This is a genomic window from Streptomyces pilosus (genome assembly GCF_014649835.1).
GTDB lineage: Bacteria > Actinomycetota > Actinomycetes > Streptomycetales > Streptomycetaceae > Streptomyces > Streptomyces pilosus.
The window spans coordinates 1-114,043 of sequence record NZ_BMTU01000007.1 but is presented as its reverse complement, the minus strand read 5'-3'; the positions used below and the strand labels follow the sequence as shown (position 1 = coordinate 114,043).

At 71.0% G+C, this 114,043-nt stretch carries 111 protein-coding genes, 1 tRNA gene and 2 pseudogenes; 75 read left to right on the top strand and 39 right to left on the bottom strand.

Going from position 1 to position 114,043, the window contains the following annotated elements:
• Positions 1-40: 40 nt before the first annotated feature.
• From IE118_RS19370 to IE118_RS19355, 4 genes and pseudogenes are all read left to right on the top strand, one after another.
• Positions 41-561: pseudogene (locus IE118_RS19370) on the top strand (SigE family RNA polymerase sigma factor).
• Complete coding sequence (locus IE118_RS19365) at positions 551-1,243, top strand: hypothetical protein (RefSeq protein WP_189559221.1); 693 nt, start codon at positions 551-553, stop codon at positions 1,241-1,243. Before IE118_RS19370 ends, IE118_RS19365 begins: the two are co-directional and overlap by 11 nt.
• 139 nt (positions 1,244-1,382) lie before the next feature.
• Positions 1,383-2,252, top strand: coding sequence for a class I SAM-dependent methyltransferase (locus tag IE118_RS19360; protein WP_189559220.1), 870 nt, complete (start codon positions 1,383-1,385; stop codon positions 2,250-2,252).
• 311 nt (positions 2,253-2,563) lie between these two features.
• Entirely contained in the window at positions 2,564-2,818 is a 255-nt protein-coding gene (locus tag IE118_RS19355; RefSeq protein ID WP_189559219.1) for a hypothetical protein, read from the top strand.
• A gap of 117 nt (positions 2,819-2,935) precedes the next feature.
• Here the strand turns inward: IE118_RS19355 and IE118_RS19350 are convergent, their stop codons facing one another.
• The gene (locus IE118_RS19350) at positions 2,936-3,538 is read right to left on the bottom strand and encodes a TetR/AcrR family transcriptional regulator (RefSeq protein ID WP_189559218.1); all 603 of its coding nucleotides are present in this window, start codon (positions 3,536-3,538) and stop codon (positions 2,936-2,938) included.
• A 132-nt stretch (positions 3,539-3,670) separates the two neighbouring features.
• Between IE118_RS19350 and IE118_RS19345 the strand changes: the two genes are divergently transcribed.
• The 3 genes from IE118_RS19345 (at position 3,671) to IE118_RS19335 (ending at position 5,773) form a co-directional block, all read left to right on the top strand.
• Positions 3,671-4,237 (top strand): hypothetical protein, encoded by a 567-nt coding sequence (locus tag IE118_RS19345; protein ID WP_189559217.1) that lies wholly within the window; start codon positions 3,671-3,673, stop codon positions 4,235-4,237.
• 95 nt (positions 4,238-4,332) lie between these two features.
• The gene (locus tag IE118_RS19340) at positions 4,333-4,641 is read left to right on the top strand and encodes a hypothetical protein (protein WP_189559216.1); all 309 of its coding nucleotides are present in this window, start codon (positions 4,333-4,335) and stop codon (positions 4,639-4,641) included.
• A gap of 670 nt (positions 4,642-5,311) precedes the next feature.
• Positions 5,312-5,773, top strand: coding sequence for a pyridoxamine 5'-phosphate oxidase family protein (locus IE118_RS19335; RefSeq protein ID WP_189559215.1), 462 nt, complete (start codon positions 5,312-5,314; stop codon positions 5,771-5,773).
• A gap of 191 nt (positions 5,774-5,964) precedes the next feature.
• Here IE118_RS19335 and IE118_RS19330 read toward each other — a convergent pair whose 3' ends face one another.
• Positions 5,965-6,807, bottom strand: coding sequence for a hypothetical protein (locus IE118_RS19330; RefSeq protein WP_189559214.1), 843 nt, complete (start codon positions 6,805-6,807; stop codon positions 5,965-5,967).
• A 489-nt stretch (positions 6,808-7,296) separates the two neighbouring features.
• Between IE118_RS19330 and IE118_RS34080 the strand changes: the two genes are divergently transcribed.
• Positions 7,297-7,680: a DUF6083 domain-containing protein gene (locus IE118_RS34080; RefSeq protein ID WP_229846865.1), complete on the top strand. Its 384-nt coding sequence runs from the start codon at positions 7,297-7,299 to the stop codon at positions 7,678-7,680.
• Positions 7,681-8,013: 333 nt separating this feature from the next.
• Here the strand turns inward: IE118_RS34080 and IE118_RS19325 are convergent, their stop codons facing one another.
• Positions 8,014-8,907, bottom strand: a complete 894-nt coding sequence (locus IE118_RS19325; RefSeq protein ID WP_189559213.1) for a DUF7687 domain-containing protein — start codon at positions 8,905-8,907, stop codon at positions 8,014-8,016.
• Entirely contained in the window at positions 8,904-9,131 is a 228-nt protein-coding gene (locus IE118_RS19320) for a helix-turn-helix domain-containing protein (protein ID WP_189559419.1), read from the bottom strand. The genes IE118_RS19325 and IE118_RS19320 overlap by 4 nt, the downstream gene beginning before the upstream one ends.
• 6 nt (positions 9,132-9,137) lie before the next feature.
• Between IE118_RS19320 and IE118_RS19315 the strand changes: the two genes are divergently transcribed.
• The 16 genes from IE118_RS19315 to IE118_RS19245 all read left to right on the top strand — a co-directional run bounded on the left by IE118_RS19315 (position 9,138) and on the right by IE118_RS19245 (position 22,257).
• Complete coding sequence (locus IE118_RS19315) at positions 9,138-10,094, top strand: DNA adenine methylase (RefSeq protein WP_229846864.1); 957 nt, start codon at positions 9,138-9,140, stop codon at positions 10,092-10,094.
• Positions 10,095-10,415: 321 nt separating this feature from the next.
• Positions 10,416-10,946: a type III secretion system chaperone family protein gene (locus IE118_RS19310; protein WP_189559212.1), complete on the top strand. Its 531-nt coding sequence runs from the start codon at positions 10,416-10,418 to the stop codon at positions 10,944-10,946.
• A 354-nt stretch (positions 10,947-11,300) separates the two neighbouring features.
• Positions 11,301-12,109, top strand: a protein-coding gene (locus tag IE118_RS19305; protein ID WP_373303199.1) for an IS5 family transposase whose coding sequence is annotated in 2 segments (ribosomal slippage) — positions 11,301-11,648 and positions 11,651-12,109 — 807 coding nt in all. Because the reading frame shifts where the segments join, the coding sequence is not laid out codon by codon here.
• Between the two features lie 331 nt (positions 12,110-12,440).
• Positions 12,441-13,292 (top strand): helix-turn-helix domain-containing protein, encoded by an 852-nt coding sequence (locus IE118_RS19300; protein WP_189559417.1) that lies wholly within the window; start codon positions 12,441-12,443, stop codon positions 13,290-13,292.
• 92 nt (positions 13,293-13,384) lie between these two features.
• Positions 13,385-13,774: an ATP-binding protein gene (locus tag IE118_RS19295; RefSeq protein WP_189559210.1), complete on the top strand. Its 390-nt coding sequence runs from the start codon at positions 13,385-13,387 to the stop codon at positions 13,772-13,774.
• Between the two features lie 172 nt (positions 13,775-13,946).
• The gene (locus IE118_RS19290) at positions 13,947-14,798 is read left to right on the top strand and encodes a sigma factor-like helix-turn-helix DNA-binding protein (protein ID WP_189559209.1); all 852 of its coding nucleotides are present in this window, start codon (positions 13,947-13,949) and stop codon (positions 14,796-14,798) included.
• Positions 14,795-15,616, top strand: a complete 822-nt coding sequence (locus IE118_RS19285) for an integrase (RefSeq protein WP_189559208.1) — start codon at positions 14,795-14,797, stop codon at positions 15,614-15,616. The genes IE118_RS19290 and IE118_RS19285 overlap by 4 nt, the downstream gene beginning before the upstream one ends.
• Positions 15,617-15,797: 181 nt before the next feature.
• Entirely contained in the window at positions 15,798-16,145 is a 348-nt protein-coding gene (locus IE118_RS19280; protein ID WP_189559207.1) for an SCO3933 family regulatory protein, read from the top strand.
• 5 nt (positions 16,146-16,150) lie between these two features.
• Positions 16,151-17,518: an FtsK/SpoIIIE domain-containing protein gene (locus tag IE118_RS19275; RefSeq protein WP_189559206.1), complete on the top strand. Its 1,368-nt coding sequence runs from the start codon at positions 16,151-16,153 to the stop codon at positions 17,516-17,518.
• Positions 17,519-17,839: 321 nt separating this feature from the next.
• Positions 17,840-18,550, top strand: coding sequence for a DUF2637 domain-containing protein (locus tag IE118_RS19270; protein ID WP_189559205.1), 711 nt, complete (start codon positions 17,840-17,842; stop codon positions 18,548-18,550).
• Between the two features lie 15 nt (positions 18,551-18,565).
• Complete coding sequence (locus IE118_RS19265; RefSeq protein WP_189559204.1) at positions 18,566-18,745, top strand: mobile element transfer protein; 180 nt, start codon at positions 18,566-18,568, stop codon at positions 18,743-18,745.
• A gap of 15 nt (positions 18,746-18,760) precedes the next feature.
• On the top strand, positions 18,761-18,916 hold the full coding sequence (locus tag IE118_RS19260) for a hypothetical protein (RefSeq protein ID WP_189559203.1): 156 nt from the start codon (positions 18,761-18,763) through the stop codon (positions 18,914-18,916).
• Positions 18,917-18,936: 20 nt separating this feature from the next.
• A complete protein-coding gene (locus tag IE118_RS19255; RefSeq protein ID WP_189559202.1) occupies positions 18,937-19,239 on the top strand; it encodes a SpdD-like protein in 303 nt (100 codons plus the stop codon).
• Between the two features lie 101 nt (positions 19,240-19,340).
• Positions 19,341-20,717: a replication initiator gene (locus IE118_RS19250; RefSeq protein ID WP_189559201.1), complete on the top strand. Its 1,377-nt coding sequence runs from the start codon at positions 19,341-19,343 to the stop codon at positions 20,715-20,717.
• Positions 20,717-20,887: a helix-turn-helix transcriptional regulator gene (locus IE118_RS34075; protein WP_006134823.1), complete on the top strand. Its 171-nt coding sequence runs from the start codon at positions 20,717-20,719 to the stop codon at positions 20,885-20,887. Before IE118_RS19250 ends, IE118_RS34075 begins: the two co-directional genes overlap by 1 nt.
• Positions 20,884-22,257 (top strand): tyrosine-type recombinase/integrase, encoded by a 1,374-nt coding sequence (locus IE118_RS19245; protein ID WP_189559200.1) that lies wholly within the window; start codon positions 20,884-20,886, stop codon positions 22,255-22,257. Before IE118_RS34075 ends, IE118_RS19245 begins: the two co-directional genes overlap by 4 nt.
• A gap of 62 nt (positions 22,258-22,319) precedes the next feature.
• On the opposite strand, the gene IE118_RS19240 is transcribed toward IE118_RS19245, so the two are convergent.
• Together IE118_RS19240 and IE118_RS19235 are read right to left on the bottom strand one after the other, a co-directional pair.
• Positions 22,320-23,006, bottom strand: coding sequence for an HNH endonuclease (locus tag IE118_RS19240; protein ID WP_189559199.1), 687 nt, complete (start codon positions 23,004-23,006; stop codon positions 22,320-22,322).
• Positions 23,007-23,321: 315 nt separating this feature from the next.
• Positions 23,322-23,393 (bottom strand) — tRNA-Arg (locus tag IE118_RS19235).
• Between the two features lie 114 nt (positions 23,394-23,507).
• Between IE118_RS19235 and IE118_RS19230 the strand changes: the two genes are divergently transcribed.
• The 25 genes from IE118_RS19230 (at position 23,508) to IE118_RS19110 (ending at position 49,921) form a co-directional block, all read left to right on the top strand.
• Positions 23,508-23,990, top strand: coding sequence for a response regulator (locus IE118_RS19230; protein WP_189559416.1), 483 nt, complete (start codon positions 23,508-23,510; stop codon positions 23,988-23,990).
• A gap of 88 nt (positions 23,991-24,078) precedes the next feature.
• Positions 24,079-25,185, top strand: coding sequence for an ArgS-related anticodon-binding protein NrtL (gene nrtL, locus IE118_RS19225; protein WP_189559198.1), 1,107 nt, complete (start codon positions 24,079-24,081; stop codon positions 25,183-25,185).
• 17 nt (positions 25,186-25,202) lie between these two features.
• Positions 25,203-26,594, top strand: coding sequence for a diaminopimelate decarboxylase (gene lysA / locus IE118_RS19220; RefSeq protein ID WP_189559197.1), 1,392 nt, complete (start codon positions 25,203-25,205; stop codon positions 26,592-26,594).
• Between the two features lie 193 nt (positions 26,595-26,787).
• Entirely contained in the window at positions 26,788-28,080 is a 1,293-nt protein-coding gene (locus tag IE118_RS19215) for a homoserine dehydrogenase (RefSeq protein WP_189559196.1), read from the top strand.
• A 6-nt stretch (positions 28,081-28,086) separates the two neighbouring features.
• Positions 28,087-29,145: a threonine synthase gene (gene thrC / locus IE118_RS19210; RefSeq protein ID WP_189559195.1), complete on the top strand. Its 1,059-nt coding sequence runs from the start codon at positions 28,087-28,089 to the stop codon at positions 29,143-29,145.
• Positions 29,146-29,734: 589 nt separating this feature from the next.
• Positions 29,735-30,652: a homoserine kinase gene (gene thrB, locus IE118_RS19205; RefSeq protein WP_189559194.1), complete on the top strand. Its 918-nt coding sequence runs from the start codon at positions 29,735-29,737 to the stop codon at positions 30,650-30,652.
• 420 nt (positions 30,653-31,072) lie between these two features.
• Positions 31,073-33,145, top strand: a complete 2,073-nt coding sequence (gene rho / locus IE118_RS19200; RefSeq protein WP_189559193.1) for a transcription termination factor Rho — start codon at positions 31,073-31,075, stop codon at positions 33,143-33,145.
• A gap of 337 nt (positions 33,146-33,482) precedes the next feature.
• Entirely contained in the window at positions 33,483-34,589 is a 1,107-nt protein-coding gene (locus IE118_RS19195) for an LCP family protein (RefSeq protein ID WP_189559192.1), read from the top strand.
• 184 nt (positions 34,590-34,773) lie between these two features.
• On the top strand, positions 34,774-34,995 hold the full coding sequence (gene rpmE, locus IE118_RS19190) for a 50S ribosomal protein L31 (protein WP_030042685.1): 222 nt from the start codon (positions 34,774-34,776) through the stop codon (positions 34,993-34,995).
• A 106-nt stretch (positions 34,996-35,101) separates the two neighbouring features.
• The gene (gene prfA / locus IE118_RS19185) at positions 35,102-36,169 is read left to right on the top strand and encodes a peptide chain release factor 1 (protein ID WP_189559191.1); all 1,068 of its coding nucleotides are present in this window, start codon (positions 35,102-35,104) and stop codon (positions 36,167-36,169) included.
• 34 nt (positions 36,170-36,203) lie between these two features.
• Complete coding sequence (gene prmC, locus IE118_RS19180) at positions 36,204-37,049, top strand: peptide chain release factor N(5)-glutamine methyltransferase (protein WP_189559190.1); 846 nt, start codon at positions 36,204-36,206, stop codon at positions 37,047-37,049.
• 53 nt (positions 37,050-37,102) lie between these two features.
• Positions 37,103-37,750 carry an L-threonylcarbamoyladenylate synthase gene (locus tag IE118_RS19175; RefSeq protein ID WP_189559189.1) on the top strand — a complete coding sequence of 216 codons (648 nt, stop codon included), beginning with the start codon at positions 37,103-37,105 and terminating at the stop codon, positions 37,748-37,750.
• Entirely contained in the window at positions 37,747-38,424 is a 678-nt protein-coding gene (locus tag IE118_RS19170; protein WP_189559188.1) for an arsenate reductase/protein-tyrosine-phosphatase family protein, read from the top strand. The genes IE118_RS19175 and IE118_RS19170 overlap by 4 nt, the downstream gene beginning before the upstream one ends.
• 96 nt (positions 38,425-38,520) lie before the next feature.
• A complete protein-coding gene (gene glyA, locus IE118_RS19165) occupies positions 38,521-39,756 on the top strand; it encodes a serine hydroxymethyltransferase (RefSeq protein WP_189559187.1) in 1,236 nt (411 codons plus the stop codon).
• 138 nt (positions 39,757-39,894) lie between these two features.
• Entirely contained in the window at positions 39,895-41,226 is a 1,332-nt protein-coding gene (locus IE118_RS19160) for an MraY family glycosyltransferase (RefSeq protein ID WP_189559186.1), read from the top strand.
• 311 nt (positions 41,227-41,537) lie between these two features.
• Positions 41,538-41,975 carry a Cg1360 family ATP-synthase-associated protein gene (locus IE118_RS19155; RefSeq protein WP_189559185.1) on the top strand — a complete coding sequence of 146 codons (438 nt, stop codon included), beginning with the start codon at positions 41,538-41,540 and terminating at the stop codon, positions 41,973-41,975.
• 225 nt (positions 41,976-42,200) lie between these two features.
• On the top strand, positions 42,201-43,019 hold the full coding sequence (atpB, locus tag IE118_RS19150; RefSeq protein WP_491591190.1) for a F0F1 ATP synthase subunit A: 819 nt from the start codon (positions 42,201-42,203) through the stop codon (positions 43,017-43,019).
• Between the two features lie 76 nt (positions 43,020-43,095).
• Positions 43,096-43,332, top strand: coding sequence for an ATP synthase F0 subunit C (gene atpE / locus IE118_RS19145; protein WP_184817785.1), 237 nt, complete (start codon positions 43,096-43,098; stop codon positions 43,330-43,332).
• Between the two features lie 41 nt (positions 43,333-43,373).
• The gene (locus IE118_RS19140; RefSeq protein WP_189559183.1) at positions 43,374-43,922 is read left to right on the top strand and encodes a F0F1 ATP synthase subunit B; all 549 of its coding nucleotides are present in this window, start codon (positions 43,374-43,376) and stop codon (positions 43,920-43,922) included.
• Entirely contained in the window at positions 43,919-44,734 is an 816-nt protein-coding gene (locus IE118_RS19135) for a F0F1 ATP synthase subunit delta (RefSeq protein WP_189559182.1), read from the top strand. The genes IE118_RS19140 and IE118_RS19135 overlap by 4 nt, the downstream gene beginning before the upstream one ends.
• Positions 44,735-44,869: 135 nt before the next feature.
• Positions 44,870-46,459 (top strand): F0F1 ATP synthase subunit alpha, encoded by a 1,590-nt coding sequence (atpA, locus tag IE118_RS19130; protein ID WP_189559181.1) that lies wholly within the window; start codon positions 44,870-44,872, stop codon positions 46,457-46,459.
• Between the two features lie 21 nt (positions 46,460-46,480).
• Complete coding sequence (locus IE118_RS19125) at positions 46,481-47,398, top strand: F0F1 ATP synthase subunit gamma (protein ID WP_189559180.1); 918 nt, start codon at positions 46,481-46,483, stop codon at positions 47,396-47,398.
• Positions 47,398-48,834: a F0F1 ATP synthase subunit beta gene (gene atpD, locus IE118_RS19120; protein ID WP_189559179.1), complete on the top strand. Its 1,437-nt coding sequence runs from the start codon at positions 47,398-47,400 to the stop codon at positions 48,832-48,834. The genes IE118_RS19125 and atpD overlap by 1 nt, the downstream gene beginning before the upstream one ends.
• 131 nt (positions 48,835-48,965) lie before the next feature.
• On the top strand, positions 48,966-49,343 hold the full coding sequence (locus tag IE118_RS19115) for a F0F1 ATP synthase subunit epsilon (protein ID WP_189559178.1): 378 nt from the start codon (positions 48,966-48,968) through the stop codon (positions 49,341-49,343).
• A 128-nt stretch (positions 49,344-49,471) separates the two neighbouring features.
• Positions 49,472-49,921, top strand: a complete 450-nt coding sequence (locus IE118_RS19110; RefSeq protein WP_189559177.1) for a DUF2550 domain-containing protein — start codon at positions 49,472-49,474, stop codon at positions 49,919-49,921.
• A 162-nt stretch (positions 49,922-50,083) separates the two neighbouring features.
• On the opposite strand, the gene IE118_RS19105 is transcribed toward IE118_RS19110, so the two are convergent.
• The 3 genes from IE118_RS19105 to IE118_RS19095 all read right to left on the bottom strand — a co-directional run bounded on the left by IE118_RS19105 (position 50,084) and on the right by IE118_RS19095 (position 53,862).
• Entirely contained in the window at positions 50,084-51,904 is a 1,821-nt protein-coding gene (locus IE118_RS19105; RefSeq protein ID WP_189559176.1) for a glycoside hydrolase family 18 chitinase, read from the bottom strand.
• A gap of 138 nt (positions 51,905-52,042) precedes the next feature.
• A complete protein-coding gene (locus tag IE118_RS19100) occupies positions 52,043-52,684 on the bottom strand; it encodes a response regulator (RefSeq protein WP_189559175.1) in 642 nt (213 codons plus the stop codon).
• Positions 52,684-53,862, bottom strand: a complete 1,179-nt coding sequence (locus IE118_RS19095) for a sensor histidine kinase (RefSeq protein WP_229846863.1) — start codon at positions 53,860-53,862, stop codon at positions 52,684-52,686. The genes IE118_RS19100 and IE118_RS19095 overlap by 1 nt, the downstream gene beginning before the upstream one ends.
• Positions 53,863-54,014: 152 nt before the next feature.
• Here IE118_RS19095 and IE118_RS19090 point away from each other — a divergent pair, with 152 nt between their 5' ends.
• Together IE118_RS19090 and IE118_RS19085 are read left to right on the top strand one after the other, a co-directional pair.
• Positions 54,015-54,596 (top strand): hypothetical protein, encoded by a 582-nt coding sequence (locus IE118_RS19090; RefSeq protein WP_189559173.1) that lies wholly within the window; start codon positions 54,015-54,017, stop codon positions 54,594-54,596.
• A complete protein-coding gene (locus IE118_RS19085) occupies positions 54,593-54,790 on the top strand; it encodes a DUF5708 family protein (protein WP_189559172.1) in 198 nt (65 codons plus the stop codon). The genes IE118_RS19090 and IE118_RS19085 overlap by 4 nt, the downstream gene beginning before the upstream one ends.
• A 3-nt stretch (positions 54,791-54,793) precedes the next feature.
• On the opposite strand, the gene IE118_RS19080 is transcribed toward IE118_RS19085, so the two are convergent.
• Together IE118_RS19080 and IE118_RS19075 are read right to left on the bottom strand one after the other, a co-directional pair.
• Positions 54,794-55,366, bottom strand: coding sequence for a cob(I)yrinic acid a,c-diamide adenosyltransferase (locus tag IE118_RS19080; RefSeq protein WP_189559171.1), 573 nt, complete (start codon positions 55,364-55,366; stop codon positions 54,794-54,796).
• Positions 55,367-55,505: 139 nt separating this feature from the next.
• Positions 55,506-56,238: pseudogene (locus tag IE118_RS19075) on the bottom strand (D-Ala-D-Ala carboxypeptidase family metallohydrolase).
• A gap of 349 nt (positions 56,239-56,587) precedes the next feature.
• On the opposite strand from IE118_RS19075, the gene IE118_RS19070 reads away from it, so the two are divergent.
• The 3 genes from IE118_RS19070 (at position 56,588) to IE118_RS19060 (ending at position 60,693) form a co-directional block, all read left to right on the top strand.
• Positions 56,588-57,436 carry a 3-hydroxyacyl-CoA dehydrogenase family protein gene (locus IE118_RS19070; protein WP_189559170.1) on the top strand — a complete coding sequence of 283 codons (849 nt, stop codon included), beginning with the start codon at positions 56,588-56,590 and terminating at the stop codon, positions 57,434-57,436.
• Positions 57,437-57,593: 157 nt separating this feature from the next.
• Entirely contained in the window at positions 57,594-57,917 is a 324-nt protein-coding gene (locus IE118_RS19065; protein ID WP_024884536.1) for an STAS domain-containing protein, read from the top strand.
• Positions 57,918-58,176: 259 nt separating this feature from the next.
• Positions 58,177-60,693 (top strand): ATP-binding protein, encoded by a 2,517-nt coding sequence (locus tag IE118_RS19060; protein WP_189559169.1) that lies wholly within the window; start codon positions 58,177-58,179, stop codon positions 60,691-60,693.
• 73 nt (positions 60,694-60,766) lie between these two features.
• On the opposite strand, the gene nucS is transcribed toward IE118_RS19060, so the two are convergent.
• Positions 60,767-61,438: an endonuclease NucS gene (nucS, locus tag IE118_RS19055; protein WP_189559168.1), complete on the bottom strand. Its 672-nt coding sequence runs from the start codon at positions 61,436-61,438 to the stop codon at positions 60,767-60,769.
• 288 nt (positions 61,439-61,726) lie between these two features.
• Between nucS and IE118_RS19050 the strand changes: the two genes are divergently transcribed.
• Positions 61,727-62,119: an SCO5389 family protein gene (locus tag IE118_RS19050; protein WP_189559167.1), complete on the top strand. Its 393-nt coding sequence runs from the start codon at positions 61,727-61,729 to the stop codon at positions 62,117-62,119.
• Positions 62,120-62,224: 105 nt separating this feature from the next.
• Here the strand turns inward: IE118_RS19050 and IE118_RS19045 are convergent, their stop codons facing one another.
• Entirely contained in the window at positions 62,225-63,253 is a 1,029-nt protein-coding gene (locus tag IE118_RS19045; protein ID WP_189559166.1) for an LLM class flavin-dependent oxidoreductase, read from the bottom strand.
• 241 nt (positions 63,254-63,494) lie between these two features.
• On the opposite strand from IE118_RS19045, the gene IE118_RS19040 reads away from it, so the two are divergent.
• A complete protein-coding gene (locus IE118_RS19040) occupies positions 63,495-63,827 on the top strand; it encodes an Rv1322 family protein (protein ID WP_189559165.1) in 333 nt (110 codons plus the stop codon).
• Positions 63,828-63,858: 31 nt separating this feature from the next.
• Here IE118_RS19040 and IE118_RS19035 read toward each other — a convergent pair whose 3' ends face one another.
• The 7 genes from IE118_RS19035 to mce all read right to left on the bottom strand — a co-directional run bounded on the left by IE118_RS19035 (position 63,859) and on the right by mce (position 73,594).
• On the bottom strand, positions 63,859-64,731 hold the full coding sequence (locus IE118_RS19035; RefSeq protein ID WP_189559164.1) for an ABC-2 transporter permease family protein: 873 nt from the start codon (positions 64,729-64,731) through the stop codon (positions 63,859-63,861).
• Positions 64,728-65,990, bottom strand: a complete 1,263-nt coding sequence (locus IE118_RS19030; protein WP_189559163.1) for an ABC transporter ATP-binding protein — start codon at positions 65,988-65,990, stop codon at positions 64,728-64,730. Before IE118_RS19030 ends, IE118_RS19035 begins: the two co-directional genes overlap by 4 nt.
• A 119-nt stretch (positions 65,991-66,109) precedes the next feature.
• Entirely contained in the window at positions 66,110-66,883 is a 774-nt protein-coding gene (locus IE118_RS19025; RefSeq protein ID WP_189559162.1) for an ABC transporter permease, read from the bottom strand.
• Positions 66,884-66,885: 2 nt separating this feature from the next.
• Entirely contained in the window at positions 66,886-67,839 is a 954-nt protein-coding gene (locus IE118_RS19020; protein ID WP_189559161.1) for an ABC transporter ATP-binding protein, read from the bottom strand.
• A gap of 85 nt (positions 67,840-67,924) precedes the next feature.
• Positions 67,925-68,860, bottom strand: coding sequence for a coiled-coil domain-containing protein (locus IE118_RS19015; RefSeq protein ID WP_189559160.1), 936 nt, complete (start codon positions 68,858-68,860; stop codon positions 67,925-67,927).
• 184 nt (positions 68,861-69,044) lie between these two features.
• Positions 69,045-72,926, bottom strand: coding sequence for a polarized growth protein Scy (scy, locus tag IE118_RS19010; protein WP_189559159.1), 3,882 nt, complete (start codon positions 72,924-72,926; stop codon positions 69,045-69,047).
• Between the two features lie 227 nt (positions 72,927-73,153).
• Positions 73,154-73,594 (bottom strand): methylmalonyl-CoA epimerase, encoded by a 441-nt coding sequence (gene mce / locus IE118_RS19005; RefSeq protein ID WP_103542720.1) that lies wholly within the window; start codon positions 73,592-73,594, stop codon positions 73,154-73,156.
• Between the two features lie 147 nt (positions 73,595-73,741).
• On the opposite strand from mce, the gene IE118_RS19000 reads away from it, so the two are divergent.
• Together IE118_RS19000 and meaB are read left to right on the top strand one after the other, a co-directional pair.
• Positions 73,742-74,965: an acetyl-CoA C-acetyltransferase gene (locus tag IE118_RS19000; protein ID WP_189559158.1), complete on the top strand. Its 1,224-nt coding sequence runs from the start codon at positions 73,742-73,744 to the stop codon at positions 74,963-74,965.
• A 50-nt stretch (positions 74,966-75,015) separates the two neighbouring features.
• A complete protein-coding gene (meaB, locus tag IE118_RS18995; protein ID WP_189559157.1) occupies positions 75,016-75,981 on the top strand; it encodes a methylmalonyl Co-A mutase-associated GTPase MeaB in 966 nt (321 codons plus the stop codon).
• Between the two features lie 77 nt (positions 75,982-76,058).
• Here the strand turns inward: meaB and IE118_RS18990 are convergent, their stop codons facing one another.
• Complete coding sequence (locus IE118_RS18990) at positions 76,059-76,718, bottom strand: PepSY domain-containing protein (RefSeq protein ID WP_189559156.1); 660 nt, start codon at positions 76,716-76,718, stop codon at positions 76,059-76,061.
• 121 nt (positions 76,719-76,839) lie between these two features.
• On the opposite strand from IE118_RS18990, the gene IE118_RS18985 reads away from it, so the two are divergent.
• Together IE118_RS18985 and IE118_RS18980 are read left to right on the top strand one after the other, a co-directional pair.
• On the top strand, positions 76,840-77,559 hold the full coding sequence (locus IE118_RS18985; RefSeq protein WP_189559155.1) for a response regulator transcription factor: 720 nt from the start codon (positions 76,840-76,842) through the stop codon (positions 77,557-77,559).
• Positions 77,556-79,025: a sensor histidine kinase gene (locus tag IE118_RS18980; protein WP_189559154.1), complete on the top strand. Its 1,470-nt coding sequence runs from the start codon at positions 77,556-77,558 to the stop codon at positions 79,023-79,025. Before IE118_RS18985 ends, IE118_RS18980 begins: the two co-directional genes overlap by 4 nt.
• A 21-nt stretch (positions 79,026-79,046) precedes the next feature.
• Here the strand turns inward: IE118_RS18980 and IE118_RS18975 are convergent, their stop codons facing one another.
• The 4 genes from IE118_RS18975 to IE118_RS18960 form a co-directional block, all read right to left on the bottom strand.
• Positions 79,047-79,523: a MarR family winged helix-turn-helix transcriptional regulator gene (locus IE118_RS18975; protein ID WP_189559153.1), complete on the bottom strand. Its 477-nt coding sequence runs from the start codon at positions 79,521-79,523 to the stop codon at positions 79,047-79,049.
• Positions 79,524-79,620: 97 nt separating this feature from the next.
• Positions 79,621-80,409, bottom strand: a complete 789-nt coding sequence (locus IE118_RS18970; RefSeq protein ID WP_189559152.1) for an AIM24 family protein — start codon at positions 80,407-80,409, stop codon at positions 79,621-79,623.
• Entirely contained in the window at positions 80,406-81,056 is a 651-nt protein-coding gene (locus IE118_RS18965; protein WP_189559151.1) for an AIM24 family protein, read from the bottom strand. Before IE118_RS18965 ends, IE118_RS18970 begins: the two co-directional genes overlap by 4 nt.
• Position 81,057: 1 nt before the next feature.
• Positions 81,058-81,690, bottom strand: coding sequence for an AIM24 family protein (locus IE118_RS18960; RefSeq protein WP_189559415.1), 633 nt, complete (start codon positions 81,688-81,690; stop codon positions 81,058-81,060).
• Between the two features lie 218 nt (positions 81,691-81,908).
• Between IE118_RS18960 and IE118_RS18955 the strand changes: the two genes are divergently transcribed.
• From IE118_RS18955 to icmA, 5 genes are all read left to right on the top strand, one after another.
• Positions 81,909-82,253 (top strand): DUF3817 domain-containing protein, encoded by a 345-nt coding sequence (locus IE118_RS18955; protein ID WP_189559150.1) that lies wholly within the window; start codon positions 81,909-81,911, stop codon positions 82,251-82,253.
• Positions 82,250-82,549 carry an MTH1187 family thiamine-binding protein gene (locus IE118_RS18950; RefSeq protein ID WP_189559149.1) on the top strand — a complete coding sequence of 100 codons (300 nt, stop codon included), beginning with the start codon at positions 82,250-82,252 and terminating at the stop codon, positions 82,547-82,549. Before IE118_RS18955 ends, IE118_RS18950 begins: the two co-directional genes overlap by 4 nt.
• A 111-nt stretch (positions 82,550-82,660) precedes the next feature.
• On the top strand, positions 82,661-83,170 hold the full coding sequence (locus tag IE118_RS18945; RefSeq protein ID WP_189559148.1) for a MarR family winged helix-turn-helix transcriptional regulator: 510 nt from the start codon (positions 82,661-82,663) through the stop codon (positions 83,168-83,170).
• 43 nt (positions 83,171-83,213) lie between these two features.
• Positions 83,214-83,552, top strand: coding sequence for a DUF3817 domain-containing protein (locus IE118_RS18940; protein WP_189559147.1), 339 nt, complete (start codon positions 83,214-83,216; stop codon positions 83,550-83,552).
• Between the two features lie 85 nt (positions 83,553-83,637).
• On the top strand, positions 83,638-85,338 hold the full coding sequence (gene icmA, locus IE118_RS18935; RefSeq protein ID WP_189559146.1) for a coenzyme B12-dependent isobutyryl-CoA mutase large subunit: 1,701 nt from the start codon (positions 83,638-83,640) through the stop codon (positions 85,336-85,338).
• 74 nt (positions 85,339-85,412) lie between these two features.
• Here icmA and IE118_RS18930 read toward each other — a convergent pair whose 3' ends face one another.
• The 5 genes from IE118_RS18930 to IE118_RS18910 all read right to left on the bottom strand — a co-directional run bounded on the left by IE118_RS18930 (position 85,413) and on the right by IE118_RS18910 (position 89,654).
• The gene (locus tag IE118_RS18930; protein WP_189559145.1) at positions 85,413-86,453 is read right to left on the bottom strand and encodes a YeiH family protein; all 1,041 of its coding nucleotides are present in this window, start codon (positions 86,451-86,453) and stop codon (positions 85,413-85,415) included.
• Complete coding sequence (locus IE118_RS18925) at positions 86,453-87,043, bottom strand: cysteine dioxygenase family protein (protein WP_189559144.1); 591 nt, start codon at positions 87,041-87,043, stop codon at positions 86,453-86,455. The genes IE118_RS18930 and IE118_RS18925 overlap by 1 nt, the downstream gene beginning before the upstream one ends.
• A gap of 94 nt (positions 87,044-87,137) precedes the next feature.
• Positions 87,138-88,043, bottom strand: coding sequence for a LysR family transcriptional regulator (locus IE118_RS18920; RefSeq protein WP_189559143.1), 906 nt, complete (start codon positions 88,041-88,043; stop codon positions 87,138-87,140).
• Between the two features lie 60 nt (positions 88,044-88,103).
• Entirely contained in the window at positions 88,104-88,919 is an 816-nt protein-coding gene (locus IE118_RS18915; RefSeq protein WP_189559142.1) for an SAM-dependent methyltransferase, read from the bottom strand.
• Between the two features lie 114 nt (positions 88,920-89,033).
• Entirely contained in the window at positions 89,034-89,654 is a 621-nt protein-coding gene (locus IE118_RS18910; protein WP_189559141.1) for a TetR/AcrR family transcriptional regulator, read from the bottom strand.
• 242 nt (positions 89,655-89,896) lie between these two features.
• Between IE118_RS18910 and IE118_RS18905 the strand changes: the two genes are divergently transcribed.
• From IE118_RS18905 to IE118_RS18890, 4 genes are all read left to right on the top strand, one after another.
• Positions 89,897-90,871 (top strand): tetratricopeptide repeat protein, encoded by a 975-nt coding sequence (locus IE118_RS18905; RefSeq protein WP_189559140.1) that lies wholly within the window; start codon positions 89,897-89,899, stop codon positions 90,869-90,871.
• 663 nt (positions 90,872-91,534) lie between these two features.
• Positions 91,535-92,176, top strand: a complete 642-nt coding sequence (locus tag IE118_RS18900) for a DUF6230 family protein (protein ID WP_189559139.1) — start codon at positions 91,535-91,537, stop codon at positions 92,174-92,176.
• Between the two features lie 117 nt (positions 92,177-92,293).
• Entirely contained in the window at positions 92,294-92,896 is a 603-nt protein-coding gene (locus tag IE118_RS18895) for a DUF6114 domain-containing protein (protein WP_189559138.1), read from the top strand.
• The gene (locus IE118_RS18890; RefSeq protein ID WP_189559137.1) at positions 92,886-94,244 is read left to right on the top strand and encodes an ICP22 family protein; all 1,359 of its coding nucleotides are present in this window, start codon (positions 92,886-92,888) and stop codon (positions 94,242-94,244) included. Before IE118_RS18895 ends, IE118_RS18890 begins: the two co-directional genes overlap by 11 nt.
• Positions 94,245-94,329: 85 nt before the next feature.
• Here IE118_RS18890 and pyk read toward each other — a convergent pair whose 3' ends face one another.
• From pyk to pta, 3 genes are all read right to left on the bottom strand, one after another.
• Complete coding sequence (gene pyk, locus IE118_RS18885) at positions 94,330-95,757, bottom strand: pyruvate kinase (RefSeq protein WP_189559136.1); 1,428 nt, start codon at positions 95,755-95,757, stop codon at positions 94,330-94,332.
• A gap of 73 nt (positions 95,758-95,830) precedes the next feature.
• A complete protein-coding gene (locus IE118_RS18880; RefSeq protein WP_189559135.1) occupies positions 95,831-97,042 on the bottom strand; it encodes an acetate kinase in 1,212 nt (403 codons plus the stop codon).
• Positions 97,039-99,141 carry a phosphate acetyltransferase gene (pta, locus tag IE118_RS18875; RefSeq protein WP_189559134.1) on the bottom strand — a complete coding sequence of 701 codons (2,103 nt, stop codon included), beginning with the start codon at positions 99,139-99,141 and terminating at the stop codon, positions 97,039-97,041. The genes IE118_RS18880 and pta overlap by 4 nt, the downstream gene beginning before the upstream one ends.
• A gap of 204 nt (positions 99,142-99,345) precedes the next feature.
• Between pta and IE118_RS18870 the strand changes: the two genes are divergently transcribed.
• Positions 99,346-100,371, top strand: a complete 1,026-nt coding sequence (locus IE118_RS18870; protein WP_189559133.1) for an ATP-dependent 6-phosphofructokinase — start codon at positions 99,346-99,348, stop codon at positions 100,369-100,371.
• A gap of 184 nt (positions 100,372-100,555) precedes the next feature.
• Positions 100,556-101,047, top strand: coding sequence for a hypothetical protein (locus tag IE118_RS18865; RefSeq protein ID WP_229846862.1), 492 nt, complete (start codon positions 100,556-100,558; stop codon positions 101,045-101,047).
• 25 nt (positions 101,048-101,072) lie between these two features.
• Here IE118_RS18865 and IE118_RS18860 read toward each other — a convergent pair whose 3' ends face one another.
• The 3 genes from IE118_RS18860 to IE118_RS18850 all read right to left on the bottom strand — a co-directional run bounded on the left by IE118_RS18860 (position 101,073) and on the right by IE118_RS18850 (position 104,395).
• Positions 101,073-101,774, bottom strand: coding sequence for a helix-turn-helix domain-containing protein (locus IE118_RS18860; protein WP_189559131.1), 702 nt, complete (start codon positions 101,772-101,774; stop codon positions 101,073-101,075).
• 303 nt (positions 101,775-102,077) lie between these two features.
• Positions 102,078-102,764, bottom strand: coding sequence for a response regulator (locus IE118_RS18855; RefSeq protein ID WP_189559130.1), 687 nt, complete (start codon positions 102,762-102,764; stop codon positions 102,078-102,080).
• A complete protein-coding gene (locus IE118_RS18850; protein ID WP_189559129.1) occupies positions 102,761-104,395 on the bottom strand; it encodes a sensor histidine kinase in 1,635 nt (544 codons plus the stop codon). Before IE118_RS18850 ends, IE118_RS18855 begins: the two co-directional genes overlap by 4 nt.
• A gap of 180 nt (positions 104,396-104,575) precedes the next feature.
• Between IE118_RS18850 and IE118_RS18845 the strand changes: the two genes are divergently transcribed.
• The 4 genes from IE118_RS18845 to IE118_RS18830 all read left to right on the top strand — a co-directional run bounded on the left by IE118_RS18845 (position 104,576) and on the right by IE118_RS18830 (position 109,365).
• A complete protein-coding gene (locus IE118_RS18845) occupies positions 104,576-105,970 on the top strand; it encodes a cation:dicarboxylate symporter family transporter (RefSeq protein WP_189559128.1) in 1,395 nt (464 codons plus the stop codon).
• Between the two features lie 235 nt (positions 105,971-106,205).
• Positions 106,206-106,634, top strand: coding sequence for a MerR family transcriptional regulator (locus tag IE118_RS18840; protein WP_189559127.1), 429 nt, complete (start codon positions 106,206-106,208; stop codon positions 106,632-106,634).
• Positions 106,631-106,954: a thioredoxin family protein gene (locus IE118_RS18835; RefSeq protein WP_306430397.1), complete on the top strand. Its 324-nt coding sequence runs from the start codon at positions 106,631-106,633 to the stop codon at positions 106,952-106,954. Before IE118_RS18840 ends, IE118_RS18835 begins: the two co-directional genes overlap by 4 nt.
• Before the next feature lie 179 nt (positions 106,955-107,133).
• The gene (locus tag IE118_RS18830) at positions 107,134-109,365 is read left to right on the top strand and encodes a HelD family protein (RefSeq protein ID WP_189559126.1); all 2,232 of its coding nucleotides are present in this window, start codon (positions 107,134-107,136) and stop codon (positions 109,363-109,365) included.
• Positions 109,366-109,375: 10 nt separating this feature from the next.
• On the opposite strand, the gene glgB is transcribed toward IE118_RS18830, so the two are convergent.
• The 3 genes from glgB to IE118_RS18815 form a co-directional block, all read right to left on the bottom strand.
• The gene (gene glgB, locus IE118_RS18825) at positions 109,376-111,958 is read right to left on the bottom strand and encodes a 1,4-alpha-glucan branching enzyme (protein WP_189559125.1); all 2,583 of its coding nucleotides are present in this window, start codon (positions 111,956-111,958) and stop codon (positions 109,376-109,378) included.
• Positions 111,959-111,992: 34 nt separating this feature from the next.
• The gene (locus IE118_RS18820) at positions 111,993-113,411 is read right to left on the bottom strand and encodes a maltokinase N-terminal cap-like domain-containing protein (protein WP_189559124.1); all 1,419 of its coding nucleotides are present in this window, start codon (positions 113,409-113,411) and stop codon (positions 111,993-111,995) included.
• Positions 113,412-113,525: 114 nt separating this feature from the next.
• The coding region (locus tag IE118_RS18815; RefSeq protein WP_229846861.1) for an alpha-glucosidase C-terminal domain-containing protein at positions 113,526-114,043 on the bottom strand (518 nt) is incomplete at its 5' end.

Below are 114,043 nucleotides of genomic sequence, written 5' to 3'. Positions count from 1 at the left end.
GGCGGGTTGCAGGGGAAAATCCGAGACTCCGGTGGAGGGCATGACCGAGGACGAGTTCGACGCTTTCTACGCGGCCGCCTTCCCCCGGCTGACCGGGCAGCTCCACGCCTTCACCGGCGACCTCGGCGAGGCCCAGGACGTCGTCCAGGAGGCGTTCGTACGGGCCTGGGACCGGCGCAGGAAGCTGCGCGCCGACGAGGCCCCCGAAGCCTGGATACGCACCGTCGCCATGCGTCTCGCGGTGAGCCGCTGGCGGCGCGCGAAGCGCTGGCTGGAACTGGTGCGGCGCACCCCGCCCCCCGAGTCCACCCCCGGACCCGGACCCGACCGCACCGCCCTCGTCTCGGCGCTGCGCCGGCTCCCCGAGGCACAGCGCATGGCGATCGTCCTGCACCACCTGTGCGACCTCAGCGTCGAACAGGTAGCCTCCGAGACCGGCGCACCGTGGGCACGGTCAAGGCCAGGCTGTCCCGCGGACGGGCGGCACTGGCCAGACACCTGGCGGTGGACGAGGCCGAGCAGGAGCAGCCGGCCTGGAAGGAGGGCGGCCGTGTCGGATGAACTCGGCGCCGCCCTGCGCACGTTGGCGGCACAACACGAAACACCGCCCCGTGTGGCCGCCGCGGAGATCCGCAGCCGCGCCACCCGCCGCTCCCGCCGCCGCAAGGCGGCCCTCGCCCTCGGCACCGCGGCCACCGCGGCCTGCGTGCTGGCGGCCGTCACCCTCACCCTGCACACCGGCGAAGCCACCGGGACCCGGCACCTCCCGGGCGCGGCCTCCGACGCACCGCCCCCGGGTCCGGCGACCCCGGCCCCCCGGACCACGTCGTCGGGCGTGCTCGACCTGGGCCGCCACACCCTCACGATCGGCGACCGCGTGATGCGGGTCGACTCGCACTCCTTCGGCCGGTTCCCGGCCGGCACCCGGCTGACCGTCAGGGCCAAGACGGAGATGGACCTGCTGCCGCTGGAGGGCCGCCCCGAGTCCGGCACCGAGGTCAAGGTCCCGTACATGGTGGAACTGCGCACCCCCGCCCAACAGCCCGTCTACGCGGGAGGCCTCGCCTTCGACACCAAGGCCCTCATGGCACTGTCCGCCGACTCCGGCTGGGTGGGCATGAGCGTCACGGACGCGGAGTGGTTCTACCGCCGCGTCCGGGTCGGCGACGGGATCGACCTCCGCTCGACACCCGTCCCGAGCGCGGACGTGACGACCGCCCTGCCGGGGGCCTCCGGGGAATGAGCTCCGGATAACGAGCGGAGAACCGGTCGCACCAGTCGCACCGGTCGCGCCGGTCGCACCGGTCGCACCGGCACGCGCGACCGCGCGGGAAGCGACCGGCGACCCCCGGGAACCCGCCCCGCACGGCACCATATGACCCATGGCCGACGACAAACGGATCGTGAACACCCACCAGTACGAGGCGTGGAACGGCTACGAGGGCCGCCACTGGGCGGCACACCAGTCGCGCTACGACGCCCTCAACGACCCCGCCAACGCCCCGCTCCTCGACGCCGCCCGCATCCGCGACACGGACACCGTCCTGGACATCGGCTGCGGCAACGGCCGCCTGACCAGGCTGGCCGCCCGCACCGCACACCGTGCCGTCGGCGTCGACCTCTCCGCCCCCATGCTGGAACGCGCCCGCGAGACCGCCGCCGCCGAACACCTCACCAACGTCACCCACCTCCAGGCCGACGCCCAGGTCCACCCGTTCGAACCCGCGTCCTTCGACGTCGCCCTGAGCCGCTTCGGCGTCATGTTCTTCGCCGACCCGGTCGCCGCGTTCGCGAACATCGGCCACGCCCTGCGCCCGGGCGGCCGGCTGGCCTTCGTCTGCCCCCAGCCGCTCACCGCCATGGACCAGTCGGTGATCTTCGCCGCCGTGGCCGGCCACGTCACCCTGCCCGACTTCTCCGAGCAGCAGGAAACGGGCCCGGCCGCCTTCGCGGACCCCGCCCGCACCACCCACGTCCTCGGCGCGGCCGGCTTCGACGGCATCGCCGTGGAACCGCTCGAAGTGGTGCAGCGGTGGGGCACGGACGCGACGGACGCCGCCACCTTCCTCTTCGGCTGGGGCCCGATGCGCCACTGGCTCCGCGACGCCACCCCCGACTCCGTCGCCGACGCCCACCGGGCGGCCACGGCCGCGTTCCACACCTACGCGACCCACGACGGCGTCCACCTCACGGCCCGCTACTGGCTGGTGACGGCCACCTGGCCGGGCCTGGACACCCCGCACGGCACCTGACCGTCCGGCAGGGTGCCTGACGGTGCGGCAGGCACCGGACCGCACCGTGCGGGCGGTAGCGGGCCGGGGGCGCCGTAGCCGCCGGGATCGGTTCCGGTTGCCGCCCGCCCGGGACGGGCGCATGCTGAGAGTACTCGCGAACTCGACACCACCTGCGGTGGTTCGCTGGTCGACCTCTACGCGATCGCACGCTTCCGCGCCTGCCCACGAGCGCGAACCCCGACCCCCTCGTCCGGGCGCTGCTCGCCGAAACTGTGGAACGCGACGCCGCGTCCGGGGAGTTCAGCCCCCCCCTGATCCGTGGAGGCGCCATGGAACCGCGAACCGATCTCACTGACGCCCAGCGCGCGGCGTTCGAGCAGAACGAAGCCGAATTCGCCGAGCTGGAGAGCCAGTGGCGCGCGGCACGTGAGGCCGCTGAAGCGCGCCTGCGTGACGCGGACTACGACCCGGGCGGACCCCTGTACTGCTACAGGTGTACCTGCTCGAGCTTCGTTCCGTCCGACGACGACGGCAACGTCTGCGAAAGGGAGTTCTGCCGGCACACGGCGATGCAACATGCCTGAGTGACCCGACCACCGCATCCTGCCCGGCGGGACGGGGCTGCCCACGGTAAGCGGGCCCCGGGCGCCACCTCGCCCCGCCCGCATACGCCGGCCGGACATCCGGCCGACGTGGAGCCGTCATGGCGCGGAACCGGTGCGGTTCCGCATGATCCCCTCGACACCCTCCAGGAACGTCTCAGTCACCAGGCCCGGATCGAAGAGGCAGCCCGCCGCCATGGCACCGTCCCTGAGCATGACGAGGTGCCGGCCGGCCGCGTCGGCGGGCGTGTGGCCGGCCAGTGCCAGCAGCTCCGTGACCGTGGCGAGGAACCACTCGCGGTGGGCGAGCACGGCCCGGTGAATGGGGTGGGCCGGGTCGGGATACTCGGCCACCGCGTTGAGGAAGGCGCACCCGCGGAACCCGGGTGACCGGATGCCGTCGGCGATGGACCGGCAGACGGCCCGGACGTTGTCGTCCGGTGACTCACCGCTGGTCCGCGCGGCCTCGACCTGTCCCCGGATCCCCTGGTCGGCCAGGTCCAGATAGGCGAGGACGAGCTCCTCCTTGCCGGAGAAGTGCCGGTAGAGCGTCGCCCGGGTGACCTGCGCCTCGGCGATGATCCGGTCGACACCGACGGAATGGATCCCCTCGGCGTAGAAGATCCTCGTCGCCGTCGCGAGCAACCTCGCCCGCGCCTCGGACGTACTACCACGCTCTGTGTCCCGACTGCCCCGACTCATGCGGCCGAGCGTATCAAAGCAAAGAGGGAGAACGTTCGGTCTTGACAGTGGACGCGGCAGCCCTCTTGAATCCAGGTAGACCGAACGTTCTCCCTCGCTATTCACTTCGCCCCTCACCTGGAAGGCATCCGCGTGGACACCCTCATCGACACGCTCCCGACCCGCACCGCCGTCCCCAGGGCCCTGCGGAAGCTGTACCTCGTACGCTTCGCCTTCGCCGCCGCCTGGGCCGCCCTGCTGTTCACGACCGCCGACACCCTGGGCCCGCTGAGCGCGACGCTCCTCGTGATCTATCCCCTGTTCGACGTCGGCTGTGCCGTCGTCGACGTCCGGTCCGCCAGGACGCACGCGGGCCCCGTGCGCCACCTGTACCTGAACATCGCCCTCAGCGCCCTCACCGGCGCCGGTCTCGCCATCGCCGCCACGTCCGGCATCCCGGCGGTCCTCCGGATCTGGGGCGTCTGGGCCGTCACCGCGGGCCTCGTCCAGCTCGCCGTCGGCGTCTCCCGGCGGCAACTGGGCGGACAGTGGGCGATGATCGCCAGCGGCGGCATCTCCGCCCTCGCCGGCGCCTCCTTCTTCGCCCAGGCGGGCCAGGACGGCGCCACCCTGACCAACCTGGCCGGCTACGCCTTCCTCGGAGGCGTCTTCTTCCTCGTCTCCGCCCTCCGCCTGGGCCGCACCGGCACCCCCACGTGACCGCGCCCCCCAACCACCGCGGGCCCGGCCGGTGTTCCCCCACACCACCCGGGCCCGCGGTCCCGCTGGCGGCCCCCGCCCCGGACAATGACCCGATGTCCCGTCAGTCCGGCCCCCGCACCGCCGACCCGTGCCCCCGCTGCTCCGACGAAGCGGTCCGCCCGGGCACCCCGCCCTCCACCGCGCGGCCCGAGTCCGTCGGCTACCTCTGCGACCGCTGCGGACACACCTGGTCCCGGCCGGTGGAAACCGACCTGGAGATCCACGACACCGTCCGGGCGGACCTGCCCCACGCGACCCTCTACGGCAGCGTCCACCGACTGGAGGACGACCGCGTCCTGATCCGCGGAACGGCCGGCGACCGGCACCGGTGGGTCGAACGCTGGAGGGTCATCCTCTACTGACCCCTCCCGCCCCTCGCCGACGACCGTCCCACCGACGACGGAGCACCGCCCTCACCGCCACCGCCGACGTCGGACAGGAGCCGCCACATGCCCGAACTCCTCACGCCGCTGGGACCGGTGCCAACGAAGACGCTCACGCCGTAACCGGCGCCGCAGCCGGTTCCTCGCGATCCGCGTCCAGCATTCGTTCCCTGCTCCCACGACCAGCACACACGCGAGGAGGAGAGCCCACACCGCCTGTGCCACACACGTAGCCGACAGTCCGGCCCGCGCACAGCCGTAACTGAGCGCCGCCGACCCGGTGGCCCCCAGGCCCAACACCAGGAAGACCCGCCCCGTCCGATCCGCGACCCGCTGGCCCTGGGCAGCCCACTTCTCCAGGCCCAGGACAAACAAGAAGAGAGCCAGCGCAGCCATCTCGGCACCCGTCAACAGGACCGCCAGCCCGACATCCAGCGTCTGCTTCAGCATGCCCACCATGCTGAAGCAGACGAACAACTCGCCCCTGAGTAGCGCTACTTACCCCTACTGAGTGCACACACACCGCCGCGGCGCCATGGAGCGCATCGGCCGCCGCCGACCACAACCCGGGCCTCCCGCACCTCGGTCGCCGGACGTAGTCCCAGCGCCTCATGCGCTCACCCCGCCTGCGCGACTAGGTTCGGTCGCCATGGAGACCACCGGACCAGTCCGCCGCCCCACGGCGGAGCGCACCCGCGACGCCCTGGCGCGCCTCGCCACCGAGCGCGACATCTGGGTGTCCACGGCGCACCCCGACCACGGCCCGCACCAGGTGCCGCTGTGGTTCCTCTGGGACGGCCGAGCCGTGTGGATGTGCACCAGCGCCACGTCCGCGACCGCACGCAACGTCCGCACGGAACCGCGCGTGCGCCTGGCCCTGCAGGACACCTATGACGTGGTCCTCCTCCAGGGCGAAGCCGAGTGCTTCCCTGCCCGACAGGTGCCCCAGGACGCCGCAGACGCGTTCACCGACAAGTTCGGCTGGGACCCACGCACGGAAGAGGGCACCTTCCTCTACCTACGCGTGCCCCCGAAAACCGTGCGCGCATGGCGCGGCGAACCGGAACTGCGCGGAAGAGTCATCATGCGCAACGGAACCTGGCAGGAATAGTTACCTTTCCCCACACCCCCGTTCGCCCACCCGGGACAAGGCGCCTCACGCTGCCGCCCCCCGCAAACCCAGCCCGCGGCTGCACCGCCGCACGAGACGCGCGTTGCGGCCGCCGATTCCGTCGGCAGCCGCAACGAACTGCGAGCCAGGCACTGCCTGGTGTACTGCCGTGATGCGCCATCCCGAATCGATCATTTCTCAATAGCGCGCACCCCGCTGCTGACCTGCAAACTCGCGAGATGTTTCTCGAGTTCAGCGACGGTCTCCTTCGTCAGCAACGAGCGATTCTCTTCGAGAGTCAGCCGGACACTCTCCCTGATCTGCTGAGGTGTGGGTTTCGGCCCCTCACTCAACTCCAACGACGTGGCATCGCCTTCGATGCGAGCGTCGCGCAGGATCCTCACCTGCTCATCGCTGAAGAGCCTGGCCATAATGGCTGCGGAAAGTCGCGCTGCCGCCTCTTCGCTACTCATGCCGACTCGATGATCTTCACGCTCAGCCGACGCTTCTTGCGGAGCCTCCGTAGGTGCAGGTCGAACCCACGTGGCCGAAGCGGGAGGTGCACTCGGATCGTGAGCGTCGCGAGAACGCGCAAGCTTGTTGCGAACGGATCTCACCAGGGGGAGAGCCTGGTTGCTCCACCATCTCCTGACCCTCGGCGCAGCCCACTCCACGGCCTTGACGAGGGTCACCAGGGCCTCGAGTACCTCCTCGGGGTCCAGTCGCTCACGCGGTCGGGAGTTCGCCTCGCAGTTGCAGTCGGGTTCGTGCGGGTTGAACGGAGGAAGATCCGATGACGAATATTCTTCAACGTCATCATCAGGAATGAACTTCGCATGGCCGACGAGATGCCCGTCGTCGTACAGGTTGTGATGTAGGCCGCCATCCTTGGCCTGGCCAGGAGTCAGGTCATCGGGATATTCGTAGGTGCCTCTGATTTTCGCCATTCGCCATCCCCCTAGAATGCGCACATCACGTGCCCCGGCCGCATCCGACCTCCGGACTCCGGTGACGCAGGCCTTGCCGTCGAGCAAAAGCGGAGTCCACCTTCAGAGCCGGGCCCCTACTGTACTTGTGGCTGCTGACACGTCCCCACGCCTTGCGTGAATACATCCAGCGACTGCGGACAGCCACCGTCTTCCGTCCAACCAGCCGTCCATGCGGTGACCGGGTCCGGGGCGTGGTCACCGATTCGTCGGCCTGCCGGGGCCCGCACACGACGCCCAACGCTGCCGACAAGCGTGGGGGAGTGGTCGGTCCCTTTGACGTGATACTGCGCCTGGAAGGAAGTCCGCACGCACGCAGGCAGCCGTTGTGCGAGCCAAGTGCTCACCGGAGGAGACGGAAGCCCTTCCACTCACAGCAGCCGGAGGTTCCGCCGCATCTCGGCCGAGTACCGCCGACCGTTGGTTGCTGCCTGCACCTGCCGCGTCACGTTTCGCCCCGCCGGCGGACGGCTGTCTCAAGGGTTTCGTCCGGTTCGCGCCCTACGCCTCGACTGCCGGACTGGCGACCCTCAGGGCATGGGGACCTCGGAGGAAGAGCCGCGGCGGCTGGGTGGTGGACGGACCCGCTGCCTGTTCTGCGGGCTGCTGCAGGATCGGGTGGCGACACTCGACCAGGACTGGGTGCTACTGGAGCCGACCATGCATCCGCCGGCTCACACAGTGCCGGCGGAGCACCGATGGATAGAGCTGTCCGATGGACGGGTGACGGTCCACGGGGTGTGCCCGCCAGATCAGTTCCAGCGCTGCCGCATCGAGCACCGTCTAGCCTGCCCGGCACAGCAGCTACCTGATCTGTGGCCGTGGTTGACGAGCCTGCGAGGAGAGAACGCACGGCAGGCGGGACGACAGAACGCCCCGGAGCTACCCCCGCCTCCGGAAGAGTGGCCGAACGCCGGCTGAGGGACACCCCGAACCCGGCCGCTCCGACCCGCACACACCTGCACATACGCGAAGACCCCGTTCTCAGCGTTTCCGCTGGTGACGGGGTCTTTGGGCACCTCATACAGGGTGCCCCCGGCAGGATTCGAACCTGCGCACACGGCTCCGGAGGGCCCTTCGCCTCGCAGGCAAGGCGCTGGTCACAGGCTTCGCCGATGCGAACCGGCTGGTGGCTGTCCATGAATGGTCCACGAGGCAACGCTTCCGGGACGGACCGCCAACAGAGCTGGTGCGGCTGAGGCCCACTGCTTGACGTGCCCCTCAGTGACACCAGCTGATCACTAAATTCAGAGGTCACTGCAGTCCGGGAAATAGAGTGTCGTGCGCGGCTGATGGCGGTTGTGGGACGCGGTACGACGATCGAGTGAGAGCGCAACACTCGCGGACAACCCGGGGCCACTCGGTAAGTACTTCGCGCCCAACGATGAGCTCGTCCAGGAGGCCAGAATAGAGAAGGTCTACCGCCCGCCTAAGGTCTGACTTACGAGAATTCCACTGGTCTCTTCCGTCTATGATTGCATAGTGGTTTACGTGAATGCCCACCTCATCTTCGAAGGTGCGCAGCTCGACACCTACGAGTTGCAACTCGTATATGGCGTCCGACATCTTCGAGCCGCCATTCGTGACTCCCCAGTACTCTTTTATTTCCCAGAGTGCTATAGGGTTCAGAAGGGCGGGCATTGCGCCGTCCAGCCTTCGTGGCGAGACCCAAATGTGCTCGTCTGAGATGATGGCTGCACGGCTTTGCGGTGATGTGTTGACGTCAACCTTGGCTTTAGCGCACTCCTCGTTCAGGACGGCGTCGACGGTGTTGACCAGAACCTTAGATGACCGGTGGTACCCCTCGATCCGGACACCGTAGCTTTCAAGAGCGCGGTCTGACATGGCGATATAATCGCCCTTAGCCTCTTCTTCGGACCGCATCAGCGATAGCAGCGTCTCGGAGACTTCTCGACGCTTGGCCCAGTACCTCGAAAGCTGCCCGAGGTTTTCCGGATTCCTGTTCAAGTAGCCGATCAGACCATCAGCGGCAGACGACTTAACCGACTTCAGTACCGGAATGATCTGCGAAGGGGAAATTCCCTCTGCGTACCGACTGCGTGCCGAAATCTGGTCGGCCAACATCCTTACGACATGCCAAAAAGGGTCGTTCCAACGTTCCGCACCGAAACCCTGTTCACGCCTCATGTGCCCCCCCCCGGGTCATCAACTTCCACCCCGGCCAATAGAGCCGAAGAGCTAACGCCGAGCGCTTGTGCGATCCGCGTGATATTAATTAGGCTGATATTTCGTTCCCCGCGTTCGACGCTGCCGATGTATGTGCGGTGAAGATGCGCCAGGTCTGCCAAGGCTTCTTGTGACAGATTGGCCTCTTCGCGTAGTTTTCGCACACGTCGGCCAAACCTGACCATCACCGCATGATCATCCACAAGGCCTGTACACTGCCCTGCGTGACGACGATGGGTCTACAGACGATGAGTAGCACTCGAGGCGGTGACGGTCGGTCATTCCTCAAGTGGGCAGGAGGGAAGACCAGGTATGCCGATCAGCTAGTGGCCATGGCTCCTCCCTATACCGGTCAGTACTTCGAGCCCTTCATGGGGAGTGCCGCTGTCTTTTTCGAGCTAGGGCCGGCTCGAGCTTCGCTCTCAGATGCGAATGGCGAACTGGTGGTCTGCTTCCAGCAAGTTGCCGAGGATCCGGAGAAAGTAATGGCTCTCCTCGACGAAATGCCCAATAATCGAGAGTTCTATAATCAAATTAGAGCTCGAGATCTCGGCGGTCTTTCCGATGTGGAAAGGGCGGCGCGCGTCATCTACCTGAACAAGACTGGGTTCCGCGGCCTTTGGCGCGTTAATCGAAAAGGTCAGTTCAATGTCCCCTATGGGGAATACGACCGCCCGTACTATAACCGGAATACCCTGCTTCGGGCGTCTGCTGCTCTGCAGAATGTTAAAATCATGAAGCGTGATTTCGCTGAAGCGCTCAGTGAGGCCCAGGCTGGTGACTGGGTATATTTGGACCCTCCGTATATTCCGCTGGGTGGCTGGGCTGATTTCAAGCGGTACACGGCGGAGCAGTTTGGTGGCGAAGAGGATCAGCAGCGCCTTGCGGAAGCAATGCGTAAGGCGAGTGATCGTGGTGTCTTCGTCATGATGACCAACAGTGATACGCCATTGGCTCGGGAGATTTTTGCGGATTTCAAGGTCATTCGCATGGCGACACGGCGGGATATCAATCTAAAGTCGGCGCGCCGTGGGAGTTGGGACCTTGTGTTCACCAACTATGACCTTCCTGCTCCGAGTGAAGATAGTGCGCAAGGCGCCCTTTTTTCCGGGGCTGACATTCCCGGCCCTCGTCGCGATGAGGAGTAGCCAATGCGTTAAAAGGGGAGTGGTCGTGCTGCGTATGCCCGGTGGTGTATGTGATGGAGCGCCCGCGATGAGCCTAGATACCGCATTGCAGCTGTCAGCCTTCCGTTAGCCGATGTCTCTGTTGCATGAGCCGGACAAGATTTTCCTTGACGGGCCCTCAACTGAATCGGTGGGGTATGTCAGGTCTGCATTGGAATGGGTAGCTGGATCGATCTGGATGACCGGATCGAGTCAGCCCTCGGCTGACAGGCCCGTCGGGGCTTGCCACCACCCTCCCCGCATGGGGGAGGATGGCGGGGTTCGTACGAAGGGAAAATTACGGTGAGCATCGACCCGTCCTCGATTCCGAATTTCGGGGGCCAGCAGCCCGAGCCGCAGCCCCAAGGACCGGCGGGCCCCGTCGTCCCGGATCAGGACCTTGTGAAGCAGCTCCTCGACCAGATGGAGCTCAAGTACGTCGTCGACGACGAGGGTGACCTCGCGGCGCCGTGGGAGCAGTTCCGCACCTACTTCATGTTCCGCGGCGAGGACGACCAGCAGATCTTCTCCGTCCGGACGTTCTACGACCGGCCGCACCAGATCGACGAGAAGCCGCAGCTGCTCGAGTCCGTCGACGACTGGAACCGGCGCACGCTGTGGCCCAAGGTCTACACCCACACCCACGACGACGGCACGGTCCGTCTCATCGGTGAGGCCCAGACGCTGATCGGCATGGGCGTCAGCCTGGAGCACTTCGTCTCGTCGACGGTCAGCTGGGTGCGGGCCGCGATCGAGTTCGACAAGTGGCTCGTCGAGCAGCTGGGCCTGGAGAAGGAGATCAACGAGACGGACAACCCCGAAGACGACGAGTAGGCCGCCCCCGGCGGCCACCGCCGGACACGGCGGGCGGCGGGTACCGGCCGGGTGTGCGCCGTCCGCGGGCAGAGCCCGGCCCGGACACCGGCCATCGCAGCCGGCTGCCGGGCAGGGGGTAGAAATCCACTCAACGGGGCCATTGGTTTCCGGTGGGTTGTGAGCTCGCCAGCCTGGTGGACTCTGACGCTCTACGGAGACAGCACACCCGAGGTCGGTGTAGCGACTTTGGCCGGGAGCTGCTTTGGCGCGAGTGATCATGTCCCCTTACGCTGGCCCGCGGATCGGGCAGGCTTGTGGACCTGCCCGTTAGAAGTCATTTCAGTTGGCGTGATCTTGCGGCAGTCTGGGGTGATGACTGCTGCGCTTGTCGAGCGGATGGCGCCGGATGATCTGTGGACTTTGTTCCAGCGGGTAGTGCCACCGGCGCCGGTTCGCCCGCAGGGTGGAGGGCACCGTCGGCGAGGCGACCGCGAGGTGCTGGCCGCCATCATCTTCGTGGCCACCTCGGGCTGCACCTGGAACCAATTGCCGCCGGGGTTCGGACTGTCGGGGGTCACCGCCTTCCGGCGGTTCACCGAGTGGACCGAGGCCAAGGTGTGGGCCAAGCTGCACCGCCTGGTCCTGGACGAGCTCGGTGGCCGGGGTGAGCTGGACTGGTCGCGGTGCGCGATCGACTCCGTCAGCGTCCGGGCCCTCAAAGGGGGCAGCTGACGGGACCGAATCCGACCGACCGCGGCAAGAAGGGATCGAAAATCCACCTCATCGTCGACCGTCAGGGCCTGCCCCTGTCGATTGGCATCTCCGCCGCCAACCTCCACGACAGCCAGGCTCTCATCCCGTTGGTCCGCGGCATCCCGCCCATCCGCTCACGTCGCGGCCCACGACGCCGGCGGCCCGGCAAGCTGTACGGTGACAAGGGCTACGACTACCGCCACCTGCGGCGATGGCTCGCTTCCCGCGGGATCCGGCACCGTCTTGCCCGCAAGGGCATCGAGTCATCCCGCCGCTTGGGCCGGCACCGCTGGGTCGTGGAGCGGACCGTGTCCTGGCTGTCCGGCTGCCGACGCCTCCACCGCCGCTACGAGCGCAAGCCCGAACACTTCCTCGCCTTTACAGCCATCGCCGCGACCCTCATATGCCACCGCAGACTGACCAAGTGAAATGACGTCTTAGTGCCCGATGTGGGGCCATGATCTGCGAGGCTCGCGCCAAAGTGGCTGGCTAAAGTCGCGGAACCGACCGGCCCCAGCCGCCGCGTGTCCTGACCTCATGCTCTGTGTTTTGTCTCTTGGCGGGAGCGAGCGGGCGGCGGTGCCGAGCGGGGCGGAGACATGAGCGCGGGCGCCGTCGGCCGCCCGCTCCCGCCCGGAGGAGCGAAGCGACGACGGGTACTTGAACCAGTAGAGAGAGTTTGAATCACGCTCATGTTGCTGGTCGTTGCTGCTGCTCTTGTGCCTGGTGGCTGCCGGCTCGTGGTGTAGAACCCTGGGTATGGGGAGTGAACGGCGCGAGCGGATGAGGGTGCTTGGGGCACGTCTTCGGGCTCTGCGTGCGGATGCTGGCTTGACGGGTGCTGCTCTGGCACAGCAGGCCGGTGTGGGCCAGCCCACGGTCTCCAAGGTGGAGAACGGGCGTATGGTCCCGAGTTTCGATGTATTGGACCGGTTGTCCCGGGCGCTCGGGCTCGATGAGTCGACCGCCGGTGAGGTCCGCGAGCTGCTGGCTGCGGTTGAGGCTGCTGTGGAGACCGGTTCCGGCTCCGATGGGGACGTCTCCGCGGGACTCGTCGTGGATGAGGCGGTCCGCGGTGCTCGGCTGGTGCGCTCCTTTCAGTGCGTGGTCCTGCCGGCCATGCTCCAGAGTGCCGAGTACGCCCGGCACGTTTTCCTGACGTCACCGGGCCTGGATGCTGAGGCGGTAGGCCGGGCCGTCGCTGCTCGGGTGGAGCGACAGAGCCTGTTGTACGAGCCGGGGCGTGAGTCGGTGTTCGTGTTGACGGAAGCGGTGCTGCGGACATGGCCGGGGACGCCGTCGCTGATGCTCGCCCAGCTCGATCGACTGTTGGCCGTCGAAAGTCTGGACACGGTGCGACTCGGGGTCATCCCGTGGACTCGGTCGGTGCCGGTGCTGCCTCATCATGGCTTCACGCTCTGCGACCGACGGTCTGTCGTGGTGGAGGCGTTCCCGAGTGAGCGGGTCTCCACTGAGACAGACGACCTCGCTCGGTACGAGGAAATGTTCAGCCGGTTCGAGGACGCGGCCGTCTTCGGCGGTGAGGCGCGAGACCTGCTGATGCGGGTGATGGGGGAGTTTCGTGGGTTGGAGACTGCCGTCATCCGGTAGAGGAATAATTCCTCTGTATGCCTAGATTGGTGTCACGAGCGGGAATACCCTGCTCCTCGTGCTGTCTAGCCCTCTAGACGAGGAGTGTTGTCGTGCTCACCAAGTGGTGCCGTGCCTTCCCTGGCCTGCCTGAACAAGTCGCCGAAGCCCGTCACTTCGTAGCTGCCTTACTCGAGGAGTGGGGTTGCGTCGACGAGGGGGCCCTGGTCGTCGGGGAACTGGCGGCCAACGCCGTACGCCACTCGCTGAGTGGCAAGGCCGGCGGTTGGTTCCTCGTGGTCGTCGGCTTCGGTGCGGACTTCGTGCGCATCGAGGTGATCGACCAGGGTGGCGACAGTGCCCCGACGGTGCGGGACGCGGCCAGCCTGGAAGAGGGCGGCCGCGGGCTGATGTTGGTGGCGGCCTGCGCGAAGGACTGGGGTGCCAAGACTCTGCCGCAGGGCTCTTCGGTGTGGGCGGATCTGGTGCGGGAGGGGGCGTGACCGCCTCCGGGCTCCTCCTCCTCGGCCGTCGCCCGGGCGGCAGGGAATGACTCCTCGCGGGGTGCCTCGGCGCCGGTCCGGCCTCCACGTGATTGGCGTCCGGTCGGGCCGGCCACTCCTGCCCGTTTCGTCTAGGGGCCTAGACTCTTGGGTGAGGCAAGGAGGTGAGCACATGTCGGACGAGTTGCAACGGATCATGGCGATCGATGATCCGTACCTGCTCCTGCGTGAGGTCACGACGCGGTTGGCCGACGCACAGCAGGAGGTCACCGAACTCGCTCGGCTGCGGCGCCGCGTGGTGCAGGACCTCCATGCGCAAGGGCTGTCGTACGCGCAGATCGCGGCGAAGGCCGGCCTCAGTCGCGGGCGCATTCACCAGATCCGCCACACCGGTCCGGCGCCCGAGGGTGCGTTCCTCGGGTCGGGCGCCGTCACGGTCGCGACTCCGCTGCGGCGGGACGACGAACGCGGGCGCACGGTCGTCGCCGTGGACGACGTCAGTTCTGGCAAGCGTCTGGAGGACCTGGCACGGTCGTACGGGCTCGCCGTCACCTCCGAACACGTACCGGTGAGCGGAGAGATCGACCTGAACCGTGACAGCCTGGTCGTCGTCTGCGGGCCGCGCATGTCACAGGACATGTGGAACACCTATGCCCAAGACCCCGTGCTGCGCTGGGAGAAGGCGGAAGACGGCCCCTGGACGGTCGTGGACCGGCTCACCGGCACCGTGCACCGGTCGGGACAGGACAGCGATCCGGCCCGGCCGTACGACATCGGCTATCTCGGCCGGCTCCCGCGCCCGGACGGCAAGGGCTCGCTCCTGGCCATCGCCGGTATCCACACGCAAGGCTCGCTCGGAGTCGTCCAGCTGCTCGCCTCCGAACTCAACTCCCTATGGGGACAGGTGGGAGATCGCCGGTTCTCCACGCTGGTAGGGGTCGAGTACGACCCGGAGACCAGTGAACCGCGGTCCGTCGAACTGGTCTGCCCGCTCTACCGTCACGACGAGGAGACGACGGAGTGAGGTTCACCCTTGGTACCTCGCCGTCCACGCCGGACAGCGAGAACGAGGACTTCGCCGCTGCCGCCCCTGATGCCGCCGTACTCCTCGACGGCGCCGGCGTGGGGGGCGCGGAAACCGGGTGCGTGCACGGCGTCGCCTGGTTCTCCGGAACGCTGGGGACGCTGCTGCTCCGCACCCTCGTCGCACGTCCGGCCTGGTCGCTCACCGAGTGCCTGGCCGACTCCATCCGCATCACCCGCTCGCTTCACGAGGACGTCTGCGACCTGGAATACCGGGCCAGTCCGACCAGCACGGTCGTTGCCGTCCGTGCCCGGGACGGAGTGCTCGAACACCTCGTACTCGGTGACTCCTCACTGCTCCTCGCGAACTGGAACGGGAGTTCTTCCGTCATCACTGACCGGCGTCTAGACGCGGTTGGCGCGCGGCTTCGCGGGCCGCTCGACGAGCTGCCCACCGGTTCGCCGGAACACGCCGCCGCGCTGGCCGAGTACCGGGACGCCCTGACGTCTCTCCGGAACCGGCCGGGTGGCTTCTGGATCGCCGGTCCCGATCCGCTCGCGGCCGAGCACGCATTGACCGGCACGGTGCCGCTGGACTCCCTGGCCTCGGTGACGCTGCTGAGCGACGGCGCGACACGGCTGGTGGACCGCTTCGGGCTTGCCTCGTGGGACGAGGCCTTGGCTCTCCTCGACTCCGCCGGCCCGGACGAACTGATCCGCCAGATCCGTAAGGCGGAGGACGGCGACCCTGTCGGCCGGCGCTGGCCGCGGGGCAAGGCGCACGATGACGCCACCGCCCTGCACTGGGCGCTTTCGTAGAGCGCCGGTCACTCCGCAGACACGGCGCTCGTATACCCCCCTAGACAGTTGTCGAGATGCCGCGTTACGGTAGCCGTCAACCCCCCTAGACAGTTGGGGTGGGTTCCTCCCTGCGCTGTCTAGGGGGGTATTCAACGGCTCGGCGTCCGTGACGGACGCCCGATCAAGTGAGGTTCACAGCATGCGTGTCATCCCCGTGGACACCTCGTCCGCCACTCTGCTGGTCACGAAGCTGCCCGAGGTCAAGGTGAGGGACCGGCAGACCGGCGAGGTAGCCGTGGACCCGGTCACCAACGACCGGCTCATGGTCTTGGAGCTGGTGTTCATCGCCCAGGGCGGCTCGGACATGATCAAGGTCACCGTGCCCGAGAAGGGCATCGGCGAGGGCCTGGTCATGGGTGCGCCGGTCTTCCTGTCCGGCCTGGTGGCCCGGCCCTGGGAGAGCGAGTTCGGCGGCCGTGCCCGGCACGGTATCGCCTACCGGGCGGACGCCGTCATGGTCGGCACTTCGGCTGCGGCGCAGGGCTGAGCATCATGACCGATGCCCTGTGGGTTCTGGTGCCGGCACTGCTGGCGGTGGCCGCGCTGGTTTCGGTGCGCCGTCGGCTGCCGGTCCTGTTCTGGTGGCTGGTCGGGTATCCGGCCGTCGCGCTGCGGGTGCTCGCCACGTACCGGGCCACCATGGACGCTTGCGGCCTGACGGTGCCCGCCTCGGCCATGCGCCGGGCCACCGCCCGGATGATCGGGCGGCAGGCTGCTCCCGTACCGCCTCGCCACTCGCTGCCGCTACCGATTGGGTCCGGGCTCGTGATGCGGCTGCGCATGGCGGCCGGGCAGGCGCCCGAGGACTTCAGCGCCTCGGCCGACCGGCTGCGGCACGCCTGGGGCGCGCACGCCGTGCACGTCCGTCCCACCAAGCCGGGGCGGCTGGAGCTGCGGTTGGTCGGCTGGGACGTCCTCGCCGACGTCCGACCTCCTCGGCGGTGGCTGCGGACCGAACCGCTGTCCCTGTCGCTGGCGCTGCGCGAGGACGGGCACTGGCACGTTCGGAACTTTCGCACCGTGCCGCACGAACTGATCCTCGGCGCCACGCAGTCCGGCAAGTCCGTGTACCTGCGCAACCTGCTGTGCGGGCTGGCCCGGCAACCCGTCGCGCTCGTCGGCATCGACTGCAAATGGGGCGTCGAACTGGCGCCGTTCGCGCCCCGGTTGTCGGCACTCGCCGACACGCCGGATCGTGCGAACGACCTCCTGGACGTCCTCGTGGAGGAGATGGAGGCACGGTTCCGCCTGATCGGCATGACGGGCGGGACCGGTCCGGACGCCGTGCTCACCTCGGACGTCTGGGGCCTGCCGGAGAAGGCGCGGCCGGTGCCGGTCGTGGTCGTCGTCGACGAGGTCGCCGAACTCTTCCTCGCCGCGAGCAAGGACGACGAGAAGCGGCGGGACGCCATGGTCACCAAGCTCATCCGCCTCGCCCAGCTCGGCCGCGCGGCCGGCATCTACCTGGAGGTGTGCGGACAGCGATTCGGCGCCGAACTCGGCAAGGGCGCCACCATGCTCCGCGCCCAGCTCACCGGACGGGTCTGCCACCGCGTCAACGACGAGACGTCCGCCAACATGGCGCTCGGCGACATCGCGCCGGAAGCGGCGCTGGCCGCCACCTCCATCCCGGCCGAACGGCCCGGCGTCGCGGTCGTCGGCGACTCCTCCGGCGGCTGGTCCCGCGTCCGCTCGCCCCACCTCACCCTCGACGACGCGGCGGCCGTCTGCCGCGACACCTCCGGCCTGGTCCCGGAACTGCCCCGCCTCGACGCCTTCCGGCCCGTCGTCGCCCCGGAGCCCGCCGGGCCTTTCTCCTCTGCTCCTGCGGTGCCCACCGCTCGCCCGGTCACCGAGTAACCGCACTCCCTCTCCCACGGCCGGCGTGACCGCCTCGCGCCATGTCCCTGCCCCTCCCATGCCCGAAACCGGAAGGAAGCCCTGTGTCACGTCCCTCCATCGCCGAAGTCAGCGCGCTCATCGCGGACCTGGCCGCGCTCCGGCAGAACCGGACCTCTGCTGAGTACGCCGCGCTCATGGACCGTAAGGCGGATCTGCTGGAGCGCATCGCCGACCACACGCCCGGCGACACCGAGGCCGCCGGAGGTGGCCCGCCTCGCCCGCGAGCGCGCCGACTCGCTCAAGTCCACCGACTGATCACGCCGGAAGGAGACCGAGCCGATGCGTGCCCACCTGGCCCGCGTGGACGCCGTGATCGTTCAGGCCGTCATCGCCGGTGCCCTGTCCTTCTCCCACCTGCACGACCTCGCCGCAGCGGCCGGACAGGACGGCTGGAAGGCGTGGGCCTACCCCGTGAGCGTCGACCTGCTCCTGGTCGCCGCCTGGCGCCGGATGCGCCAGCAGCAGCGAGCGGGACAGGTGGCCGGCGGCCCGCGGCTGTGGTTCCTGGTGGCCCTGGCCGCGTCCCTCGGCGCCAACGTCGCCACGGCCGGGCTCCTCGACCTGGACGACGTACCGGCCTGGCTCCGCGTGACGGTCGCCGGCTGGCCCGCCATCGCCTTCTTCGGCGGCACGCTCCTGGCCCACGCCCCGCACACCCCGGAAACACCGGCGGCCCCGGCCCCCTCGGCAGCGGACACCCCTGCGGAGCCGCACGCCGTTCCGTCTGCCGTCGACCGGCCCGACCGTGAGGCGCTGCCGTCGTCCTCCGCCGACCCCGGGCCGGCTCCGGAGTCCGCTGCCGAACCGGTCGCGACTCCGACCCCCGCATCCGCTTCCGTCGTCGCCCTGCCACCCGCCCTCGTCGACCGCGTCCGCACCCTGGCCGAGGAACACCGCTCGACCACCGGCCGCCCCGCCGATCCCGACGCCGTGCGCGCCCGGCTCGGCCTGCCCCCGTCCATGACCGCATCCGTCGCCGCTCACCTCTGAGGGAGGAGCACCACCATGCACCGCCGCTTCCGCAACGTCCGCCGCATCGGACCCGTGAACGTCGCCTCGTACGTCGATCGCGGCCGGAACCGCCACCTGGCCGCCTGCACCGCGCCCCGCTGCGACTTCTCCGCCGAGTACGACAGCCGCGCCGCCGCCGAACTGGCCGCCCGTACCCACTGCTGCCCGGCCTGACAGGAGACCACCGCCATGGACGTTCCGCTCTGGCTCGCCCTGCTCGTCGTCGGGGTTCTCGGCGTCAAGCTCATCCGCCCGCCCTGGTGGCTCATCGCCGTGCTGCTCGTCGGCGGCTACCTCCTCGCCGACAGCCTGCTCGCCCCCGTCATCGACCCCGTCCTCAAGTGACCCGCGAAGGGAGAGCGTTCATGTTCCGACCGAAGGTCCCGACCATGCCGCAGCCCACCGGCCCGGTCGCCCCGCCCACCGTCGAACCGGCCACCATCACACCGGGGGCCCCGGCTCCGCCGCCGGCCCCCGTCACTCCGGTCCCGATCCGCCTGGCCGTCCGGCTCACGCCCGGCACCGCGCTCGCCCTGGTCGGCGGCGGTACCGCCGTGGTCTTGGTCGTCGGCGCCGTCCTGGTCTCCATGCTCCTCGCTGTCGCTCTCACCGCCACGTCCGTGGCCGTGTGCGCCGTCGTCATCCGCTCCGTCCTCCCCCGCCGCTGACCCCATCGCTCCACCCGCCCGGCCTGCCCCTGCTGTCTAGCCCCCTAGACGGGTCGGGCGTTCACACCGTACGTCCGCTCTTTTCAAGGAGGAACCCGCACATGCGTCCTGCGGTTGAGACCGCAGCCATCCGCCAGCTGGCAGCACTCGCCCGGCACGGCGACCTCAGCGTCTACGCCCGCCAGATCCAGCGCCTTGGCGGCTGCGAGCGGCCCGTCCGGATGCAGGGCCACCGGCTCGACGTCCACGCTGCCACCGGGGAGATCGTCCGTGAGATCGCTGACCGTGACCTCCCAGCCGGACAGCTCCTCATCCGCTGCAACAACCGCCGGGCCACCCGGTGCGCCGCCTGCGCCGAGATCTACCGCAAAGACACGTTCCACCTCGTCACGGCCGGGCTGAGCGGCGGCAAGGGCATCGGCCCGTCCGTCGCCCAGCACCCGCGCGTCTTCGTCACCTTCACCGCCCCATCCTTCGGACCCGTCCACAACCGCCCCGGCGGCGGCCGGTGCCGCTGCGGACGCCTCCACTCGGATGACGACCCCGCCCTCGGCACGCCCCTGGACCCGGACCGCTACGACTACCGCGCGGCCGTCCTGTGGAACGCGCACGCCGGGGCCCTGTGGGGCCGCTTCACCACCTACCTGCGCCAGCACCTCGCCTCCCGCGCGGGCCTCAGCCGCTCGGCACTGCGCCACTGCCTCAAGGTCTCGTACGCCAAGGTCGCCGAGTACCAGCGGCGCGGTGCCGTCCACTTCCACGCCGTCATCCGCCTCGACGGCCCGGACGGCGCCGAGGACGCCCCGCCGGCCTGGGCCACCACCGAACTGCTCACCGACGCGATCGGCTCGGCGGCCCGGACGGCCGAGGCACCGGGCCCGGTCCTCGACGGCCACGCGTACGCCTTCCGCTTCGGTGAACAGCTCGACCTCCGCCCCATCCGCTCGGCGGACTTCGCGGGCACCTCGGAACTGTCCAGCCGCGCCGTGGCCGCCTACATCGCCAAGTACGCCACCAAGGGCGCTGAAACCGCGGGCACCCTCGACCGGCCCATCCGCAACCCGATCACGGACCTGATCGGCTCCGGCGTCACCGACCACGCCCGGCGCATGATCCTCACCTGCTGGCACCTGGGCGCCCTGCCCGAACTCGAAGACCTGCGCCTGCGCAAGTGGGCCCACATGCTCGGCTTCCGCGGCCACTTCTCCACCAAGTCCCGCGCCTACTCCGTCACCCTCGGCGCCCTTCGCCAGGAACGCGCCGACCACAACGAAGCCCTCACCCGCGAACGCGCGGCCGAGGCCGGCCACCCGCTGCCCGACCCGGACACCGTGCTCGTCCTCTCCCACTGGCGCTTCGCCGGCACCGGACTGACCGCTGCAGAACACCTCATCGCTCACGGCATCCCCTCACCCGCAGCCCTGACAGACGACGACACGGAAGGAGAACCGGCGTGGACCACCGACGTGACGAATTGATGACTGTCCCGCAGATCCTCGCAGAGCTGGGTGGTGTATCCCGCCGTACTTTCTACCGGTGGCGAGAGCTGGGGCAGGGCCCCGCTGCGTTCAAGCTGCCCAATGGGGAGCTCCGGGTGTGGCGGAGTGACTTCACCGCCTGGCTGCGTCAGTTGGAGGCGGCGGCATGAAGTCTCTCGACGTAAAGGTGTGGGGTGTCCGGAAGAGGAACACCAAGAAGTCGTCCTATGACGTCCGGTGGACCGTTGCCGGGAACGTGTTCTCCGAACAGTTCCGCACCAAGGGGCTTGCGGACCATTACCGTTCCAAGTTGCTTCGCGCCGCTCATGTCGGCGAAGAGTTCGACACAGAGACAGGGCTACCCGATTCGATGGTCGAAAAGGCAGCCTCGATGACCTGGTACGCCTTCGCTCTGAAGTACCTCGCCATGAAGTGGCCGCACGCGGCGCCGAACACGCGCAATGGGATCAATGAGGCCCTGACCGCCGTGACGATGGCCCTTCTTGAGGAGCATCCGGGGCAGCCGTCCGAGGAACTGATCAGGAGGGCGCTTCGCAACTGGGCCTTCATCCTTCCCGGGCCGGACGAGCGCGAATTGCCGACCGAGATCGCGAACACCTTGCACTGGGTGGCCAAGGCATCGCGTCCGCTCTCGGACCTCGGTGACGCCGCGATCGGCAGGGCCGTCCTGGATTCGCTCAAGCTGAAGCTCGACGGGACAGCAGCAGCCGCGGAGACCGTCCGGCGCAAGCGTCGGACGCTCGTCAACGCGCTGCACTATGCAGTGGACCTCGGGGAATTTAAAGAGAACCCGATCACGGGCATCCGTTGGAAGAAACCGAAGGTGGCCGGGGAAGTCGACCCCCGGGTGGTCGCCAATCCCGCGCAGGCCCGTTCCCTGCTGACTTCGGTCTCGTATGTCGGTGGGTACAGCCGGGCGCGTGGTCGCCGACTCGTCGGCCTGTTCGCCTGCATGTACTACGGGGCCTTGCGTCCGGCTGAGGCCGTCGGCCTCACCGATGCGGACCTGAAGCTTCCCGAGGCCGGCTGGGGGACGGTACTGCTGAACCGGACGCGCCCCAGTGTCGGCAAGCAGTGGACAGACTCCGGCGAGACCCACGACGACCGGGGCCTCAAGAACCGGCCGGCGGAAGAGGTCCGGCTCGTGCCGATCCCGCCCCAGCTCGTCACCATCCTCCGGCAGCACCTCGATACCTTCGGCACCGCCGAGGACGGGCGGCTGTTCACCAACGAGCGTGGGGGAGTGGTCGGCTCCTCGACGTACTACCGCGTCTGGCAGGAGGCCCGTGCGCTGGCGCTCCCGCCGGCCGCGGTCGCCTCTCCGCTCGCTGCCCGACCGTACGACCTCCGGCACTCGGCACTGTCGACCTGGCTCAACTCCGGGGTGGACCCGACGGAGGTCGCCGAGCGTGCGGGCAACAGTGTGGAGGTCCTGCTGAGCCGCTACGCCAAGTGCATCGACGGACGGCAGGAGATCGCCAATCGCAAGATCGAGGAGTTGTTGAGCGAGTACGAGTGACTACATGCAGTGCAGAACGGAAGGCCTCTGGAATCCCAGGGGCCTTCCGTCTTTTTATAGCTTCACCAATCCGGTACGTCCATTTGCCCGCAGGTTAGGCACCTGTTCCCGTTCCATGGACCGTAAGATGAGCAGTGGGGGCATTGCCAACTAATATGCTTACCTGTAACCCCGCCTGTCTTCCCGTCCGCCACAAAAGCTACGTCTGCGGAGAGGGGGGTAATGGAATTCCAGCGCTTGGGGTCGTAAAGTCCGGATAGTGCCGGGTGTACTCGTGCGAGCAGGGACTCGGAGGCCTGCTTTAGTTTCCCCTGAATGAAGTCTGCGGCGGCCTTCAGTTGCTCGATATCATCAGACGCCATGATCATTGCGAGCGCTTTTTCTGTGTCGCGCTTTTTGGCGAACGCGGCAGCTTTCTTGCGTACTTTTGGAGCTAGTTTTTGTGCCTTGTTCAGCAGTTCGGTGATGGCTGGGGCGAGTGTGGGTATCCTTCGACCTTTGCCTGAGTTGCAGGGTCCGCAGCTTGGTGCCAGATTTTCGATCGCATATAGATCGTAATCGGAGGGGAGGCCGTGTCTTGTGAGCGCCTCACGTCGCTTTTCTTTATTCTCGGGTGATGCTAGGTGTTTGGGGATTAGGTGCTCTACTTCGTAGTCGGACCAGAAAAGGGGGAGGTTGCACCAAACGCACTTTCCTCCCCAAAGATCATAAAGTGCCCATCTCTCCGCATAGCTAATTTCATAAGGCATGCCGGGATGGTAGTGGATTATGTATCTGCGGAGAACCGTTACTGTGTGCGGCAACCTTGTTAGCCCGCTTCATTGCGGGTGACTGGTAGGAGTGGCAGGGTCGCCCCTTGTGTGGCGTGAGGTCAGCGTCAGGCCCTTGCGCGGTCCTTCTCGTCTGCTGGGCTTGACCTGCGGATACGTATCAAGATCCTGTCCACGAATAGTCCACAGGCCCCGACATACGGCCGCTCCGGGCGGCACATGCCTGCACATACGCGAAGACCCCGTTCTCAGCGTTTCCGCTGGTGACGGGGTCTTTGGGCACCTCATGCAGGGTGCCCCCGGCAGGATTCGAACCTGCGCACACGGCTCCGGAGGCCGTTGCTCTATCCCCTGAGCTACGGGGGCGTGTCATCCACGTGGTGATCGCGGCGACGGGTAGAACACTACCAGTTCCCGCGGGGTGGTCAGGAACCGTTTTCGCAGGAGGGCGGGGCGGGGCGACGCCCGGTCGGGGTGGAAGTGGGGAAACGCCGGACGCGGTGGCCGGTCCCGACCTACTCTCGAGTGGTGCCAGGCGCATCGGGCCGGGTTCTTGTTGTGGACGACAACAAGGTCATCCGGCAGTTGATCAGGGTCAACCTCGAGCTGGAGGGCATCGAGGTCGTGACCGCGGCCGATGGTGCCGAGTGTCTGGAAGTCGTTCATCAGGTGCGGCCCGACCTCGTCACCCTGGATGTGGTCATGCCGCGGCTGGACGGGCTGAGGACCGCCGGGCGGCTCCGTTCCGATCCGCGTACGCGTGACCTTCCGCTCGTCATCGTCAGTGCGTGCAGTCAGTACGAGGTGGACAGCGGGCTCGACGTCGGGGTGGACGCTTTTCTCGCGAAGCCCTTCGATCCTCAGGAACTTGTGCGGCTGGTGAGAGGGTTGATCGTGGATCCTCTCGGGCGGGCTCGCGGGACGGGTGACGCCGAGCCCGCGACGGGGCATGCCGGAGGGTGAAGGCGGGGGTGTCCGAGGGCGTCCACATCACGGGATGGCGGCTTAACCGGTTCGCCTACCCACCCCCCTCCTCCCCTACGCTTGTCCCGTGACCCCCGTCGAGCTCTCCCGCACCGTGCTGCACGCGGTGCGCCGTGCCGTCGAGGAGGGGGAGCTGAGCGTGGCCGTGCCCGAGCGGGTGCGGGTCGCGCCTCCGGGGCCCGGAGGGTGCGGGGACTACGCCACCAACGTCGCCCTGCAGCTGGCCCGTCCGGCCGGGCAGCCGGCGCTGAGGGTCGCCGAGGTGCTGCGAGCACGCCTCATGGGTGCCGGTGGGATCAGTGAGGTCGTGGTCACCGGGCCCGGGTTCATCAACTTCCGGGTGGGGGGCACCGCTCCCGGTGAGCTCGTGCGCGAGATCCTGCGGCGCGGGGAGCGGTACGGGCACGGGGCCTCCCTCGCCGGGCGGGACGGCGGTGTCGTACGTCTGCGTGCCGCCCGTGACGTGCGGGCCGTCGTGCACGGTGATGTGCTGGCGCGGCTCCTGCGGTCGCAGGGGGCGAGTGTGCAGGTCAGTTGCGTGGGGCCACTCGAGGAAGGGTGGCGAGGTCTTCTGGGGGTGCGGTTCGACCTCCCTGACACTGACGGGCACCCCGGCGCCGACCACCTCAGCCACATCGACCGCCACAAGGACATCGAAGTCCGCCCTCTCCCCGCCCCCGCCGACCCCCTCCCCCTCGGTCGTGATGCCGCCCGCTGGGCGCTGCTGTGGCCCGCGCCGCACGACCGGCCACGGATCGGGGAGGAGCACCTGGTGCAGCGGGAGAGTAATCCGTTGTTCCGGGTGCGGTACGCGCACGCCCGCTGCCGGGGGCTGGTGCGGAACGCCGCCGATCTGGGGTTCGGGCCCGAGCCGGGGGCGGTGGAACCACGAGAGGCGCAGGAGCCGCAGGAGACGCAGGTGCTGCTCCGGGCGCTCGCCGACCATCCCCGTGTTCTCGCGGCCGCCGCCGCCCATCACGCACCCGACCGGCTCGCCCGGCACCTGGTGGCCGTCGCCGATGCCGTGCTGCCGTTGTTTCCCGCGGTCCTGCCGATGGGGGAGGAGAAACCCTCGGCCGCCCACCGCGCCCGGCTCGCCCTCGCCGTAGCCGCCGGGACGGTGCTGGCCGGTGGCCTGTCCCTGCTCGGCATCGACGCACCCGACCACCTCTGAGAGAGCCCAGAGACATCATGAGCCGTTCCGCACACCCCGCCGGGCCCCGTCACGCCGACGTCCTCCCCGAGGGGCACTACTCCGCGCCGCCCGCCGACCTCAACGCCCTCGACCCCAAGGTGTGGGCGCAGACCGTGCGGCGGGACGAGCACGGTGTGCTCACCGTCGGCGGGATCGACGTCAAGCAGCTCGCCGAGGAGTTCGGCACGCCCGCCTACTTCCTCGACGAGGACGACTTCCGGGCCCGGGCGCGGGCCTGGCGCACCGCGTTCGGGGACGACGCGGACGTGTTCTACGCCGGGAAGGCGTTCCTGTCGCGGGCCGTCGTGCGGTGGCTGCACGAAGAGGGGCTGAACCTGGACGTGTGCTCGGGCGGGGAGCTGGCCACCGCGCTGTCGGCGGGGATGCCCGCCGAGCGGATCGCCTTCCACGGCAACAACAAGTCGACGGGTGAGATCCGGCGGGCCGTCGAGGCCGGGGTCGGGCGGATCGTGCTCGACTCGTTCCAGGAGATCGTGCGGGTCGCGCACATCGCCCAGGAGCTGGGCCGGCGGCAGCGGGTGCAGATCCGCATCACGGTGGGCGTCGAGGCCCACACGCACGAGTTCATCGCCACCGCCCACGAGGACCAGAAGTTCGGTATCCCGCTGGCGGGAGGTCAGGCCGCCGAAGCCGTGCGACGTGCCCTGCAGCTGGACGGGCTCGAGCTCATCGGGATCCATTCGCACATCGGGTCGCAGATCTTCGACATGTCGGGGTTCGAGGTCGCCGCGCACCGCGTGGTGGGGCTGCTCAGGGAGATCCGTGACAAGCACGGGGTCGAACTGCCCGAGATCGACCTCGGGGGCGGCCTCGGCATCGCCTACACCAGCGACGACGATCCGCGGGAGCCGCACGAGATCGCCAAGGCGCTGACCGAGATCGTCACCCGGGAGTGCGAGTCCGCCCGGCTCCGCACGCCGCGGATCTCCGTGGAGCCGGGGCGTGCGATCGTCGGGCCCACCGCCTTCACGCTCTACGAGGTCGGTACCGTCAAGCCGCTCGACGGGCTGCGGACGTACGTCTCCGTCGACGGCGGGATGTCGGACAACATCCGCACCGCGCTGTACGACGCCGAGTACAGCGTCTCCCTCGTGTCCCGTCCGTCGGACGCCGAACCGGTGCTGTGCCGGGTCGTCGGCAAGCACTGCGAGAGCGGTGACATCGTGGTGAAGGACGCCTTCCTGCCGGGGGACCTGGCGCCGGGTGACCTCCTCGCGGTGCCGGCGACCGGGGCGTACTGCCGGTCGATGGCGAGCAACTACAACCATGTGCTGCGGCCGCCCGTGGTGGCCGTCCGTGACGGCGAGGCGCGGGTCATCGTCCGGCGGGAGACCGAGGAGGACCTGCTCCGGCTCGACGTCGGGTGAGGAACGGCGGCAGGCGTCGGAATGACGGCGCCGGGACACGGCGGCCGTGGGCCGTGAGCGACCGGAGGAAGATCTCCGGCCTTCCCGGTCACGGAAATGAAATAGATGTCTCACGATCCGGACATAACGCAGAAAGTTGCGTCCGGTGAGTGAGACTGGTGCAACCGAGACGGTAATCAGGAAACGAGGTCGGATGATGCGTACGCGTCCGCTGAAGGTGGCGCTGCTGGGCTGTGGTGTGGTCGGCTCAGAGGTGGCGCGCATCATGACGACGCACGCCGACGACCTCGCCGCCCGGATCGGGGCTCCGGTGGAGCTGGCGGGCGTGGCCGTGCGGCGGCCCGACAAGGTGCGCGAGGGCATCGACCCCGCCCTGGTGACGACCGACGCCACCGCCCTCGTCAAACGCGGCGACCTCGACATCGTCGTGGAGGTCATCGGCGGGATCGAGCCCGCCCGGACCCTCATCGGCACCGCCTTCGAGCACGGCGCCTCCGTCGTCTCCGCCAACAAGGCGCTGCTCGCCCAGGACGGCGCCGCCCTGCACGCCGCCGCCGAGCAGCACGGCAAGGACCTCTACTACGAGGCCGCCGTCGCCGGTGCCATCCCGCTGATCCGCCCGCTGCGCGAGTCGCTCGCCGGCGACAAGGTCAACCGGGTGCTCGGCATCGTCAACGGCACCACCAACTTCATCCTCGACAAGATGGACACCACCGGCGCCGGCTACCAGGAGGCCCTCGACGAGGCCACCGCGCTCGGGTACGCCGAGGCCGACCCCACCGCCGACGTCGAGGGCTTCGACGCCGCCGCCAAGGCCGCCATCCTCGCCGGGATCGCCTTCCACACGCGGGTGCGCCTCGACGACGTCCACCGCGAGGGCATGACCGAGGTCACCGCCGCCGACTTCGCCTCCGCCAAGGAGATGGGCTGCACCATCAAACTGCTCGCCATCTGCGAGCGGGCCGGCGACGGGGCGTCCGTCACCGCGCGGGTGCACCCGGCGATGATCCCGCTCAGCCACCCGCTGGCCTCGGTGCGGGGCGCCTACAACGCCGTCTTCGTCGAGTCCGACGCCTCCGGGCAGCTGATGTTCTACGGCCCCGGCGCGGGCGGCGCGCCGACCGCCTCCGCCGTGCTGGGCGACCTGGTCGCCGTGGGCCGCAACCGGATCAACGGCACCACCGGGCCCGGCGAGTCCGCGTACGCGGCGCTGCCCGTCTCGCCGATGGGCGAGGTCGTCACGCGCTACCACATCAGCCTCGACGTGGCCGACAAACCGGGTGTTCTCGCCCAGGTCGCCACCGTGTTCGCGGAGCACGGGGTCTCGATCGATACGGTTCGCCAGCAGGGCAAGGACGGCGAGGCGTCCCTCGTCGTCGTCACGCACCGTGCGTCCGACGCGGCCCTCGGGGGGACCGTCGAGACGTTGCGCAAGCTCGACACCGTGCGTGGTGTCGCCAGCATCATGCGGGTTGAAGGGGAGTAACGAGCAATGACCCACCAGTGGCGCGGAATCATCGAGGAGTACCGGGACCGGCTGCCGGTATCCGACACCACGCCGGTCGTGACGCTTCGGGAGGGCGGTACGCCGCTCGTGCCCGCGCAGGTGCTCTCCGAGCGCACGGGCTGCGAGGTGCACCTCAAGGTCGAGGGGGCGAACCCCACCGGGTCCTTCAAGGACCGCGGCATGACCATGGCCATCTCCAAGGCCAAGGAGGAGGGCGCCAAGGCCGTCATCTGCGCCTCCACCGGCAACACCTCCGCCTCCGCCGCCGCGTACGGCGTGCGCGCCGGCATGGTCTCCGCCGTGCTCGTGCCGCAGGGCAAGATCGCGCTCGGCAAGATGGGCCAGGCGCTGGTGCACGGCGCGAAGATCCTCCAGGTCGACGGCAACTTCGACGACTGCCTCACGCTGGCCCGCGCGCTGAGCGACAACTACCCCGTGGCGCTGGTCAATTCGGTCAACCCGGTGCGTATCGAGGGGCAGAAGACCGCCGCCTTCGAGATCGTGGACATGCTGGGCGACGCGCCCGACATCCACGTCCTGCCGGTGGGTAACGCGGGCAACATCACCGCGTACTGGAAGGGGTACCAGGAGTACGCCGCGGACGGGGTCAGCACGAGGAGGCCGCGCATGTGGGGCTTCCAGGCCTCCGGCAGCGCGCCGATCGTGCGCGGCGAGGTCGTCAAGGACCCGTCGACCATCGCCACCGCCATCCGCATCGGCAACCCCGCCTCCTGGGACCGCGCGCTCGCCGCGCGGGACGAGTCCGGCGGTGCCATCGACGAGGTGACGGACCGTGAGATCCTGCGCGCCTACCGGCTGTTGGCCTCGCAGGAGGGTGTCTTCGTCGAGCCCGCGTCCGCCGCTTCCGTCGCCGGTCTGCTGAAGGCCGCCGAGCAGGGCAAGGTCGACCCGGGGCAGCGGATCGTGTGCACGGTCACCGGCAACGGCCTGAAGGACCCCGACTGGGCCGTCGCCGGCGCCCCGCAGCCGGTCACCGTCCCCGTGGACGCCGCGACCGCCGCCGAGCGGCTCGGCCTCGCCTGAGTCCGGAGGCGGTCCGCACCGGGCCGCCGTCCGATTCCGGCCACTGTCCGATTCGGGCCGCGATTCCTTCGGGTCGCCATCCGGTCCGGGTCATGATCCCTACGGGGTCGCGGCCCGGGCGACCGCGGACCCGTGCCGCGCAGGTTCGCGTGCGTGCGGCGATGGGCGCCCCGGCCCGCAGCCGCGCGGGTGCCGTTCCGCGCTCCGCCCGGCGGTCGAAAGGCGCTCGGAAGGCGCTCGAAAGGCGCCCGGAACACCGGAACCGGCACGGCCGGCGTAAGGGCGGCACCAGCGGGGAAAGCCGAGTACAGGGGGTGCACAGGGGGCTCTCGACACGCACCATGCGCCTCCCGTGCGCCCTATGTCGCCAGTCAACCTGTCTTCGATAGGCTGTACTGAACCCGCCCGCCGCATATGCCGCGGCAGTGCGTCGTCCCCACGGTCCGGAACGCGGGCGGGGACGGCCCGGGAAGCGGCCGGCCAGCCCGGTCGGCGGCGGCCCCAGGGTTCTCGTACGTCATCGAATGTCCATCGAATGTCCGTCGAGCGTCGTTCGACAGTCACGCAGCTCAAGGAGAGTCTTCGAGCGATGGCCGGTCCCGCCTTCCGCGCCGCCGCCGTCCGGGTGCGCGTCCCCGCCACCAGCGCCAACCTCGGCCCGGGCTTCGACGCCTTCGGCCTGTCGCTGGGGCTGTACGACGACGTGGTCGTCCGGGTGGCCGACTCCGGGCTGCACATCGACATCGCCGGCGAGGGCAGCGAGACCCTCCCGCGGGACGAGCGCCACCTCCTCGTACGGTCCCTGCGCACCGCGTTCGACCTGCTCGGCGGACAGCCGCGCGGCCTCGAGATCGTGTGCGCCAACCGCATCCCGCACGGGCGTGGCCTGGGCTCCTCCTCGGCCGCCATCTGCGCCGGGATCGTCGCCGCCCGCGCCGTGACGATAGGCGCCGACGCCAAGCTCGACGACACCGCGCTGCTCGAACTGGCCACCGAGATCGAGGGCCACCCCGACAACGTCGCCGCCTGCCTGCTGGGCGGATTCACCCTGTCCTGGATGGAGCGCGGAGCAGCCCGCGCGATCAGGATGGATCCCGCCGATTCCATCGTTCCGGTGGTTTTCGTGCCCGGGAAGCCGGTCCTCACCGAGACCGCGCGCGGACTGCTCCCGCGCACCGTGCCGCACGTCGACGCCGCCACCAACGCGGGCCGTGCCGCCCTGCTCGTCGAGGCCCTGACCAGGCGCCCCGAGCTGCTGCTGCCCGCCACCGAGGACCGACTGCACCAGGAGTACCGCGCCCCGGCCATGCCCGAGAGCGCCGCCCTGGTGGAGCGGCTGCGCGGGGACGGCGTCCCCGCGGTGATCTCCGGCGCCGGACCCACCGTGATGGCGCTGGCGGACGCGGAGACGGCCGACAAGGTCGAAGCACTGGCCGGCAACGACTGGGCCGCCAACCGGCTCGGTCTCGACGTCCAGGGAGCGAGCGTGCTTCCGCTCGCCACCTGACACACGGTTGCCGGATTTCGAGAGGGGGAATGTTTGTTGGATCCGGTAGTGTTAACCTCAAGTCTGCACCCGACCCCACCATGGCGAGGTGCCTCGTGTCCCCGTCCGGGACAGACATTCTTCCGGGAGCTCCCCAAGCCGCACTGTGTTCACTGCTACGTACGCGGGCAGTACGTCGTACGCGGACGCTGAACGGCCCGACGGTGGGGGCACCCCCTCTGGGGGAGCTTCGGAACCGGTGCGACCACGCCACGTGACACACGGTGTCACGGCTCGGGGGAGCGCCATCACCAGATATTTCTTCCGCCGCTGAGGCGGACAACCGCCCCGGCACAGTTCACACCAAGCGGACCGATGCCGGACAGCACAACCGGTCGCCGAGCCAGACAGGCCGACGCCCGCTCCAGGGAAGGACCCTTCGTGAGCGACACCACCGATCTGATGGGCGCACGTGTCGAGGAGACCGCTGCCGCGCCCGCCACGGACGCTTCCGCGCCTGCCACCGGTGCCGGCTCCCGGCGGCGCCGCGGTACCGGCCTCGAGGGCATGGTGCTGGCCGAGCTTCAGCAGGTCGCATCCGGCCTCGGCATCAGGGGCACCGCGCGCATGCGCAAGAGCCAGCTGATCGAGGTCATCAAGGAGGCGCAGGCCGCCGGAGGGAACGCTTCCTCCGCAGCGGCCCCGGCCAAGGCCGAGTCCGCCGCCGAGACCAAGCCCAAGCGCCGCACCACCTCCCGGACCCGTACGGGTGAGGCCGCCGAGAAGAAGGCCGACACCACGGCCGAGCAGGCCCCCGCCGACAAGGCCGCGGCCCAGCAGCAGATCGACATCCCCGGCCAGCCCTCGCCGAAGGCCTCCGCCGAGCAGGCCGACGAGGCCGCTCCCGCCGAGCGCCGCCGCCGTCGCGCCACCGCCGACGCCGGAGCCCCCGCCGCGGCCGAGACGATCACCGCCGAGGCGAAGACCGACAGCAAGGCCGAGACGCCCGCCCAGCAGCAGTCGCAGCAGGGCGAGGGCAAGTCCGACCACGACGGCGGCGAGGGCCGCCGCCGCGACCGCCGTGAGCGTGGCCGCGACCGCGACCGCGGGGAGCGCGGCGACCGTGGTGACCGTGGTGACCGTGGTGACCGTGGCGATCGCGGTGACCGTGGCGACCGTCGCGGCAAGGGTGACGACCAGCAGAACCAGGGCGGCCAGGGCCGCCAGCAGAACCAGCAGGGTGGCGGCGGCCGTCAGCAGGACGACGGCTACGACGACGACGGAGGCGGCCGTCGCGGCCGTCGCGGCCGCTACCGCGACCGCCGTGGCCGCCGGGGCCGCGACGAGGTGCAGGAGCCGCAGATCAACGAGGACGACGTCCTGATCCCCGTCGCGGGCATCCTGGACATCCTCGACAACTACGCGTTCATCCGGACCTCCGGCTACCTGCCCGGCCCGAACGACGTGTACGTCTCCCTCGCCCAGGTCCGCAAGAACGGCCTGCGCAAGGGTGACCACATCACCGGCGCCGTGCGCCAGCCCAAGGAAGGCGAGCGGCGCGAGAAGTTCAACGCGCTGGTCCGCCTCGACTCCGTCAACGGCATGGCGCCCGAACACGGCCGCGGCCGCCCGGAGTTCAACAAGCTCACCCCGCTGTACCCGCAGGACCGGCTCCGCCTGGAGACCGACCCGGGCGTGCTGACCACGCGGATCATCGACCTCGTGTCGCCGATCGGCAAGGGCCAGCGCGGACTGATCGTGGCCCCGCCGAAGACCGGCAAGACCATGATCATGCAGGCGATCGCCAACGCGATCACCCACAACAACCCCGAGTGCCACCTGATGGTCGTCCTGGTCGACGAGCGTCCGGAAGAGGTCACCGACATGCAGCGGTCGGTCAAGGGCGAGGTCATCTCCTCGACCTTCGACCGCCCGGCCGAGGACCACACCACGGTCGCCGAGCTCGCCATCGAGCGCGCCAAGCGCCTGGTTGAGCTGGGCCACGACGTCGTCGTGCTGCTCGACTCGATCACGCGTCTGGGCCGTGCGTACAACCTCGCCGCCCCGGCCTCCGGCCGCATCCTGTCCGGTGGTGTCGACTCGACGGCCCTGTACCCGCCGAAGCGCTTCTTCGGCGCGGCCCGCAACATCGAGGACGGCGGCTCGCTGACCATCCTCGCCACCGCCCTGGTGGACACCGGGTCCCGCATGGACGAGGTCATCTTCGAGGAGTTCAAGGGCACCGGCAACGCCGAGCTCAAGCTCGACCGGAAGCTCGCCGACAAGCGCATCTTCCCCGCGGTGGACGTCGACGCGTCCGGTACCCGCAAGGAGGAGATCCTGCTCGCCCCCGACGAGCTCGCCATCGTCTGGAAGCTGCGCCGGGTGCTGCACGCCCTCGACCAGCAGCAGGCGGTCGAACTGCTCCTCGACAAGATGAAGCAGACCAAGTCGAACGCCGAGTTCCTGATGCAGATCCAGAAGACGACCCCGGCGCCGGGCAACGGCGACTGACGTCCCGCCGTCCGCCAGGACGTTTCCGCGAGAGGCCGCTTCCGTGCAGGAGGCGGCCTTTCGCGTGCGGCGAGACGTTCACCACACGGATCACGGCGGCCACCGGAGCCCCACGATGCCCCGAGGACGCGGAAACCGCAGGTCGGAGGGGCCGTCGCCGTCCCGGAGGCGATGCGGGACGCACGGGTGCCCACCGGCGGGGCACAGGCCGCCGTGCAACCCTGCGCCGGGTTCCCCCGTCTGTTCCGACGCGGGACGATGGTGGCATACGGGCCTTTGACGGCCATGTCTGGCACCGGAGGCAGGGGGTACTGTCCGTAGACGATCCGAGGAGCACATGTCTGCCGAGAGCACAGCCGGTACGCGCCGTGGGGGCAAGGGGCGCCGCCGCAGGGAGCGGGAGAAGCGGCACAGGGGCTGGAAGGTCGTGGCCTGGACCGCGGCGGGCATCGTCGTCCTGGGAGGGACCGGCGCCGGGTTCGTGTACTTCAAGCTCAACGGGAACATCGAGAGCGTCGACATCGACCAGGCCCTCGGCACCGACCGGCCCGAGAAGGCGGACGACGGATCCGAGAACATCCTCGTCCTCGGCTCCGACACCCGTGCCGACGGCAACCAGGACCTCGGCGGCGGCTCCGACGACGGCACCGCCCGCTCCGACACCGCGATGATCGTGCACGTCCACGAGGGCCACAAGAAGGCCAGCGTCGTCTCCATACCGCGCGACACCCTCGTCGACCGCCCCGCGTGCACCGACGCCGACGGCGGCGACCACCCGGCGGCCCGCGGCGTGATGTTCAACTCCGCCTACGCGACCGGCGGGGCGGCCTGCGCGGTGAAGACCGTCGAGTCCCTCTCCGACCTGCGCATGGACCACTACCTGGAGGTCGACTTCACCGGCTTCCGCAAGCTCGTCGACGAACTCGGCGGCGTCGAGGTCACCACCACCGAGGCCATCAAGGACCCCGACAGCCACCTCGACCTCCCGGCCGGCACCCACCGCCTCGACGGCGAACAGGCCCTCGGCCTGGTCCGCACCCGGCACGGCGTCGGCGACGGCTCCGACCTGGGCCGCATCCAGCTCCAGCAGGCCTTCGTCAAGGCCCTGGTCAGGCAGGTCAAGGAGGTCGGCGTCTTCACCAGCCCGAAGAAGCTGTACGACCTCGCCGACTCCGCCACCAAGGCCGTCACCACCGATTCCGGCCTCGGCTCGGTGAACTCCCTGATGTCCTTCGCGAACGGCCTGAAGGGCGTCGGCCCCGCCGACCTGAACATGGTCACCCTGCCCGTGGTCTACGACCCCGCGAACGCCAACCGGGTCCTCATCGACCGGACCAAGGTCCAGCAGGTGTGGGACGCACTGGGGAACGACCGGCCGATCCCGGCCACGGCCACCGAGGGAACGGCCACCGGAGAGGCGAAGGACGTGGTGAGCGCGTCGTGAGGGGAGCGGGGCCGTGCCGGCCGGAGTCCCCCGCCGGGCCCCGCCGGGTCCGTGGGGAACAAATGACGGAAGCCCCCGGTTTGGGGAGAGGACGCCACTCCTGGCAGACTGGTACGTCGGCCCCGGTTCACGCTCCCGCACCGAGTGGAAGCGACCCGGCGCCCTCCCGAACCTAGGAGACACCTTGAAGCGCGACATCCACCCCGAGTACGTCGAGACGCAGGTCAGCTGCACCTGTGGCGCGTCGTTCACCACCCGCAGCACGATCGACAGTGGCACCATCCGTGCCGAGGTCTGCTCCGAGTGCCACCCGTTCTACACGGGCAAGCAGAAGATCCTCGACACCGGTGGCCGTGTGGCCCGCTTCGAGGCCCGCTTCGGCAAGGCCGCCGGCTCCAAGAAGTAGCGAGCCCCCAATCGCCGGTCCACGGCCCAGCCCCCGCCCGGGGGCAGGCCGGGACCGGCGTTTTTGGTCGCCCGCCCCTTCACCCACGTACCTGCAGGAGCCCAAGATGTTCGAGGCCGTCGAGGAACTCGTCGCCGAGCACGCCGACCTGGAGAAGAAGCTCGCCGACCCGTCGGTCCACGCCGATCAGGCCAACGCGCGCAAGCTGAACAAGCGCTACGCCGAGCTCACCCCGATCGTCGCCACGTACCGCTCCTGGAGGCAGACGGGCGACGACGTCGAGACCGCGCGCGAACTGGCCGCCGACGACCCCGACTTCGCCGCCGAGGTCAAGGACCTGGAGAAGCAGCGCGAGGAGCTCACCGAGAAGCTCCGCCTGCTCCTCGTCCCGCGCGACCCCAGCGACGACAAGGACGTCATCCTCGAGATCAAGGCGGGCGCGGGCGGCGACGAGTCCGCCCTGTTCGCCGGCGACCTGCTGCGCATGTACCTGCGCTACGCCGAGCGCGTCGGCTGGAAGACCGAGATCATCGACGCCACCGAGTCCGAGCTGGGCGGCTACAAGGACGTCCAGGTCGCGGTGAAGGCCCGCGGGCAGACCGAGCCCGGCCAGGGCGTCTGGGCGCGCCTGAAGTACGAGGGCGGCGTGCACCGCGTGCAGCGCGTCCCGGCCACCGAGTCCCAGGGGCGCATCCACACCTCCGCGGCGGGCGTCCTGGTGACCCCGGAGGCGGAGGAGGTCGACGTTGAGATCAACCCCAACGACCTGCGCATCGACGTCTACCGCTCGTCCGGGCCCGGCGGCCAGTCCGTCAACACCACCGACTCCGCCGTGCGCATCACGCACCTCCCGACCGGAGTCGTCGCCTCCTGCCAGAACGAGAAGAGCCAGCTCCAGAACAAGGAGCAGGCACTGCGTATCCTGCGCTCGAGGCTCCTCGCGGCGGCGCAGGAGGAGGCGGAGCGGGAAGCCGCCGACGCCCGCCGCAGCCAGGTCCGCACCGTGGACCGCTCCGAGAAGATCCGCACGTACAACTTCCCGGAGAACCGCATCTCGGACCACCGCGTCGGCTTCAAGGCGTACAACCTGGACCAGGTCCTGGACGGCGACCTCGCCGCGGTGATCCAGGCCTGCGTCGACGCGGACTCGGCCGCCAGGCTCGCCGCCGCGTAACCCCCGAAGACAGCGCCGACAGCACGGAGGACCAGTGAACCTGCTGCTCGCCGAGGTGGCCCAGGCCACCCAGCGGCTCGCCGACGCCGGCGTGCCCTCGCCGCGCACCGACGCGGAGGAGCTCGCCGCGTTCGTGCACGGCGTCAAGCGCGGCGAGCTGCACGGTGTGAAGGACTCCGACTTCGACGCCCGGTACTGGGAGGTCATCGCCCGCCGCGAGGCCCGCGAGCCGCTCCAGCACATCACCGGGCGCGCCTACTTCCGCTACCTGGAGCTCCAGGTCGGGCCCGGGGTGTTCGTGCCGCGGCCCGAGACCGAGTCGGTGGTCGGCTGGGCGATAGACGCCGTCCGCGCGATGGACGTCGTCGAGCCCTGCATCGTCGACCTGTGCACCGGTTCGGGCGCCATCGCGCTCGCCCTCGCGCAGGAGGTGCCGCGCTCGCGCGTGCACGCCGTGGAGCTGTCCGAGGACGCCCTCAGGTGGACGCGCAAGAACATGGAGGGGTCCAGGGTCGAGCTGCGCCAGGGAGACGCCCTGACGGCCTTCCCCGACCTCGACGGACAGGTCGACCTGGTCGTCTCCAACCCGCCGTACATCCCCCTCACCGAGTGGGAGTACGTCGCGCCGGAGGCCCGCGACTACGACCCCGACCTCGCGCTGTTCTCCGGCGAGGACGGACTCGACCTGATCCGCGGCCTGGAGCGCACCGCGCACCGGCTGCTGCGACCCGGCGGGGTGGTCGTCGTCGAGCACGCCGACACCCAGGGCGGGCAGGTCCCGTGGATCTTCGCCGAGGACCGCGGCTGGACCGACGCGGCCGACCACCCCGACCTGAACAACCGCCCCCGGTTCGCCACCGCCCGCAAGGCACTGCCGTGAGCGTCCCGCATACTTCATCCCCCCAGCAGCACGTGTACGAGGAGGCCCGCTAAATGGCTCGGCGATACGACACCAACGACGCGACCGACCGCGCGACCGGCCTGCGCGAGGCCGCGTCCGCCGTGCGCCGGGGCGAACTCGTGGTGCTGCCGACGGACACGGTCTACGGCATCGGCGCCGACGCGTTCACCTCGGAGGCCGTCGCCGACCTGCTGGACGCCAAGGGCCGGGGCCGCAACATGCCCACGCCCGTCCTCATCGGCTCCCCGAACACGCTGCACGGCCTCGTCACCGACTTCTCGGAGCTGGCCTGGGAACTGGTCGACGCCTTCTGGCCGGGCGCGCTGACGCTCGTCGCCAGGCACCAGCCGTCGCTCCAGTGGGACCTCGGCGACACCCGGGGCACGGTCGCCGTGCGGATGCCGCTGCACCCGGTCGCCATCGAACTGCTCACCGAGGTCGGCCCGATGGCCGTGTCGTCGGCCAACCTGACCGGTCACCCGGCGCCGGAGAACTGCGACGCCGCGCAGCAGATGCTCGGCGACTCCGTCTCCGTGTACCTGGACGGCGGCCCCACCCCGGGCAACGTGCCCTCCTCGATCGTCGACGTCACGCGCCCCGTGCCCGTGCTGCTGCGCGAGGGCGCGATCTCGCCGGACGAGCTGCGCAAGGTGGTACCCGACCTCGAGGTGGCGAATTGACGGCCCCTGAGGCGGGGCGTGGCATAGGCAACGGGGAATCCAGCGCGGAGATGACGACGACCTTCGGGTTTCCGCGTGACACCTTCCGCATCCTCCACGTCAGTACCGGAAACGTGTGCCGCTCGCCCATCACCGAGCGGCTGACCCGGCATTTCGTGAGCCAGCGCCTCGGCATCCTCGGCGGCGGGCTCATCGTGGAGAGCGCGGGCACCTGGGGGCACGAGGGTGCGGCGATGGAGGCGCACGCGGAGACCGTGCTGGCCCAGTTCGGGGCGGACGCCTCCGGTTTCGTGGGGCGGGAGCTGCTGGACGAGCACGTGATCCGGGCGGACCTGGTGCTGACGGCCACGCGGGACCACCGGGCGCAGGTCATCTCCATGGGGCATTCGGCCGGGCTGCGGACGTTCACGCTGAAGGAGTTCACCCGCCTGGTGAACGCGATCGACCCGGCGACGCTGCCTCCGCTGGAGGAGGGCCTGGTCATGCGCGCCCGGGCGCTGGTGCGCGCCGCGGCGGCGCTGCGCGGCTGGCTGCTGGCGCCGACGGCCGAGGCGGACGAGGTGTACGACCCGTACGGGGCGCCGCTGCCGTTCTTCCAGTCGATCGGCGACGAGATACACCAGGCGCTGGATCCCGTGGTGACGGCGCTGACGGGGGTTCCCGCACGGGCGTAGGCGGTTGCCCGCGCCCGCCCGCCCGCGCAGCGTGGGCGTTTTCGGGGGGTCCGGCCTACATTGGGCGTACGTCAGTGTCGACGTTCGGAGCGGATCATGCCGGTCAGCCATGCCCTCGAGGCCGATGTCCTGTGGCGGCAGGACCCCGAGCTCGCCGATGTGCTGCTCGGGGAGCGTGAGCGGCAGTCGACCACGCTCCAGCTGATCGCCGCCGAGAACTTCACGTCGCCGGCCGTGCTGGCCACCCTGGGCTCGCCCCTCGCCAACAAGTACGCCGAGGGCTACCCCGGCAACCGGTACCACGGCGGCTGCGAGATCGTCGACGCCGCCGAGCGCCTCGCCGTGGAGCGGGCCAAGGCGCTGTTCGGCGCCGAACACGCCAACGTGCAGGCGCACTCCGGCTCCTCCGCCGTGCTCGCCGCGTACGCGGCCCTGCTGCGGCCCGGCGACACCGTGCTCGCGCTCGGCCTGCCCCACGGCGGGCACCTCACCCACGGCTCGCCCGCCAACTTCTCCGGCCGCTGGTTCGACTTCGTCGGCTACGGCCTGGACCCGGAGAGCGGGCTCGTCGACCACGAGCAGGTCCGTGCGCTGGCCCGCGCGCACCGGCCCAAGGCCGTCGTCTGCGGCTCCATCTCCTACCCCCGCCACCTCGACCACGCCTTCTTCCGCGAGGTCGCCGACGAGGCCGGCGCCTACCTCATCGCGGACGCCGCGCACCCCATGGGTCTGGTCGCCGGGGGAGCGGCGCCCAGTCCGGTGCCGTACGCGGACATCGTGTGCGCGACGACGCACAAGGTGCTGCGGGGCCCGCGCGGCGGGATGATCCTGTGCGGCGGCGACCTGGCCGAGCGCGTCGACCGGGCGGTGTTCCCCTTCACCCAGGGCGGCGCCCAGATGCACACCATCGCGGCCAAGGCGGTCGCATTCGGGGAGGCGGCGACCCCGGCCTTCGCCGCCTACGCGCACCAGGTGGTCGCCAACGCGCGGGCGCTGGCCGCCGCCCTGAGTGCCGAGGGGCTGGCCGTCACCACCGGCGGCACCGACACCCACCTGATCACCGCCGACCCGGCGCCGCTCGGCGTCGACGGGCGCACCGCGCGCGGCCGGCTCGCGGCGGCCGGTCTGGTCCTCGACTGCTGCGCGCTCCCGCACGGCGTCCGCGGACTGCGGCTGGGCACGGCCGCGGTGACCACGCAGGGCATGGGTGCCCGGGAGATGGCGTACGTCGGGGGTCTCCTCGCGAGCGTGCTGCGCGGCGGCACGGACCCGGTGAGCGCCCGGGAGGACGTGCGGGAGCTGTGCGCCGCGTTCCCGCCGTACCCGCGCTGAACGGGGCCGCCGCCGGGTGGGCGGTCCGTTCGCACAGCCGGACGTGCAACCATCGTCGCTACCCGGAAGTCCCCACTCGTATGCGCCCCTCGCTAGGGTGTGGGGCTGTGATGGCCAGCGAGATCTGTGGGGAAGCCCGTGCGTGAATACCTGCTGACGCTCTGTGTCACGGCCGCGGTGACGTACCTGCTGACCGGGCCGGTGCGGAAGTTCGCGATCGTGGCCGGTGCGATGCCGGAGATCCGGGCACGCGACGTGCACCGGGAACCCACTCCGCGGCTCGGCGGGATCGCGATGTTCTTCGGTCTGTGCGCGGGCCTGCTGGTCGCCGACCACCTCACCAACCTCAACCAGCTCTTCGAGCGGTCCAACGAACCGCGGGCGCTGCTCTCCGGAGCCGCGCTGATCTGGCTGATCGGCGTCCTGGACGACAAGTTCGAGATCGACGCGCTGATCAAGCTCGGCGGCCAGATGATCGCCGCGGGTGTGATGGTCATGCAGGGTCTGACGATCCTGTGGCTGCCGATCCCCGGCGTCGGCTCGGTCGCCCTCACCCAGTGGCAGGGCACGCTGCTCACGGTCGCCCTGGTCGTCATCACGATCAACGCGGTGAACTTCGTGGACGGGCTGGACGGTCTCGCGGCCGGCATGGTGTGCATCGCGGCGGCGGCGTTCTTCCTGTACGCCTACCGCATCTGGTACTCGTACGGCATCGAGGCGGCCGCCCCGGCGACGCTGTTCTCGGCGATCCTGATGGGCATGTGCCTGGGCTTCCTGCCGCACAACATGCACCCCGCCCGCATCTTCATGGGCGACTCCGGCTCGATGCTGATCGGCCTGGTGCTGGCCGCCGGCGCGATCTCCGTCACCGGGCAGGTCGACCCGGACGCGCTGAAGCTGTTCGCCGGTTCCGAGAAGGAGGCCGTGCACCAGACGGTGCCGGTCTACATCCCGCTGCTGCTGCCGCTGACCATCATCGCGGTGCCGGCCGCCGACCTGATCCTGGCGATCGTGCGGCGCACCTGGCGCGGCCAGTCGCCGTTCGCGGCGGACCGGGGCCATCTGCACCACCGGCTGCTGGAGATCGGCCACTCGCACAGCCGGGCGGTGCTGATCATGTACTTCTGGTCGGCGCTGATCGCCTTCGGGGCGCTCACGTACTCGGTGAACTCGGCGTCGATGTGGATCGTGCTGAGTGTGGTGATCCTCTCGACGCTCGGCCTCATCCTGCTCCTGCTGCCCCGCTTCACCCCGCGGGCGCCGCGCTGGGCGGAGGCCGTGGTGCCGCCCCGCTACCGCAGGCGGCGTGCCCCGGCGGCCGTGACGGAGCCATCGGCCCCTGCCGCAGGGGGAGTTGACGCAGAAGAGGCCGAGGAGCGCACACCGGTGGCCGCGGGCGTCTCGGGCGTCAACGGGGCGACCGCCGTCGGCTCCCGCGCACGTCTGGGCGACCGGCCGCGGCCAAGGTAAGAATCCGCCTAGAGCATTGCCAAGTCGTGGGTCTCCTGTGGGACGGTGTTGGGGGTGCGAATCGCCCAATACCAGACATAGGGCCCGGGATCCCGCTCAGACGCGCGGATTCACTCTCATGTGTGACGCCGGGCACACCTGACAGGTAAAGACTCCATCAAATAGTTTGTGATAGCGTTCACGAGAACCCCGGAGAGAGCCGAAGGACCGCAGTGCGACGGTTCACCGGTGCGAGGAATGATCACTCGACCCGGGGGTCTACGCTCGTCCATGACGACACCCTGCCCCCTGTGAAATGCGGAGTTGCCGCCATGCCGTCCAATGACGTCCGGAACCTTCTGCAGTGTGCTGTGCCCACAGCCGCTGCCGGTGCGGTCGCCGTTGCCGTCAGCGCTGCGGTGGCCGGTGGCAAGGGTGCCCTCGGAGCAGCCGTCGGGACCGTGCTCGCCATCCTGTTCATGGGAATCGGCCTGTACGTCCTGCAGTGGACGGCGAAGTCGCTTCCGCAGCTGTTCCAGGCCATGGGCCTGATGCTCTACGTCGCACAGCTCCTGCTGCTCATGATCTTCGTCGCGATCTTCAAGGACACCTCGCTCTTCAACCCGAAGACGTTCGCGATCTCGCTCGTCGTGGCGACCCTCGTGTGGATGGCCGCACAGGCCCGGGCACACATGAAGGCCAAGCTCTTCTACGTCGATCCGGAATCCGCGAAGAGTGACAAGTCCGAGAAGACGGGGCCGTCGTCGTGACGGGTAGGGGCGCGATAAAGGCCGGTGGGAACTCCTGCTATCGTCCGGTGCCAACTGCGGCATCGCGGGCGCGGGCATCCGAGCTGACGCCTGAGCGATCGCGAGGCTCGATGCCCCACAGCCGCCCCCACATCCGTAACACCTGTCCGGTGCCGAACCGCGGCTGTGTGCCGCGCCGACACAACGAGGTTGCCGTACCTATGCGTCACGCCGAAGGAGCCCGCGGTGAGTGCTGACCAGACCCAGCTCGCGTTTGACTGGAGCTGTCGGATCATGTCCGACAACGGGTGTGGTTTTCCGGCTCCGGGCCTGCACTCGTTCCTCTTCCAGCCGATCGCCACGGTCGGGGGGTTCGAGTTCAACAAGGTGATGCTGCTCGCGCTCATCACCACCCTCCTCGTCGTCACCTTCTTCTATGCGGCCTTCGGCAAGGCCAAGGTGGTGCCGGGCAAGCTGCAGATGGTCGGTGAGGCCGGCTACGACTTCGTCCGCCGCGGCATCGTCTACGAGACCCTCGGCAAGAAGGAGGGCGAGAAGTACGTCCCCCTCATGGTCTCGCTGTTCTTCTTCATCTGGATCATGAACATCTGGTCCGTGATCCCGCTGGCCCAGTTCCCGGTGTCCTCGATCATCGCCTTCCCGGCGGTGCTCGCCGCGATCGTCTACGTCGTGTGGCTCGGGCTCACGTTCAAGAAGCACGGCTTCGCCGGCGGATTCAAGAACCTCACCGGATACGACAAGTCGCTCGGCCCGGTGCTGCCGCTCGTCGTGGTCATCGAGTTCTTCTCCAACGTCCTCGTCCGGCCCTTCACGCACGCGGTCCGGCTCTTCGCCAACATGTTCGCCGGCCACCTGCTGCTCGTGATGTTCACCGTCGCCAGCTGGTACCTGCTGAACAGCTGGATGATCCCGGCCGCCGGTGTCTCGTTCGTCATGACCATCGTCATGATCCTCTTCGAGCTCTTCGTCCAGGCCGTCCAGGCGTACGTCTTCGTACTGCTGGCCTGCTCCTACGTTCAGGGTGCTCTCGCCGAGCACCACTGAGCCGCCCCACCCCCGCACCTCCAATCGTCCGGTGGCCAACCCCCACCGGTCCATGTAAAGAGAAGGAAGATCCAGCATGGCTGCCACTGAGACCCTTGCCGCTGTCTCCGGCTCGGTCGGTTCCATCGGTTACGGCCTCGCCGCCATCGGCCCCGGCATCGGCATCGGCATCATCTTCGGCCAGGGCACCCAGGCCCTCGCCCGCCAGCCCGAGGCTGCCGGCCTGATCCGCGCCAACCAGATCCTGGGCTTCGCCTTCTGTGAGGCGCTCGCCCTCATCGGCATCGTTATGCCGTTCGTGTTCGGCCAGTAAGAACCCTTACTCACCGACACGTTTCGACGAAAGGCACTGATGTGATCGCCAACCTGGTGCAGCTGGCGGCCGGTGAGGAGCAGAACCCGCTCCTCCCTCCGGGCCCCGAGCTGCTCGTCGGCACCATCGCCTTCGCCATCGTGTTCTTCTTCTTCTGGAAGAAGCTGCTCCCGAACATCAACAAGGTTCTGGAGGAGCGCCGAGCGGCGATCGAAGGCGGTATCGAAGAGGCCGAGACCATGAAGGTCGAGGCCCAGAGCGTCCTTGAGCAGTACAAGGCTCAGCTCGCCGAAGCCCGGCACGAGGCCGCGCGTCTGCGCCAGGAGGCGCAGGAGCAGGGTGCCGCGCTCATCGCCGAGATGCGGGCCGAGGGCCAGCGTCAGCGCGAGGAGATCGTCGCCGCCGGTCACGCGCAGATCGAGGCCGACCGCAAGGCCGCCGCGTCCGCGCTGCGCCAGGACGTCGGCAAGCTCGCCACCGACCTGGCCGGCAAGCTCGTCGGCGAGTCCCTCGAGGACCACGCCCGGCAGAGCCGCGTGATCGACCGCTTCCTCGACGAGCTCGACCAGAAGGCCGAGGCCGCACGATGAACGGAGCGAGCCGCGAGGCCCTGGCAGCCGCACGTGAGCGTCTCGACGCGCTGACGGACTCCACGTCCGTGGACGCCGGCTCGCTCGCCGGAGAGCTGGCCGCCGTCACCGCGCTGCTCGACCGCGAGGTGTCGCTGCGTCGGGTCCTCACCGACCCGGCGCAGGCCGGTGAGGCCAAGGCCGAACTGGCCCGGCGCCTGCTCGGCTCGCAGGTCAGCGGCCCGGCCGCGGACCTGGTGGCCGGCATGGTGCGCTCCCGCTGGTCGCAGTCCCGCGACCTGGTGGACGCACTCGAGGAGCTGGCGAACATCGCCGACCTCACCGCCGCCCAGAAGGCCGGCGCGCTCGACGACGTCGAGGACGAGCTGTTCCGGTTCGGCCGGATCGTCTCCTCCAACACCGAGCTGCGGGCCGCGCTGACCAACCGGAGCGCCCCCGCCTCCTCCAAGGGCGAGCTGCTGCGCAGCCTGCTCGGGGGCAGGGCCGAGGCCGCCACCGAGCGTCTGGTGACGCGTCTGGTGACCGCGCCCCGAGGACGTAGCCTGGAGACGGGACTGGAGTCCCTGTCCAAGCTCGCCGCCGACCGCCGGGACCGCATGGTGGCCGTCGTCACCTCCGCGGTACCGCTGAGCGACCCGCAGAAGCAGCGCCTGGGCGACGCCCTCGCGAAGCTCTACGGCCGCCGGATGCACCTCAACCTCGACGTCGACCCCGAGGTCGTCGGCGGGATCCGGGTGCAGGTCGGTGACGAGGTCATCAACGGCTCCATGGCGGACCGGCTCGAGGACGCGAGCCGCCGGCTGTCGAGCTGAGCAGCACATTTCCGAATAGGCAGTACATACTTACGGCCCTGGTTGGGCCGTGCAGAGGATTCACCTCTTTCGGGGGGGAGTCCCCATCCCCCCCAAGTGAAACTTCGGGCCCAACAAGGAGAGCAGGGAACTCAGATGGCGGAGCTCACGATCCGGCCGGAGGAGATCCGGGACGCACTGGAGAACTTCGTCCAGTCGTACAAGCCGGACGCGGCCTCGCGCGAGGAGGTCGGTACGGTCACCCTTGCCGGCGACGGCATCGCGAAGGTCGAGGGCCTGCCCTCGGCCATGGCCAACGAGCTGCTGAAGTTCGAGGACGGCACCCTCGGCCTCGCCCTCAACCTCGAGGAGCGCGAGATCGGTGCCATCGTCCTCGGTGAGTTCAGCGGTATCGAAGAGGGCCAGCCGGTCACCCGCACCGGCGAGGTCCTGTCCGTCGCCGTGGGCGAGGGCTACCTCGGCCGCGTGGTCGACCCGCTCGGCAACCCGATCGACGGCCTCGGCGAGATCGAGACCGAGGGCCGCCGCGCCCTCGAACTGCAGGCCCCCACGGTCATGCAGCGCAAGTCGGTGCACGAGCCGATGGAGACGGGCTACAAGGCCGTCGACGCCATGACCCCGATCGGCCGTGGTCAGCGCCAGCTGATCATCGGCGACCGCCAGACCGGCAAGACCGCCCTGGCCGTCGACACGATCATCAACCAGCGTGACAACTGGCGCACCGGCGACCCGAAGAAGCAGGTCCGCTGCATCTACGTCGCCATCGGCCAGAAGGGCTCCACCATCGCGTCGGTCCGCCGCGCGCTGGAGGAGAACGGCGCGCTGGAGTACACGACCATCGTCGCCGCCCCGGCGTCCGACCCGGCCGGCTTCAAGTACCTGGCGCCGTACACCGGTTCGGCCATCGGTCAGCAGTGGATGTACGAGGGCAAGCACGTCCTGATCATCTTCGACGACCTGTCGAAGCAGGCCGACGCCTACCGCGCCGTGTCGCTGCTGCTGCGCCGCCCGCCGGGCCGCGAGGCCTACCCGGGTGACGTCTTCTACCTGCACTCCCGCCTGCTGGAGCGCTGCGCGAAGCTCTCCGACGAGATGGGCGCCGGCTCGATGACCGGTCTGCCGATCGTCGAGACCAAGGCCAACGACGTCTCGGCGTTCATCCCGACCAACGTCATCTCCATCACCGACGGCCAGTGCTTCCTGGAGTCGGACCTGTTCAACGCCGGTCAGCGCCCCGCGCTGAACGTCGGTATCTCCGTCTCCCGAGTCGGTGGTTCCGCGCAGCACAAGGCGATGAAGCAGGTCTCCGGCCGTCTGCGCGTGGACCTCGCCCAGTTCCGTGAGCTCGAGGCGTTCGCCGCCTTCGGTTCCGACCTGGACGCCGCGTCGAAGGCGCAGCTGGAGCGCGGTCAGCGCATGGTCGAGCTGCTGAAGCAGGACCAGTACCAGCCGATGTCCACCGAGGACCAGGTCGTCTCCGTCTGGGCCGGCACCACCGGCAAGATGGACGAGGTCCCCGTCGCCGACATCCGCCGCTTCGAGAAGGAGCTGCTGGAGTACCTGCACCGCAAGGAGCAGGGCCTCATGACCTCCATCCGTGAGGGCGGCAAGATGTCCGACGACACCCTGCAGGCCGTGGCCGAGGCGATCGCGGACTTCAAGAAGCAGTTCGAGACCAGCGACGGCAAGCTGCTCGGCGAGGACGCCCCGTCCGCCGCCAAGTGACGTAAGGAAGGGACCTGACTCATGGGAGCCCAGCTCCGGGTCTACAAGCGTCGCATCCGATCCGTCACCGCGACCAAGAAGATCACCAAGGCGATGGAGATGATCGCCGCCTCGCGCGTCGTCAAGGCGCAGCGCAAGGTGGCGGCCTCCACGCCGTACGCGCGGGAGCTCACCCGCGCGGTCACGGCGGTCGGAACCGGGTCGAACACCAAGCACCCGCTGACCACGGAGGCGGAGAACCCGGCCCGTGTCGCGGTCCTGCTCCTCACGAGCGACCGCGGACTGGCCGGCGCCTTCAACGCCAACGCCATCAAGGCGGCGGAGCAGCTGACCGAGCGCCTGGAGCGCGAGGGCAAGCAGGTCGAGACGTACATCGTCGGCCGGCGCGGTGTCGCCCACTACAACTTCCGCGAGCGCAAGGTCGCGGAGACGTTCACGGGCTTCACCGACGAGCCCTCGTACGCGGACGCCAAGAAGGTCGCGGCCCCGCTCATCGAGGCGCTCCAGACGGAGACGGCGGACGGCGGCGTGGACGAGCTCCACATCGTCTACACCGAGTTCGTGTCGATGATGACGCAGACGGCGGTCGACTCCCGGATGCTTCCCCTGCGCCTCGACGAGGTCGCGGAGAAGACGTCCACCAAGGGCGAGATCCTGCCGCTGTTCGACTTCGAGCCCTCGGCGGAGGACGTCCTCGACGCCCTGCTGCCGCGGTACGTCGAAAGCCGCATCTACAACGCGCTGCTCCAGTCGGCCGCTTCGAAGCACGCCGCCACGCGGCGCGCGATGAAGTCGGCCACCGACAACGCGGGCGAGCTGATCAACACGCTCTCCCGTCTTGCCAACGCGGCCCGCCAGGCCGAAATCACCCAGGAAATCAGCGAGATCGTCGGTGGCGCCAGTGCCCTGGCCGACGCGAACGCGGGGAGTGACAACTAATGACCACCACTGTTGAGACCGCGACGGCTACGGGCCGCGTCGCCCGGGTCATCGGCCCGGTCGTCGACGTGGAGTTCCCCGTCGACGCGATGCCGGAGATCTACAACGCCCTGCACGTCCAGGTCGCCGACCCGGCGAACGAGGGCCAGCTGAAGACGCTGACCCTCGAGGTCGCGCAGCACCTCGGTGACGGCCTGGTCCGCACCATCTCCATGCAGCCCACCGACGGTCTGGTCCGCCAGGCCCCGGTGACCGACACGGGTTCCTCCATCTCCGTGCCGGTCGGCGACTTCACCACCGGCAAGGTGTTCAACACCCTCGGTGAGGTGCTGAACTCCGACGAGAAGTACACGGGCGAGCGCTGGCCGATCCACCGCAAGGCGCCGAACTTCGACGAGCTCGAGTCGAAGACCGAGATGTTCGAGACCGGCGTCAAGGTCATCGACCTTCTCACCCCGTACGTCAAGGGCGGAAAGATCGGCCTGTTCGGCGGTGCCGGCGTCGGCAAGACGGTGCTCATCCAGGAGATGATCTACCGCGTCGCCAACAACCACGACGGTGTGTCGGTGTTCGCCGGTGTCGGTGAGCGCACCCGTGAGGGCAACGACCTCATCGACGAGATGAGCGAGTCGGGCGTCATCGACAAGACCGCCCTGGTCTTCGGCCAGATGGACGAGCCCCCGGGCACCCGTCTGCGCGTGGCCCTCGCCGGTCTGACCATGGCGGAGTACTTCCGCGATGTGCAGAAGCAGGACGTGCTGTTCTTCATCGACAACATCTTCCGCTTCACCCAGGCCGGTTCCGAGGTGTCGACCCTGCTCGGCCGCATGCCCTCCGCGGTGGGCTACCAGCCGAACCTGGCCGACGAGATGGGTCTCCTCCAGGAGCGCATCACCTCGACCCGTGGTCACTCGATCACCTCGATGCAGGCGATCTACGTCCCCGCGGACGACCTGACCGACCCGGCCCCGGCCACCACCTTCGCCCACCTCGACGCGACGACGGTGCTCTCCCGTCCGATCTCGGAGAAGGGCATCTACCCGGCCGTGGACCCGCTGGACTCGACGTCCCGCATCCTCGACCCGCGGTACATCGCGGCGGACCACTACAACGCCGCGATGCGCGTGAAGAACATCCTGCAGAAGTACAAGGACCTGCAGGACATCATCGCGATCCTCGGTATCGACGAGCTCGGCGAGGAGGACAAGCTCGTCGTCCACCGTGCCCGTCGCGTGGAGCGCTTCCTGTCCCAGAACACCCACGTCGCCAAGCAGTTCACCGGCGTGGACGGTTCGGACGTGCCGCTGGACGAGTCGATCGCCGCGTTCAACGCGATCTGCGACGGTGAGTACGACCACTTCCCGGAGCAGGCGTTCTTCATGTGCGGTGGCATCGAGGACCTGAAGAAGAACGCGAAGGAGCTGGGCGTCTCCTGACCCCCGGGTTCTGATGTGAGCCGCACGGCTCACCCTTGAGGGGGCGGGCGCGTCCCGCCCCCTCTCCCACGCCTACTAGACTTGTAACCAACACCCGGCACAACCGCCGGGTGGTGACCCGAGGAGCCACCTTGGCTGCTGAGCTGCACGTCGCGCTGGTCGCGGCCGACCGAGAGGTCTGGTCCGGCGAGGCCACCCTGGTCGTCGCGCGCACCACGTCCGGCGACATCGGCGTCATGCCCGGTCACCAGCCGCTGCTCGGTGTGCTGGAGTCGGGCCCGGTGACCATCCGCACGCGCGAGGGCGGGACGGTCGTCGCCGCCGTGCACGGCGGATTCATCTCGTTCGCGGACGACAAGCTGTCGCTGCTGGCCGAGACCGCCGAGCTGTCGGACGAGATCGACGTCAAGAGCGTCGAGCAGGAACTGGCCCGCGCGAAGGCGGAGGACGACCCCGAGGCCGAGCGCCGCGCGGACGTCCGTCTGCGGGCGGCGACGGCGGGGCGCTGACCCCGACGAGGTGCGATGACGTCACTCAGCCGCGGCCGGCACCGGAGCGATCCGGAGCCGGTCGCGGCTGAGGCAGATCTGGATGATTTTTCCGTTCCGTTACCTAGGAGACGAGGAGGTCGGTGTCGATGGTCCTCGCTCTGACTGTGTGCGGAATCGTCGTGGTGCTCGTGGTGGTGGGGCTCTTCGTCTTCGGTCTGCGGCGGCGGCTCCTGCAGCGCTCCGGCGGCACCTTCGACTGCAGCCTGCGCTGGGACGCCCCCGAGACCGCCGGTGAGGCCGGCGGCAAGGGCTGGGCGTACGGGGTGGCCCGCTACAACGGCGACCGGGTCGAGTGGTTCCGCGTCTTCTCGTACGCGCCCCGGCCGCGCCGCGTCCTGGAGCGGTCCGCGATCGAGGTGGCCGGCCGCCGCGTCCCCGAGGGCGAGGAAGAGCTGGCCCTGCTGTCGGACGCGGTGATCCTCGCCTGTCTGCACCGGGGCACCCGCCTGGAACTCGCGATGAGCGAGGACGCGCTGACCGGGTTCCTCGCCTGGCTGGAGGCGGCCCCGCCCGGCCAGCGGGTGAACGTCGCGTAGAGCGACGTTTCCGGGCCCCTGGTGGCGGAGCTGTCGGGGGAGGGCGGACGTGGCCCGGGCAGCGGCCGCCGGAACGCGTCGGAGCACATGAGAACCGCCCCCGGACCAGGTCGTCCGGGGGCGGTTCCTACGTGCCGGCGGCGGCCCGGGGGGCCGTGCCGTCTACTTCAGGCCGCTGTCGATGGCGCCCGCGAGTTCACCGTTGGCGGTGTCACCGCTGAACTCCCAGAAGAACGCGCCGCCGAGGCCCTGCTGCTTGGCCCAGGCCATCTTGGACTTGATGGTGGCCGGGGTGTCGTAGGACCACCAGTTGTTGCCGCAGTGGGCGTACGCCGTGCCCGCGATGGTGCCGGTGGCCGGGCAGCTGTTCTTGAGGATCTTGTAGTCCTCGATGCCCGCCTCGTAGGTGCCGGGTGCCGCGCCCGTGGCCGCGCCGCCGGGGGCGGCCTGGGTGACACCGGTCCAGCCGCGGCCGTAGAAGCCGATGCCGAGCAGCAGCTTGCCAGCCGGGACGCCCTTCGCCTTCAGCTTGGCGATGGCGGCGGCGGAGTTGAAGCCCTCCTGCGGGATGCCGTTGTACGACGTCAGCGGCGAGTGGGGGGCCGTGGGGCCGTCCTTGTCGAAGGCGCCGAAGTAGTCGTACGTCATCACGTTGTACCAGTCGAGGTACTGGGCGGCGCCGCCGTAGTCGGCCGCGTCGATCTTGCCGCCCTCCGAGCCGTCCGCGGTGATGGCGGCGGTGACCAGGTAGTCCTTGCCGAACTCGGCGCGCAGGGCCTGCGAGAGGTTCCTGAAGGCCGCAGGTCCGCTGGTGTCACAGGTCAGACCGCAGGCGTTGGGGTACTCCCAGTCGATGTCGATGCCGTCGAAGACATCGGCCCAGCGCGGGTCCTCCACCACGGCCTTGCAGGACTTGGCGAAGGCGGCCGGGTTCTGCGCGGCCTGGCCGAAGCCGCCGGAGTAGGTCCAGCCGCCGAAGGAGTACAGCACCTTGATGTGCGGGTACTTCGCCTTCAGCTGGCGCAGCTGGTTGAAGTTGCCGCGCAGCGGCTGGTCCCAGGTGTCGGCCTGGCCGCTGACGGACTGGTCGGCGGTGTAGGCCTTGTCGGTGGCGGCGTAGGAGTCGTCGAGCTTGCACTGACCGCCCACGACGTTGCCGAACGCGTAGTTGATGTGCGTGATCTTGGCGGCCGTGCCGGACGTCACCAGGTCCTTGACGTGGTAGTTGCGGCCGTAGACGCCCCACTCGGTGAAGTAGCCGAGCTTGACCTTGTCGCCGGGGGGCGGTTCCTCGGTCTGGCCGGTCGTGCGGACCTTCACCGCGCCGCTCACCGGACCGGTCTGGTCGGCGGTGTCGCGGGCCTGCACGGTGTACGAGTAGTCGGTGCCCTTGGCGAGACCGGTGTCCGTGTGCGAGGTGCCGGTCACCGTGGCGACCTTCGCGCCGTCGCGCAGGACGTCGTAGTTCTTCACGCCCTTGTCGTCGGTCGCCGCCGCCCAGGACAGGCGCACCGAGGTGTCGGTGACGTTGGAGGCGGTCGGGGTGCCGGGTGCGGAGGGGGCCGCGTCACCGGGGACGGACGTGCCGTCGCAGCTGCCGCCGTTGAGCTTGCAGCCGGTGGGGGCACCGGAACCGCTGCCGTTGAAGCCGAAGCTGACCGACGCCCCGGGGGCCAGGGTGCCGTTCCAGCCGAGGTTCTTGGCGGTCCAGTGGTCACCGGAGCCGGTGACGGTGGCGTCCCAGCCGGAGGTGACCTTGGTGCCGGACGGGAAGTCCCACTCGACGGTCCAGGAGTTGATGGTGGTGGTGCCGGTGTTCTTCACCGTCCACTTGCCCTCGAAGCCGGAGCCCCAGTCCTGGGTCTTGGCGTAGGTGGCGGTCGCCGAGGTCGCTGCCTGGGCGGGGCTCGCGAGGCCGACGAGGCCGGCGACGGGGAGCAGCAGGGTCGCGAACCCTGCGGCGGCTCTGTGTCTGAAGCGCATGCTGCGCCTCCTTATGGGGGAGAAGCCGTTGTGGGCGTGACTGAGCCATCACGCCCGCAGTGCCGCGAGAATAGAAAGGTCTGGACCACGGGTCAATAGGTCTGGACCACTGTTCTCGCACTTCGCCCCGGACGTCCGCTAGATCCCCAACTCCTGAGCCAGTACCGCGGCTTGCACCCGGCTGCGCAGCTCCAGCTTCCCCAACAGCCTGCTGACGTGCGTCTTCACCGTGGCCTCGGCCATCCCGAGCCGCACCCCGATGCCGGCGTTGGACAGCCCCTCGCCGAGACACGACAGCACCTCGCGCTCGCGCCGCGTGAGGGAGTCCAGCACCGCCGGATCGGCCGTCACCGCACGCGCGGGCCCGGCGGCGAACTCGGCGATCAGCCGCCGGGTGACGGCCGGGGCCACGATGCCCTCGCCGGCCGCCACCGTGCGCACCGCCGTGATGAGGTCCTTCGCCTCCGTGTTCTTCAGCAGGAACCCGGCCGCGCCGGCCCGCAGCGCCCCGAACACGTACTCGTCGAGGTCGAAGGTGGTCAGGACGAGGACGTCGGCGAGCCCCTCGCCGACCACCAGGCGGGTCGCCGACACCCCGTCCAGACGCGGCATCTGCACGTCCATCAGCACCACGTCGGGACGCAGTGCGCGGGCGAGCGCGACCGCCCGCTCGCCGTCCGCCGCCTCGCCCACGACCTCGATGCCGGGCGCGTTGCGCAGGATCAGTACCAGTCCCGCGCGGACGGCGGACTGGTCCTCGGCGACCAGGACGCGGATCATCAGGTGTCTCCTTGCTCGGTGTCGGTGAGGGGGAGGGTGGCGCGCACCACCCACAGCGTGCCCTCGGGACCGGCCTCGAAGGTGCCGTCCAGCAGGGCGGCCCGTTCCCGCATGCCGACGAGACCGGCCCCCGATCCCGGCGCGCGCGGGGCGTCCCGGTCGCCGTGCGGACTGGTCACCCGGATGTCGAGGGCGTCGGCCGGCCGGCGCAGGCACACGGTGACCCGCCCCGGCGCGGCGTGCTTCAGGGCGTTCGTCAGCGACTCCTGCACGATCCTGTACGCGGCCAGTTCGACGGGGGCGGGCACGTCGTCGTACGTGGCGTCGAGGGTGACGTCCAGCCCGTTGGCGCGGGCGCCCTCGACCAGGGCACCCAGGCCGTCCAGCGTGGGGGTCGCCGCCGGTTCCCGGTCGGCCTCCCCGTCGCGCAGGATGCCGATGAGCCGCCGCATCTCGGTCAGTCCCTGCACGCTGTTCTCCCGGATCACCCCGAGCGCCTCCCTGGAGGTCCCGGGGTCGTCCAGGGACAGCGCGGCCGTGGAGTGGATGGCGATCGCGGACAGGTGGTTGGCGACCATGTCGTGCAACTCGCGCGCCATCCGGGCACGTTCCGCGGTCACGGCCTGGACGCGGTCCATCTCCGCGAGCAGCGCGGTCTGTTCGGCACGCAGCCGGGCGGCCTCGGCGGCGTCGCGGTGGTTGCGCACGATCAGGCCGGTCGACGCGGGCCCGAACGTCACGGCGCCGACGACCAGCCCGAGGACCAGCGCCTCCGGCACCCGCCACACGGCGTACGGCACCAGGGCCGCGGCGATGGTGAGCACACCGGTGACCCACGGCAGCCGGCGTGCGGTGGCGGGCGTGCCGTACACGACCGCGGCGTACACCAGGTCCGTGTACATCACGATCGTGGCGATGCTGCCCTGGGTCATGACGTCCGCGGCCAGCGCCAGCGTGCCGACGGCCAGGGCGGTGCGCGGGGCGGTGCGCCGCAGCAGCTCGCAGCCGGCGACCACGGCGAGCGGCACGAGGAGCGCCCAGCGGCCGCCGAAGAGCACGACCGGGTCGGTGTCCGGCCGGACACCGAGCCCGAAGCCCCACAGCAGCAGCCCGCCGGCGAGTCCGGCGAGCGCCACCCCCACGTCGAAGCGGGGCGGGCGCAGCGGTGGCGGGGTCATGGCACCATCCAACACGGTGCGCGCACCCGGCGCCTGATCCCCGCGGAGGGTCTCGGACTGCATCCTTCGATGTACCGCGAGTTCGTCGGCGGTGACGACGCCCCGGGCGGTTCCGGACGGGAGCCTGGAAGGGTGACCGAGAGGAGCGAACCGTGATCGTCGCCTTGATCGCCGCCTGCGAGATCGGCTTCTGGGTGCTGCTGGCCGCCGGACTGGCCTTCCGCTACCTGCTGAGGATGCCGCGCACCGGCCTGGCGCTGCTGCTGTGCGAGCCGCTGCTGGAGGTCGTGCTGCTGGTGGTCACCGCCCTGGACCTGAGGAACGGCGCGGAGCCGAACTGGACGCACGGACTGGCCGCGCTGTACATCGGCTACACGGTGGGCCACGGCCACCGCACCGTGAAGTGGCTCGACGGTCACGCCGCCCACCGCCTGGGCGGCGCGCCCCGCCCGCCCGGCCCGCCGCGGTACGGCACGGCCCGCGCCCGGCACGAGACGAGGATCTGGCTGGGCACCCTGGCGGGCGCCGCCGTCGCGACCCTCCTGCTCCAGCTCGCCATCTGGTACGTCGACGACCCGGGCCGTGTCACCTCGCTGGAGGCATGGCGCTTCACCGCCTGGCGGATCACCGGGATCCACGGGCTGGTGGCGCTGGCGTACTGGATCTGGCCGAAGAAGGCCCCGGCGGGCGGACCCACGGCCGGCGACGCGGGCCGGGAGAGGGCCGTCCGGTGACGCGGGCGTCCCGGAACCTCCTCGCCGGCGCCCTCACCCTGGTGGCAGGGCTGGGGCTGTGGCTGTTCGGCGGGGGACTGGACCTGCGCTGGGTCGAGCCCGCGAAGGCGGGTGCGGTGATGGCGTGCGCCGGGGGCGCGGAGGTGCTGCTGGGCCTGTACCGGGCCGTGCGCGGCCCGGCGCGGCTGCGGTAGGGCTCAGCGCTCCCCGCCCGGCACCCACAGGACGTCGCCGGTTGCCTTGTTGGCGATGCGGGCCAGGATGAACAGGAGGTCGGAGAGCCGGTTGAGGTAGGTGGCGGTGAGCGGGTTCATGGTCTCGCCGTGGACCTCCAGCGCCGCCCAGGTGGAGCGCTCGGCCCGGCGTACGACCGTGCAGGCCTGGTGGAGGAGGGCCGCGCCCGCGCTGCCGCCGGGCAGGATGAAGGAGCGGAGCTTCTCCAGCCGCTCGTTGAAGCGGTCGCAGTCCTCCTCCAGCCGGTCGACGTAGAACTGCTCGACCCGCAGCGGCGGGTACTCGGGGTTCTCCACCACCGGCGTCGACAGGTCGGCGCCGACGTCGAACAGGTCGTTCTGCACGCGGGTGAGGACCTCGACGACCTCCGCCTCCAGACCGCCCAGGGCGATCGCCGTGCCGATCACCGCGTTCGCCTCGTTGGAGTCGGCGTAGGCGGAGATCCGCAGATCGGTCTTGGCGACCCGGGACATGTCCCCGAGGTGCGTGGTGCCCTTGTCGCCGGTCCGGGTGTAGATACGCGTCAGGTTGACCATGGGGCCAGCCTAGTTCGGCGGCCCGGCCGCCGGACGGGCGCGTGCCGGTTCGCCGTCCCCGCCGGCGGCACGGCGGGCGGTCGCGCCTTCGCGCGGGCCCGCCGTGCCGCCGGAGGACGCGGGTGGACGGTGGACCGGGTCAGATCCCGCAGGTGGGTGCCGACCAGTACGGGGACGGGTCGAAGGCCACGTGGGTGTGGTCGTTGTGGCCGGGGTAGCCCGGGCCCAGGATCTCGGAGAAGCCGTGGACCCGGGACTGTCGGGCCAGGGTGCACAGGCTCGGGGAGCCGACGAGGTCGGCGGCGTCACCGTAGAGGTGGCGGCTGGTCGACGAGCCGCCCACCGCGCTGTTGCAGGAGTAGGAGCGGAAGCCGCTGGAGATGGTGATCGGCACGTCGCCGAGGGCGTGCCGCATCGCCTCCAGCTTCCACATGGTCTTCAGCGCGTTCGCCCTGGCGGTGGCCGCCGACACCGCGCCGCCCGACCAGTCGGAGTTGCACTTGTTGAGCTCGGCGTAGCTGAAGTGGACGGGAGTGCAGTCGGCGTCCTGCAGCGCGTAGATCTTGCTGAAGGTCGCGGGACCGGCGATCCCGTCGGCGGTCAGCCCGTAGGCCGCCTGGAACTTCTTGACGGCGGCGGTGGTGCGGGCGCCGTAGCTGCCGTCGTACGAGAGCCGTTCGCCCGAGGTCACCCAGCCGGCCACCCGGATCTGAAGCTGCGTCACATCGCTTCCGGAGGCACCCTGGGACAGGGTGCCTCCGGATGTAGCAGCTGTCCGCCTGGGCGGTTCCGGCGGTGGCGCCGACACCGAGAACCGTTCCAGCCATGACCATGACAATGGAGAGAAGCATGCGTGTCGCACGTCTGAACATTCAGTGCTCCCGGCCGTCTCGCTGAAGGGTGGTGTGCGGCCGCTCGTGTGACGGCCGTGCACCAGCGTGCGGCAGAGTGCTACGCGCGTCAACAATGCCGGGGCGAACAACCGGGGTTGGCGGCGGGAAGCGGGGACGGCCGGAGCCTGCCGGCCGGGCCGCTCCGCCTCTCCGGGCCGGCGGGGCGGACGGACGCGCGCGGGGCGCGCCGGACGTGACCGGTGTCTCACCCCGTGAGACCGTGACACGCATTACTAACCCCTCACACGCTCCCTTGCGACCGCTAATGTCCGCGAGTGACGTACGGAAACAGTGTGTGAGCGTGTCGCATTCGAAGGGGAGTCGCACAGTGGCTGGGAAGCTCGCCGTCATCGGAGCCGGTCTCATGGGATCCGGCATCGCCCAGGTCTCCGCCCAGGCGGGCTGGGATGTCGTCCTGCGCGACGTGACCGACGAGGCGCTCACGCGGGGCACCGACGGCATCAAGGCGTCGTACGACAGGTTCGTGAGCAAGGGCAAGCTGGAGGCGCACGACGCCGACGCGGCCCTCGCCCGGATCACCACGACCACCGACCTGGACGCCTGCGCGGACGCGGACGTCGTCGTCGAGGCCGTGTTCGAGAAGCTCGAGGTCAAGCACGAGATCTTCCGCGCGCTCGACAAGATCGTGCGGGAGGACACCGTCCTCGCCTCCAACACCTCCGCCATCCCGATCACCAAGATCGCGGCCGCGACGGAGCACCCGGAGCGGGTCGTCGGCGCCCACTTCTTCTCGCCGGTGCCGATGATGAAGCTGTGCGAGCTGGTCCGCGGCTACAAGACGAGCGACGAAACCCTCGCCAGGACCCGGGAGTTCGCCGAGTCGGTCGGCAAGACCTGCATCGTCGTCAACCGGGACGTCGCCGGCTTCGTCACCACCCGCCTCATCGCCGCCCTCGTCGTCGAGGCCGCCAAGCTGTACGAGTCGGGCGTGGCGAGCGCCGAGGACATCGACCTCGCCTGCAAGCTGGGCTTCGGCCACGCCATGGGACCGCTGGCCACCGCCGACCTCACCGGCGTCGACATCCTGCTGCACGCCACCGACAACATCTACACCGAGTCCCAGGACGAGAAGTTCGCCGCCCCCGAGCTGATGCGCCGGATGGTTGACGCCGGTGACATCGGGCGCAAGAGCGGGCAGGGCTTCTACGAGCACTGACACCGCGCACTCGCCCCGGCGTGCGTCACACGCCGGGGTGAATTCGGTATCGGTTGGCTTACAGGCAGCAACCTCTGCCGCCGCCACGCAGTCAGAGGTTGCATCACCGGCCTTGGGAACAACACACGGAGCACGAGACGGATCACGGGGAGCGCATATGCACATCAGGGGCGACCACGCCGAGCTGGTCGTCGGGGGCCGCCTCGACGTCCGCAGCGCGGCGGACGCCCGTACGGTCCTGCACTCGGCCGTCGACGACGGAGCCGGCGACCTGGTACTGGACCTGTCCGAACTGGACTCCTGGGACGCCACCGGACTCGGCGTGATCATGGGAGCCCACCGACGGGCCGGCCGGTGCGGCCGGCGCCTGGTGCTGCGCGACGTACCGCCGCAGATGCAGCGCCTGTTGGTGGCCACCCGGCTGCACCGCATCCTGGCGATCGAAGGGGGCATCGGGGTGGACACGCTGCCCCGCGTGTGAGGCCGCACGGCTGCGCGACGGACGTCCCGCGGACCCGGGCCGGCCTCGGTGAACCGTGCGACCGCGCACAATCCTCACGAGACTGTGACGTCTCGGACCCCGCGGTACCCCGGACTGTCGTAGATACTGGGCGAAGGTTTAGGGTTCGGCTGCCCGCTGCCTTGCAACCCTCGAGCGGGCCCGGACCAGAAGCGACAGCGCGGTGTGCAGCGAGGCCGGGGAGGGCTTCAGCCACGACGCTTTTGGGGGGCTAGGACCTATGGACCCGAACAACCCGGGACCCGATGAGTACGGCCACGACGACGAGGGCGCTTCCCGGGGCGCGCCGCGTCAGCGCCCTCCCCGGGAATCCCTCACCTCCGACTTCGGACAGCACGTGCCCGCGCTCGCCCGCACGGTGCAGCTGGTCTCCGGCGACTTCCTGCTGACCGTCAACCCCGTCGACGGCAGCGAGATCGAGCCCTGCCCGCCCGCCGAACGCCCGGCCCGCCCCGCCAAGCTCACCGAGGCCGAACGCGCCGAGGTCGAGCGTGCCGCCAGGCCGCCCGTCCCGCCGGGGCCCGCGCAGCCCACGCTGCCGCTGCTGGCCCGCCAGGACGAGCGCGAGAAGCTGGTCCGGCTGCTCGCCCGCGGCCGCTCCGTACGCCTCACCGGCCCGGGCGGCTCCGGCCGGTCCCGGCTGCTCGACGTCGTCGCCGAGGACTGCGCCGACCTCGCGCCCGACGGCGTGGTCCGGCTCAACGGCCTGCACCGCTCCGCCGACGACCTGCTGTACGACCTCTTCTACGCCGTTCACGACGCCCCCCTGCACCGCCCCGAGCGGGACCGGCTCGTCGAGCACGTCCGCGAGATCGGTGCCGTCGTCGTCCTGGACGACCTGGAGTTCGGCGGCGCCGCGCTCGACGAGCTGCTGGACGCCACCCCCGAGTGCGCCTTCCTCTTCGGAGCCGCCCCCGAGGTGCCCGAGCCGTCCGCCGACGCCGGCATCGAGGAAGTGGTCCTCGCAGGGCTCGACCGCGCGGCCGGACTCGACCTGCTCGAACACGCCGTCGGCCGCGCCCTCACCGAGGACGAGTCCAACTGGGCCGGCGACCTCTGGTTCGAGTCCGAGGGCCTGCCGCTGCGCTTCGTCCAGGCCGGCGCCCTGCTGCGGCAGCGCGACCGGCTGCGGGCCGGCAGCAGCGTCGTCGACGAGTTCGGCGTCTTCGAGGACGTGCGCCCGGGCGAGACCCCCTACGACCCCGCCGACGTCGACGGCGACGACGTGCCGCTGCCCTCGCTCGGCGAGGCCGCCGCCCCCGCCCCGCTGCTCGCCTCCCGGCTCAGCGCCTCCGCACGGGCCACCCTGCGGTTCGCCGTCGCGCTCGGCGGAGAGGTGCCCCACCAGGCGCACCTGCCCGCCCTGGTGGGCGACACCCACGCCGACGCCGCCCTCGGCGAGCTGGCCGCCTGCGGGCTGGTCTCCCCGGCCGGCTCCCGCTACCGGCTCGCCGCCGGGGTGCAGGCCCAGCTCGAGGCCGCCGGGTACGCCGACGACGCCGAGGACCAGGTCCGCGCCGCCGCCCAGCACTACGCCTGGTGGACCGGGCACCCCTCGGTCACCCCGGAACGCGTGTGCGCCGAGGCGGACGCGGTCCTCACCGCGCTCGCCGCGCTGTCACCGCTCACCTCCGCCACCACCGAGGGCGAGCCCAGCACCGCCGTGCAGCTCGCCCGCACCGCCGCCCCCGCGTTCGCCGCCGGGCTGCACTGGAGCGCCTGGCAGCGCGCGCTGCGGGCCGGCGCGGAGGCCGCCCGGCTCGCCGGTGACGTCGGCGAGGAGGCCTACTTCCACCACGAGCTGGGCATCCACGCGCTGTGCGCGGGACAGCTCGACCGGGCGCGCGCCGAACTGGAGGCGTCCATCGGACTGCGCGGCGCCCTCGCCGACAAGCGCGGCACCGTGGCCGGACGCCGGGCCCTGGCCCTGGTCGCCGACCGCTCCGGCGTCCCGCTGGCGATCGCGCCGACCGCGGGCGAGGAGGTGCCGGAGGCCCACTTCGAGGAGTCGGCCCCGCCGCCGCGCGGGCTGCCCACCGCCTTCCCGCAGCTCCAGCCGCCCGCCGACACCGCCCATGTCATCAGCCGTACGGTGCCCTCGCCGGCCCCGCCCCCGGCCAGGGCGGGCGTGGGCCTGAAGGGTCTGGCCAAGCGCAACCTGGTCGCGGCCGGCGCGGGCGCGCTGCTCGTCGCCGTGCTGGGCACGGTGGTCACCCTCGGCGCCACGTCCGAGAACGACGCGGGGACGCCCTCGGAGAACGTCGGCGTCAACCCGTCCGCCAGCCAGGGCGTCGACGACGGCAGCCTCGGCGCCGACCCGGCGGCCGGGGGCGACGGCGACACCGGCGACGCCACCAGCCGGCCGACCGACCCGGGCCCGGACGGCACGCCGGGCACGTCGGACGACCCGACGCCGACGGCGGACGCGTCGGACGAGCCGACCCGGGGCGGGAGCGGGACGACCGGACCGGACGACGGTCCGACCGGGTCGCCGACGAAGAAGCCCACCAAGTCCAGTCCGCCGTCGTCTCCGGATCCGACCGAGCCGACCGAGGACCCGACGACCCCGACCGAGGAGCCCACGACGCCGACCGAGGAGCCCACGACACCGGAGGAGCCGTCCACCAGCGACTCCGCCAGTGGTCCGGGCGCCTCCGATCCCGTGGAGACCAGCACCTCCGCCGGCGCCCCGGAGAGCGGCGACGCGGGCACGCCCGCCGGGGAGACCGTGATCTGAGGTCCGCCCGCATGCGTCGAGGGCCGGATTCCACGACGGAATCCGGCCCTTGATCCCGACGGCGTACCGCTGGTCAGAACAGGCGCAGCTTGTCGTCCTCGATGCCGCGCAGCGCGTCGTAGTCGAGGACCTGGCAGCCGATGCCCCGGTCGGTGGCGAGCACCCGGGCCTGCGGCTTGATCTCCTGCGCGGCGAAGACACCGCGCACCGGGGCGAGATGGGGATCGCGGTTCAGCAGCTCCAGATAGCGGGTGAGCTGCTCCACGCCGTCGATCTCGCCGCGCCGCTTGATCTCCACCGCGACGGTCCGCCCCTCGGCGTCCCGGCACAGGATGTCGACCGGTCCGATCGCCGTCATGTACTCGCGGCGGATGAGCGTGTAGCCCTCGCCGAGGGTCTCGATACGGTCGGCGAGCAGTTCCTGGAGGTGCGCTTCGACGCCGTCCTTGATCAGGCCCGGATCGACGCCCAGCTCGTGCGAGGAGTCGTGGAGGATCTCCTCCATCGTGATGATGAGCTTCTCGCCGGCCTTGTTGACGACGGTCCAGACGCCCTCCTCCTCGCCCGTCCCCTCCTTCAGCGCACAGGGCGGCGACATCCAGTTCAGGGGCTTGTAGGCCCGGTCGTCGGCGTGGATCGAGACGCTGCCGTCGGCCTTGACGAGGATCAGACGGGGGGCCGACGGCAGGTGCGCGGTGAGCCGCCCGGCGTAGTCCACGGAGCAGCGGGCAATGACGAGACGCATGGTCGGCAACGCTACTCGACCGGCCGGGGTCGACGCGATTCGCCCTCGCGACCGTCCCTCGCGCCCCACGGGGCACGTCCCGTATCTCCTGGAAAACGCGTGTTCGGCGATGGCCGGAACCAGGCCCACAGGAAGTGTCGCATCCACGCATTCTCCTGGTGCCGTCACCGTCCGTTGCTTACGGTATTGAACGGGAGGTCGCGAACCGTGTACGCAGCGTGCCCGATTTCGCGCGCTCCCGTATCTGTCAGGCAACCCCTGCTCGTTGGGGGTGCGAGAGGAGAACCCATGTCGCTCGACGTCTCACCGGCCCTACTCGAACAGGCCGAGCGAGGCGAGGTCGACGAAGCTGACTTCGTCGACTGCGTCCGGACCTCCCTGCCCTTCGCGTGGGAGATGATCAGCTCCCTGGTGGCCCAGCTGAAGGTGGACGGCGGACCCTTCGCCGACAACCAGACGCCCCCGCCGGACGAGCAGGCGCGCGGTCAGCTGCTGCGTGCGCTCGCGAGTGACGCGATACGCGGCGCGCTGCAACGGCACTTCGGTGTACGGCTGGCCTTCCAGAACTGCCACCGGGTGGCTGTGTTCCCGCTTGACTCCTCGGTCGACGAGACGCTGGCCCGCTTCACCTCGGTGCGCAACCAGTTGCTGAACCAGTCGCCGGAACTGCGCGACTGCTGACGCGTCATCGACAGCTTGCCGCTCCGTACGCGGGAGGTGCGGTGGTACCGGGGCGGCAAGCCTCCGTGATCCGAGCGACGGGACCCCCCGAGGGGGCCCGATGTCCTAGGCGAGCTGGGGAAGGACCTCGGCGCCGAGCCGCCGTACGTTCTCCTCCGTGGCCGCCAGATCGCCGGAACCCTCGACGAGCAGCGCGAAGCGCGAGATGCCGGTTCGCTCGCTGGTCGCGGCGAGCCGGTCGGCGCACAGCCGCGGGGTGCCCACCGGGTGCAGTCCGCAGAGCAGTTCGGTGTAGGCCAGCGGGTCGCGCATCTGCCGCTGCCGTCCGTCCACCGTGACATGCGCCTCCAGCCCCTGCTTCAGCCAGCCCGGCATCGCCTTCATGAGGGTCTCCGCCGCGTCCGTGCGCCGGTCGGCGATCTGGCACACACCGGCCGAGACGTGCGCGGCGCGGTGCACCTCCCCGGCGGGGCGGCCGCTCGCGCGCGCGTGACTGCGCCACAGGGCGACCATCTCGGCCTTCTCCTCGTCCCCGATGTGCATGCCGAGCAGCATCGGCAGCCCGCGTTCGGCGGCCAGCCGTACGCTCGCCGGGGACGTGCAGGCGACCACGACCTCCGGGCCCTCGGTCTCCGTCAGGGACTCCGACGGACGCGGCACGACGGGCACTTCGCGGAAGCGGTACCGCTCGCCGTCCGCCCCGACGGACGGCTCGCGCAGCCAGCGCACCAGCAGATCGAGTGATTCCGGGAACCCCTTCTCGTACGCCTCCAGGCCGGCCCCGAACACCTCCAGGTCCACCCACGGTCCGCCGCGCCCGAGCCCCAGCGAGAACCGGCCGCCGCTCGTGATGTGCAGCAGCGCGGCCTGTTCGCCGAGGGCGACCGGGTGGACGGTGGGCAGCACACTGACCGCCGTGCCGACGCGCAGCCGGCGGGTGCGGCCGAGCAGCAGTGCGGCCAGGGTGACGGCCGACGGACAGGTGCCGTACGGCACGAAGTGGTGCTCGGCCAGCCAGACCGTGTCGAGCCCCGCCTCCTCGGCGACCTCGGCCGAGCGGACCGCGCGGTGCAGCGCCTCCCCCTCGCCCTGCCCGGGGAACTGGGCGGCCAACACGAAACTTCCAACGCGCATTGCATTCCTGCTTCCTTGGCTCCGACGCGGAGCTCCCCCGCAGGGCATAACCGCCCGACACGTGCCGAGGTCACGGGCCGGGCGAGCAATTTTGCGGATTGTCTGCAGAATGGGGCGCTGCCGGGGCGGCCGCGTCGCCACGGAGGGGACTTGTGACGATTGGCGTTGTACGCGTACCCCTGCCCGTGCCGCGTAGGCTGGACGCGGCCCCAGCATCCTGTATAGCCCCGTGAGGTGTCCTGTGTCCCCGCGTCGCAACCGACCGAAGGGAGCCGGTTCGTCCGGCCGGAGCGCCGAGGACGACCGTTCCGGCCGCTACGGCGGCTGGCAGGCCACGGAGAGCTGGCAGGGCGAGGAGTGGAGCGTACGGCACGTGGCGGGGTCCAGCGCCCAGGGCAAGGCCTACCGCTGCCCGGGCTGCGACCAGTTGATCCCCGACGGGGTGCCGCACGTGGTGGCCTGGCCGGAACACGCGGGGGTCGACGACCGGCGGCACTGGCACAAGGCGTGCTGGAACGCGAAGGACCGCCGCACCTCGCGGGTGCAGCGGTCCCGTAACGCGCCGAAGTTCTGAACGGACCCGGGGCGGGTCCCGGGGCAGGGCCTCAGACGTCCCGGCTCTCCAGCAGGGCGAACGCGCCGCCGATCGCGGCCCCGGTGAGGACCAGCATGATCCACAGCGGGTCCCAGCCGGACGGCCCCGACTCGCTCAGGGAGTTGGCGTAGAAGATGCTCATCTGGTTCGGGATGGAGTACTCGAACAGCGCCTGCTGCACGTCCCGGAGCGAGGACGAGAACATGAACAGCGCGATCACCAGCGGCGCCAGCACGGCGCCGATCATGATGGTGATGGCGCCCGCCGAGTGCCGGATGATCGACCCGATCGCCAGCGACAGCGTGCCGAGCAGCGCCACGTAGAGCGAGACGCCGACCGTGCCCTTCAGCCACTCCCCGCCGGAGGGGTCCTTGGCGTTGTACTCCTCCAGCAGTGACACGTGCAGGAAGCCGATCAGCGTGGCGCACACCAGGGTCACCACGAAGGCGAGCAGGAAGAACACCAGGGCCTTCGCCAGCAGGACCCGTCCACGTGAGGGACAGGCGACCATCGTGGTGCGGATCATGCCGGTGCCGTACTCCGAGGCGGTGGTCAGCACGCCCAGCGTGATGATGCACATGCCGCCCAGCAGCAGCCCGAAGAAGCCGAGGGACAGCGGGCTCTCGCCGCCCAGGTCGGGATCGGAATTCGAGACGATCAGCCCGGTCAGCAGACCGATGCCGACCACCAGCAGGACGAACACGCCCAGCGTCCAGATCGTGGAGCGCACGGACTTGATCTTCGTCCACTCGGAGGCGAGGGCGTGTCCGAGGTGCGTGCGCACCACCGGGATCGGCGAGGTGTAGCCGGGATACGGGTGACCGGGTGCCGCCTGCCATTCGGGTGCGGCGCTCTGCGGCATCGGGGGCGGGGGCGTGCTCATCGGGCGTCCTCGGGCTTGGTCAGGTCGGCGGCGGGAGCGGACGGGGCGGCGGCGGGCGGCGCGGCGGCCGGCGGCGCGGCCGGAGCCGGGGTCTGGGGCGCCTGCGGGGCGGGCTGCGCGTAGGGGTTGGCGGCCGGGGCGCCCGGAGCCGCCCCGGGGACGCCGGAAGCGCCGTAGGGGCCGGCGGGGGCCTGCCCCGGCGGGCTCTGTGGCGGCGCGAAGGGCTGCCCGCCCTGCTGCGGCGGCGGCGGCGCGTACCAGCCGGGCTGGCCCTGGCCCGGAACCGGCATCGGCGGCTGCGCGCCGGGCGGCAGCTGCTGCTGGAGCCCTTCCTTCTGGTCGATGGTCGAGCGGTAGTCGACGGCGCCCTGCGTCATCCGCATGTACGCCTCCTCCAGCGAGGCCTGGTGCGGCGACAGCTCCCACAGCCGTACGTCGCCGTCGTGGGCGATGTCGCTGATGCGCGGCAGCGGCAGTCCCGTCACCCGCAGCGCGCCGTCCTGCTCGGGCAGCACATGACCGCCGGCCTCGGTGATCGCGGCGGACAGCTTCTCCCGCTGCTGCGGCTCGGTGTCCGGCGTGCGCACGCGCGCGAAGTCGGCGGAGTTGGCGGAGATGAAGTCCTTCACGCTCATGTCGGCCATCAGCTGCCCGCGGCCGATCACGATGAGGTGGTCGGCGGTCAGCGCCATCTCGCTCATCAGGTGGGAGGAGACGAAGACCGTGCGGCCCTCCGCGGCGAGCGACTTCATCAGGTTGCGGACCCACAGGATGCCCTCGGGGTCGAGGCCGTTGACGGGCTCGTCGAAGAGCAGCACCTGGGGGTCGCCGAGCAGCGCGGCCGCGATGCCGAGCCGCTGGCCCATGCCGAGGGAGAAGCCCTTCGACCGCCTGCGCGCCACGTCGTGCAGACCCACCACGCCCAGCACCTCGTCCACGCGCCGGGCCGGGATGCCCGACAGCTGGGCCAGGCTCAGCAGGTGGTTGCGGGCGCTCCGGCCGCCGTGCACCGCCTTGGCGTCCAGCAGCGCGCCGACCTGACGGGGCGCGTTGGGCAGCTTCCGGTACGGGTAGCCGCCGATCGTGACCCGGCCCGCGCTGGGGTTGTCCAGACCGAGGATCATCCGCATGGTCGTCGACTTGCCCGAACCGTTCGGGCCCAGGAACCCGGTGACGGCGCCGGGGCGCACCTGGAAGGAAAGGTTGTACACAGCGGTCTTGTCGCCGTACCGCTTGGTCAGGCCGACTGCCTCGATCATGCTCCGCACCCATCGAAAGGTTCAGGACAGCGGGGCACACGCCCCCGTAAGGGTTAGGAGGATATCGGGGCGCTGACGGTTCCGCCCAAGGCCGGGTAAAAACCGGCCCCGCCGGCCGCTCACTGTGCGTCGCGCCTCTTCAGCAGCACATAGCCGCCGATCAGCGCGGCGATCACCCACAGCGCCATGATGCCCAGACCGCCCCAGGGTCCGTAGGGGGTCTCGTCGTCGACGGGTGTGACCACCTGCATGATCTTGCTGCCGGCCTGGTCGGGCAGGAACTGGCCGACCTTCTTGGTGGCGTCCACGTTGCCGAGGATGTTGGAGATCAGGAAGAAGAACGGCATCAGGATGCCCAGTGACAGCATCGGCGAGCGCAGCATCGCGGCGACACCCATCGAGAACAGCGCGATCAGCGTCATGTAGAGGCCCCCGCCGATCACCGCGCGCAGCACCCCGGGGTCGCCGATGGACGCCTTGTGCTCGCCCAGCATCACCTGGCCCAGGAAGAAGGCGGCGAAGCTGGTGGCCATGGCGACGACCAGGGCGAGCGCGGTGGCCACCGCGAGCTTGCTGAACAGGAAGGTGCCGCGCTGCGGCACGGCGGCCAGCGAGGCGCGGATCATGCCGGTGCTGTACTCGTTCGACACCACGAGCACCCCGAACACGATCATGGCGAGCTGACCGAGGCTCATCCCGGCGAAGCTGATGAAGGTCGGGTCGAAGGAGAGCCGCTCCCGTTCGCCCAGCGAGTCGAACTCGGCCTTCGACAGCGCCGAGATCAGCATCCCGAGCGCGATGGTGACCACCACCGCCAGGGAGAGCGTCCACACCGTGGACGCCACCGACCGGATCTTGGTCCACTCCGACCGTACGACCTGCGTCACCGCCATGCTCAGCCCTTCTTCCAGCCCTCGCCCCACGCCTGCGGGGGCCGGGGAGTACCGGAGTGCGCGTGGTACTCCACCGACTCCGCGGTCAACCGCATGAACGCCTCCTCCAGGGACGCCTGCTGCGGGCTCAGCTCGTGCAGCACGATCCGGCTCCCGGCGGCCAGTTCCCCGATGCGCTCGGCCTTGGAACCGTCCACCTCCAGCGCCCCGTCACCGCTCTCGACCGCGGTGACACCGGCCCGGTGCAGGGTGGCCAGCAACTCCTCGCGCTGCGGGCTGCGCACCCGGACGTAACTGCGGGAGTTGCGCTCGATGAACTCGGCCATCGAGGTGTCGGCGAGCAGCCTGCCCTGGCCGATCACCACCAGGTGGTCGGCGGTCAGCGCCATCTCGCTCATCAGGTGGGAGGAGACGAAGACCGTGCGGCCCTGGGCGGCGAGCGACTTCATCAGCGTGCGGATCCAGTGGATGCCCTCGGGGTCGAGCCCGTTGACCGGCTCGTCGAACATCAGGATGCGCGGGTCGCCGAGCAGCGCGGCCGCGATGCCGAGCCGCTGGCCCATGCCGAGCGAGAACCCCTTGGCCTTCTTCCGCGCCACCGCCGTCAGCCCGACCGCGTCCAGCACCTCGTGCACCCGCCGCGTCGGGATGCCGTTGCTCTGCGCGAGGCACAGCAGGTGGTTGTGGGCGCTGCGGCCCGGGTGCATCGCCTTCGCCTCGAGGAGGGCGCCGATACGGGTCAACGGCTCCCTGAGCCGGTCGTAGTGCGTGCCGTCGATCCGCACGTCCCCGGCGGTCGGGTGGTCCAGGCCCAGGATCATCCGCATGGTCGTCGACTTGCCGGCGCCGTTCGGACCGAGGAAGCCGGTGACGATGCCCGGCCGGACGGTGAAGGTGAGGTCGTCGACCGCCACCTTCTCGCCGTACCGCTTGGTCAGCCCCTCGAGCTCGATCATGCGGCCACGCTAGAACGGGACAAAGCCCTCTGCCACCTCAGTGGCAGAGGGCTCGGCCGCTGCGCGGTCGCCGTACGGCGGCGTGCTACCGGGACTGCTGGGCCGGAACCCCGCGGGAGATCGGCTCGTCCTCGGCCGGCGCGCTGGTCGCGGCCACCGCCGCGCCGGTGAGCGTCGCCAGCATCTCGCGGACGTTGGTGAGCTGGGCGTTGATGGAGTCGCGGCGGTTGGTCAGCGCCGCGAGCTCGCGCTCGGACTCCGAACGGATGCGGTCCGCCTTGGCGTTGGCGTCGGCCACGATGTCCTCGGCCTGGCGCTGGGCGGTCTCCACCGTCTGGCGGGCGCGGCGCTCGGCGTCGGTGCGCAGCTTCTCGGCCTCCAGCCGCAGCTGCTCCGCACGGTGCTCGATCTCCGCGAGCCGCTTCTCGGCCTTGGCCTGACGCGAGGCCAGGTCGCGCTCGGACTGCTCGCGCCGCTTGGCCAGGTTCGTCTCGAAGTCGGCGGCGGCCTGCGCGGCCTTGGCGCGGGTCTCCTCGAAGAGGGCGTCCGCCTCCTCGCGCTTGGACTGCGCGTCCTTCTGCGCCTCGGAACGCAGCTGGGACGCCTCGCCCTTGGCCTTCTCGACGATCCGGACGCCCTCGTCCTCGGCCTTGGCCTTGCGCTCGGCGGCGTACGACTCGGCGTCGTTGCGCACCTGCTGGGCGGCCGACTCGGCGAGCTCGCGGTGCTGCTCCGCCGCGCGCCGGGCCTCCTCGCGCAGGTCCTTCGCCTCCTCCTCGGCGAGGCGGAGGATCTTCTCCACACGCGCACCGAGACCCGCGTACGACGGCTCGGCGTCGTTGACCTGGGCCTGGGCGTTCTGTGTCTCGAGGTGGAGCTCTTCGATGCGCTTTTCCAGAGCGGTGATGCGGGCGAGAGCGCTGTCACGGTCGGAGAGGACCTTGGAAATGTACTCGTCCACCTGAGCGCGGTCGTACCCACGCCGCACATGCTCGAAGCCGTAGGGGGAAGTGTCGCTCATGGGGTTCCTGTCGAAAGAGACCGGGTGAGGTGATAGAGGGAATCCTAGGCGCCAATGCGGTGTGTCATCGAGCGGATGCACGTTTGATATGCAGAAGGACACCCCTTTTGGGTGGCGCGCTGCTGGAGGGCTTGCCAAAGGCGTGGTCAAAGCCCTCACCGTACAAGGGTTTTCGCCCGCTTTGCTAGCTATCGGATGACTTGCCACCCGTACGGGTAGCCCCTGCCGAAGCTCCCGCCCTGACCCCGTTCTCCTTGCCGCCCGACGGTGCCTCCAGGGACCCCAGCGCCTCCAGGACGTCCTGCACGCGCGAGATCTCCGCGTTGATGTCCTCCCGGCGCCGCACGAGCACCTCCAGCTCGCGCTTGCCCTCCTCGACCGTGCGCCGCGCCTCGCGGACCGCCTCGGCCTTGAGCTCCTCGGCCTCCTTCACGAGCGTGGCCTTCTTCTGCTCCGCCTCCTTCAGCAGGCCCTCGGCCTTCTTCACGGCGGCGATACGCACCTTGCCCGCCTCGGAGTTGGCCTCGGAGACGATCTCCTTCGCCTTCGCCTCCGCCTTGGCCAGCTGCTCCTCGGCCGCCTTGATGAGCGCGTCGCAGCGGTCGCCCGTGGACCGCATCGTCTCCGCCGCCTCACGGCGGGCCCGCTCGTGCAGTTCCTCGATCTCACCGGTGAGACGGTCGCGCAGCTCCTCGGCGCGCTCCCGGATCTGCGTGGCGTCCCGGCGCGCACCGACCAGCAGCTCGTCCGCGTCCGTACGGGCCTTCTCCACCAGGGAGTTGCCGTCGACCCGCGCCTCGGCCAGCAGCCGCTCGGCCTCGGTGCGGGCCGCGCCGACCATCGTGTCCGCCTGCGACTCCGCGTCCGCCGTCGCCTTCTGCGCCTGCTGCTGCGCCTCGGTCAGCAGCTTGTCCGCCTCGGCGGTGGTCTCCGTGATGAGCGTGTCGACCTGCTCCGCCGCCTCCGAGCGCCGCTTGTTGGCCTCCTGGCGGGCCTCGTCCAGCGTCCGCTCGGCCTCCTCGCGGGCGGTCGCCACCATCCGCTCGGCCTGCGCCTCCGCGTCCGACCTGGCCCGGTCGGCCTCCTGCCGGAGCCGCTCCGCGTGCTGCTGCGCCGATCCGACCGTCTCCGCGGCCTCGGCCCGCAGCCGCTCGGCGTCACCGGTGGCGTCCGCGATCAGCTTCTCGGCCCTGGCGACCGACTCCGACCGCACCCGCTCCGCCTCGGCGACCGTCTCCACGCGCAGCCGGTCGGTCTCCGTGATGGTGTCCTCGGTGAGCCGCTCGGCCTCGGCGCGCGCCTCCGTGATGAGGGTGTCCGCCTGCGTCGCCGCGTCCGAACGGATCCGGTTGGCGTCCTCCCGGGCGTCCGCCCGGGTGCGCGCGGCGGCCTGCTCGGCCTCCGCGATCGCGTCCGACGCCTCCGTGCGCAGCCGCTGGGCGTGCTCGGACACCTCCGAACGGATCCGCTCGGCCTCCGTGATCGCCTCGGACACGGTGCGCTCGGCCAGCGACTTGGCGGCCTCCGCCTCCTCGTGCGCCTCGCGCCGCAGCCGGCCCGCGTCCTCGCTCGCCCGCTCCCGCTCCGCGTAGGCGTCGCCGCGGACCCGGTCCGCCTCCTCCTCCGCCTCACGGCGCGTGCGCTCCGCCGCGTGGTCGGCGGCCGACCGCAGACCGGCGATCTCCTCCTGCGCCTGCTCGTGCAGGCCCGCGACCGAGTCCCGCACCTGCTGGGCGTGCTGCTCGGCCGCCGACACCATCTCCGTGGCGCGCCGGTCCGCCTCCTCGACCAGACGCACGGCCTCGGCCTGCGCCTCCTCGACGCGCGTGCGCGCCGACGCCAGCAGTTCCTCGCTCTGCTCGCGGGCCCGCTCACGCTCCTGGCCGGCCTCCTGCCGGGCCGCGCCGAGGAGTTCCTCGGCCTCGCGGCGCCGCCGGGCGGCCTCCTCCTGCGCGGCGGCCAGCGCCTCGGACGCCTCCGCGCCGATCCGCTCGGCGGCGGCCTGCGCCTCCGCCCGCATCCGGTCGGCGCTGTCCTGCGCCTCCGCCTTCAGGCGCTCCGCCTCGGCCGCGGCCTCCGACCGCAGCCGCACGGCGACGGACTCGCCCTCCGCGCGGGACGCCGACGCGTCCGCGGCGGCCTCGTCCCGCAGCCGCTCGGCCTCCGCCTCCGCCTGCTGCCGCAGGGCACGGATCCGCTCGGCGGCCTCGGTGCGCAGCCGCTCGGCCTCCTCGGACGCCTCCCGGCGGATCCGGGCGGCCTCCTCACGCGCCTCGCCGAGCGCCCGCTCGGCGGAGGCGAGCCGCTCCTCGGCCTCCGTGTGCAGCCGCGTCAGTTCCGCGGCCGCCTCCGCGCGGCGGTCCTCGACGGCCCGCTCGGTCTCCTCGCGCAGCTCGCGCGCGGCCCGCTCGGCCTCGTCCTTGAGCGCGTCCGCCTGCTCGACGGCCTCGGCGCGGTGCCGTTCGGCCTCCTTGCGGGTGCGCTCCAGCGTCTCCTCGGCCTGCCGGCGCAGCGTGGTGGCCCGCTCGATGGCCTCGGTGCGGACCTTCTCGCTGTCCGTCTGCGCGGTGGAGCGCAGTTCGTCGGCGTCCGCCTTGGCCTTGGCGAGCAGCTCCTCGGCGGACTTCGCCGCCTCCTCGATCTGCGCCACGGCCTCCTTGCGGGCCTCCGCGCGGATCTTCTCGCCCTCGGCGACCGCGTCGGCGCGCAGCTGCTCGGCCTCGCCGCGCAGCCGGCGCGCCTCCTCCTGGAGCTCGACGGTCTTGGCGCGGTACTCCTTGGTGTCGTCCTTCGCCGCGCCCTTGAGCTGCGCGGCGATGTCGTGCGCCTCCGCGCGCAGCCGGTCCGCCTCGGCCTCGGCCTCCCTGCGGATCCGCTCGGCCTCCTCGGCCGCCGCCTTCGTGGTCTGCTTGGCGTCCTCGGACGCCTTGTTGAGTACCTCCTCGGCGGTCCTGGCCGCCTTGGACAGCTGGGTGGCGGACTCCTCCGCGGTGAGCGTGCGGGCCTTCTCCGCGGCCTCGGCGACGATCTTCTCGGCCTCCGCGCGGGCGTCGGCGACCAGCTGCTCGGCGTCCGCCTTGGTGGTCTCCGCCTCCTTGGTGGCCTCGCTGACCAGTCGCGCCACCTGCTCCTTGGCGGTGCGCGTACGGGTCTCGTTGGCGGACTCGGCGGAGGCGATCGCCTTGGCGGCGGCGTCCTTCGCCTCGGCGAGGACCTTCTCCGCCTCGGCGCGCGCCTCGCGCAGGGAGGTCTCGGCCTCCGCCATGCGCTGCTCGGCCGCCTTGGCCAGCTCCTGGGACTCACGGCGCGCCGATTCCGACTCGGTCGCCGTGGACGTCCGCAGCCGCTCGGCGTGGTCGGTGGCCTCCTGCGCCTGCGTGGACGCGGCGTTCAGCAGCCGTTCTGCGTCCGTGCGGGCCCGGCGCAGCAGCTGCTCGGCCTCCGCGCGGGCCGCCTCGGCGTCGCTCTGCAGCCGCTGCCGGGCCTCGGACGTCAGCCGTTCGGCCTCCGCGCGGGCGGCGGCCAGGGCCTGCTCCCGCTCCGCGCGGGTCTCCTCCATGAGCCGGCGGGCCTGCTCCTCGGTGCGGGCCCGCAGCTGCTCCGCCCACGACACGTTCTCGTTGACGTGCGACTCGACGGTCTGCCGGCGCTCCGCCAGCTCCTGGTCGAGCTGCTGGCGCCGGGTCACCGCCTCCTGGTGCAGCTCCGCCTGGAGCCGGGCCGCCTGCTCCGCGTGCTCCTGGAGGATCCGCTGGGTCTGCGCCCGCGCCTGGCTCAGCTCACGCTCGGCGTCCGCGCGCAGCTGGTCGGCCTGCATCTGCGCGTTGCGCAGCATCTGCTCGGCCTGGTAGCCGATGTCACCGCCGTCGTAGGCGGGCCGGGACATGATGGTGCGGCGCGCCTCGTGCAGCTTGGCGCGCAGCACCTCGACCTGGTAGCCGAGGTCCTCGGCGTGCTGGATCGCCTTTTCCCGCTCGGTCTTCAGCCGCTTCATCTCGGCTTCGAACCGAGAGAGGTGGTCGACGTCAGCCGCCGGCTCTCGCTCCTGGCTCTCGTAGCCCCGCACTGCGCGGTCCCATCCGTCCCCTGGTCGCAAGTCTGGCCGAGCTCCGTCCAACCGCCGAACGGGGCCCCCGGGGAATGGTGTCAGATCAACGGCGGAGCATGGGCCGCTGCCCCGCGCTCGCCCCCCGAAAACCGGACCCCGGCGATCCCGTCGCCAAAGACGACGGGAAGGTCACCACGGATCGAGCGGCGACCGGACCCAACCCTACCGGCCCTTATGTACGTGGGTCAGTGCTCGGACGACTCAACGGGCGCCGAAGTGACCAGTTCTGTCAGTACGCCATGGCAGTCCTTGGGGTGCAGGAAGGTGATCCGTGACCCCATGGAGCCGCGCCGGGGCTCTTCGTACAGAACGCGTACGCCCTTCTCCTTGATGCCGGCCGCGTCCGCGTCCACATCCGCCGTACCGAAAGCGATGTGGTGGACACCCTCGCCGTTCTTCGCCAGCCACTTGGCGACGGTGGAGTCCTCCCGGGTCGGCTCGAGGAGCTGCAGGTAGGAGGCACCGCCGTCCGAGGTGTCGTTGATCTTGAGCATGGCCTCGCGCACGCCCTGCTCCTCGTTGACCTCGGAGTGGAAGACCTCGAAGCCGTACGTGGCCCGGTAGAACTCCACGGTCCTGTCCAGGTCGAAACAGGCGATCCCGATGTGGTCGATTCGCGTCAGCATGGATTCAGTGGAGCGCTCACCGGGCGGTTACGCAACGTGCGCGCGATCACACCGAAAGGCCGATGACGGGGTCCACCGCACGTCAGTACATTCGAAGTAAACCCTCGTTCACTCCTCGGCTGTGCAGCCGAAAGGGGATCGCAGCTCATGTCTTCCGCAACTTCCGCATCATCCGCAACGAACGGCACGACCTCCGTCATCGTCGCGGGCGCCCGCACCCCCATGGGTCGGCTGCTCGGCTCGCTGAAGTCCTTCTCCGGAGCCGACCTCGGCGGCTTCGCGATCAAGGCCGCCCTCGACCGTGCGGGGATCGGCGGCGACCAGGTCCAGTACGTGATCATGGGCCAGGTGCTCCAGGCCGGGGCGGGGCAGATCCCGGCCCGCCAGGCCGCCGTCAAGGCCGGCATCCCGATGAACGTCCCGGCGCTCACCATCAACAAGGTGTGCCTCTCCGGCCTCGACGCGATCGCGCTGGCCGACCAGCTGATCCGCGCCGGCGAGTTCGACGTGGTCGTCGCGGGCGGCCAGGAGTCCATGACCAACGCCCCGCACCTGCTGCCGAAGTCCCGCGAGGGATACAAGTACGGCGCGGTGCAGGTGCTCGACGCCATGGCGCACGACGGCCTGACCGACTCCTTCGAGAACATCGCCATGGGCGAGTCGACCGAGAAGCACAACACCCGCCTCGGCATCGCCCGTCCGGAGCAGGACGAGATCGCCGCCCTGTCCCACCAGCGGGCCGCCGCCGCGCAGAAGAACGGCGTCTACGAGGCCGAGATCACCCCGGTCGAGATCCCGCAGCGCAAGGGCGACCCGGTCCTGTTCAGCAAGGACGAGGGCATCCGCGGCGACACCACCGCCGAGTCCCTCGGCAAGCTGCGTCCCGCCTTCGCCAAGGACGGCACCATCACCGCCGGTTCCTCCTCGCAGATCTCCGACGGCGCGGCGGCCGTGGTCGTGATGAGCAAGGCCAAGGCGCAGGAACTGGGCCTGGACTGGATCGCCGAGATCGGCGCCCACGGCAACGTGGCCGGACCCGACAACTCCCTGCAGTCGCAGCCGTCCAACGCGATCCGGCACGCGCTGAAGAAGGAGGGCCTGGAGGTTTCCGACCTCGACCTCATCGAGATCAACGAGGCCTTCGCCGCGGTCGCCGTCCAGTCAATGAAGGACCTCGGTGTTTCCACCGAAAAGGTGAACGTCAACGGGGGCGCCATCGCTCTCGGTCACCCGATCGGCATGTCCGGCGCGCGGCTGGTGCTGCACCTGGCGCTGGAGCTGAAGCGGCGCGGCGGCGGTGTCGGCGCGGCGGCGCTGTGCGGCGGCGGCGGCCAGGGCGACGCGCTGATCGTGCGGGTGCCCAAGGCCTGAGCCGGGCCTTCCCGCGGTGTGCTGAATTCCCTCTCGTGAACGGAGCTGTGATGCAGGACGTCTCCTCGCTGGTCGCCCAGGCCAGGGAAGGCAGGCCACGGGCCGTGGCCCGGCTGATCTCCCTGGTGGAGGGGGCGTCCCCGCAGCTCAGGGAGGTGATGGCGGCCCTGGCGCCGCTCACCGGTAACGCGTACGTGGTCGGCCTCACCGGCTCCCCGGGGGTCGGCAAGTCCACCTCGACGTCGGCCCTGGTGACCGCGTACCGCAAGCAGGACAAGCGGGTCGGCGTCCTGGCCGTCGACCCGTCCTCCCCCTTCTCCGGGGGCGCGCTGCTCGGCGACCGCGTCCGGATGTCGGAGCATGCCTCCGACCCGGGCGTCTACATCCGCTCCATGGCCACCCGCGGCCATCTGGGCGGTCTGGCCTGGGCCGCCCCCCAGGCCATCCGCGTCCTGGACGCGGCGGGCTGCGACGTGATCCTCGTCGAGACGGTGGGCGTGGGCCAGTCGGAGGTGGAGATCGCCTCGCAGGCCGACACCTCCGTGGTCCTGCTGGCCCCCGGGATGGGGGACGGCATCCAGGCCGCCAAGGCCGGAATCCTGGAGATCGGTGACGTCTACGTCGTCAACAAGGCCGACCGCGACGGCGCCGACGCCACCGCCCGCGAGCTGAACCACATGCTCGGTCTCGGCGAGTCCCGGGGCCCGGGCGACTGGCGCCCCCCGATCGTCAAGACGGTCGCCGCCCGGCAGGAGGGCGTCGACGAGGTGGTCGAGGCCCTGGAGAAGCACCGTGCCTGGATGGAGGAGCGCGGGGTCCTGACGGAACGCCGGCTGGCACGCGCCTCCCGCGAGGTCGAGACCATCGCCGTCACCGCCCTGCGCGAACGCATCGGCGACCTCCACGGCGACCGCCGCCTCGGCGCGCTCGCGGAGCGCATCATCGCGGGCGACCTCGACCCGTACCGCGCGGCGGACGAACTGGTGGCGGGCCTGACCTCGTCCGGCACCGACTAGCCCGTCCGGGGGCGCAGCCTCCGGGAACGGGAAGGCGGCGGGGGGAGACTCCTCCCCCTGCCCCCACCACGTCGCGATCAGTCGTCGTCCGAGTCGTCGTCCCGGTCGGCGGTGACCTTGCCGTTCTTCAGGTCCACCCGCCAGTCCTTCCCGTCGTCACCCGAGCCGGCGCGCGTCTCGGCCTCCCAGCCCCGGTCGTCGTCGTCATCGAGTTCCAGGGAGATCACCGCTCCCTTGGCGGCGGCCGCATTCGCGGCCTGCCCGGCGGTCACCGAAGCGCCCTTCAGCGCCGCCCGCACCTCGTCGGTGTCGTCCTCGTCGTCCTTCTCGGCGCCCAGCACCTTGCCGGTGCCCGGGTCGACGCGCACGCTGTGCCGGTCGTTCCCCTTGCCGAGGACGTCGACCTCCCAGGCGCCGTCGTCCAGCTCGGCGGAGACGGCCGTGCCCGGCGTGTGCTTCAGCGCGGCGGCGATCGCGTCGGCGGCCGGCACGCCGCCCGGGGCACCGCGGTCGTCGTCACGGTCGTCGTCGCGCCCGTCGTCGTCACGGTCGCCCCGGCTGTCGCCACCCCGGTCGTCCCGGTCGTCGTCCCGGTCGTCGTCCCCCGCCCGCTGCTCCGTCCGCGCCACCGCGGTCGACCCGCCGTCGTCGTCCCCCGAGACCGCGATGGCCGTCGCCGTACCCCCGCCGACCAGAGCCGCCGCCGTGACGACGGCGATCACGATGTTGCGCTTCATGTGAGTTCCTCCCGAGTCGCTGCGTTTCGCTCTGTACGGCACCAATCTCGCCCACCGACGCTGAGAGGAACCTGAAGCCGCCTGAAGGGATCTTCAGGTTCGCTTTGCGACCCTGGACCGCATGCGCCCGCCCGTCACCCACCACCACCCTGCCGGAGGCGCCGCGCGCCGCCCCTTCCGACTCCTGATCGTGGAGGACGAGAAACGGCTGGCCCTCTCCCTCGCCAGGGGTCTGACCGCCGAGGGCTACGCCGTGGACGTCGTCCACGACGGCCGGGAGGGCCTGCACCGGGCCACGGAGGCCCCGTACGACCTCCTGATCCTGGACATCATGCTGCCGGGGATGAACGGCTACCGGGTCTGCGCCGCCCTGCGCGCGGCCGGACACGACGTGCCGATCCTGATGCTCACCGCCAAGGACGGCGAGTACGACGAGGCCGAGGGCCTGGACACGGGCGCGGACGACTACCTCACCAAGCCGTTCTCGTACGTCGTCCTCGTCGCCCGGATCAAGGCGCTGCTGCGCCGCCGGGCGACCACCGGGGCCTCCCCGGTCCACGTGCACGGGGACCTCAGGGTCGACACCGCCGCCCGCCGGGTGTTCCTCGGCGAGGAGGAGGTCACGCTGACCACCAAGGAGTTCTCGGTGCTGGAGCAGCTGGTGCTGCGGGCCGGCGAGGTGGTCTCCAAGGCCGACATCCTGGAGCACGTCTGGGACTTCGCCTACGAGGGCGACCCCAACATCGTCGAGGTCTACGTCAGCGCCCTGCGCCGCAAGCTGCGCCCCGGACTCATCCGTACCGTGCGCGGCGCCGGCTACCGGCTGGAGACGGCGCCGTGAGCCGCCTGTTCGGCTCGGTCCGGGCGCGGGCGACGCTCGCCGCCACGCTCGTCGTCGCGGTCGCCCTCGTCGCGGCCGGCACGGCCGTCCTGATGTCCCTGCGCTCCAACCTCATCGGCGAGGCGGGCACCCAGGCGGAGCAGTCCGCGCGGGCGGTCGCCGCCGAACTCGCCGCCCGCACGCCCTACGACCAGCTCTCCGGGCTGGACGGCGACGACAGGCCGGTGCAGATCGTCGACCGGGACGGCACGCTCGTCGCCGCCTCCCAGGACCTGCAACGGATCGAGGGCACGGCGACGGCCGAGGTGACGCCCCGCCCGTCGGCCCCCGACGACGACGATGACGACGACGCGAACGACTCCGGGGACTCCGGCGACGACTCCGCGGACTCCGGTGACTCCGGTGACTCCGACGACGACTCCGGCGCTTCCCTGGCCCCCGGGGAGATCGGCGGCGGCACGACCTTCAGCAACGGCTCGGCGACGATCGACGGTGACGCCGAGGACTACCGGTTCGCCGCCGTGGACGTCGGGACCGCCGGCGGGGGCCGTCTGACGGTCACCGCGGGTGCCCCGCTCGCCGCCGAGCACAGTGCCGTGGACACCACGCTGACCGGCATGCTCATCGGCCTGCCGCTGCTGCTCGGCGTCGTCGCCGGAGTGACCTGGCTGGTCACCGGCCGGGCCCTGCGCCCGGTGGAGGGCATCCGCCGGGAGATGGCCGCGATCACCGCCTCCGAGGACCTCACCCGCCGTGTCCCCGAACCGGCGACGCACGACGAGATCGCCCGCCTGGCCAGCACCACCAACGAGACCCTCGCCGCCCTGGAGGCGTCCGTGGAACGGCAGCGGCGGTTCGTCGCCGACGCCTCCCACGAACTGCGCAGCCCCATCGCCTCGCTGCGCACCCAGCTGGAGGTGGCCGCCGCCCACCCCGAGCTGCTCGACCTGGACGGCGCGGTGGAGGACACCGTGCGGCTCCAGCGCCTCGCCGCCGACCTGCTGCTGCTCGCCCGGCTGGACGCGGGGGAGCGGCCCGCCGACGCCCGGGTCGACCTGGCGGCGATGGCCCGCGAGGAGGCCGCGGGCCGTACCGGGGTGACGGTGGACGCGGAACCGGTGGAGGTCACCGGATCGCGGGGGCAGCTCGGACGCGTCCTCGCCAACCTGCTGGACAACGCCGGCCGGCACGCCCGCGAGCGGGTGACCGTGACCGTGCGGCGGGAGGGCGCCCGGGCGGTGCTGGCGGTGGCCGACGACGGCGAGGGGGTGGCCGAGGCCGACCGGGAGCGCATCTTCGCACGGTTCGTACGGCTGGACGCGGCCCGCAGTCGCGACGACGGCGGTGCCGGTCTCGGCCTCGCGATCGCGCGGGACGTCGCCGTGCGGCACGGAGGCACGCTCACGGCGGGCACGGCGCCGGCAGGCGGAGCCCTGTTCGAACTCCGCCTGCCGCTCGCCGGCTGAGGCCGGCGGGGGCCGGGGGCGTCAGGGGCGCCCCCGCGCCCCCCGAAGGTGCTCGGCGATGGGCTTGAGGGCCTTGTCGAGCTCGGTGAGCGCCTCGGGGGCGAGCAGGTCGATGAAGTGTCTGCGCACGGACGCCACGTGGTGCGGCGCGACCTTCTGCATGGTCTCCAGACCGTGCTCGGTGAGGACCGCGTACAGACCCCGGCGGTCGGACTCGCAGTGCTCCCGCCGCACCAGGTTCGCGTTCTCCATGCGGGTGATCTGGTGCGACAGCCGGCTCTTGGACTGCATGGTGGCGGAGGCGAGGTCGCTCATCCGCATCCGCCGGTCCTCCGACTCGGACAGGTTCACCAGAATCTCGTAGTCGTTCATTGTCAGGCCGAACGGCTGCAGATCCTTCTCGAGCTGGTACGTCAACAGCCTGTTGACCTCCAGGTGGGTGCGCCAGGCGCACTGCTCCGCATTGGTCAGCCAGCGGGTGGCCGTCTCGGTCTCCATGAATGAAGTCTACCTAAGAAAGTTGAAAGACGAACTAATGAGGCTTCCGTGTGACATTACGTGCAGGCGTTCGATGTCACACCCCGCACACTACCGCTCACAGTCCGAAGCGGCGCTGGAGGTCCCCCAGTTGTCCGGGAAGGCGCGGTGCGCCCCCCGGCTGCCCCGGCCCGCCCCCGGGTACGCCCGGCTCGTTCGGGGGCGCCCCCGTGGCCTGCTCCGCCATCAGCGCCTCGGACGACTGGAGCAGCACCGTGCCCGCCCCGACGAACTCGAACTGGTGCTCCTCGCCGGAGGCTCCGCCCAGGCCCGTCATCGCACGTAGACCGCCCATCACGCCCGTCATGTACCCGTGGTCGTAGTGGTGACACGGAGACGGGCAGTCCGCCCAGCCGACCAGCGCCTGCGGGTCCACCCGGATCGGGGGCTCCATGAACACCACCGGACCGTTAGAGGCGGCCACGAACTTTCCGGTTCCGATCAGCGTCAGAAAACCCGGCACGATCGACTGCTTCAGCGACAGACTTGGCTGAAAAGCTAGCAAGTTGCCCGAGCGAATGGTCAGGTTGCCGTCCGCGAGGTCGTACGAATTCACGTCGAAGGCCCGGTCGGCGAGGAGCATCTTGCCGGAGCCCTCCGCCACGACCCAGTCGCTCGCGTGCAGAGGCGAATGGAACGACGTGCGGACAAGTCGGTCGAGCCGGCCGTGTCCGACGCCGTTGAAGTCGATCGCCCCGTAGTAGGCGATCATCTTCCCCTTCTGCATGAACCACTGGGTGCCCTTGAGCTCCACGCAGAAGGTGTAGGGGTCGACGTTGTCGTCGGCCGGCAGCGTCACCGGGTCGTGGACCACGGGTCCGGTGCCCGGCGTTCCGTACGGGCTCACAGTTTCTCCTCCGACGCCTGGACGTACACGGCACCGCTGCCGCCGAGCTCCAGCTGGAAGGCCTCGCCCGAGCCGCGGCCCACCATGTCCCGCCAGCCGAGGGCGGTGGACAGCTTGTTGCGCACGTCGCCGTGGTGGGCGACGTAGGCCTGCGGGTCGACGCGCACCGGCCGCTGCGGGGTGATCGGGATCTCGATCACCCCGCCGTGGGCCATCACGGCGACCGAGCCGTGCCCCTTCAGGGTGGTGGTGAACAGGCCCTGCCCGGAGACCTGCCCCCGGACCATGCCCATCACCCCGCCCTGGGAGCCGAGGAACACCGTGCCCTGCTCCAGCGTGCCCTCGAAGGCGAGCAGCCGGTCCGCCTCGACGTACAGCCTGTCCCCGGAGAGGTCGATCACCTGGATGTGGTGGCCGCCGTGCCCGAACAGGACGGTGCCGCTGCCCTCGACGGTCATCAGCGGCGTGTCCTCGTCGGCGACCCGCCGCCCGATCATGGACATCACCCCGCCCTGACCGCCGCGCAGGTTCGGGGTGAAGGTGACCTCTCCCCTGTACGCGAGCATCGCGCCGCGCTGACTGAACAGCCGCCGGCCGGGCGTCACGGTCGCTTCGACCACCTTGGAGTTGATCTCCCGGAAACCCATGTCAGACGTCCCCCGCGATCGTGTTGCGCTCACTGGGCTGGACGTAGACCACCCCGTCGCCCTCGAAGCGGATCTGGAAGGCCTCGCCGCCGCCCTCACCCATCAGCGTGCGGAAGGTCACACCCGACTGGAACGACTGCCGCAGGTTCCCCTGGTGCGCCACGTAGGCGCCCGGGTCGACCGTCAGCGGGTACTGCGGAGCGACCCGCAGCAGCACCGCCGGCCCGTCCGACAGCAGCGCCGCCTGGCCGTGGCCCTCGACCGTGGTCGTGAACAGCCCGTTGCCCTGGGAGGCGCCCCGCAGACCGGTGAACGTGGTCCCGGTGCGCAGTCCGCCGTCCGTCGCCAGCAGATTGCTGGACTCCACGTACAGCGTGTCGCCCCGGAGCCCCACGAGATTGATCTCGGAGGCACGGTCCGCGAAGAAGCAGGTCCCGTGTCCCTTCACCTCCATCAGCGTCATCTGCTCGCCCGTGAGCCGCCGGGTCACCATCCCCCGGATGCCCTCACCGCCACCGCTGAGCTTCTTGAAGGCCATCTCGCCGTCGTACGCGACCATCGAGCCGTTCTTCGCCTTCACGGCGTCCCCGGTCATGTCGACGGCGAGCACCTTGCTGCTCTGAAGTCGGAACATCGCCACGGTTGTGACGGTAGCCGCCCCTTTGCCCCGCCGGACAGATCCCGGGACCCGAGTCGTCCCCCGATCCGTCCCCTACGGGCCCGCCCGTTCCGTCCCCCACGGACCCGCTCCCGTGATCACGTACGGGGTTTGCCACAATGGACGCGCTTGTGCGTGTGTTCACAAGCCGTCCGAACCGTCGACGCCGACGTCTCTCCCACCGAAGGTGACCCGTGGACATCAAGACCGCCTCCGCCCTCCGCCGCCTCCGCCTGGTCTCGGGCCCCGAAGCGATCTCGTTCCTGCTGCTGCTCGTCTGCTCGGTCCTGAAGCGGACCACCGACTTCAACGCCGTCCCGGTGATGGGTGCCGTCCACGGCTTCCTCTTCGTCCTCTACGTGCTCTTCTGGGCCGACGCCTGGAACCGCGCCAAGTGGTCGCCGGGTTCCGCGGCCTTCTACTTCGCGATGTCGGTCCTGCCCGCCGGCGGCTTCTTCGCCGAGCGCCGGCTCAAGCGCGAGGCCGAGGACGCGGTGATCGCCTCCCGCGCCCGCACCGAGGGAGTCGTGAACGCGTGATCGTCGCCTTCTCGGTGACCCCGCTCGGCGTCGGCGAGGACGTGGGGGAGTACGTCGCCGACGCCGTCCGCGTGGTCCGCGCCTCAGGACTGCCGCACCGCACCGACGCCATGTTCACCTCGATCGAGGGTGAGTGGGACGAGGTCATGGACGTGGTGAGGCGCGCCGTGGCCGCCGTGGAGGCGCGCGCCCCGCGCGTGTCCGTCGTCCTCAAGGCGGACATCCGCCCGGGCGTGACGGACGGCCTCACGTCCAAGGTGGAGACCGTCGAACGGCACCTGGCGGGTGGCGGCTGACACCTGGCGCCGTGCGGCCGCGGGCGGAACGGAACCGTCCGCCCGCGGCCGCGCGGACCGATGAGTGAGACAGGGCTGACCGGCATGTGACCGGCCGGTAGGGTCTGAGCCGTGCCGAAGCCGCTCAGTCTCTCGTTCGATCCCATCGCCCGCGCCGACGAGCTCTGGAAGCAGCGCTGGGGAAGCGTGCCCTCGATGGCCGCGATCACCTCGGTCATGCGCGCGCACCAGATCCTGCTGGCCGAGGTCGACGCGGTGGTCAAGCCGTACGGGCTCACCTTCGCGCGGTACGAGGCGCTGGTGCTGCTGACCTTCTCCAAGTCGGGCGAACTGCCGATGTCGAAGATCGGTGAGCGGCTCATGGTGCACCCCACGTCGGTGACGAACACCGTGGACCGGCTGGTGAGGTCCGGTCTGGTCGCCAAGCGTCCCAACCCCAACGACGGCCGCGGCACCCTCGCGACCATCACCGACAAGGGCCGCGAGGTGGTCGAGTCCGCCACCCTGGACCTGATGGCCATGGACTTCGGCCTGGGCGCCTACGACGCCGAGGAGTGCGCCGAACTCTTCGCGATCCTGCGTCCGCTGCGGGTGGCGGCGGGGGACTTCGAGGAGGGCTGACCCCGTCCAAGATCCCCGCGGACGGCCCGTTACGCTCGACGGCATGAAGAAGAGCGTGTTCACCCGCTACCGGGTCATGGCCTACGTCACCGGTGTCCTCCTCGTCGCGCTGACCTTCGGCATGATCGGCAAGTACGTGCTCGACCTGGGTGGCGCGGCCGACTTCACGCAGGTGGTCAGCATCGCGCACGGCTGGCTGTACGTGGTCTACCTGATCTTCGCCTTCGACCTCGGCTCCAAGCTGAAGTGGCCCGTGAAGAAGCAGCTCTGGGTGCTGCTGGCCGGCACCGTCCCCACGGCCGCGTTCTTCGTGGAGCGCAGGATCAGCCGCGAGCTGGAGGGCAGGATCACGGACGGCGCCCCCGCGGCCGCCAAGGCCTGACTTTTCGGCTCCTCACCGCCGTACGGAGCAGCGTGCGGCGGTTTGCCATCGACATTTACTTGGACGTCCTAGTAAATTCGAGGGTATGGACGCTGACGCCATCGAGGAGGGCCGCCGACGCTGGCAGGCCCGGTATGACGCCGCGCGGAAGCGCGACGCGGATTTCACCACGCTCTCCGGCGACCCCGTGGAGCCGGTGTACGGGCCCCGGGCCGGGGACACCTATGAGGGGTTCGAGCGGATCGGCTGGCCGGGGGAGTACCCCTTCACCCGCGGGCTGTACCCGACCGGCTACCGGGGGCGGACGTGGACCATCCGGCAGTTCGCCGGCTTCGGGAACGCCGAGCAGACCAACGAGCGGTACAAGATGATCCTCGGCAACGGCGGGGGCGGGCTCTCCGTCGCCTTCGACATGCCGACGCTCATGGGCCGCGACTCCGACGACCCGCGCTCCCTCGGCGAGGTCGGGCACTGCGGGGTGGCGATCGACTCGGCGGCCGACATGGAGGTCCTCTTCAAGGACATCCCGCTCGGGGACGTGACGACGTCCATGACGATCAGCGGGCCCGCCGTGCCCGTGTTCTGCATGTACCTCGTCGCCGCCGAGCGGCAGGGCGTCGACCCCGCCGTGCTCAACGGCACCCTGCAGACGGACATCTTCAAGGAGTACATCGCGCAGAAGGAGTGGCTCTTCCAGCCCGAGCCGCACCTGCGCCTCATCGGTGACCTGATGGAGCACTGCGCGGCCGGCATCCCCGCGTACAAGCCGCTCTCCGTCTCCGGCTACCACATCCGCGAGGCCGGGGCGACGGCCGCACAGGAACTGGCGTACACGCTCGCGGACGGCTTCGGGTACGTCGAGCTGGGGCTCAGCCGCGGGCTCGACGTGGACGTGTTCGCCCCCGGACTGTCCTTCTTCTTCGACGCGCACGTGGACTTCTTCGAGGAGATCGCCAAGTTCCGTGCGGCCCGGCGCATCTGGGCGCGCTGGATGCGGGACGTGTACGGCGCCCGGAGCGACAAGGCGCAGTGGCTGCGCTTCCACACGCAGACCGCCGGTGTCTCCCTGACCGCGCAGCAGCCGTACAACAACGTGGTGCGCACCGCCGTCGAGGCACTGGCCGCCGTGCTCGGCGGGACCAACTCGCTGCACACCAACGCCCTCGACGAGACCCTCGCGCTGCCCAGCGAGCAGGCCGCCGAGATCGCCCTGCGCACGCAGCAGGTGCTGATGGAGGAGACCGGCGTCGGCAACGTCGCGGACCCGCTGGGCGGTTCCTGGTACGTCGAACAGCTCACGGACCGGATCGAGGCGGACGCCGAGGAGATCTTCGAGCAGATCAGGGAGCGCGGCCTGCGCGCCCACCCGGACGGCAGGCACCCGATCGGGCCGATCACCTCCGGCATCCTGCGCGGCATCGAGGACGGCTGGTTCACCGGCGAGATCGCCGAGTCGGCGTTCCGCTACCAGCAGGCGCTGGAGAAGGGCGACAAGCGGGTCGTGGGCGTCAACGTCCACACCGGGTCGGTCACCGGTGACCTGGAGATCCTGCGGGTCAGCCACGAGGTGGAGCGCGAGCAGGTCCGGCTCCTGGCGGAGCGCAAGTCCGCCCGCGACGACGCGAAGGTGCGCGGCGCCCTCGACACCATGGTCGCCGCGGCCCGCTCCGGCGCCAACATGATCGAGCCGATGCTCGAAGCCGTCCGCGCGGAGGCGACCCTCGGCGAGATCTGCGGCGTCCTGCGCGACGAGTGGGGCGTCTACACAGAGCCCGCGGGCTTCTGACCCCTCCGAGCACCGCCGGCCGGCGGGCACGGTGTCCACGGACACGGTGCCCGCCGGACGCGTGTGCGGCCGGTTCAGCCGGAGACCAGCAGGACGCCCCCGTACGACAGGCCCGCCACGGTCACCCACGCGCACAGGCCGAGGGCCGCGACCCGGCCGCCCGTGCGGGTCAGGGCGGACAGGTCGACCGCGCTGCCCAGGCCGAACAGGGCGGCGGCCAGCAGGAGTTCCTGCGCGACGTGGGCCGTGTCCAGGGCCGCCTGCGGCAGCAGGCCGGTGCTGCGCAGCGTCACGGCGGCCAGGAAGCCGACGACGAACAGCGGCACCAGGGGCACCCGGGGTGCCCCCGCGGCCCGTCCCCGCCCCCGCTGGATATCCAGGGCGACCGCGGCGACGATCGGCGCGAGCAGGGCCACCCGCATCAGCTTGACCAGCACCGCCTCCCCGAGCGCCGCACCGCCGGCGGTCTGCGCCGTGGCGACCACCTGCCCGACGTCGTGCACGCTCGCCCCGGCCCAGCGGCCGAACTCCGCGTCGTCCAGCCCCAGTACACCCTGGAGCAGGGGCAGGACGGCGATGGCGAGGGTCCCGCAGAGCGTGACCAGGGCGACCGAGGTGGCCGCGTCCCGTTCGTCGCTGCCCCGCGCCTCGCCCACCGCGCCGATCGCGGACGCCCCGCACACCGCGTACCCGACGGCGATCAGCAGCGGCTGGTCGCCGGGCAGTCCCAGCCGTCTGCCGAGCCACCAGGTGCCCAGCAGCGTGCACGTCACCACGCCGACGACCATCAGGGCGGTGCCCCAGCCCAGCGCGCGGACGTCGTCGAAGGCGAGCCGCAGTCCGAGGAGCACGATCCCGGCCCGCATCAGCCGCTTGCCCGCGTACGAGAGCCCCGGCCGCGCCGTGGTCCGTACGAGGGTGCGCAGCCGGGGCAGGTGCGCGGCCACCACGCCGAGCACGACGGCGGCGGTGAGCATCGGGACGCCCGGCAGGAGGCGGTGCACGGACCAGGCGAGGGCCACCCCCAGCGCCGCGAGGGCGAGCCCGTACCGGCGGGCCGGGGCCGGGCGGCCGGCGGCCGGCGCCGCGGCGGGGCGTTCCCGCAGCAGCGCCATCAGCGGTCGGCCGGCTGCGGGTAGACGCGGCGGACGCTGGTGCCGGAGCGGGATATGTCGGCGCCGTAGACGTGCAGGGATATCGCCGTGCCGGGCCCGCCGTTCCACACCCGGTGGATGTCGCCGGGCGGCGCGAAGCCGCAGACCTCGCCGCTGTCGTTGACCACGTCGGCGGTGGCGACCAGCCGTGCCCCGGCGCCGGGGCCCGCGGCCGGCAGCAGCCGGTAGCGGCGCTCGTGCTCCCGGCCCCGGTGGACACCCGTGGTGCACCAGGCGATGTGGTCGTGCACGGAGGTGCCCTGGCCGGGCAGCCAGACCAGGGCGACCAGCGAGAAGCTGCCGTCGTGCTCGGCGTGCAGCAGGTGCTGCCGGTAACGCGCGGGGTCGCTCGCGCACTGCTCGGGGGTGAGCAGGTCGGGTGCGCCCAGGTGCGGGGCGAGACACTCGCCGACCAGGTGGGCGGTGGGGTCGGGCGGCAGACCGCGGCCGACGGTCGCCCCGATGTCCGCGATCAGGGCGGCGAGGCGTGCGGTGGGGCGCGGGGCGGTGAAGGCGCCCGGGAGACTCGTGGCACTGGGTGCGGGAGGCATACCGGGAGCGTCGGACGGACCCGGGCATGACGTCCAACGAGAGTTTCTTCGCCGTTCCCAAGCACCGCTTATGGATGCGGACCGCTGCGAGGGCTCAGCAGCCGTCCTTCGCCGCCGCGACCGCCCGCAGCCGCTCCAGCACCCGCGCCGCCGCCGGTATGCGCAGGTGCTCGGGCAGGACGTAGGCGGAGATCTTGCGGCGGGAGAGGGGCTGGAGCGGGCGGCCGGCGACCTTCGGGTGGCGCATGAAGTTCAGGACGAGCGAGGGCAGCATGGCGACGCCCAGCCCCTCCGCGACCAGGCTCTGCACGGCGAGGTTGTCGTCGGTCATGAAGGCGATGTCGGGGACGAAACCCTCCTCCGCGCACTCGTGCAGCAGGTTGGCCCGGCAGCGCGGACAGCCGGCGATCCAGCGCTCCCCGGCCAGGTCGGTGAGCCGGACCGCCCGCCGCCGGGCCAGTGGATGCCCGGCGGGCAGCAGCACGGTGAGCTGGTCCTCCAGGAGCGGGATCTCCACCAGCCCCTCCGGGACCTGCTCATGCAGCCCGGGATAGGTGAACGCCAGCGAGATGTCGCACTCGCCGCGGATCAGCCGCCGCAGCGACTCGGGCGGCTCGTTCTCCAGCAGGTCGACCCGGAGCGCGGGGTGGTCGGCCGACAGCCGGGCCAGCGCCTCCGGGACGAGCGTGGAGTTGGCGCTGGGAAAGGCGCACAGCCGGACCCGCCCGGCGCGCAGCCGGGCGAGGGCGTTCATCTGCTCCCGGGCGGCGGACATGGCGTCGAGGATCGACGAGGTGTGCCGGGCCAGGGCCTCACCGGCCTCGGTGAGCCGCAGCCCGCGGCCCGCGCGGACGAAAAGGGCGGAGCCGGTGTCCCGCTCCAGGGCCTTCATCTGCTGGGTGATCGCCGGCTGGGTGTAGCCGAGGGCACGCGCGGCGGCCGAGTAGGAGCCGGTCCTGACCACCTCGTGGAACGTCCTGATGTGCCGGGAGTCGAACACCGGGGCATCATAAGCGGCTGTTGGGGGGCCGCCACCGCCCGCCCGCCGGGGGGCCGGCCCTCACGGCTTGCGGGCCACCGCGCCGTACAGCGAGATCACGGCGCGGTCGTCGGTGCTCTCCCCGTCGGCGAGCTCCGGATGCCAGTCGGTCACCTGGACCAGACCGGGCTCGACGAACTCCAGCCCCTCGAAGAACCGGGCGATCTCCGCGCGGGTGCGCGGCGCGAGCGTCATCCCGCCCGCCGCGTACATCGCCACCCCGCGGCCTACGCCCTCGGGGTCGAAGTCGGCGGTGAGCTGGGACAGCACCAGGTGGCTGCCGGAGGGAAGGGCGTCGACCAGCTCGGCGACCAGGGCGTGCGGGTCGTCCTCGTCGCCGAGGAAGTGCGTCAGCGCCACCAGGGACAGCGCCACCGGCCGGCCGAGGTCCAGGCTCTCGCGGGCCTGCCGCAGGATGCGCCCGGGGTCGCGCACATCGGCCTGGACGTAGTCGGTGACGCCCTCGGGGGTGCTGCGCAGCAGCGCCTCCGCGTGCTTCAGCACGATGGGGTCGTTGTCCGTGTAGACGACCCGGGACCCGGGCGCGACGCGCTGGGCGATCTGGTGCAGATTGGGTTCGGTGGGGATCCCGGTGCCGATGTCGAGGAACTGCCGGAGGCCCGCCTCGGCCGCCAGCCACCGGGTGACGCGCTGCATGAACCAGCGGTTGGTGCGCGCGACGTGCCGGGCCGTGCCGTCGACGCCCATGATCTGCCGGCCCAGTTCCTCGTCGACGGGGTAGTTGTCCTTGCCGCCGAGGAACCAGTCGTACACCCGGGCCGGGTGCGGCCGGGAGGTGTCGATCCGTACGGTGACGCGGGCGCCGGTGCCGGTCATGCGCGCCTCCCTGGCCGCTCGTGGTCACGGTGTGCCCCGGTGGGGATGATCAGGATCCTCGCAGGACCCCGCGGACGGCGACAGGCGACTACCGGCCGACCGTGGCCGGTTCGCTCACCCGGGGGCGGCGGCGAGCCCCGACAGCAGGACCCGGGTGAAGCCGTGCACCCATTCCTCGTCCGCCGGTTCGGCGCTGACCAGGGTGCGGTGCACCACCGCGCCGGCCACCATGTCGAAGATCAGGTCGACCGAGCGGGCCGCCTCCCCGGCGTCCCGCTCGGGCGGCAGTTCGCCCCGTTCCTGGGCGCGGGCACGGCCCGCGAGGACGAGACGCTTCTGCCGTTCGACGATGGAGGCGCGGATGCGCTCGCGCAGGGCCTCGTCGCGGGTGGCCTCGGCGACCACCGCCATCAGTCCGCTCCTGGCCTCGGGGCGGGCCAGTATCGCGGCGAACTGGAGCACCACGCCCTCGATGTCGGCGGCCAGCGAACCGCGGTCGGGCAGGCGCAGCGCGTCGAAGAGTTCCGCGACCGCGTCCACGACCAGTTCGTTCTTGCCCGCCCAGCGGCGGTACAGGGTGGTCTTCGCGACCCCGGCGCGGACCGCCACGTCCCCCAAGGTGAGCTTGGACCAGCCGACTTCGATCAGAGCCTGACGGGTCGCGGCCAGGATCGCGGCGTCCGCGGCGGCGTCGCGCGGGCGCCCGGTGCGGCTGGCGGGGATGCGGCTCTGCATGGCAGGAACCATAACGGCCGGACACCACGCGGCCGGTCGTGAGAGAGATCACGGCGAAGAGGGGCCCCCGGGGCCCCGGCCGGCATTACGCTACGACCCGTAGCGAAAGCACGCGCGACCGGCGTGCCCGAGCGACGACCACACACCGGCGCAGGGTGGGGACCCGGCGCCAACACCACACGTACGCCTGGGTTTCCCGGGCCTTTTTCACACACGCGCGGGGTACGGGGGAGGATAGACGCATGCAGCCACGGAACATGTCCATGAGCGGGGTCGTCGACCTCGCCGCGGTGAAGGCGGCCCAGGAGGCCAAGGCGAAGGCGGAGCAGGCGCGCGCCGAATCGGCCCGGCAGGGCGGCGGGGGCGCCGTCTCCCCGGCCGACCTCGTGATCGACGTCGACGAAGCCGGTTTCGAGCGTGACGTCCTGCAGCGGTCCACCGAGGTCCCGGTCGTCATCGACTTCTGGGCCGAGTGGTGCGAGCCCTGCAAGCAGCTCAGCCCCCTCCTGGAGCGGCTCACCGTCGAGTACAACGGCCGCGTCCTCCTCGCGAAGGTCGACGTCGACGCCAACCAGATGCTCATGCAGCAGTTCGGGATCCAGGGGATCCCGGCGGTCTTCGCGGTGGTCGCCGGACAGGCGCTGCCGCTCTTCCAGGGGGCCGCGGGCGAGGCGCAGATCCGTCAGACCCTGGACCAGCTGGTGCAGGTGGGCGAGCAGCGCTTCGGCCTGACCGGCCTCACCGTCGACCCCGACGCCGTGCCGGGTGGCGCGACGCCCGCCCCGGCCGAGGCCGCCGGCCCGTACGACGCCCTGCTGGAGGCCGCCGTGCAGGCGCTCGACAGCGGTGACCTCGCCGGTGCCGTCCAGGCGTACAAGAACGTGCTCGCCGACGACCCCGGTAACCCGGAGGCCGCGCTGGGCCTCGCGCAGGCCGAACTGCTCCAGCGGGTGCAGGGCCTGGACCCGCAGCAGGTGCGCAAGGACGCCGCCGACAAGCCGCGGGACGCCGCCGCGCAGATCGCCGCCGCCGACCTGGACCTGGTGGGCGGTCACGTCGAGGACGCGTTCGGCCGGCTCATCGAGACGGTGGCGCGCACCGCGGGCGACGACCGCGACACCGTGCGCGTGCGGCTGCTGGAGCTGTTCGAGGTGGTCGGCGCCGACGACCCGCGCGTGGTCGCCGCGCGCCGGGCACTGGCGCGAGCGCTGTTCTGAGCCGTGCGGAGGGGGCCGCGGCGCCCGATCCGTACCGGTTCGCCGGTCGGCCGGGTGCCCGGTGCCCGAGTGGCCGAATGGCGCAATGGGGTCGATGCGGCCGCGCTTTGCCAAATCTTGGTCATCGCGGCCGCTGTTACTGCGAGTAAGTCGCAGGCGTTGATCTGTCGGAATCTGTCCCTCGATCAATGGTTTTGCACACCCCTGGTGATGCACCGAGCGTCGCCGGACGCGACCTGCGGGTCGCCGCACGGTTATCCGCCCGTTACTAGCGAGTAACGAACCCCCTTGTGCGGGGGCCGAGAATGCACCACGATCGGCGACGCTCGGTCCCTTGCTCCGCAGCCCCGACATCCGGTCGGGCCGCGGACATCCCTGGGTCCCCACCGAGCAGGACCGGTGGCAGTGGCGCCGGTCCTTGGACAGGGGGGTCTTCGCCCATCCGGCGAAGCCTGTCCAGCAGGGTTGTGCGTGATGCGTGTCAGGCGCGACCAGTGGTTGTCGCTCGGGGGTGATCGCCGGTGATTCGGGCGCGTCTCCGCGCCGCCGAGTGCGGGCGCTCTCCTTTCCGAGGACGTAGCACTTCTCCCATCCCTGCCCGGCCCGGCCGCCGTTCATGGCGGCGGGTCAGGACAGGAGATGTACGTCCGAGAAGGAGGAAATATGGAGTCCCAGGTGCGTGGCGGGACCAGATGGAAGCGGTTCGCTGTGGTCATGGTGCCCAGCGTCGCCGCCACGGCGTGCATAGGCGTCGCCCTCGCGCAGGGCGCCCTCGCGGCGTCGTTCAGCGTGTCGGGCCAGTCGTTCAAGGTCACCACGGACGAGCTCGTCGGTACGGGCTTCTCCCAGTACGGTGCCCTCGACGAGGGGTACACCCTCACCGGTAAGAAGACGGCGCACCCTGTCGCGGTCTCGGCGTTCAAGTCGGCGACCATCAAGAACATGTGCCAGTCGGTCGTCACCCCGAACATTCCGGTGCTCGGGAACGTCAGCCTGATGCTGCGCGCGGGGCAGGGCGCACCGGTCGAGGCCGAGAACCTCTACATCGATGTCGCCGACCTGAACGCCGATGCGACGTTCACGAACATCGACATCGGTGTGGCCGCCAAGGACGCCAACAAGGGTCCGGGCATGAAGCAGAGCGAGGTCGCAAACCAGCGGGCCAACCCCTACGGGTTCGCCCAGCAGGCCGAGAAGGCCGTCCTGAAGAACGTGAAGCAGACGGCGTGGGCGACCACCGCCGGCACCTTCAAGCTCAGCGGTCTGAAGATGTCGCTCTCCACGGGTGTCAAGGAGTGCTACTAAGCACTCGCTGACGGGCGGGGGAGCCGGTGGCGCCCCCGCCCGTCCACCTTCCCGCCGCGCCTTCACGCGCGGCGCACATCACCACCACAGCAAAGCCGTACCAGGGAGCTGTTTTCCATGAGCGCCGAGACTCCTGCCGCCGTCGGCCAGTTCACCCGCCGCAGGCTGCAGTTCCGCGCCTGGCGGGGCGAGCGGCCGTTCTGGGCCGGGCTGTTCGTCATGCTCGGCGGACTCCCCATCGCCTACTTCCCGTACGCGAACCTCCAGATCGGACACCTGACGCTGGCCATGGCGACCACGGCGGGCGCCGGGTCCCTGATCATCGGTGTGCTGCTCGTCGTCCTCGGCGTCAGTCTCTGGTTCCAGAAGCACGTACGGGTCTTCGCGGGTGTCGCGGCGATCCTGCTGGCGCTGGTGTCCATCCCCGTGTCCAACATCGGCGGCTTCCTCATCGGCTTCCTCCTCGCCCTGGTGGGCGGAGCGATGGCCGTGTCATGGGCCCCGGGCGCGCCGCCCGCCGAGGAGCCGCCGCCTGCCGGCGGGGGTCACGGCGGTGCCCCGGAGGGCGCGGTCGCCGACACCACGGTCCCGGAGCCCGCCGACGGCACCGCGCCGGCCGGCCACGAGGACCACTCCCGGGCGCCCAGGACGCCGGGAGAGAACGACCTGTCAGGAACGATCCCGGCGAACGGGGCGAACGGGAGGCACAGTGCCGGCTGACGAGGTGACCCACGGGACTGATGTGGAGAAGTCCCGTGTGAGAACCGGGCCGCGCCACGCGGCACCCAAGAAGCCGCTGTTCACCAGGTTCCACATGCCTGCCGGCAAGGCGATAGCCATCGCGGCGATGCCCACCGCGGTCCTCATGGGCATGGGCTTCACCCCGACTCTCGCCCAGGCCGACGACCAGCCGTCGTCGAAGAACCTCACGGCCGAAGAGTTCAAGGAGTGCCTGGAGGCCATCGAGGCGGCCGAGAAGGGGGACACCACCGCGTCGCCCTCGCCGTCCGCCACGGCGAGCGACAGCGCGTCCCCGGACGACGAGCCCGCCACGGAGCCGGCCCCGTCGGCGCCCGGGCAGCAGGCCCCGGACAAGGACACGGACAAGGACACGGACAAGGACACGGACAAGGGAACGGACTCTTCGCCGGATTCAGGTTCCGACGACAAGCCCGAGCCCGAGCCGACGCCCTCCGCGTCCGCGGCCGGACAGGCCGCCGGGAAGCCGGCCGCACCCGCGCCCGCGCCCTCGGAGACCGACCGCAACGTGCTGGAGGAGATCGGGGACGCCGTCAAGGACGTCTTCACTCCGAAGGACCAGCAGGCAGAGGCGAGCCCGAGCCCCACCCCGTCCGCCTCCGCCCCGGCCGCCGACGACGCGGCCGAGGAACCGGCGGACTCCGTGAAGGAGCCCGCGCCCAGGGCGTCCGAACCGGCCGGGGACACCGCGGACGAGGCCGGGGACACCGGGGACGAGGCGCCCGAAGCGGCGGAGGACACCGAGGACGGGGCAGAGGAGAAGGCCGAGGAGGCGACCGACGGCCCGGAGGCCACCCCCTCGCCGAGCCCCTCCGAGACGTCCGGGACCGACCTGGAGGACTGCCCGGTCGCCACCGACGCCGAGGGCGGGGTCGACAACAAGGTCCCGCTGCCGGACGCCCCCTGGTACCTGAACGCCAGTTCGCTGACCCTGAAGGGTGCCGACTACAAGGGCATCGTCGAGGTCCGGACCGCGAACGGCACCACGAAGAAGGTGCTGAAGTACGTCGTCTCCGACGGCACCGACATCGGGGACCTGCACCAGACGGTCAAGGACGAACAGTCCGGCAAGACCTACCACGTCCAGGCCGCCAAGGGCTCGACGTCGACCATCCGCGACGGCGACACCGTGATGTACACGGAGAGCATCTCCGGCAAGCTGCTCGGGCTCATCCCGATCACCTTCGACCCGGAGCACCCTCCGCCGCTGAACATCCCGCTGATCTACTTCACCGACGTGACGGTGCAGCAGGCCGGCCAGTTCGGCGGGACCCTGCACATCCCGGGCCTGCACCAGTACATCACCTGACGGGCCGCGGGACTCCGGCGGAGCCGCGCGACAGGCGTCGAGGGCGTCCCCCTTCGCGGGGGGACGCCCTCGGCCGTGTGCGCGGTCAGCTGGTCGCGCCGCCCAGGTGGTGGACGCGGACCATGTTGGTGGTGCCGGGGACGCCGGGGGGAGAGCCGGCGGTGATGACGACGGTGTCGCCCTCGGCGAAGCGGTTCAGCTTCACCAGTTCCTGCTCCACCAGCTCGACCATCTCGTCGGTGCTGTTCACGAACGGCACGACGTGCGGTTCCACGCCCCAGCTGAGCGCCAGCTGGTTGCGCGTCGACTCGTCCGTGGTGAACGCCAGGATCGGCTGGGCGACGCGGTAGCGGCACAGGCGCCGGGCGGTGTCGCCGGACTGGGTGAAGGCCACCAGGCCCTTGCCGCCGAGGAAGTCGGCGATCTCGCAGGCCGCGCGGGCCACCGAACCACCCTGCGTGCGCGGCTTCTTGCCCGGCACCAGCGGCTGGAGGCCCTTGGAGAGCAGCTCCTGCTCGGCCGCCTGGACGATCTTCGACATCGTCCGCACGGTCTCGACCGGGTACGCGCCCACGCTCGACTCGGCCGACAGCATGACCGCGTCGGCGCCGTCCAGGATCGCGTTGGCCACGTCGGAGGCCTCGGCGCGGGTCGGCCGGGAGTTGGTGATCATCGACTCCATCATCTGGGTCGCCACGATCACCGGCTTGGCGTTGCGCCGGCAGAGCTCGATCAGGCGCTTCTGCACCATGGGGACCTTCTCGAGCGGGTACTCGACGGCCAGGTCGCCGCGCGCGACCATGACGGCGTCGAAGGCCGCCACGACGCCCTCCATGTTCTCCACCGCCTGCGGCTTCTCCACCTTGGCGATGACCGGGACCCGGCGGCCCTCCTCGTCCATCACGCGTTGCACGTCGGCGACGTCCTTGGCGTCCCGCACGAAGGACAGCGCGACCAGGTCGCAGCCCATCCGCAGGGCGAAGCGCAGGTCGTCGATGTCCTTCTCGGACAGCGCGGGCACGTTCACCGCCGCGCCGGGCAGGTTGATGCCCTTGTGGTCGGAGATGACACCGCCCTCGATGACGATCGACTTCACCCGGGGGCCCTCGACGTCCAGCACCTTCAGCTCGACGTTGCCGTCGTTGATGAGGATCTGGTCGCCGCGGGAGACGTCGCCCGGCAGGCCCTTGTAGGTCGTCCCGCAGATCGTCCGGTCGCCCGGGACGTCCTCGGTGGTGATGGTGAACTCGTCACCGCGCACCAGCTCGACGGGGCCTTCGGCGAAGGTCTCCAGGCGGATCTTGGGGCCCTGGAGGTCGGCGAGGACGCCGATGGCCCTGCCCGTCTCCTTGGCGGCGGCCCGGACCCGGTCGTACCGGCCCTGGTGCTCGGCGTGCGAGCCGTGGCTGAAGTTGAAGCGGGCCACGTTCATGCCGGCTTCGATCAGGGCGACAAGCTGCTCGTGGGAGTCGACCGCGGGGCCGAGAGTACAGACGATTTTCGAACGGCGCATGGGGCGATCCTATCCGTTTGTTTCGCTACGGAATATTCCGTCTGGCGGAAGATACAAATGAGAAAGTCCCTGCTCAGTTGTCCTTTCCGACCAGTGCGTAGGTCTGCTGTGCGATCTCCATTTCCTCGTCCGTCGGCACCACCGCCACCGCCACCCGCGCGCCCTCGGGCGAGATCAGCCGCGCCCCGCCGCCGCGTGCCGCGTTGCGCCCGGCGTCGACCGCCAGGCCCAGGCCCTCCAGGCCCGCCACGGCCGCCTCCCGCACCGGGGCGGCGTTCTCACCGACCCCGGCGGTGAAGGCCACCGCGTCCACCCGTCCGAGAACGGCGTAATAGGCGCCGATGTACTTCTTCAGACGGTGAATGTAGATGTCGAACGCGAGCTGCGCCTGTGCGTCGCCCTCGTCGATCCGGCGCCGGATCTCCCTCATGTCGTTGTCCCCGCACAGCCCGACCAGGCCGCTCCTCTTGTTGAGCAGCGTGTCGATCTCGTCGGCGGACATTCCGCCGACGCGCATCAAATGGAAGATGACGGCCGGGTCCATGTCTCCGGACCGCGTACCCATCACCAGCCCCTCCAAGGGCGTCAGCCCCATGGAGGTGTCCACGCAGCGCCCGCCGCGCACGGCCGAGGCGGACGCGCCGTTGCCCAGGTGCAGCACGATGACGTTCACCTCCTCGGGCGCCTTCCCCAGCAGCCGCGCGGTCTCCCGGGAGACGTAGGCGTGCGAGGTGCCGTGGAAGCCGTAGCGGCGGATGCGGTGCTCGTCGGCGGTCCGCACGTCGATCGCGTACCGGGCGGCCGCCTCCGGCATCGTGGTGTGGAAGGAGGTGTCGAAGACGGCGACCTGCGGCAGGTCGGGGCGCAGCGACACGGCCGTGCGGATGCCGGTGAGGTTGGCCGGGTTGTGCAGGGGAGCCACCGGGATCAGCCGCTCGATCTCGGCGAGCACCCGGTCGTCGATCACCGTCGGCTCGGTGAAGTGCTTCCCGCCGTGCACCACGCGGTGGCCGATGGCGGCCAGCTCGGGGGAGTCCAGGCCCAGCCCGTCGGCGGCCAGCTCCTCGGCCATCGCCTTCAGGGCGGCCTCGTGGTCGGCGACCCGGCCGGTCCGCTCCCGGGGCTCCCCGCCGGACGCGAGCGGGGTGTGCCGCACCAGGGAGGTCCGCTCACCGATCCGTTCGATCAGCCCGGTGGCCAGCCGGCTGCTGTCGCCCATGTCCAGCAGCTGGTACTTCACCGACGAGGAGCCGGAGTTGAGGACGAGGACGCGGGACGGACTCACTGGGCGGCTGCCTTCTCGCTCGGGGACGGGGTCGGTGACTGGGCCTGGATCGCCGTGATGGCCACGGTGTTGACGATGTCCTGGACGAGGGCGCCCCGGGACAGGTCGTTGACCGGCTTGCGCAGACCCTGCAGCACCGGGCCGACGGCGATCGCCCCGGCCGAGCGCTGCACGGCCTTGTAGGTGTTGTTGCCGGTGTTGAGGTCGGGGAAGATCAGCACGGTCGCCTGACCGGCCACCTCCGAGCCCGGCAGCTTGGTCGCCGCGACCGACGGCTCCACGGCCGCGTCGTACTGGATCGGCCCCTCGATCCGCAGGTCGGGCCGGCGCGAGCGGACCAGTTCGGTCGCGGTGCGCACCTTGTCGACGTCGGCGCCGGAGCCGGAGGTGCCCGTGGAGTACGACAGCATCGCGATCCGCGGCTCCACCCCGAACCGCGCGGCGGTGACCGCCGACTGCACGGCGATGTCGGCGAGCTGCTCGGCGTCCGGGTCGGGGTTGACCGCGCAGTCGCCGTAGACGAGCACCTTGTCGGCCAGGCACATGAAGAAGACCGAGGAGACGATCCGCGCGTCCTCGCGGGTCTTGATGATCTCGAAGGCCGGCCGGATCGTCGCGGCCGTCGAGTGCACCGAGCCCGACACCATGCCGTCGGCGAGGCCCTCCTGCACCATGAGCGTGCCGAAGTAGTTCACGTCGGAGACGACGTCGTAGGCCAGCTCGACGGTGACGCCCCGGTGGGCGCGCAGCGCCGCGTACCGCTCGGCGAAGGAGTCCCGCAGGGGGGAGGTCGCCGGGTCGATCAGCTGGGTGTCGCCGAGGTCGACGCCGAGGTCGGCGGCCTTCTTGCGGATCTGGTCGGCGTCGCCGAGCAGGGTCAGCTCGCACACGCCCCGGCGCAGCAGCACCTCCGCCGCGTGCAGCACCCGCTCCTCGGTGCCCTCGGGGAGCACGACCCGGCGCAGGTCGGAGCGGGCCTGTTCGAGCAGCTTGTGCTCGAACATCATCGGGGTGACGCGGTCGCTGCTGGGCGCGGAGACCCGCTGGGTGAGCTCCGCGGTGTCCGCGTACCGCTCGAAGAGGCCGAGCGCCCGCTCCGCCTTGCGCGGGGTGGCCGCGTTCAGCTTGCCCTCCAGGGAGAACAGCTGTTCCGCGGTGGGGAAGCTGGTGCCCGGCACGGACAGCACCGGGGTGCCGGGCGCGAGCCGGTCGGCGAGGGTGAGGACGCGCTCGCCGGGCACCTCGTCGAGGGTGAGCAGCACCCCGGCTATCGGCGGGGTGCCGGCGCTGTGCGCGGCCAGCGCGCCGACGACCAGGTCGGCGCGGTCGCCCGGGGTGACCACCAGGCAGCCGGGGGAGAGCGCGGCGAGGAAGTTCGGCAGCGTGGCACCGCCGAAGACGAAGTCGAGGGCGTCGCGGGCGAGCCCGGAGTCGTCGCCGAGCACCACCTTCGCGCCCAGGGTGTGCGCGATCTGCGAGACGGTCGGGGCGGAGAGCGCGGGTTCGTCGGGCAGCACGTAGCAGGGCACGGGGAGCCGGTTGGCGAGCCGCTCGGCGATCTCGTCGCGGTCCTCGCGGGCGACCCGGTTGACGGCCATGGCGAGCACGTCGCAGCCCAGGGTGGTGTAGGCGCGGTAGGCGTTGCGGGTCTCGGCGCGCACCGACTCGGCGGTCTGCCGGCGGCCGCCGACGACGGCGATCACCGAGGCGCCGAACTCGTTGGCGAGCCGGGCGTTCAGGGCCAGTTCGTCGGGGAACTGCGTGTCGGCGTAGTCGGTGCCGAGGACGAGCACGACGTCGTAGTCGCGGGCGACCCGGTGGAACCGGTCGACGAGGGTGGAGACCAGTTCGTCCGTGCCGCGCTCGGCCTGGAGCGTGGACGCCTCCTGGTAGTCGAGGCCGTAGAGGGTCGCCGGGTCCTGGGTGAGCCGGTAGCGGGCCCGCAGCAGTTCGAAGAGGCGGTCCGGCCCGTCGTGCACCAGGGGCCGGAACACGCCCACCCGGTCGACCTGCCGGGTCAGGAGTTCCATGACCCCGAGCTCGACGACCTGACGGCCGTCGCCGCGGTCGATACCGGTCACGTACACGCTGCGGGTCACGCGCGCTCTCCGTTTCGTCGGGGGCCGCAAGAGTCGAACGCCAAGGCCGTAAAAATCGCCCACAGAGGTGAGCGGATCCCTCTTGACAATACCCCTGACGCTGGCTAGGACGCCCGCCCGTCCGGCGTCGGCACCGGGCTGGAGGGCATGAAACAATCGGGACTGGCTCACCCGGTATCGACACGGACCAGGAGACACAGCGCGATGCGTATCGGAGTTCTCACCGCAGGCGGCGACTGCCCCGGCCTGAACGCAGTGATCCGGTCGGTCGTGCACCGCGCGATCGACAACTACGGCGACGAGGTCATCGGCTTCGAGGACGGCTACTCGGGTCTGCTCGACGGCCGCTACCGTGCCCTCGACCTCGACGCCGTCAGCGGCATCCTGGCCCGGGGCGGGACCATACTGGGCTCCGCCCGGCTGGAGCGCGACCGACTGCGCGAGGCCTGCGAGAACGCCTCGGACATGATCCGCGACTTCGGCATCGACGCGCTGATCCCGATCGGCGGCGAGGGCACGCTGACGGCCGCGCACATGCTGTCCGAGGCGGGCCTGCCGGTCGTCGGCGTCCCGAAGACGATCGACAACGACATCTCCTCCACCGACCGCACCTTCGGTTTCGACACCGCCGTCGGCGTCGCCACCGAGGCGATGGACCGCCTGAAGACCACCGCCGAGTCGCACCAGCGCGTGATGGTCGTCGAGGTCATGGGCCGGCACGCGGGCTGGATCGCCCTGGAGTCCGGCATGGCCGCCGGCGCCCACGGCATCTGCCTGCCCGAGCGTCCCTTCGATCCCGCCCAGTTGGTGAAGATGGTCGAGGAACGCTTCGCCCGCGGCAAGAAGTTCGCGGTGATCTGCGTCGCCGAGGGCGCGCACCCGGCCGACGGGACCATGGACTACGGCAAGGGCGAGATCGACAAGTTCGGCCACGAGCGCTTCCAGGGCATCGGCACGGCCCTGGCATACGAACTGGAGCGCCGCCTCGGCAAGGAGGCCAAGCCGGTCATCCTCGGCCACGTCCAGCGCGGCGGTGTCCCCACGGCCTACGACCGCGTCCTGGCCACCCGCTTCGGCTGGCACGCGGTGGAGGCAGCGCACCGGGGCGAGTTCGGGAACATGACCGCGCTGCGCGGCACGGACATCGTGATGGTCCCGCTCGCCCAGGCGGTCACCGAACTGAAGACGGTCCCCGGTGACCGGATGGACGAGGCGGAGTCGGTCTTCTAGGAAGCCACGGTGGACCCGATGTCCCGGGCGTGAAGCGGAAGTTCGCACCGGGGACGATCAGTGCGGGTAGATTCGGGCCGGGCCGCTCCGAGTGGCACGGCCCGCCCCCCCGCCTGACGGATCCCTCCGGCCGGGCCCGTCTCCTGGAGCCCGTGTGTCCGTGCGGACAGGTACCACCCGCCCGATGGCACTGTTCCTGTCGACCGTGTGCGCGGTCGGGGCCCTCACCGGCTGCACGCTGCGGGAACTCACCCAGGACTGCGGCGGGACCGACGGGCGGGTGAAGGAGCTCGCCGCACTCGGCATCCTGGATTCCCGGCCCGCCGGGGCCACGGTTCCCCGGGGCTTCGAGGAGGCCGACGCCGGCTGCTGGGCGGACAGCGGGGACGTCACGGTGTACGCCGGCCGGACCTACGCCCATCCCGGTACCCGGGCCGAGGTGACCGCGCACTACCGGACGGCGGCGCGACGGGACGGATGGACCCCGGACCCCGGGGCCGTCCCCGACGGCACGCTGTGCTTCACCAAGGAGGACATGGCCCTGCGGGTCGTCTTCCTCACCGCCGAGGGCCTGGCGGAGGACGGCCACGGAAGCCGCCCCGACCTCACCACCGGGGCCGGCTACGCCGTCGACGTCGACGCGTCCGCGGACGAGGGCAGCGAGGCGGGCTGCTAGGGGGTGTCTCGGTACCCGCCCCGCGTCAGCCGGGCCGGCTCTCGACCGCCGTCCAGAAGTGCTCGACGATCCGGTCGAGGAACTCGCGCCCGCCGGCGCCCGGGTCGCCGCCCCGGCTCACAGGGGTCGCCGTGCGGCCCTGGTAGGTCCGGTGCAGGCGGTGCAGCACCTCTTCCAGCAGGCGCCGGTCCAGTGGCACGATCTTCGTCAGCGGCCGTACGAACGCCTGCCGGCGGGTGGTCACCGCGCCGCGCAGCAGCTCCGCCAGCTCGCCCTCCCGCCCGGTGACCACGACGAGGTCGGCCGGGGACAGGGAGAGCAGCCGGGCCAGGGCGGCCGACTGCCGCTCGCTGCCCCGCCAGCGGCCCGTCTCCTCCATCCGCAGGTACGCGTGCAGTTCGTGGCCGACCGTGCGGGCCACCTCCTCCGGGGCGAGACCGCGCGCCACCCGGTGTTCGCGCAAGGTGCGGGGGCGCCCGACGAGTTCACCGGGCGAGCACCACAGCACACCGGCCAGCGCGATCAGTTCGGAGTGCGAGGGGGCCACGGTCCCGCGTTCCCAGGCGGCGACGAGGGCCGGCGTGGCGTGCGGCAGCCCGTAGGAACCGCGCAGGGCGTGGGCGACCTGGTCGGGGCCCATGCCCAGGGCGGCCCGCAGCCGGCGGGCGGCGGAGGCGTCGAACGGTGGAGGCGGACGGCGGTCGGGACGAGCGGGAGGTCGCTGCACGGCTCACAAGCTAGGCCCGTACACAGGGGATGACTACGGTCTGTTCGGCCAGGGTCACTCTTGGTGGGAACCTACGGCTACCGGCGGGTTCGGCTGTCGGAGGGCGGAACGGCCGGTCGTCCGGCCCGCACGCGGCGGAGCGGGAAACGCAAGCTCAGCGAGCATATGCGCGCACCGGCTCCGGGTGACGCGCGGCACGGACGCCCGGCCGTCGAAGGCGGGTGCGACCGGATCCCCCGCCCGCGACCCCGTCGCGCCCGCCCGCCGCGCGGCGCAAACCGACCGCCCCGGATCCCGGGAACCTCAGCCTCCGCTCACCCACCGGTACTGGAGCTCCGGCCGCCCCACCGTCCCGTACTGCGGGCGGCGGGCCGCGCGGCCCGCCTCCACGAGGTGCTCCAGGTAGCGCCGGGCGGTGATGCGGGAGATGCCGACCGCCTCCGCGGCACCGGTGGCCGTCAGGCCCTCCCCGGCGTTGCGCAGGGCGACGGTCACCCGTTCCAAGGTGGGTGCGCTCAGCCCCTTCGGCAGGGCGGCGGGACCGGGGGCGCGCAGCGCGGCCAGCGCCCTGTCCACCTCGTCCTGCCCGCTGGCCTCGCCCACCGCCGCGCGGAACTCGGTGTACCGCAACAGCCGGTCCCGCAGGGTCGCGAACGTGAACGGCTTCAGCACGTACTGGACCACCCCGAGCGACACCCCCTCGCGCACCACCGCGAGGTCCCGGGCGGAGGTCACCGCGATCACGTCGGCGTGGTGGCCCGCCGCCCGCAGCGAGCGGGCCAGCTGGAGCCCGTGCACGTCCGGCAGGTGCAGGTCGAGGAGGAGCAGGTCGACGGGCGTGCGCTCCAGCGCCCGGCGGGCCTCCGCGCCGGTGTGCGCCTTGCCGACCGCGACGAACCCGGGCACCCGCCCGACGTACATCACATGGGCGTCCGCGGCGACCGGGTCGTCCTCGACCACCAGCACCCTGATGGGCTGCCCCGCGGTCATCCGGCACCTCCCGCGACCCGCGCGACCGCGGGCTCCCCGAGCGGCAGCCGGACCTCGAACACCGCGCCGCCCTCCTCGCCTGACGCCACCGACAGCGCCCCGCCGTGCCGCGCCACGGCCTGCTGGACGAGCGCCAGGCCCAGGCCCCGCCCGCCGGGACCGGACGGCTTGGTGGTGAAGCCGCGCCGGAAGACCTCCTCCGTCCGCTCCGGGTCCACCCCGGGGCCGGTGTCGGACACCCGCAGGATCAGCCGCGAGGGGTCCGCGGTCAGTGCCGTCACCGTCACCCGGGGCCGTACCCCGCCCTGCGCCGCGTCCACGGCGTTGTCGATCAGGTTGCCGAGGATGGTCACCAGGTCGCGGGCGGGCAGCGAGTCCGGCAGCAGGCCGTCGTCCAGGCGGCTGTCGGGCGACACCACCAGCTCCACGCCCCGCTCGTTGGCCTGCGCCGTCTTGCCCAGCAGCAGCGCCGCGAGCACCGGCTCGCTCACCGCGGCCACCACCTGGTCGGTGAGCGCCTGCGCCAGCTCCAGCTCGGCCGTCGCGAAGTCCACGGCCTCCTCGGCCCGGCCCAGTTCGATCAGTGACACCACGGTGTGCAGCCGGTTCGCCGCCTCGTGCGCCTGCGACCGCAGCGCCTGCGTGAAGCCGCGCTCGGAGTCCAGCTCGCCCATCAGCGACTGGAGCTCGGTCACGTCCCGCAGGGTCACCACCGTGCCGCGCCGCTGGCCCCCGGTGACCGGTGAGGTGTTCACCACCAGCACCCGGTCCGCCGTCAGATGCACCTCGTCCACCCGGGGCTCCGAGGCGAGCAGCGCGCCCGTCAGCGGCGACGGCAGGTCCAGCTCCGTGACCGGTCTGCCCACCACGTCCTCCTCCTGGTCCACGCCCAGCAGCTCCCGGCCGCCGTCGTTGATCAGCGCGACCCTGTACTGCCCGTCCAGCATCAGCAGGCCCTCGCGCACGGCGTGCAGCGCGGCCTGATGGTAATCGTGCATGTGGCTGAGCTCCGTCGCGTTCATCCCGTGGGTGTGACGCCGCAGCCGGGCGTTGACGACGTACGTGCCGACCGCGCCGAGGGCGAGCGCGCCGGCCGCGACCGCGAGCAGCGCGGTGAGCTGTCCCCGGACGCGCTGGCTGATCTCCTCGACCCGTATACCCGCGCTGACCAGCCCGACGGTCCGTTCGCCGTCCAGGACCGGGGTGACCGCGCGGACCGAGGGGCCGAGGGTGCCGGTGTAGGTCTCGGTGAAGGTGCGGCCCCCGAGCGCCGGGCCGGTGTGGCCCTGGAAGACCAGTCCGATCTGGGCGGGGTCGGGGTGGGTCCAGCGGATGCCCCGCGGATCCATGATCGTCACGAAGTCCACGTCGGTGTCGCGCACCACGGCCAGCGCGTACGGCTGGAGCCGCGAGGACGGGTCGTCCGTGCGGATCGCCTCCCGCACGGACGGGGAGTCGGCGACCGCGAGGGCCACCGAGGTGGCCTGGCGGCCCGCCGCCTCCTCGGCCTGGCTGCGGTCGCTGACATAGCTGAACAGCGCGTACCCGGCCACGACGACCGCGATGAGCACGGCCTGCATGGCGAAGAGCTGGCCCGCGAGGGAGCGGGGCAGGGGGAGGGGGAGGCGCATTCCGCCAGTCTGCCTCGCCGTTCCACGGTGAACTAAATGAACGGAAGGGTGACCGCGCTCACAGGGCGCGGCATAGTCACGGCGTTCCCCCAGGGCCGGACGGGCCCTGAACCCCCATCCCATCCCCCGGACGTGAGCCGCACGCCGGTGATGCCGACGAAGACGTCAAGGAGGGCCGCCGTGACCAGCACAGCCGATACGGCACCTGCCGCACCCAAGGCCAAGCGGGACCGCACGCACTATCTCTACATCGCGGTGATCATCGCGGTCGCCCTCGGGATCACCGTCGGTCTGATCGCCCCCGACTTCGCGGTCGAGCTGAAGCCGATCGGCACCGGGTTCGTGAACCTGATCAAGATGATGATCTCGCCGATCATCTTCTGCACCATCGTGCTGGGCATCGGGTCCGTACGGAAGGCCGCCAAGGTCGGCGCGGTCGGCGGCATCGCCCTCGGCTACTTCATGGTGATGTCGGTCGTCGCCCTCGGCATCGGCCTGGTCGTCGGCAACATCCTGGACCCGGGCACCGGTCTCGCGGTGACCGACGCGGTCAAGGAGACGGGCCAGGCGCAGGTCGACGCCGAGGCCAAGTCCACCACCGACTTCCTGCTCGGCATCATCCCGACCACGATCGTGTCCGCCTTCACCCAGGGCGAGGTCCTGCAGACCCTGCTGGTCGCCCTGCTGTGCGGCTTCGCGCTGCAGGCCATGGGCAAGGCCGGCCAGCCCGTCCTGCGCGGCATCGAGCACATCCAGCGGCTCGTCTTCCGGGTCCTCGCCATGATCATGTGGGCCGCCCCGATCGGCGCCTTCGGCGCCATGGCCGCCGTCACCGGCGCCTCGGGCGTCGACGCCCTGAAGAGCCTCGCGGTGCTGATGCTCGGCTTCTACATCACCTGCGTGCTGTTCATCTTCGTGGTGCTCGGCACGATGCTGCGGCTCGTCGCGGGACTGAACGTCTGGTCGCTGTTCAAGTACCTGGGCCGCGAGTTCCTGCTGATCCTGTCGACCTCCTCCTCGGAGTCCGCGCTGCCGCGGCTCATCGCGAAGATGGAGCACCTCGGTGTCAGCAAGCCGGTCGTCGGCATCACCGTCCCCACCGGCTACTCCTTCAACCTCGACGGCACCATGATCTACATGACCATGGCCTCGCTGTTCATCGCCGACGCCCTGGGCACGCCGATGTCGATCGGCGAGCAGATCCCGCTGCTGCTCTTCCTGCTGGTCGCCTCCAAGGGCGCCGCCGGTGTCTCCGGCGCCGGCCTCGCGACGCTGGCCGGCGGTCTCCAGTCGCACAAGCCGGCCCTGGTGGACGGCATCGGCCTCATCGTCGGCATCGACCGCCTGATGAGCGAGGCCCGCGCGCTGACCAACTTCGCCGGCAACGCCGTCGCCACGGTGCTGATCGGCACCTGGACGAAGGAGATCGACAAGGACCGGGTGGCCGACGTCCTCGCCGGCCGCGCGCCCTTCGACGAGACGACGCTGCTGGACGACCACGGCGGCGGCGACGTGGAGGAGCCTCGCGCCGAGCTGCCCGGCAAGGGCAGTGAGAAGGAACTGGCCAAGGCCTGACGGAGAGGGAGCCGGCCAAGGCCCGACGGCCGGCGTCCCTCCCCGCGTACCCCGGGCGGCCGGGCGCTCCCCCGTAGCCCAGCCGCCCGGCCCCCCGGAGGCCCGCTGCCCTCGCCGGGACGGGGCCTCCACCCCGAGCGGCCGGCGCCCACCCCCGTGGGCCCGGCCGCTCGGTCCGTTCCCGTGTTCCGGCCGCCCTTGCCCTGACGCCGACGTCAAGGCCTACGTTCGTCGCATGCGAATCGGCGAGCTGGCCGCACGGGCCGGGACCACCACGCGGACGCTGCGGTATTACGAATCCCGTGGGCTGCTGCCCGCGCGGCGGACGGCCAACGGCCACCGCACGTACGACGAGAGCGACCTGAGGCTGCTGCGGCAGATCCGCACGCTCCAGGACTTCGGGTTCGACCTGGAGGAGACCCGGCCGTTCGTGGAGTGTCTGCGGGCCGGTCACTCCGAGGGCGACGCCTGTCCCGCCTCGCTTCAGGTCTACCGGCGCAAGCTGGACGAGCTCGACGCCCTGATCGAGGAGCTGCGGACGGTACGGGCCGAGGTGGGACGGCAGCTGGCGCGGGCGCAGTCGGCGATGCGCGGACTGGCGGCCGAAGCGGCGGTTCCGGGCGGTCCGGAGCCGTTGTGCGAACGAGGAGGGGGTGGGCGGTGACGGGTGTGCCCGAGGTGAGCGACGCCGATTTCGCCACGGAGGTGATCGGCTCCAGGCTGCCGGTGCTGGTGGAGTTCACGGCCGACTGGTGCCCGCCGTGCCGGCAGATGGCACCGGTGCTGAGCGCGCTGGCGGCGCGGGAGGAGGGCCGGCTGAAGGTGGTGCAGCTGAACGTGGACGCCAATCCGGACACGACGCACGCGTACAGGGTGCTGTCGATGCCGACCTTCATCGTGTTCCGTGACGGGGAGCCGGTGCGCTCGATGGTCGGGGCGAGACCCGGACGGCGGCTGCTCGCCGAGCTGGAGGAGGTGCTCTGACCCGCGGGCCGGGCGTCCCCGGACACGGAAAAACCCCCGGGCAATTGCGCTCGGGGGTTTTCTCTGCGTATATTCATTGATTCGCGACTTCGAATAGAAGAAGTCGCGGAGAAGTTCAGTGAGCACAGTATATCCGGGCGGGAGTGCAATTGTCAAACACCGAATTTCCGGACGATGAATTGCGACAGGAGCAGGAATTCGTCGACGGACTGTACGCACGCGTGGACGTCCTGCGCGGCGACGCCGAGGACTCCGTCTCGGACGCGCTCGCCCAGGGCCACACCCCCCGGCAGGCCAGGCTGGAGCGCGACATCCTGGTGGCCGAGCGCTCCGGGCTGCTCGCCGCGCTGAACGCGGTCGACGGCTCCCTCTGCTTCGGCCGGATCGACCTCGCCTCCGGCGCGACCCACCACATCGGCCGCATCGGCCTGCGCGCCGACGACGCCGAGCGCACGCCCGTCCTCATCGACTGGCGCGCCGACGTGGCCCGCCCGTTCTACCTGGCCACCGGTCACACCACGATGGGCCTCAGGCGCCGCCGGCACATCGCCACCGAGGGGCGGCGGGTCACCGCCCTGCACGACGAGATCCTCGACCTCGGCGACGAGACCCGCACCGGCCACGAGGACCCCACCGGGGACGCCGTCCTGCTCGCCGCCCTCGACTCCGCGCGCACCGGCCGCATGGGCGACATCGTGCGCACCATCCAGGCCGACCAGGACCGCATCATCCGCGCCCCGCACCGCGGGGTCATGGTCGTCGAGGGCGGCCCCGGCACCGGCAAGACCGCCGTCGCCCTGCACCGCGCCGCCTACCTCCTCTACGAGCACCGCGAACTGCTGGCCCGCCGCGCCGTCCTGATCGTCGGACCCAATCCGGCGTTCCTCGGCTACATCGGCGAGGTGCTGCCCAGCCTCGGGGAGACCGGCGTGCTCCTGGCGACCGTCGGCGAGCTGTACCCCGGGGTGCGGACCACCCGGACCGACACCCCCGGGGCCGCCGCCGTCAAGGGCCGCGCCGGGATGGCGGACGTCCTCGCCGACGTCGTACGCGACCGGCAGACGCTGCCCGACCCGGTGATCGCGATCGAGCACGACCGTGAGGTCCTCCTGCTCGACGACGGGCTGGTCAACGTCGCCCGCGAACGCACCCGCGCCGCGAGGCTGCCCCACAACGTCGCCCGCGAGCACTTCGAGGGCCACGTCCTCAACGCGCTCACCGACATGGTCGCCGAACGCATCGGCACCGACCCCTACGACGGCTCCAACCTGCTCGACCCCAGCGACATCACCCAGATCCGCGACGAACTCGCCGGGAACCCGGAGGTCTGGTCGGCCGTCGACCGGCTGTGGCCGCTCCTCACCCCCGAGCGCCTGGTCGCCGACTTCCTCGCCGCCCCGGAGGGGTACCTCCCCGACGAGGACGCCGCGGCCGTCCGCCGCCCGGTCACCCGGCACTGGACCGTCTCCGACGTGCCCCTGCTGGACGAAGCGGCCGAACTGCTCGGCGAGGACGACCGGCTCGCGCGGGAGCGGGCCGAACGCGAGCGGCGGACGCAGATCGCCTTCGCCCAGGGCGTCCTCGACGTCTCGTACGCCTCGCGGACCTTCGAGTTCGAGGACAAGGAGGACGCCGACCCGGACTCCTCCGAGGTGCTGTCCGCGCACGACATCATCGACGCCGAACGCTTCGCCGAGCGGCACGAGGAGGAGGACCACCGCAGCGCCGCCGAACGTGCCGCGGCCGACCGCACCTGGGCGTTCGGGCACATCATCGTCGACGAGGCGCAGGAACTGTCCCCGATGGCGTGGCGGCTGCTGATGCGGCGCAGCCCCACCCGCTCCATGACCCTGGTCGGCGACCCGGCGCAGACCTCGGAGGCGGCCGGCGTCGGCTCCTGGGAGGACATCCTCGCCCCGTACGTCGAGGACCGCTGGGAGCACACCCGGCTGGGCGTCAACTACCGCACCCCGGCCGAGATCATGGACGTGGCCGCCGCCGTCGTGCGCGCCGAGCACCCCGGTTTCGAGCCGCCCGGCTCGGTGCGCGCCACCGGTGTGCGGCCCTGGGCCCGCGCCACCGGTGACCTGCCCGGCGCGGTCGCCGAGGCCGTCACCGAACTCACCCCCGACGAGGGCCGCCTCGCCGTGATCGCCCCGCGTGAGCTGCACCGCCCGCTGGCCGCCCGGCTGGACGGGGTGACGGCCGGCACCGAACCGGACCTGACGCACGACGTCGTCCTGCTCGACCCCCGCCAGGCCAAGGGGCTGGAGTTCGACTCGGTCCTGGTGGTCGAGCCGGGCCGCTACGGCACCAGCGACCTGTACGTGGCGCTCACCCGTGCCACGCAGCGGCTCGGCGTCCTGCACACCGAGCCGCTGCCGGAGCCGCTGGCCGCCGCCCTGGGCTGAACGACGGCGCTCAGGCCGGGCGCAGCCACACCGTCGCCAGGGGCGGCAGGGTCAGCCGGATGCTCGCCGGATGGCCGTGCCACCCCTGCGGCTCCGGCTTGACCGGGTCGGGGGTGGTGTGGTCGCTGCCCCCGTAGCGCCCGGCGTCGGTGTTCACCGTCTCGTGCCAGGCCGGCACGTCGTCGGGGACCCCGATCCGGTAGTCCTCACGCACCACCGGCGCGAAGTGCGACACCGCGAGCAGCGGGGAGCCGTCGGAGTCGTACCGCAGGAACGCGAACACGTTGTCCTCGGCGGCGTCCCCGGTCACCCACCGGAAGCCGGACGGGTCGGTGTCGCCCTGCCAGAGCGCCGGGGTGTGCCGGTACACGGTGTTGAGGTCGCGCACCAGGTCGCGCACCCCGCGGTGGTCGGCCTCCGCGCCGTAGTGCGGGTCCAGCAGCCACCAGTCCGGCCCGTGCGCCTCCGACCACTCCGCGCCCTGCGCGAACTCCTGCCCCATGAAGAGCAGTTGTTTGCCGGGGTGGGCCCACATGAAGGCCAGGTAGGCGCGCAGCCCGGCGCGCTGCTGCCACCAGTCGCCCGGCATCTTCGACACCAGGGACCCCTTGCCGTGCACCACCTCGTCGTGGGAGATCGGCAGCACGTAGTTCTCGCTGTAGGCGTACACCATCGAGAACGTCATCTCGCCGTGGTGGTAGCGGCGGTGGACCGGTTCGTGGCTCATGTACTGGAGCGAGTCGTGCATCCAGCCCATGTTCCACTTCAGCCCGAACCCGAGTCCGCCGAAACCGCTCGGGCCCCTGTGGTGGGTGGCCCGGGTGACGCCGTCCCAGGCGGTGGACTCCTCCGCGACCGTCACGACCCCCGGCACCCTGCGGTACAGGGTCGCGTTCATCTCCTGGAGGAAGGCCACCGCGTCCAGGTTCTCCCGGCCGCCGTGCTCGTTCGGCGTCCACTGGCCCGGCTCGCGCGAGTAGTCGAGGTAGAGCATGGAGGCGACCGCGTCGACGCGCAGCCCGTCGATGTGGAACTCCTGGCACCAGTACACGGCGTTGGCGACGAGGAAGTTGCGCACCTCGCGCCGCCCGAAGTCGAACTCCAGGGTCCCCCAGTCGGGGTGGGCGGCCCGCAGCGGGTCCTCGTGCTCGTACAGCGGGCGCCCGTCGAACTCGGCGAGCGCCCACTCGTCGCGCGGGAAGTGCGCCGGCACCCAGTCCATGATCACGCCGATGCCGGCCCGGTGCAGGGCGTCGACCAGGTACCTGAAGTCGTCCGGGGTGCCGAGGCGGGCGGTGGGCGCGTAGAACCCGGTGACCTGGTAGCCCCAGGAACCGCCGAAGGGGTGCTCGGCGACCGGCATCAGCTCCACGTGCGTGAAGCCGAGGTCCTTGACGTACGAGGGCAGCTGGTCCGCGAGCTGGCGGTAGGTCAGTCCGGGGCGCCAGGACGGGAGGTGCACCTCGTAGACGGAGAACGGCGCCCGGTGGGCGGGCACGTCCGCCCGGCGCTCCAGCCACTCGGCGTCGCCCCACTCGTACGCCGACGAGGTGACGACGGAGGAGGTGGCGGGCGGCACCTCCGTACGGCGGGCCAGCGGATCGGCGCGCAGGGTCTTCGAGCCGTCGGGGCGGGTGATCTCGAACTTGTACAGCTCGCCCTCGCCGACGCCCGGCACGAACAGCTCCCACACCCCGGTCGCGCCCAGCGACCGCATGGGGAAGCCGGTGCCGTCCCAGAAGTTGAAGGAGCCGGCCACCCGCACCCCGCGCGCGTTCGGCGCCCACACCGAGAACCGGGTGCCGGTGACGCCCTGGTGGGTCATCGGGTGCGCGCCGAGGACCGTCCACAGCTCCTCGTGGCGGCCCTCGCCGATCAGGTGCAGGTCGAGCTCGCCGAGGGTGGGCAGGAACCGGTAGGCGTCCTCCGTCTCCTGCACCGTCCCCTCGTACGTCACGAGCAGCCGGTACGCCGGCACCTCGCGCAGCGGCAGCAGTCCGGAGAAGAACCCGTCGCCGTCGTCGTGCAGCTCGACGGTCAGACCGCCGGAGAGGACGCTGACGGCCCGGGCGTAGGGACGGAACGCCCGGAAGACGACCCCGCCGGGCACCGGGTGCGCGCCGAGCAGGGAGTGCGGGGCGTGGTGGGTGCCGTTCAGCAGCCGCTCCCGGTCGGCGGCGTCCAGGGCGGGGGAGACGGCGATCTCCAGATCCATCCCGGGCGGGACGGGCGGGGCGGGCGGCGGGGCGCCGGTCTCCCGCACGTCCTTCCTCCCCGCGGCGCCCTTCCCGGCCGGGGCCTTCCCGCCCGCCTTCGCCGGGCCCTTCGCCGTGCCCTTTCCCACGCCCTTCGCCGCGGCCTTCGAGGCGGTCTTCTCCGCCGCCTTCTTCGCGGCCTTCTTCACCGTCGACTTCTCGGTCGCCGCCTTCTTGACCGTGGCCTTCGCCGCCGCGGCCGCCTTCTTCGCGGGGACCTTCTTCGCGCTGGCCTTCTTCACGGCTGCCTTCTTCCGCGCGGGCGCCGGTGGTTCGGTGCGCCGCTGGTCGGCCGGCTGCTCCGGATGCGAACCGCTGGACGTGGGGCGGGGGGTCACGGGCGAAGCCTCCTGGGCGAAGGTCGGGGTCGGGTCAGATCCGGTCGGGCGAGGCCAGCCGGTGCACGGCGGCCATCGGCACGGGGAGCCAGTCGGGGCGGTGCCGGGCCTCGTAGACCGCCTCGTAGACCGCCTTGTCGGTCTCGTACGCGCGCAGCAGCACCGGCTCGGTGCGCGGATCACGGCCCGCGGCCTCCGCGTACCCGGCGCAGTACGCCGCCCGGCAGTGCGTGGCCCAGTCCGGCTGCGGCGGGTCCGCCGTGCGGGCCGCGTAGTCGAAGGACCGCAGCATGCCGGCGACGTCCCGCACCGCCGGCTGCGGCATCCGCCGCTCCGCCATCGGCCGGGCCGGTTCCCCCTCGAAGTCGATCAGCGCCCACTCCCCGGCCGGGGAGCGCAGGCACTGTCCGAGGTGGAGGTCGCCGTGCACCCGCTGCGCGGTCCAGGTGCGCCCCTCGGCGGCCAGGTCGTCCAGCGCCGTGTACGCCGAGCGCAGCCCGTCCGCGTACGGCCGCAGCGCCGGCACCGCGTGCACGGCGGCGTCCAGCCGCTCGGTCATGCCGTCGACCAGGGACCGCAGCTGGGTGTGGCCCAGGGTGACCGTCGGCAGCGCGCGGGCCAGCGCGGTGTGCACCTCGGCGGTGGCCCGGCCGAGCGCCCGCGCCTCGGAGACGAAGTCCTCGCCCTTGGCCAGCTCGCGCAGCGCCAGCTCCCAGCCGTCCGTCGCGCCCTGCACGAACGGCTGGAGCACGCCCAGCACGTACGGTTCGGCCGCGGGCGGCGACCCGGGCGCCCCTTCGGGGTCCGCGACCAGCCAGGCCGTCGGCGGGGGCACCCGGGGACAGCCCTCGCGGGCCAGCGCCAGCGGCAGCTCCAGATCGGGGTTGACCCCGGGCACGATCCGGCGCAACAGCTTGAGAATGAACGTATCTCCGTAGACGACCGACGAATTCGACTGCTCGGCCGTCATCAGGCGCGGGACCAGGCCGGGGCGGATCTCCTGGCGCGGGTCGCGCTCGAAGCGGAGCCCGCCGATCCGGGCCTGGGTGCGCAGGGCCTCCAGGAGCAGTTCGGCGGGCCGGGTGTCGTGCAGGGCCTCGTAGACCGTCCGTCCGGCCAGCGGGCCCCGCGTCACATGACCGATCAGCGCGGGCGCGAGCCGGGGCGGCAGCGCCTCGCGCACGCCTATGAGCAGCTGGTAGCAGTCGCCGGGCCGGTCCTGCCCGGTGTGCCCCGGCTGGAGCGGCTGGTGCGCCTGCACCAGCAGGTGGTACAGGCCCAGCTTGGCGGTGGGCGGCAGTAGCTCGGTGGCCGCGACCAGGGCGAATCCGGAGACCGGGCTGCCCTTGCCCGCGAACCAGCGCTGCCGCGGCAGCCACTCCCTGAGCAGTGGATCCAGTGACGCAAGGAGGCCGGGCGGTGTCGTGACGGTGCGTGTGACGGCTTCCGACATGGCGTCGCGTCCTCTCCCCTCTTCTCGGCGCGCCGCACGGGGGCGCCGCCGGCGGGCGGGGTGTTACTGATGCGTGCCCAGGGCGGGCCGGTGAAAACCGCCCCGCCCCGGGTTCTACGCGGCGTCCTTGCGGAGCCGGAACCAGTAGAAGCCGTGCCCCCCGAGGGTCAGCAGGTACGGCAGCTCGCCCACGGCCGGGAAACGCACCCCGCCGAACAGCTCGACGGGATGGCGTCCCTCGAAGGCGCTCAGATCGAGCTCCGTGGGCTGTGCGAAGCGCGAGAAGTTGTTGACGCAGAGGACCAGGTCGTCCTCGTACTCGCGGAGGAAGGCGAGGACGGCCGGGTTGGAGGAGGGCAGCTCGGTGTAGGAGCCGAGGCCGAAGGCCGGGTTCTGCTTGCGGATCTCGATCATCCGGCGGGTCCAGTGCAGCAGGGAGGACGGGGAGGCCATGGACGCCTCGACGTTCGTCACCTGGTAGCCGTAGACCGGGTCCATGATGGTGGGCAGGTAGAGGCGGCCCGGGTCGGAGGAGGAGAAGCCGGCGTTGCGGTCCGGGGTCCACTGCATGGGGGTGCGCACCGCGTCGCGGTCGCCGAGCCAGATGTTGTCGCCCATGCCGATCTCGTCGC

Coding starts and splice junctions, on each gene's coding strand:
- IE118_RS19175 (WP_189559189.1), top strand. CDS start 37,103: ATGGCTCGGCGATACGACACCAACGACGCGACCGACCGCGCGACCGGC.
- IE118_RS19240 (WP_189559199.1), bottom strand. CDS start 23,006: ATGCCTTATGAAATTAGCTATGCGGAGAGATGGGCACTTTATGATCTT.
- thrB (WP_189559194.1), top strand. CDS start 29,735: ATGGCCGGTCCCGCCTTCCGCGCCGCCGCCGTCCGGGTGCGCGTCCCC.
- IE118_RS34075 (WP_006134823.1), top strand. CDS start 20,717: ATGACTGTCCCGCAGATCCTCGCAGAGCTGGGTGGTGTATCCCGCCGT.
- IE118_RS18990 (WP_189559156.1), bottom strand. CDS start 76,718: ATGAAGCGCAACATCGTGATCGCCGTCGTCACGGCGGCGGCTCTGGTC.
- IE118_RS19255 (WP_189559202.1), top strand. CDS start 18,937: ATGTTCCGACCGAAGGTCCCGACCATGCCGCAGCCCACCGGCCCGGTC.
- IE118_RS19270 (WP_189559205.1), top strand. CDS start 17,840: ATGCGTGCCCACCTGGCCCGCGTGGACGCCGTGATCGTTCAGGCCGTC.
- IE118_RS18840 (WP_189559127.1), top strand. CDS start 106,206: ATGCGAATCGGCGAGCTGGCCGCACGGGCCGGGACCACCACGCGGACG.
- IE118_RS18820 (WP_189559124.1), bottom strand. CDS start 113,411: ATGTCGGAAGCCGTCACACGCACCGTCACGACACCGCCCGGCCTCCTT.
- IE118_RS19245 (WP_189559200.1), top strand. CDS start 20,884: ATGAAGTCTCTCGACGTAAAGGTGTGGGGTGTCCGGAAGAGGAACACC.
- IE118_RS18905 (WP_189559140.1), top strand. CDS start 89,897: ATGCAGCCACGGAACATGTCCATGAGCGGGGTCGTCGACCTCGCCGCG.
- nucS (WP_189559168.1), bottom strand. CDS start 61,438: ATGCGTCTCGTCATTGCCCGCTGCTCCGTGGACTACGCCGGGCGGCTC.
- IE118_RS18960 (WP_189559415.1), bottom strand. CDS start 81,690: ATGTTCCGACTTCAGAGCAGCAAGGTGCTCGCCGTCGACATGACCGGG.
- IE118_RS19300 (WP_189559417.1), top strand. CDS start 12,441: ATGGGGAGTGAACGGCGCGAGCGGATGAGGGTGCTTGGGGCACGTCTT.
- IE118_RS19290 (WP_189559209.1), top strand. CDS start 13,947: ATGTCGGACGAGTTGCAACGGATCATGGCGATCGATGATCCGTACCTG.
- atpA (WP_189559181.1), top strand. CDS start 44,870: ATGGCGGAGCTCACGATCCGGCCGGAGGAGATCCGGGACGCACTGGAG.
- IE118_RS19195 (WP_189559192.1), top strand. CDS start 33,483: ATGTCTGCCGAGAGCACAGCCGGTACGCGCCGTGGGGGCAAGGGGCGC.
- IE118_RS19355 (WP_189559219.1), top strand. CDS start 2,564: ATGGAACCGCGAACCGATCTCACTGACGCCCAGCGCGCGGCGTTCGAG.
- IE118_RS19335 (WP_189559215.1), top strand. CDS start 5,312: ATGGAGACCACCGGACCAGTCCGCCGCCCCACGGCGGAGCGCACCCGC.
- IE118_RS19050 (WP_189559167.1), top strand. CDS start 61,727: ATGTCGCTCGACGTCTCACCGGCCCTACTCGAACAGGCCGAGCGAGGC.
- IE118_RS19035 (WP_189559164.1), bottom strand. CDS start 64,731: ATGAGCACGCCCCCGCCCCCGATGCCGCAGAGCGCCGCACCCGAATGG.
- IE118_RS18895 (WP_189559138.1), top strand. CDS start 92,294: ATGAGCGCCGAGACTCCTGCCGCCGTCGGCCAGTTCACCCGCCGCAGG.
- IE118_RS19060 (WP_189559169.1), top strand. CDS start 58,177: ATGGACCCGAACAACCCGGGACCCGATGAGTACGGCCACGACGACGAG.
- IE118_RS18900 (WP_189559139.1), top strand. CDS start 91,535: ATGGAGTCCCAGGTGCGTGGCGGGACCAGATGGAAGCGGTTCGCTGTG.
- IE118_RS19110 (WP_189559177.1), top strand. CDS start 49,472: ATGGTCCTCGCTCTGACTGTGTGCGGAATCGTCGTGGTGCTCGTGGTG.
- thrC (WP_189559195.1), top strand. CDS start 28,087: ATGACCCACCAGTGGCGCGGAATCATCGAGGAGTACCGGGACCGGCTG.
- IE118_RS19320 (WP_189559419.1), bottom strand. CDS start 9,131: ATGGTCAGGTTTGGCCGACGTGTGCGAAAACTACGCGAAGAGGCCAAT.
- IE118_RS19260 (WP_189559203.1), top strand. CDS start 18,761: ATGGACGTTCCGCTCTGGCTCGCCCTGCTCGTCGTCGGGGTTCTCGGC.
- IE118_RS18855 (WP_189559130.1), bottom strand. CDS start 102,764: ATGACCGCGGGGCAGCCCATCAGGGTGCTGGTGGTCGAGGACGACCCG.
- IE118_RS19100 (WP_189559175.1), bottom strand. CDS start 52,684: ATGATCCGCGTCCTGGTCGCCGAGGACCAGTCCGCCGTCCGCGCGGGA.
- IE118_RS19045 (WP_189559166.1), bottom strand. CDS start 63,253: ATGCGCGTTGGAAGTTTCGTGTTGGCCGCCCAGTTCCCCGGGCAGGGC.
- IE118_RS18985 (WP_189559155.1), top strand. CDS start 76,840: ATGCGCCCGCCCGTCACCCACCACCACCCTGCCGGAGGCGCCGCGCGC.
- IE118_RS19135 (WP_189559182.1), top strand. CDS start 43,919: ATGAACGGAGCGAGCCGCGAGGCCCTGGCAGCCGCACGTGAGCGTCTC.
- IE118_RS18930 (WP_189559145.1), bottom strand. CDS start 86,453: ATGGCGCTGCTGCGGGAACGCCCCGCCGCGGCGCCGGCCGCCGGCCGC.
- IE118_RS19095 (WP_229846863.1), bottom strand. CDS start 53,862: ATGACCCCGCCACCGCTGCGCCCGCCCCGCTTCGACGTGGGGGTGGCG.
- IE118_RS18910 (WP_189559141.1), bottom strand. CDS start 89,654: ATGCAGAGCCGCATCCCCGCCAGCCGCACCGGGCGCCCGCGCGACGCC.
- icmA (WP_189559146.1), top strand. CDS start 83,638: ATGGACGCTGACGCCATCGAGGAGGGCCGCCGACGCTGGCAGGCCCGG.
- glyA (WP_189559187.1), top strand. CDS start 38,521: ATGCCGGTCAGCCATGCCCTCGAGGCCGATGTCCTGTGGCGGCAGGAC.
- IE118_RS34080 (WP_229846865.1), top strand. CDS start 7,297: ATGGGGACCTCGGAGGAAGAGCCGCGGCGGCTGGGTGGTGGACGGACC.
- IE118_RS19275 (WP_189559206.1), top strand. CDS start 16,151: ATGACCGATGCCCTGTGGGTTCTGGTGCCGGCACTGCTGGCGGTGGCC.
- IE118_RS19340 (WP_189559216.1), top strand. CDS start 4,333: ATGTCCCGTCAGTCCGGCCCCCGCACCGCCGACCCGTGCCCCCGCTGC.
- IE118_RS18915 (WP_189559142.1), bottom strand. CDS start 88,919: ATGACCGGCACCGGCGCCCGCGTCACCGTACGGATCGACACCTCCCGG.
- IE118_RS19280 (WP_189559207.1), top strand. CDS start 15,798: ATGCGTGTCATCCCCGTGGACACCTCGTCCGCCACTCTGCTGGTCACG.
- IE118_RS19315 (WP_229846864.1), top strand. CDS start 9,138: ATGATCATCCACAAGGCCTGTACACTGCCCTGCGTGACGACGATGGGT.
- IE118_RS19215 (WP_189559196.1), top strand. CDS start 26,788: ATGATGCGTACGCGTCCGCTGAAGGTGGCGCTGCTGGGCTGTGGTGTG.
- IE118_RS19155 (WP_189559185.1), top strand. CDS start 41,538: ATGCCGTCCAATGACGTCCGGAACCTTCTGCAGTGTGCTGTGCCCACA.
- mce (WP_103542720.1), bottom strand. CDS start 73,594: ATGCTGACGCGAATCGACCACATCGGGATCGCCTGTTTCGACCTGGAC.
- IE118_RS19125 (WP_189559180.1), top strand. CDS start 46,481: ATGGGAGCCCAGCTCCGGGTCTACAAGCGTCGCATCCGATCCGTCACC.
- IE118_RS19025 (WP_189559162.1), bottom strand. CDS start 66,883: ATGGCGGTGACGCAGGTCGTACGGTCGGAGTGGACCAAGATCCGGTCG.
- meaB (WP_189559157.1), top strand. CDS start 75,016: ATGCAGGACGTCTCCTCGCTGGTCGCCCAGGCCAGGGAAGGCAGGCCA.
- IE118_RS18925 (WP_189559144.1), bottom strand. CDS start 87,043: ATGCCTCCCGCACCCAGTGCCACGAGTCTCCCGGGCGCCTTCACCGCC.
- IE118_RS19000 (WP_189559158.1), top strand. CDS start 73,742: ATGTCTTCCGCAACTTCCGCATCATCCGCAACGAACGGCACGACCTCC.
- atpE (WP_184817785.1), top strand. CDS start 43,096: ATGGCTGCCACTGAGACCCTTGCCGCTGTCTCCGGCTCGGTCGGTTCC.
- IE118_RS19250 (WP_189559201.1), top strand. CDS start 19,341: ATGCGTCCTGCGGTTGAGACCGCAGCCATCCGCCAGCTGGCAGCACTC.
- lysA (WP_189559197.1), top strand. CDS start 25,203: ATGAGCCGTTCCGCACACCCCGCCGGGCCCCGTCACGCCGACGTCCTC.
- IE118_RS19080 (WP_189559171.1), bottom strand. CDS start 55,366: ATGGTCAACCTGACGCGTATCTACACCCGGACCGGCGACAAGGGCACC.
- IE118_RS19350 (WP_189559218.1), bottom strand. CDS start 3,538: ATGAGTCGGGGCAGTCGGGACACAGAGCGTGGTAGTACGTCCGAGGCG.
- IE118_RS18940 (WP_189559147.1), top strand. CDS start 83,214: ATGAAGAAGAGCGTGTTCACCCGCTACCGGGTCATGGCCTACGTCACC.
- IE118_RS19030 (WP_189559163.1), bottom strand. CDS start 65,990: ATGATCGAGGCAGTCGGCCTGACCAAGCGGTACGGCGACAAGACCGCT.
- IE118_RS19105 (WP_189559176.1), bottom strand. CDS start 51,904: ATGCGCTTCAGACACAGAGCCGCCGCAGGGTTCGCGACCCTGCTGCTC.
- IE118_RS18850 (WP_189559129.1), bottom strand. CDS start 104,395: ATGCGCCTCCCCCTCCCCCTGCCCCGCTCCCTCGCGGGCCAGCTCTTC.
- IE118_RS18870 (WP_189559133.1), top strand. CDS start 99,346: ATGCGTATCGGAGTTCTCACCGCAGGCGGCGACTGCCCCGGCCTGAAC.
- IE118_RS19065 (WP_024884536.1), top strand. CDS start 57,594: ATGCACATCAGGGGCGACCACGCCGAGCTGGTCGTCGGGGGCCGCCTC.
- IE118_RS19360 (WP_189559220.1), top strand. CDS start 1,383: ATGGCCGACGACAAACGGATCGTGAACACCCACCAGTACGAGGCGTGG.
- pyk (WP_189559136.1), bottom strand. CDS start 95,757: ATGCGCCGTTCGAAAATCGTCTGTACTCTCGGCCCCGCGGTCGACTCC.
- IE118_RS18965 (WP_189559151.1), bottom strand. CDS start 81,056: ATGGGTTTCCGGGAGATCAACTCCAAGGTGGTCGAAGCGACCGTGACG.
- prfA (WP_189559191.1), top strand. CDS start 35,102: ATGTTCGAGGCCGTCGAGGAACTCGTCGCCGAGCACGCCGACCTGGAG.
- IE118_RS19325 (WP_189559213.1), bottom strand. CDS start 8,907: ATGAGGCGTGAACAGGGTTTCGGTGCGGAACGTTGGAACGACCCTTTT.
- IE118_RS19015 (WP_189559160.1), bottom strand. CDS start 68,860: ATGAGCGACACTTCCCCCTACGGCTTCGAGCATGTGCGGCGTGGGTAC.
- IE118_RS19020 (WP_189559161.1), bottom strand. CDS start 67,839: ATGATCGAGCTCGAGGGGCTGACCAAGCGGTACGGCGAGAAGGTGGCG.
- atpD (WP_189559179.1), top strand. CDS start 47,398: ATGACCACCACTGTTGAGACCGCGACGGCTACGGGCCGCGTCGCCCGG.
- IE118_RS18975 (WP_189559153.1), bottom strand. CDS start 79,523: ATGGAGACCGAGACGGCCACCCGCTGGCTGACCAATGCGGAGCAGTGC.
- IE118_RS19265 (WP_189559204.1), top strand. CDS start 18,566: ATGCACCGCCGCTTCCGCAACGTCCGCCGCATCGGACCCGTGAACGTC.
- IE118_RS18865 (WP_229846862.1), top strand. CDS start 100,556: ATGGCACTGTTCCTGTCGACCGTGTGCGCGGTCGGGGCCCTCACCGGC.